Below are 115,343 nucleotides of genomic sequence, written 5' to 3' on the forward strand. Positions count from 1 at the left end.
ACAAAAATACTTCGCGTACTCTGTGGTAAATGAAGCATTCGACTAAGCATAATTGACACTCCAAAACAAATTAATATGGCAATCATTATTAGCAAAGTCCCAATTGCTAATAGCACAAAATTATTTCGATTAATATACCGTTGGGTAGACAAGAGTATTGAGACAGGAAGTGCAACATCAATTAGTAAATTTGAAACATCACTCGAGAAAGCATCACTGACTAGTTGGGTTTTTTTTAATAAAAACCCAACTAAAATAATTGTCAGAATAATCAGAACACTATTTAATGATACTAAAAACACTGTGAGCATAGTTAAGCCCCCCTTTTTAAACAGAGGTAACAGTAAAAGAAGGGTATAAACCTACCCAAATAAGCAAACAATCCCGATGCGGTTTAAGCATTCGGGATTGTTTACACTTTTCAATATCATTAAATTTATCCGTGCCTACTTTTACTGTTACAAACAAATCTATTTATAATTCAAATGTTGGATCGACCTTAATTGGCTTGCCAAGTTTGATTGATTGATCTACAGCGATTGCAGCCCGTTGAGCCATAATTGCATCGACCCCATTTGCAACAACCGGTTTATCCTCAATCACAGCTCCAACGAAACTATGGATTTCATTTAGGTATGCTTCATGATAACGAGACATGAAGATTGGTAACGGGTTCTTCTTTTCTTCTTGTTTATCCGTATAAAGCTCCACCGTCGAATTTGAAACGTTTTCCGCCTTCAACATTCCTTCGGAGCCGAAAACTTCAACTCGTTCATCATAACCATAAACGGCTTGCCGTGAGTTATCAATCAGCCCGAAACTACCATTTTCGAACTCAAGAACAAGTGCAATCGTATCGACGTCATCAATCTCTTTAAGTGTTGGATCAATTAACGTCCCGCCTTTAGCGTAAATTTCAGTAATATTCGATCCCATCATGTACCGAACCATATCAAGATCATGAATGGTGAAATCAAACGGTAAAGTCCCGACACGTTTAATTAGCTCTTTATCCAGTACGAACGGATCTCGTGAGGTTGTTTTAACAATTTGAGGTGACCCAATTACGCCCTTACGTACCCGTTCATAAATATCACGAAATTGGGGATCCATTCGTCGATTAAAGCCCATTTGTAATTTGAGGTGATTAGCATCAACAATTTTTAAAATTTCGCGAACCTCTGATTCAGGTGTCGTCAAGCTAAATGGTTTTTCGCAGAAAATATGTTTATGAGCCTTTGCAGCATCGAGAACTATTCCAGCGTGTGTATCAGTTGATGTAACAATTAAAACGGCTTCGATTTCTGGATCATCTAATACTTCATGATAGTCTTTCACCACATGGGGCACATTTGCATATTCTTTTTTCCATTCATCATCAACCTTTAAATCGCAAATATACTGTAAATCTACATCAGGCATGGTTAATAAATTCTCATAATGGTTGTGTCCTTGACGACCAACACCGATTAACCCTACTTTTAATTTACGTGTCATGACTGCATCTCCTATAATAAAATAGATATTTTTAGATAAAAATTTATCGTTCTGTACAAATATAATTATTTCACAAGCATATGTGAAAGTCAATGTTAGTTTAAGCGCTTACTTGTATATAAATACTGTAGTAGACAAGCTTATTAACTATCTTAATTTCCGAGAAATTAATTCACAACGACATGATTATAATTAACTAGATTTCTTTTTTTACTATTATGCATACTTCTTATCTTTTAAAAAAGGTACCAGTCTTTTCCACGACCAGTACCTAAAAGGTTTTTGCTTGGCAAATGCCAACTAATTATTATTTTGCATTTTAAGCTTTCTGAACTTGTTCGATGCTATCCTCGAATGCCTGTTTAACTTGATTGATATCCCAATTCTTTAAATCATCCGAAAATGGTTCAAAAGCATAAAGTCCTTGATATCCCGCATTTTCAAATTTTTTTGCTAATGTCGCAGATTCCATAATATCATCTGAACTTAACATATAGCGATCTTGGTCGTCCAAGTTTTCTAGTGGCGTTGTTGTAGTCGTTACCGCACTCAAATGTACTAAACCAACATAGTTAACATCAACTTTATGGATAAATTGCTCATCGGTCACACCAGCCAAATAATAATGGAATGTATCGGCAACCAACTTGAAATTATCGACACCCGCTGCATCGATTACAGCTTGGCCCTCCCATGGTGTCCGCAAAGTACTATCAGCAAAACCTAGTGGTTCAATTAAACCGTTCACACCATATTTTTTTAGTACACTGGAATAATCTCGAACGTTTGCTATCGCATCCGTTTTACGTTGTTCAATACTACGATGATCATCTGTTGAGCGCACTGGACAGAAGATAATATTTTTTAAATCAAAATCTTTTGTCATTTCTAGCATACTAGTCAAGCTCTTCAAATTCTCGCGAATCATATCCCGATTATCCATATTTCCAATCGCATTAATAGTTTCAACATTTACCTGGTTTTCATTTAGCAAGTTTGCCACTTTCTGGCCACTGAGGTGATCCAAAATAGTTGTATTATCTGGTGCACCATATAGATCATTTCTAACTTCAATATTAGGAACACCAAGTTCCGAAACAAGTTGAATCGTTTCCGTTAGTGGAATTGCTGGTGCTGCCTTTCGATTTAGGCAAAAACGTTCTTTAGCAATCATAAATTTACCTCCTTATCAATTGGTCTAATCTAGGTGCAATCCTTGCTTGATAGAAGGGAGCGTCTGTTCATTTGACCAATCAACTCGATCAGGCCATGCAAAGACATTATTAGTCACGATACCATCAAAGCCAATTTCATTTAATGTCTTATACATAGCGTCAAAATCAACTTCACCTTCTCCTGGATTCAAATGTTGATGAATCGTTACTGGTGCTTCTGGTGGATTAATGATGTACCGTAAGCCAAAATTACTCTTATAGTTCAATGTGTCAGCAATTAATATGTGCGTTAGCACATCTTGGCTCTCACGTAATTGTTTTGTAACATCTCCAATACCACCATCAGAGTAAAAAGCATGTGCTGAACACCAAACTTGGGAAACCCAGTCAAGATCCAGTGAACGGATTAATTTTGCGGCTTCAGAACTGGATTCAATAAAGTCATTTGGGTGTGCTTGAATTTCCAACTTAATGTTGTTTTTTTCAAACTCTGGGATCAATTCTTCCATCGACTTGTACCATTGACCCTCTGAAGCTACCGGATTAAATTTATCACCACTGAATTCAGTATTTAACGTATCAACCCCTAATTCAGAGGTAATTTCAATCGTTCGTTTCATGTTTCGAACAGCAGCCTGACGTTCTTGTTCATCTGGAGAAGACCATTGTTGAACTGGTAAAACTGATGAAAGTTCAACACCAGCATCGCGTAACCAAATTTTCACATTTTTAATCATGGCACTGTTTACCTTCGGATACTGATAAAACCAGATAAAATCTTGTCGAGGCGATAATTCGATGTATTTATAACCTAATCGTGCCGTTTTTTCAATCATTTCGTGAAATGACATATTATCACGAAACATCGATGGATCATACGCTAATTTCATTGTAATTTCCTTCAATCTGTAATTTTATTCATAAAGTGCTGGTTTTGAGTCAGGTAATACAATTGGAATTCGCTTAGCGTCATTATCTCGTGATTTTGCTAAAGCATCACAGGTAACCATTGCAACTAAGCCATCCCATGAAGTTGGACCAGTAATTTTATCGGCGAGAACACCATTAACCCAAGCTTGTAATTCAAGATCATACGCAGTCTTGAACCGTTCAGTACAATCTGCAGGAATGTAGGTCGAATCATGTAAGCCCTTCTTAACTGAAGTAACAAAAGGTGAACGTAGGTTGATGATACCGTTTTCACAAACAACGCTACAATTGATATCATAGCCGATTTGATCATTAACAAAGACTTCTAAATCAATATGAACACCAGACTTGGTATCTAGAGTGATTATCTGTGGATCATGCAGTTTGCTATGAGTAAATTTAGTTTGTTTCTTCGGTAAGAACGTAGTGCCAGACTCATAGTCTTCACCGAGCAGCCAGTGCAAAACATCTGCTTCGTGGATTGCGGTTTCGATAATCGACATTGAAGTATCATAAGTTTCATCAACCGTTGCATTCCGATGAGTAGCGTGAATAAGTAATGGTTCGCCGTAAGTATGGTTATCAATAGCCTCTTTAATTTCGACGTAACCTGGATCATAACGACGCATGAAACCAACTTGAACAAGCCGTTTACCGTGTTTCACCTCAGCATCTACAATTTTTTTGCAACCGGCCGCTGTCAATGTCAAAGGCTTTTCGCAGAATACATACTTGCCAACTTCAATTGCGTGTAAAACAAATTGTTCATGCGTTTCGTGTGGACGTGTCACTACCATCACTGCATCGATGTCTGGTGAATCTATTAGGTCAATTCCATTTTCATAGACCTTGGCACCATATTTCTTTGCGTATTTTTCAGCTAAATCCTTTTTAAGGTCACAAACTCCAGCCAATTTTGCACCATTGATTCGTGTCGCAACTCGCTTAACGTGATCAGAACCCATAAAACCTAGACCAATAATTCCAATATTCAAAACCATAATGATACCTCCTTACGAGTACTTAATTTATATTTCACAAATAAGATATCATCATATTGAAAGCGCTTCAATGTACAAACGACTCTCTTTTTTGTAAAAATGGATACGTTTCTATTTTATCTTCAAAGTTGATATTTTTCCTTCGAAAGGTATATTATAATGGATATGAAATGTTTTTTATTACCAGATAACTAAAAAATTGTAAAATTAGAACAATTATATGTTTCACATATTTATTGACGTCGATACTCATAAAGATTCTCATTTGTATATTAATTAACTTATAGGATGGTGATTTCATGGAAGACTATTCAGAGTATATCCCCGATAACGAAAAGGGCATTCAACCACTCCAAGGTATTTATTTTAATAACCCTTCTAATATCGCAAAAGAGCTATACTACTATCCCATGTGGGGAGCAGAATACCAAGTCACATACCCATACGTTGTTGATCGGCAGTACATGAATGCTTTTATCCTATTTTGGGTTGAAGAGGGAGAATTAAGTTTTACATTCAATGATCGTCAAGATTTTGTTGCAAAAAAAGATTCGTTAATTATTCTTGATTGCAAAAAAAGAAATCATTATTACACCAACTCCTCAAGTAAATTTATGTTTTTCCACTTTAATGGACCTCAAATTCAATTATTGTATGATTACATCACTAAAAATAACCAAAACTCATTTGAAATGTCAGCTTCAAATAAGACACTATTTATTCAACTTTTAAACACTCTGCAAACTAAAAATTACGCTAATCGGGATATCGTCAATTCAGAATTACTTTACAAGATTCTTATTAATTTAACTAGCAATATTCCCAGCAATCAATTCGACCGTTCAGGATTACATCAATCTCCTCAGCTAGTAAAGGACGCGCTCAATTATTTAGATACCCACTACGCTGAAACCGTTACTATTCAAACACTTTGTCACCATTTAGGTGTTAGCTCTGCTCTCCTGTCTAGAACTTTTCGAGCAAATACCAACAACAGTATCCACCACTATCTCACATCAACACGTCTTTCTCACGCACAGCAACTGCTCACTAGATATCCTGATATCAGCATCGCCGAAGTTGCTTTAAAATGTGGTTTTCACGATGCTTCTCACCTCAATAAAATTTTCAGAGCTGATATCGGTATGAGTCCAAGTGAATTCCGGCGTATGTGTTTTTAATGAGTAACGCCACAAAAAAAATCGCTACGACAATTATTTGTCAGTAGCGATTTTTAAAATCTTTTTTCCGTTCAAATTAGCGAAAGCGCTTTATAACATGTTTGTGAAGTATGTCTATTAAATTTTTGATTCGCCTTTGTAGCTCTTGTCATAACGGGCACGGAAGAATGATTCGATATCTTCAAGGTTAACACCCTTGGTTTCTGGTACACGCACGGCAACGAACCATGCGCCCAAGATGCAGCACCCAGCAAAGATATAAAAGACTGTAGCCAATCCTAAGGCTGCCATCAATGCAGGGAATAATAAACCAACTAAGAAATTAGCAAACCATAAAGTGAAAATTGTAATCCCAGTACCTAATCCACGATAACGGTTAGGGAAAATTTCAGAATTTAATAACCACGTTACAGGTCCAATAGTCCCCTGGTCGATAACAATGTAGACTAAAATGATAATCATGATTGCGAATGGAGTCCAAGATGCACTTCCGGCATAAGTCTTAATAAGACCAACAACAACTAAAGCAACAGCACAGAAGATCAATCCTGTTAATTCAAGCTTTTTACGGCCCAATTTATCAATTGTATACATCCCAACTATGGCACCGATACATGAGAACACACCATTAGCAACATTAGCAATTAACGCTGCATTAGCCGCAAAACCAGCATCTCTCAAAACTTGAGAGCCGTAGTACATAATCGCATTAATTCCAGCAAATTGTTGAATAATGCCTAGCATACCACCAGTAATACAAATTTGGATAATCCAGTTCTTCTTAAAGTCCTTCCAAGAAGCGGCTTCAGCTTGTTCAGCTTTTTCTTTCTCAGAATTTACTTTAATTTCTTGAAGCTCGGCTTCAGCTTGTGCTTTACTACGAATTCTATAAAGTACTTTTAGGGCATCTGCAAAGCGATTTTTAGATGTTAACCAACGTGGACTTTCCGGCATAGCATACATACCAATCCACAATGCAATACCTGGAACACTTGCCAAGGCAATCATTACACGCCAGATACCCGCGTTATCACCAAAGACATTACCAAGGAATGCGTTAACACCAAAGACTAGAAATTGACCGAAAACAATGAGAAACTGGTTCATTGACACCATCTTACCACGTTTAGCAGCTGGAGCAATTTCAGCTAAGTAAACTGGAACAGTTCCTGATGCTGCACCAACAGCAAGCCCTAAAATAAACCGGCAAATGATGACAACCGTTGTGTTTGGTGCAAGACCACAGGCAAGACCAAATACCGTGAAAATCACACCTAACCAGGTTAATAATTTTTTACGACCAATCTTATCACTTAACGGACCGCCAAATACGGCACCAAAAGCAGCACCTAAAGTTAAGCCACTTGAAACCACCCCTTGTGCCCAAGCAGATAAGCCTAATTGACTCGGCTTAGCCATAAAGTCCAGTGCACCATTAACAACAGATGTATTATACCCAAAGAGCAAGGCACCCATACCTGTTATCCAAGAAACTAGCGTTAGATAACCATTGTGTTCATCCTTATCGTTTGTAGTTACGTCCGGATTTTGCATAAGTTTCACCTCCGTATATTTGGTGATATAATGAGTAGAAATATAATTTCCTAACCGAAATAATTGCTACCTACAGGCTTTGTCGTCTAGTACACGACAGAGCCTGTTTTAATTCACTACATCACTGAGAAATTCCTAAAATTTATTTTGCAGCATAGAATGCTGGTGCTTCAGGAAAATCAAGATCTTGTTTCTCACCATCTTCATCCAATGACTTCAACGCAGCATCGGCAGTAACAGCTGCAATATAGCCATCCCAAGCTGAAGGACCAACTGGTGATTCTTCTTGGGAAACATGACCAATAAAGTCACGGAATTCAATGTCATATGCACTTTCGAAACGAGCTTTCCAGTCAGTTAAAATAGCTGTGCTATATTGAGCATTCAATCGCGTAGCAACTTGTGGGACGGTTGGCAATTCCAGAACCCCTTCTTCACCAATCACATCACACTTGATGTCATAACCATATTGGCAACGAACAAAGACTTCAATTACGATGTTGATACCCGTTTTAGTTTCCATCATTACAATTTGAGGGTCTTTAATTTGCGCATTTTGAGCATGACGGGTCTGCTTTGGTGCAAACACACGAATACTTGCATAATCGTCATTAACCAACCAGTGATCCAAATCAATTTCGTGAATCGCCGTTTCGATAATTGAACGAGAAGTATCATATTCTTCGGGTTGAGTTTGGTTGTAGTGACGTTCATCAACCATCAATGGGTTGCCAATTACACCATCATCAATCATTTGTTTCATTTGGACATACTCCGGTGCATAGTGACGCATAAAACCAACTTGCAACATCCGACGACCAAGTTTCTTCTCTTCATTAATGATGTCCATGCATTGTTGTGCATCAAGTGCTAATGGCTTTTCACAGAAAGTGAACTTGCCAGCCTTAAGAGCGGCCATAACAATTTCATAGTGAGCTTCATTACTTGCCGTACATACAACAACTTCAACATTAGGATCATTAATTAAATCATGATAATCCGAATAATCCTTAGCTTTAAGCCCCTGTTCGTCCAATACTTTTTGTGCTTTATTAGGAACAATATCACAAACCGCCGTTACTTCAACGTTTGCAATAGTCTTTGTCAAACGGTGTAAATGATCAGAACCAATAAAACCAATACCAACGATACCTACTTTAGTAACATGTGCTCCAGCCATAATGCAAAAACCTCTTTCTATATTGGATTAAATAATTAGTTGTTGCCAAAAATAATTAGTTGTTGCCGATTAGTTCTTGTTCGATATACTTGTGGGCTTTTTGTGCCATTTCAAGTGGATTAGCCTTTTCAGGATCTTGTTCAGCTTCAACAACAATCCACCCTTTATAGTTGTTTTCAATCAACTTCTTGTAAACTGGTTTGAAATCAAGATCACCATCGCCAGGAACCGTAAACATCCCATTTAAAAATGACCCTTGGAAAGTTAAGCCCTTTTCACGACTATCTTTTTCTTTATCACGACGAACATCTTTAAAGTGAACGTGAACAATTCGATCGATGTGGTCATTCAAGAGACTCATGTAATCACCATCTGAAACAGCAATGTGACCCGTATCATAAAGTAAGCCGACTAATTTCGGATCAGTGCTTGCCATCAAACGATCAGTCTCTTCTTTAGTTTGGATACCAGTACCCATGTGGTGGTGATATGCAACCTTAATACCATATTTAGCAGCAATTTCACCATAATGGTTTAATCCTGCCGTTACTTGATCCCACTCGGCATCAGTAAAATGGTGCTTATCAGTAAAGATATTAGCAGTATCCGATTGTTGAATCGTATAAGTCTGTTCAGAAACAACAGCAATAGGTGCATGAACTGCGTGTAAAAATTGACAGTGCTTTTCAAAAGCTTCACTAGCCTTTTCAATTCCATCACGAATGATAAAGCTACTAAACCATTGACCTGCAATTTCCAAGTTACGTAACTTCAATTCGTAGTTCAACTTTTCAGGACCTGGGAAAAAGCCGCCAACTTCAGTACCTTGGAAACCGGCAACAACGATGTCACTTAATAATTGCTGTAAATTGTTATCTTTTCCGATTGATGGAATATCATCGTTTCGCCAGCCAATTGGTGCAATTCCCCATTTAATATCTTTCTTAGCATCGTACGTCATGATCTGTTACCTCCCTATTAACTTTAAATATCTTGAACTTTAACTTGTTGACCAGTTTCTAACGATTTCTTAGCCGCCTGTGCAAGTCGAATTGCACGAATACCATCTTCAAACGTACATTCAATCTCATGTTGCCCTTGAACAGCTTCGAAAAATGATGTTAATTCTGTAAAGTATGCGTCCATATAGCGCTGTAAGAAGAACAACATTGGTTTATCACTTGAAACTGAATCAGCACCTGAGTAGCTCGTCGTGCTATCCAAAACGTTATCTGCGTGAGCCATTCCCTTTGATCCAAACAATTCAATTCGCTGATCGTATCCATAAACTGCTTTACGACTATTATCGATTGAACCAATCATTCCGTTTTTGAAGAATAAGGTTGTCAAGGCAGTATCGATATCCCCTGCTTCACCGATTTTTGGATCAATCATAACGCCACCGGCAACAAAGACTGAATCGACTTCTTCGCCGGTTATAAACCTGGCAATATCAAAATCGTGAATGGTCATATCCATGAAGATGCCACCAGACCGGCGAACGTAATCCATCGACGGTGGTTCAGGATCCCGAGACGTTATCTTTAAAATCTGTTCTTCGCCAACGTTGCCTTGATTCCGATAATCAACAATTCGCCGAAAATTCTTGTCAAACCGGCGATTAAAACCAACTTGGAATTTAACACCCGCTTCTTTGACAGTCTTAAGCGCTTTCAAAATTTCCGCATCGTCAAACCCAACTGGCTTTTCACAGAAGATATCTTTACCAGCTTTAGCAGCATCCATAGTCATTTGCGGATGCAAATCTGTCGGCACACAGAGTAACACTGCCTGTACCCGATCATCATTCAATACAATATGATAATCAGTTACTATTTTTTCAGCCTGAGAATATTTGGCAGGCCATTCATCATTTGCAATAATATCGCAAATATATGCAATTTCGACATTTGGCATTCGTAACAAATTTTTATAATGAACATTTCCAATTCGGCCCATGCCAATGATACCAATTGTGATTTTTTCGTTTGTGATTAATGAGCTATTTGCCATCTTATCACCCCTTTCTATCAACGTTTTCGAACTGAGCAAGTACTTGTGAAAAAGTGCGTCATCTGCACTTTATTATGTTTCCTGCCACAAGTTCTTTCTTGCTTTGTTCACCACTAGATTAGCACTATATAAGCGATTGTCAACACCAATATTTAATTAATCTTATTTTTGTAAGCGATTTCAGTTGAAGTGTTGACATTCACAAGGTGTCGTGAAATAATCAGTTACGTAAAGTTGATGTAGTTTGTGTGGCTTTTCATTAATTTTACTAAAATTTATACGTCTATTGAAAACCCTTGCTATCCTTTACTTATCAAGGCTAACCATAGTTTTCGAATATACGCATCCGTTTATATATCTGATTCTTCCTTTTGCGAAAAGTGGGCATGAGAAATTATCCATGTATATTCAGGACGGCCAATTATTTTTCAATAATTAAAGTTACCTTGGAGGTGAAATAATGTTGGCAACAAAAGATGTTACTCATTCATTATCGGATCCAGATGAACCTGGAACGGACGTCTTAACTGATAAAGCTGCACGGCGGAATTTACAAAGAACTGCATTCATCTCAACTCTAGGTGGTTTATTGTTTGGGGTTGATACTGGTGTTATAAATGGTGCGATTGGTTATATGGCAACGCCAAGTGAACTAAATTTAACACCTAGTGACGAAGGCCTCGTAACAAGCGGAATTACACTAGGTGCTGCTTTTGGTGCTGTTTTTGCAGGTCGTTTATCAGATAAAATCGGTCGAAGACGATTACTTAAGTACTTGGCGATTTTATTTTTGATATGTACATTTGCTTGCTCCGTTGCGCCCAACGCAATCGTTATGATTATTTTCCGAGCACTTCTTGGACTGGCTGTTGGAGGTTCCTCGGTTATTGTTCCAACCTATCTTTCCGAAATTTCGACACCTAGCATCCGAGGTCGCTTAGTAACTCAAAATGAGTTGATGATCGTCACAGGGCAATTGTTAGCCTTTGTTGTTAATGCAATTTTAGGCAATATGTTTGGGCATGTTTCCCATATTTGGCGTTACATGATTGGTTTCGGTATCATACCAGCGATTCTGTTGTTCTTTGGCATGTATTTTGTACCGGAATCACCAAGGTGGCTTGTCATGAAAGGACGGGCTAAAGAAGCGCTTAACTCATTGAAGACACTTCGCTCACGGTCAGAAAATTGCGAAACAGAAATTAGTCAAATTCAAAATGCGCTTAATCAAGAAAAAGAAATTAAGCAAGCAACTTTTAAGGACCTTGGGACACCTTGGATTCGACGCCTTGTTCTAATCGGCATTGGTCTGGGCGTTATGCAACAATTTATTGGTATCAATATCATGATGTACTACGGAACAACCATTTTGACACAGGCTGGCTTTGCACATAACGCTGCCTTAATTGCAAATATTTTCAACGGTGTAGTTTCTGTCTTGGCGACGATTGTCGGTATGTCACTTATGAATCGAGTTAATCGACGAAAGATGCTGACAACCGGCATTGTTGGTACGACCGTTTCACTCATTCTAATCGTAATTGTTTCTGCAACGCTCGCTAATTCGTCGTTACTTCCAATTTTTGTTGTGTTATGTACAATGATGTTTCTTGGTTTCTTTCAAGGATTCATTTCACCACTGGTTTGGCTATTGTTATCAGAGATTTTCCCTCAAAACCTTCGTGGTCTTGGTATGGGAGTTTCAACATTCTTTCTCTGGTTCGCTAACTTCCTGGTTGGCTACTTCTTCCCAATCTTACTTTCTGGAATAGGCATGACCTTTACTTTTGTAGTCTTTGTCTTTTTCAACATTTTATCGTTTGGTTTCGCCTATAAATACGCGCCTGAAACGCGTGGCAAGTCTCTCGAGCAAATTCAACTCGAGTTTAAATATGGTGACGAATCTGGAGTTAATCCAGAATCTAAATAATTTTTCTATCATTTGAAGGGTGGTTTTTTTCATGAAACAAATTCACGCAGGTATTATTGGTCTTGGCCGTGCTGGTCAAATGCATCTTAACAATTTAATGACTATGCCCGACATTAAGATCGTGCAAGTCGCTGATGTTTTTATCGAAAACATCTCTGAAAAATTAAACGGTATGGGTATTACAAACCAAACCCGTGATTATCACGAACTATTAAGTAATCCAGAAATTGATACTGTATTTATTTTTACATCAACAGATACCCACGAAGAAATCGTAACCGCCGCAGCTAAAGCTGGTAAAAATATTTTCTGTGAAAAGCCTCTCAGCATGAATCAACACGAGGAAGCTAGTTTAAATGTGCTTCAAGCTGTTAAGGACGCAGGTGTCAAACTTCAAATTGGTTTTAATCGTCGGATGGACCCACAGTTCCGAAATGTTTATGAAAATGTTCGCAACGGCAAGATTGGGACTCCTCAGGTTGTTAAGATTACATCACGTGATCCTGACTTACTCCCTCACGATTTAATTCAACGTATTGGTGGTCTTCTATTTGACTTCACCATGCATGATTTCGATATGGCCCGTTACATGATGAACAGCAATATTACCGAAGTCTATGCTAAGGGTGGTACTTTAATTGATCCAACGCTAAAAGACATTAATGATATCGATACGTTAGCGCTAGTTCTCCAATTCGAAAATGGCGCCTATGGCTTGATTGATAACAGTCGTCGTGCCGTTTACGGGTACGATCAACGTGTTGAAGTCTTTGGATCCGAAGGTATGCTGAAAGCTGAAAATGTTAGCGATAGCACTGTTGAACTATATAATGACAAACATGTTGAATTAAAGAAGCCATTACCAATGTTCCAAGAACGTTATAAACCAGCCTATGTCGCTGAAATGCGGGCATTTGTTAACTCCATTCTCAACGATGAACCCGTTGTTGCAGAAGGTTTAGATGTTGTTATGGCCCAACGAGCTGCTGTTGCCGCTCAAAAATCAATTGAGACTGGCCTGCCACAAAAAGTTGATACCACGTATCCACTAAATTAAAAAGGAGTATCAAATAATGTTAACGACCGAATTAATTTTGGAACAAGAAAAAAAGACCGCTTTACCCCACTTTGGTTTAAACGACCTTAATCCATTTATCGAAACACTCAAAAAAATTGGCGGTGAAGATTACGAAAAAGTATGTGTCCTAATTAAGCTCAATCATCGTGTTATCTTCTTTCATGCAGGTCAACATACAACGAACGAAAATAACATTTGGATTGGCAAAAAGGAACGCGCTGTCGACTTATTTGACCATTCATCTCTCTATGAAAAATATTTGAACAAAGACCATGAAGATCAATTTTTCAAAGATAGCGGCCTTAGCCCAAAGGACATTGCCATTGTTGGTGGTGGTCTGCCACTTATCGTTACCGGTACAGGAATTGTAGGTAGTCTAATTATTTCAGGCCTAACCGATGAAGGTGATCATGATTTGGGATACCATGCACTTCTCGACTACAAAGCAGCTTTAAGTTAGGGGGAATTAATTGATGAAAGCATTTGGAATCAACCAGTACGGAAATTCGAATGTTCTTCAAGAATATCAAATGCCAATGCCTCAAATTGGAGCCGATGAAGTATTAGTCAAAACCAATGCTTTCGCAATTAATGCTTTTGATATTTCAGTCCGTAATGGTGTCTTTAGAAACAGTGTCACACTGCTTTTCCCCTTTATTTTGGGTTCGGATGCAGTGGGCCGTATTGTTAAAGTTGGTAAAAACGTCAAAAATTATCATGTTGGCGACGATGTAATGGCTCATCCGGGTCTTGGTGCGTATGCTGAATTCTTTAAAGTAGCGACTGCACACTTGGGCCCACTGCCTAGCATTAGTGAGCCGTACGAAGCAGCAGGTTTGCCCCTTTCTGGAATTACAGCTTACAATGTTTTAGTGCACACCGCCCAAGTTCAAGCGGGACAGACAATTGCCATTCTTGGTGCATCAGGAGGCGTTGGTTCTTTATTAGTTCAAATGGCCAAAGCCCTCGGACTCTACGTATTGGGAACTGACGTTGAGAATGCACGTGAACACGTACTTTCTCTTGGTGCTGATGAGTTTGGTGGTTATGATAGTGAACGTGTTCGTGACAAGTTTAGCCGTATGGCAGACGTTTTGATTGATGCTACCAATAATGGCGTTGGTGGTGTCGCTGGTGTTGAGATTATCAAAGACAACGGCACTTACGTTTCTTTAACCTCCCTGCCAACTGAACGTTATACAAGGCCGAACGTCACCTTCAAGCAAACTATCCCCAATCCGAAGTATCTCGATAGTGATGCTTTCTTCGCTATCTCGTTGATGATTCGTAATCATCAGCTTCATGTTCCCGTTAGTCAATTAAAACCTTTCACGCTTGAGGGTATAATTGAGGCTCAAAATATCGTTGAACATAATTGCACCGATGGTAAAGTAATTATCACACTTTGACTATTAATCTTCGTTATTGTTTGGTTTAAGCTATTTTCGATTTCTTTTGTTTTAGTTATGCGCTAAACTTAATGTAGATATAAAGGTTCACAACTTTATTCTTGGAGGTTAGCGTTATGGAAGACATTATTTTGGACTGCGACCCCGGTCATGATGATGCAATTGCTCTGATATTGGCCGTATATTCATCCCAGATAAACCTATTAGGAGTTACTACTTCAGCAGGTAATCAAGAACACAGCCAAACACTTAGAAATGCCATGTCCTTACTAACATTAATGAACATCAATTCAATTCCAGTTGCATCTGGAAACCGGACACCTTTACTTAGATCGTTGATATCAGGGGTTACCATGCACGGGGTATCAGGATTAGATGGTGCCGAACTACCAATTCCCAATTTCCAAGCTCAAAACTTACCCGCAATTGAATTAATTGCAAAACTAGTGTCTGAAAACCCAAACAAAACCACATTAGTAATTACTGGACCATGCACGAATATTGCATTATTTTTGGCTGTTCACCCAGATTTAAAATCTAAAATTAAACAACTTGTTATTTTAGGTGGCGGTCGTGGTGTCGGTAACTGGCAGCCTACTACTGAATTCAATTTCCAGGTTGATCCCGAAGCCGCTAAAATTGTTGTTAATTCTGGGATACCAATTACTTTAGCCCCCTTAAACGTTGGGTTTGAGGCGCAGCTTTTAGATGAAGATAAAAAGAATATTCATAAAGTCAAAAATCCGGTTGGTCAAGCAGTAGCTGGCTTGGTTGATTTCTATGGCCTCTCATTTGATAGCTATTGGAATTTTGAAGGTTTACCAATGTATGATCCTTGTACAATTGCTTGGTTAATTGATCCTACTAAATTTGTCAGCCGCAATTGTTACGTTGATGTTGAAACCAAAGGTGAGTTAACTTCTGGCGAAAGTGTTATCGATTACTACAATATCACGAAAAAAAAGCCCAATGCTGATGTGTTGTTTCACATTGATCGTCCTTGGTTTGCACAACTTGTCTTGGATGCTGTTAAATCATTTGACTAAGCTGCTTATCCGCAAGCATGAAAGCGCATTCAATTCTTTAAAAACTCATTCTTAGAGAAATTATAGTATCAATTGCAAAATAAAAACTTACTCAAAATCAAAATTGATTTTGAGTAAGTTTTTTGATTTAATTTATCCCTCCACTATTCTTATGAAGTTAATATGCGAGTAATTTCTTGGGAAAATCAACAATGTTAGCAATTTTCCATAAAATAAAGACTTATCAAAAGTTATAACTACAGCGTTATTACTGAATAATACCAAAATAAAAAGAAGATGACCTTTTCAGATCACCTTCTTTTAAATTCATTTACTAATAAATCAACACTTCAGCCACCAAAATTCCACCACCAAAGATGAGGACGAAGGCGACAACTGGCCAAACGAAGCGAAGCCAGTGTGAGTATTTCATGTCCAACATCTGTAGCGTGGCCATGACTAACCCGGTTGGAGCTAAGAATAGCATTGCGTATTGACCAAACTGATAGGCCGTTACCACGACGAAACGTGGGATGTGAACCGTATCAGCGAGCGGTGCCAAGATTGGCATCGACAGCACGGCTAAACCTGATGAAGATGGCACGATGAATCCGAGCACGAAGAAAATCAGCAACATGACAATAATGAACACTGGTCCATTCATGTGCGCAACTAGGTTCGATGAAAATTGTAGCATGGTATCGGAAATCATCCCGTTATTGAGCACTAGGTTGATCCCACGGGCTAAGCCGATGATCAATGACACACCGACCAAGCTTGATGCACCTTCAACAAAGGCATCAACGACCCCTTTTTCACCAATGCCCATCTTACCAGTTGCCGTTAAGAACATAATGACGATTGCGAAAGTCAAGAACGATGCAGCCATGATTGGGAAGCCCCAACCCTTTGCCATAACACCCCAAACCATGATTGGGAAAGTTACCGCAAATAAAATAAGGATGATCTTTTTACGTAGTGTAAACGCCTTACTCTTACCATCATCTGAGGCCACTGACCACATCTTGTCAAATGACTCGTGATCTTCATATGAGTATGACAATTCTGGATTAGCTTTAACCTTCTTGCTATACCAGTATAGGTAACCCACAACGAAGGCTGCCGCAACGATCACACCGCCAACCCGCCAGTTCAGGCCTTGTGTAAAGTCAATACCAGCGGCATTTGACGCGATAACAACTGAGAACGGGTTAATGGTTGAAAAACAGGTCCCGATTGAACTGGCAAGGAAGATTGCCCCCACGCAGACAATTGAATCATACCCCATGGCAATAAACACAGGTACCAAGATTGGATAAAAGGCAACGGCTTCCTCTTCAATCCCACATAGTGTTCCCCCAAGAACCATTAGGATTGCAACAAGGAAAATCAGTAAAAACTCGTGTCCCTTAGTTTTCTTAGTCAGTGCCAACAAACCTGATTCGAAGGCGCCACTGGCTTTAACAACCCCAATCAAACCACCTAAAACGAAAATGAAGACCATAATGTCGACGGCTTCAATCACACCCTGCACCATACTAGTTGGAACAGCGGCGATACTTGCTGGTCGCTGCTTTAATTTCTCATACGTCTTAGGAATTGAAATGGCTTGTGTGATCCCGCCTGATGTAAATTGCTTAATATCAATCTTCACACCAAGTTTATCCAGCTCTTTTTGCGTGGCCGGTACTTTATCCACCGACCCATTTGGATTCTTGATTTGAAGTTGTGATGTTGGTGCATTATAAGATAATTTCGAATAACTACCGGCAGGAATCACCCAAGTTGCAATCACTGCAACAATCGTCAAAATAAACAGAATTGAAAACGCGCCTGGCATTCGTAGCTTGAAATGCTTTTTAGCTACAGTCATGATGTTCACCCCTAATTAATTTATGAGTGCAAAATCAAGCGGTTAGTTTTCAGAGTGTAAGTCATTAACTCGTGTGACCCGTACTTAGGTCATACGAGTTAATGGCTTACACGGCAGAAAATTGCTTGATTTTGCACGTTACCACTACAACATTACCAAAGCAAAACCAGTCCACTAGTCAACTAAGTCAACCATCATTCACCCTCGACTGATCATTACTTTCACTCCTAAAAAGCGTGGTCACAAAGAATCGAATTTGTTGGGCAAGCTTCGAGTTCTTCAGACCACGCTTCAATAATTTAACGCTATTCTCTTACTAAAGCACCCTGCTTACTGATGATCGTTCCGACTTTGCCTGCAAGGGCATCGTCTAAATGATCCAGTGATGTAATTAATGCAGTGCGGTGCTCATCAGATGAAACGAAGTCTAGACAGGCTTCAATCTTTGGCAGCATGCTGCCAGGCGCAAATTGACCTTCGTCAATATAACGTTGCGCCTCTGCACGGGATAACTCGCGAAGCACTTTTTGATCAGGCTTGCCGTAGTTAACGTAAACTTCATCTACGGCGGTCAAAATGATCAACTGATCTGCGTCGATGTTGTCGGCTAACAAGGCACTCGTACGGTCCTTATCAATCACGGCGGGAACACCCTTTAAACCAGCGTCAGTCTTAACAACCGGTACGCCACCGCCGCCACCGGCAATGACTAAGTGGTCACCTTCAATCAAATCATTGATGCTAGCAAGCTCAATAATTGACTTGGGACGTGGTGATGGCACAACTTGACGATAGCCACGACCAGCATCTTCTTTGAAAACGTACCCTTTATCATGTTCAATTTGTTGTGCTTGTTCCTTCGTGTAGAACGCACCAACTGGTTTAGTCGGGTGTTGGAAAGCCGAATCAGTTGGGTCCACTTCCACCTGCGTGATCATGGATACCACGTTCTTTTGTAACCACTGCTTGTGCAATTCATTTTGCAGACTTTGCTGCAAGTGGTAACCAATGTAGCCCTGACTCATTGCGCCACATTCTGGAAACGGAAAAGCAGCGGTTTGACCATGTTCAGCTGCATAATTCATGCCTAAGTTAATTGCGCCAACCTGTGGCCCGTTACCATGGCTGATCACAACTTTATGACCAGCAGCAACTAATCCAACAAGCGACGTTGCTGTATGTTTAACGAGTTCAAGTTGTTCTTCTGGTGACTTGCCGAGCGCATTACCGCCCAGCGCAACAACGATTTTTGCCATCAGCTTTACCCCCTATTCGCCTAAGGTTGCTACCATGACAGCCTTAATCGTGTGCATCCGGTTTTCAGCTTCTTGGAATACCACCGATGCGTCACTTTCGAAGACTTCATCAGTGACTTCCATTTCAGTAATGCCAAATTTGTCAGCAATTTCTTGGCCAACTTTGGTTTCAGCATTGTGGAATGAAGGTAAGCAGTGTTCAAAAATAACGTTAGGGTTGTTAGTCTTGTCCATCATTGCTTTATTAACTTGGTAAGGCTTCAATAGCTTGATTCGTTCAGTCCAAACTGAATCTGGTTCGCCCATTGATACCCAAACATCGGTGTAGAGGACGTCTGAATCACGGACACCTTCATCAATATCATCAGTGATCTTGATTGTAGCGCCAGTCTTAGCAGCAATGGCGTTCACTTTGGCAACTAATTCATCAGTTGGATCAAGTTCCTTTGGGCATACCAAGTGGAATGTCATCCCCATGATCGCTGCACCAATCATTAAGGCGTTGGCGACGTTGTTACGACCATCACCTACGTAAGTAAAGTGAATCTGGTTGTATGGCTTCTTTAAAACTTCTTTGGCCGTTAAGAAATCAGCTAAAACTTGAGTTGGGTGATCTTCATCAGTCAAGCCATTCCAAACTGGAACGCCTGAAAATTCTGATAAAGTTTCAACGGTACGTTGTGAAAAGCCACGATATTCGATTCCATCAAACATGCCACCTAAGACGCGGGCAGTATCCTTGGCTGTTTCCTTCTTACCCATGTGTGAACCGCTTGGTCCGAGGTAAGTGACGTGCGCACCTTGATCGTATGCAGCGACTTCAAAGGCACAACGCGTACGGGTTGAACTCTTTTCAAAAATTAAGGCAATGTTTTTACCAGCTAACTTTTGCTGTTCAGTACCAGCGTACTTAGCATTTTTTAAATCTTCGGATAATTGCAATAAATAGCCCATCTCACGTGGGGTAAAATCAAGTAAGGTTAAAAATGAACGGTTACGTAAATTAAACATTTGTTAATTCCTCCTTTGTTATTTACAATTAGAATTGTAGTAAGCGGTTTCATAAAACTTCAAACTGCTTCAAAAGATTGTTAAAAAGTTTCTTGGAGGAATAATTTTGTTTAAACAAGCACGTTTTATTACACATGGTCGCTGGCAACGGATATTAGTTGCCGCCATTTGCATTGCATTAGCATCACAAGTGAATTTTCAAACATATACACCAGGCTTCATCTTAGCTTTTTCACCGTTGATTATGCCCATTTTTCTCTACTATAATGGTGACTTAAACCCCATCGAGTTGATGTTGGCAATTGCGTTTGCTTCACCAATTTTCCGTGGCATTCAACTTTTCATTACCCATGACGGCTCCAGATATCAAATTACAATGCTGATTCTAGCTGAAATTGCGTTTTATCTCTGCTACGGGGCAATCTATTACTTGCTCTACTGGCGGCGAGGCCAACGAACGAACAGCTCTTTTTTCTTAACCATCGTGGTGTGTGACTACTTATCTAACCTGCTTGAAGTTGGCCTATTAACTGGCTTTAATCACTATAGTTACCAAATTTTTCAACTCCTCTTCGTTGCAGCCCTAGTTCGTAGCGTGCTTGCTTGTCTGCTAGCCTTTCTCTACCATTACTTCACCCTATTAATGCGGCAGGAAAGTCACGAGCAGCGCTACTATAACTTCATCTGGATTGCTGCCTCCGTTAAAAGTGAAGTATACTTTATGCAAAAGAACATCTCAGAAATCGAAAACGTCATGAAAAACGCCTACCTGCTTAATCAGCACCTACAAGATAACCAAAGCAGTACCGATGATGACCGCAGTACCGCACTCAATATTGCTCGAGATGTTCACGAAATCAAAAAGGATTATCAAAACGTTATTCGTGGCCTTGGCGATTACTTCAGCGATGACAGTGATGCCAACATGCAGCTAGCCGATATTTTAAAAGTCGTAACTGGCTACATCCGCGAAACCATTAAGAATAAGCATCAAGACATCGTAATTGAGGTTCATAATCAAGTTGATATTGTAATTCCCAACCATTATTACCTGGTATCAATCATTTCTAACCTAATTTTTAACAGCGTCGATGCCCTTAAGGACAGACCAAATGGTAAAATTAGCTTAACAATTGCCGATGGGACCAAAAACCTCATTGTCAGCGTCAGCGATAATGGTACTGGCATGGATGCGGATACCCAAGCAATGATTTTCCAGCCCGGTTTTACAACTAAGTTCAATGAAAATACCGGTGATGTTTATCGTGGCATCGGCTTGTCGCACGTTAAAATTATCGTGGCCGAACAATTTGGCGGTACAATTAGTGTCCAATCACTGCCGGGAAAGGGCACCAACTTTCAAGTCACTTTAGACAAACAACGACTGACACAGGAGGCTAACGCATGAAGTTTTACATTATTGACGATGATCCTTCAATCCCAATGATTTTACGTCAAATATTGGAAAAGAGCCTTGATAATGATGTAGTCGGCATTGCGCACAGTTCCAAAAAGGCGCTCACAGATATTATGGTGACTGACGTTGATATCGTTTTAATCGACTTACTAATGCCTGAAATATCCGGAATCGAGCTGATTAAAACACTCAAACAATTTAAACCAGCCCTGCGCTTCATCATGATCTCTCAAGTTCGCGACAGCGAGTTACGCGCCCAAGCCTACGAAGCTGGCATCGAATTTTTCATTGATAAGCCCATTAACGTTGTTGAGGTTAAAACGGTCACAGAAAAGGTCATCCAAAGTATTCAAATGGCCAATAAACTCAGTAATATTCAATCACTAGTCGGTGCCGGGGTGGCTGCACCAGTACAATCCGTCGATCAACAACAATCTAAAAAAGAACGGGTGCTCTCAATTCTGCGATTTTTAGGCATCACCTCTGAGGGTGGCTCTTCTGACATTATCGCGATTAACCAGATTATGCTTGATCAACACTTAAACTTTAAAGACATTGATTTCAATGCGACCTACCACATTGACGAGCGTGAAAAGAAGATTCTGTTTCAGCGCATTCGTCGCGCCATCAAGACTGGTTTAACAAACCTCGCCACTATTTGTTTAGACGACATGGGTGATGAGATCGTGGTTGAATACGCCAATTCACTGTATGAGTACAAGAACGTCCGAAACGAAATGCTCTACCTACAAGGTCAGCGTAGTTCCGGAGGGAAAACCTCCCTGCAACACTTCTTTGATGGGTTGGTACAAGAAATGTAGTTCGGCGATACACTTATCAATATGTAAAACAAGCGTACAGATCAATAACCGACCTGTGCGCTTGTTTTACATATTCATTTTAATTAATCAAACGCCTTCAACGCCGTCGACAACCGCTTCAATCCCTCAACTAAAGTTGCTTTCGGTGCACAATAACCGAGACGAACGTGCCCAGGCATATCAAACCGGTTACCAGGTACCAGTAGCACACCCTGTTCCTTCAAAATTTGAATACAAAAGTCTTCAATATCCATTGGAATATCGATTTTAGGGAACGAGGTTGACACGGCCTCTGGTAAGACAACGGAGACCCGTGGCTCTTTTGCCACCCAGTCTTTCAAAATTTGGAGATTTTCGAGTACTAACTTGCGATTACGAGCCAGCACCTTATCGCGATTTTTCAATACATAAACGGCAAGCATATCATTAAATACACCACAACAAATCATCGTGTAGTCCCGGTATTTTCTGAAAATATCGGCAACTTCAGCGTTACTGGCTGTCCAGCCAACTCGAATGCCTGGTACTGAATAGGTTTTTGACAGCGAATTGGTAGCGATGCCTTTGTCATATAAATCAATAATCGAAGCAAATTTTTCTGGATGTTCTAGTGGCAAGTACACTTCATCAACCAACACATATGCGTCAACTTGCTTGGCAATATCAACAACTTGTTGCAAGAACTCACGGTCTAAAATGGTCCCAGTTGGATTATTCGCATTGTTCAGGCAAATCATTTTCGTATCCGGACGTACTAGCTTCTTAAGTTCATCAATATCTGGGTACCAGTCATTCTCCTCATGAATATGCCAATAATCGACTTCAGCACCCAATGATTTAGGAATGTCATACAGTTGTTGGTATGAAGGATATTCCGCAATCACGTGGTCGCCAGGTTCAATCAGCGCGTACAGGGCCAGATGATTAGCACCCGTCGCGCCATTAGTCTGCAAAATGTTGTCTGGTACCATGTTTTGATAGAGTTTAGCGACCTCTTGCTTAAACTCCGGCGAACCTTCGATCCAGCCGTAGTTCATTTTTTGTTGGTTCAACGAATCATAAAAAGTTTGGCCGTTTTGCCCATCAATCGCCAAAATTTCCTGCATCGTCATTGACGAAATTGTACTTTGTGCAATATCGTAAGTGGCCTTTTTTTCCCAAACGTTCAGCCATTCTTCAACACCGAATCCTGCAATTTCCATATGATATACTCCTTCGAATTAAGCTCATATTGTATTCGTTTGTTTCACGTGAAACACTCTCATCATTATTCTCTTCTTATTGTACCCTATTCAATAACTGGCTAGTCGAGATAAATTTAACATTCGAACTGAATATGGTATCGTCACCTAACTTCTGCCCACAAAAAAAGATTGACGTCTTGCGTCAATCTTTTTAATACCCGTTTCGATCATTAATGTTCACCAACAACATGTAAAACAGCATTCCGCCCAGAAAAGGCAGCATAACCCGCGGTACTTCCTGGCAACGTTACAGCATAAGTGTCGCCAACAAGCATTCCAGCGGCATCATTACCGGCAGCATATAAACCAGGTACAGGATAGCCATAGTTGTTTAACACTTCATTATGACCATCGACCCGTAGTCCGCCTAACGCACATGCCATCCCGACACCGAGTTCAACCGCGTAAAACGAACCAGTTGATACGCCGGTTAAATACTTAGTTTGTTTACCAAAGTCAGTATCGGAACCGGCAGCAACAAGTTTTTGATACTGAGCAATCGTCTCGCCCAGTTTAGGTAAATTAACTTTGGCTGCTAACTCTTCAATGGTATCAGCTTTCACCAAGTACTTCGCATGTTGCTTTAAATCTTGATCGAGTTCAGATTGCAGCCCATCAAACTTATCTGGCGAAATTGGCGAATTACCAACTTCCTTATACAACCCGACATTGACTAAGTGATCCACTGCTGCTTGATCAAAAATGGAGAAAACCTTCGACTGTGTCAGAATGGCATTACCAGCATGACACATATTGTCGTTCACATCTTCATTCACAAACCGCTCACCACGTTCATTAACCCATAAAATTGCTTCTTGCGTTGCTGCCGCAGCAATTTGTGAGGCCATATGAACGAATGGAGGCTGAATTTTATCATAAATGGCACCGCCACCATACTGAATGGCACCCATTTGGTAGTGTTGTGCGCCAACTTTCCAGGCTAACTGCATCCCATCGCCAGTGGATTTACCATCACTGACTGTCATCAGACGATCAGACATTGTAGTATGTTTTTTCACCAATTCTGGATTATCAACATAGCCACCAGTAGCTAAGAGTACATGTTTTGACTTCACTTCACTTGATTGTCCCGTTGCTTCATTCATAATCGAAAGTCCAGTAACGTGACCAGCTGCCATCAGCACTTGTTGCGCACTCACACTCATCGCAAATTCAGCACCGAGATCCGTTGCCTTTTGATAAAGCGTCTGTACCGCCGCGTGACCGCCACCAGTGAACGTGTGGATGGTTGGCCAGCTATCGCCTTGAGGTCCAACTTTCAAGAAAGCAACGCCGAGTTCGTGCAACCAGTCAATTGTTTCACCACTTGCATCGATAAATTGCTCCATGTGCGGTGCATTGGCTTCGTAATGTGAGTAGGCCAATTCTTCTTGCAAGAGCTTGGTCTTATCGATCTTGACGCCCGTTTCTTTTTGCAGGTAACTATCAACACCCATCGCGCCTTCAACGTAGTTACCATCACCGCCGATACTACGACCTTTTTCAAGCACCAACGTTTCTAACCCGTTTTGGCGAGCACTGACTGCGGCGGATAGTCCTGATAGCCCAGCGCCGACAATGATTAAATCATACTGTTGTTTTTGAGGAAACATTCAAAACGCCAACTTATTGCAGGTATCAATTCATCATAGATATCAAAATCGCTCGCCTTGAGCTTTGCCGTAGATTTGATGGAGTAGTGTTTTGACATACTGATACCTGCTTTCTGAAAGTTTATTAACTCTATTATACCGGGTAAGGTGTGCGCATTTCAAAATTTACAAATTGTCGTCTAACACCATGAACAGATAAAAATGCATTGGAATTGGTCGCGTCTTCAGCTGGCCAATTCCAATGCATTTTAGCTTTCAAAATATTAAATTAGCTTTAGAACCTTACCGACCGGTAGCCGCCTTCATTTCCGGCTTGTCTTGTTTACCAGCCTTCTTAGAAGCGTTGCGCTTTGCAACCCAAGCCGTCAACATTGGTGTCAAGATGGCGGTCACCACAACGGCGGCCGTGATTTGAGCTGTGGCGGTAGCTGCTACGGCCTTGTAACTGGCATCAACGGCAGCTAATGCCGCTGGTGTGGCCATGTTAGCGCCCGCACAACTTGAAATAGCTGCGCCGGCAACCCCTGAGCCACCAGTCAAACGGTCAGTCCAAATGGTGAAGATGCCACCAACCAAGGTAACGATGACCCCAAGTAAAATTCCTGAGAGGCCACTAACGAAGATTTGCTGGAAATTCATGGTACAACCAAGCGCAAACCCAACGACCACGATTGAGGCGTTCATCCCGTCATTCAAAATTTTCTTAACGGCAGGGAACAAGTTTGCCAATAACATCCCAACCAACAGTGGCAAGATGGTGGCAATCAGCGTCACGATTGAGAATTGAGCTAGGCCTGAAGAAGCCAGTGCAATCATCGTCACGTATGGTCCAACACTTAAAATGGTGATTCCAACTGCGGCTTCGTCGACACTATCACCGAAGTCGTGAACGATGCCGGCATACATAGCGTTGTTAGCCCCAGACATCGCACCAATAATAGCAAGTGCGCTTAGGCCTAAGAAGTTGTTGTTGAGTACTTTCCCAACAAATAGGCCCAATGCAACGGCGACAATCACCTTGGTCAAGATGATCGTCCCACCACGTTTAACCGCGGCACCCGTTGTCTTGAATGAAATCGTACCACCAATCACAAACAGGAAGGCCCCAACTAAGGCACCAGATCCCTGTGCGAGTGGTGTGGTAAACCCACCGATTTTTAGAAATGATGGGAAAAAGGTGTTGATCAATGCCCCAATGAACATTGGAATAATAATATTACCGCCCGGAATCGAAAAGTGCTTTTTCTGCTTTGCAGGTGCGGGCGTTTCAGTATTTTCAGCCATAATTATTCAGTCCTTTCGACTAACCATCCATGACAACGCCACCGTCAGCATCACCAATTTCACCAGTGATGAAGCTAGCAGCATCGCACCCGAAGAAGAGGATCATCTGTGCAATCTCGACAGGTTCAGCAGGACGCCCGAGTGGAATAATACTAATCACTTTTTGATTCTTAACGGGGTCTTCAGACAGACTAGTCGTCATGGAAGTGTGGGTAAAGGAAGGCGCAACCGCGTTGGCATAGATACCATACTTGCCGCCTTCCTTAGCAATCGCTTTAGTAAAGCCATTGACACCAGCTTTTGACGATGCATAGGCGACCGTCCCGAGCAAGCCACCGCCAATTTTCCCAGCAACGGAAGAAACGTTAACGATTCGACCACCACCGTTGGCTTTGAAGTGTTCCCAGATTGCATGAACCGTGTTGTACGGCCCGGTTAAGTTGATTTTAATTGTGCGATCCCACTCTTCTGGAGGTAATTCATCGAATGGTTTAGCACTGATCACGCCGGCAACGTTGATTAAGGCGTCGACTTTTGTGAAGTCCTGAATAATTTGTTGAAATGTTTCATTAACCTGTTCCCGGTTTGCTTGATCCACGTGATAGGTTTTCACGTTACCGCCTAATTCTTTAGCAGTTGCAGCAGCAGCTTCATCGTCAATATCCAATAACGCTACGGACCCACCGCCGGCAATAATGCCTTTCGTGACTTCTTTTCCAATACCTTTTGCACCGCCAGTTACAATCACAGTCTTATCCTGATAGTCGTACTTCATGTGTAAAAACCTCTATTCTCATTTGGTATATTTAGAAAATTTAATGAAACCACGTAAACGTTTACAAGCTCAGTTTATCTCAAAGTATTTGAGAAGTCTAGTGAAAATTTTAATTTGTTTTTAATTTTACGTTTAAGGCATTATCCAAAGTTTACTTAAATCACGGCAATTGTGGCTTTCCGCTTTATTGTTTATAGATTAAAACCATTATTTGTTTTTAATTAAAAGTAAATTTTCTGATAATAGATAGATTAAATTTCTGTCCTCTTTTTTCACAAGAACCCAAATATTACTATAAAGTTGTTCTTATTTTCAGGAATGATTCACTAATTTGTCACAACCGCCAATAAAAATCAAGCGAAAAGGCACCGCTTTCAAATTTGTAACCAAAACGTAACTTATGAAGCACCCCCGTTCTCAGCTATACTTGTGGACATTGTGTATAGAAAAGGAGAAACAACATGCCTCGTAATTTAAAAGAAGAATTAGTTTTCACTGCCATTATGGCTGGTCTTATGGTCCTCGTGATGGTTGGCTACAACGTCGTCCTGGCTGAAGGCTTTACCAGTAACCTCGTACTGCATACCTTAGAAGAATACCCCGGCGGTTTAATCGTTGCGGTTATCTTGGACCTATTAGTTGTCGGTAAGCTCGCAAAGGGCTTTGCGTTCAAATACATTATTAACGACTATATGAAGAAGAACGTTCTACTGATTGGTTTGACCATCTCTGTTTTAATGGTGCTTGGTATGGTGACTTGCATGTCACTTTTCGGTATCATCATGGCTGGTAACGTCAGCTGGGGTGCCTATGGTCACGCTTGGTTATTTAACGTCATCATGGCCTTACCATTACAACTACTCATCGTTGGCCCAATTGCTCGAACCATTTTAGGCAAGATGCAAGCTTCTGCTGATGCAGCAACTGCATTGCGTGAAGAAAGTACGACCGAAAACGAATTGGATTAAACTCAGACATCAAAAAACGGTGCACGTTAAATTAACGTGCACCGTTTTTTTAGATTTCAGTAATTATGCGTTCTTTTTGGCGTCATTCATTGCCTTCATAATTGAAGGATTCTTTGAATGGCAGTCCTTGATCAACTGTAAATCTTCTTCACTTAACTTAACAGTATATTCAGCCATGGTTATGCCCCTTTTCTTATGTAATGCTTTTACTATAAGCATTTGAGGTGCAAATTGCAACTCATCACAATAGCCATCCTAACTCGTTAGAATTCCCACAGTTGTCATGTCAATCACACTTGTTTTTTACCTTAATCATTGTTTTTTTAGCACTAAATCGATATGCTTTAGTCAATCTATACGCGTACGAAAGGACATCTAATATGTTTGAAATGACCCCCACTTGGCATGACGGACGTTTAACCCTCACACTTGAGCCCGACCATGGCATCATTGAACTTCAACCAGCTCCTGTTTCTCCGAATAAGTCAGTCTCGACACTCTATTTTCAAGGTCCCATGCTGTTAAGTATCGATCAGCAACCCGACTCGATCACCCCCGACCGTGTCTTAACGATTCAACCTGAGGAAGGAATTGAACCACGTTATCTTTCTCAAACGATTGCAACCTTAGCTAAAAAGGCCGGTTACCAAGTCAGTGTTACGACCATCAAAATTCCCGCCAATCATCAGCAACCAACGTTGGCGTACCTAGATCAATTAACTCCCATCACAACACTCCTCGGGTTAAGTTTTCCTGCTAAGGTGATTGCAAAAAAACAATCAGCCAAAGTACAACATCGTTGGAAAAAGGCCGTTGCCACAGTTGCTTTCACCACCAATTACGCAGATACGAATGCAACCATTTATTGGCGTAAACGCAACGAAATGGTCATCCTGGCTGGTGCCAAGATGAAAGCTGAGCCCACCTTAAACGCTGATGGCAGCCTTGGCTTCTCAGCACGATTTGCGCAACAGCTGCGTGCCGAGCATCAAACTGCCTTCAACAATAACTTCGTAACAACTGAGGACATCGTTTTAAAAAGTACTAATGAAGTCGGCCTATTCCTCTATTTTGCGGGCACCAACAGTTGGCTCCAGTTTAAAGACGCCGATGGTAAAACACTGGATGAATGGGCAGCGGTTTAGTGTAACGATACTTATAGTAATAAAAGAAATCCACTTTATTTTTTATAAAATAAGGCGTACCCTATTTGTATTAGGGGGAATTTTACATGTCAAACAAATTAATTGCTAAACTGGCTGTAGCAACGCTACTGCCAATTGGGGCCATTGCCGTAACGACCGAATTTACCACTGTCCAAGCGTCTGCTAAATCTACACTCAAGACGTTCCCAAAGTCATTACGACGGACTTGGTATCACTACGATGGTCATGGCCGTTATGAAACCGTTAAGTTTACAAGTAAGCATTATTATACTAAATATTACGATGGAAAATGGTATCACAGTAGTTCAACACTGCATTCTCGCAACGAGAATGCAGATCCAGACCAGCTCAAAATTCATTCGAGTTGGGCAGTTGCCTTTACTTACCACATTGGCAAAACTCACTGGACTGACATCAAGGGCTGGAATCAATCCGCCGGTGATGGTACATCTTACAAATTAGAGATTAGAAAATATCACCATAAAAACTTCCGACTTCTCAGTGAGGCTGGCGGTGCAGGGCCTTGGATTTCCAAGCACTACTACGCAACCAAAAAAGTGGCGCACGTCATGGGTAATCGCCACTTTTCAGGTGAACATTACTATTAAAATCATCAAAAAGGTTAGGTCACTTAAGCGACCTAACCTTTTTTTGAGAAATACACTTCATTAACATCCCACAATGACACGAATCGAACCTACTCCACTAGAGCGATTAATGTTATTGGGCCGTGTAACCACCATCGACAACAAATTCAGAACCTGTCGCGAACTTCGATTCATTCGAAGCAAGGTAGACACACATGTACGCGATATCATCGGGTTCCCCAATGTGCCCCATTGGTGTCTTCGTACGTGCTGACATGGCTTCCTCAGCACCTGGTAAGTCATCAACTAGCGGTGTCTTAATGTAACCTGGGTGAACGGTGTTAACACGAACACCATAGTCCTTTAAGGCGCAGTCAAGTGCAGCGGACTTAGACATGATTCTAACAGCACCCTTTGAGGCGTTATAAGCACCCAAGTTAGGATCACCAATGAAGCCTTCGATGGAAGACATGTTGATGATTGATGCGCCAAGATTCTTGTTCTTCATCCGTTGAATGGCTAACCGTGTGCCGAAGAAGACGGCATCCAAGTTGATTGAAAGCAACTTATGCCATTCCTCAGTTGTCGTGTTTTCAATGCTCTTGTTGACAGCAATCCCAGCATTGTTGACTAATGTTGATACGGGACCAAAGGCTTTTTCAGTTTCGTCAAATAAATCGACCCAACCTGCTTCATCCGATGCGTCGTGCTTCATGAACCGAATAACATCTGGGCCACCGATGCTGGCCGCGGCTTTTTCACCAACGTCTGCGTGACGTCCAGTAATCACCACTTTAGCACCTTCGTCTACGAAACGTTTGGCAATCCCCAAACCAATGCCTAATGTACCACCCGTAACAATTGCAACTTTACCTTTTAATCGATCTGTCAAATCGAACACCTCCAAGAGAATTACATCGATTGATGTTAATTTAAGCATAGCACCAACACTAACAAAAAGATAGTGTTATTTTTCACAAATAGACTAATTTTAAGAAAACTTCAGCTTGTTTACGGTATTTTTAAAAAGCTTGAATTTTTTAATGTTAGCGTATCCAATTACTATTTTATAGATATTTAGTAATTTGGTATAAGACTTTAGCTAATCTTTTAGCTACTCATTTTAAAGCGTGATACTAATCACATTCATACAATTTTTCAAACAATTCATTTTGAAAATAATTATCCTGGAGCAACGCAAAAAACGACATCGACACCCTTCAGGGGCGTCGATGTCGTTTTTAGTCAGCAATTAAAATGCTGCAATCTTTTCAGCCGAAAGCGCCGCAATCAGTGCCTTCAACAATTTTACTGTATTTTCAAAATCAGAGTATGCCACAATGCCGTAGTTGGTGTGTTCGTAGCGCACTGGAATCCCAATACAAATCGTTGGAATACCTTGATACTGTTGTAGCGCAGCACCATCAATGCCACCACCAGTTCGTACTGCACGGGTGTATGGAATACCAGCACCCTCTGCAGTTGCGACCGTAAACGCTTGAAATTCAGGATCCGCGATAAACGACGTGTCCATATCCCGCAACATTGGACCACGTTTCAACCCGGTCTGAATCAACCATTCTGGGGTGAACGTATCATCAGCTGGACAACCTTCCAAACAAATGGCGATATCCGGGTGCACTTTTTTAATCGTCACTTCTGCACCACGTAAGCCAACCTCTTCTTGCGCAGCCACTGCACCGACTAGGTTATAGTCCAACTTTTCATCTGCCAAATCGTGCATCGTCGTGAGTAATGCTGAAGTCCCAATTCGATTATCGAAGGCTTTACCCATCATCACGTCTTGTTGCTCCCAGTATTCCCACTGAGTATCAGGGACGATTGGGCAACCCGTATCGATCAAGAGCTGTTGCTTAGTTTCTTCAGCGCTATTGGTACCGACATCGATAACTAAATGGTCATTCTCGATTGGTGCCTTCTTTTCAGCTTCCGTCATAAAGTGAGGCGGCTTGGTGGCAACTAAGCCGGTTACCCACTTACCAGCTCGATTACGAATTCGCATTTTTTCAGCCGTCAAATTAGCGGGTACCCACCTGCCGAGTTGAACGAACTTAATGGTCCCATTGGGCTTTACGGCTTGAACAACCAAACCAACTGCGTCCAAATGTGAATCGATCATCAACGTTTTTTCCTTACGCCCACTATTACCGTGGTGCTTTAAGTACACATTATTCATTGGGTCACTGGTGACGTCAGCAAAGCCATTACCAAACTGTTTCACGACGTCACGCACTTCATCCTCGTAACCACTTGGGCCGTTGGCATTCGACAGTGACTCAATCAACTTTAGTGCTGCTTTTTTATCCAAACTATCTGCTCCTCTACATTAGAATTAAACTTACAACTTCATTATATTAGAAATAAAGTTGAAATCTAACTATATTTTAATTATTTTGTTAAATAAGCTTCCCGGTAGTCATAGTGTCCATTAATTCGGTCATAAATAACGCCCTTCAGCTTTGGATTAACGAGGTCAATCCCGTTAGATTGATACAACGAGGTCAGGCCTTGGTCCGATGAAAGTGTCTTTTCAGCTGTGACTAAATCTTGCCAACGTTTAGTCGGATTGTTGGCATCTGCATTGTTAGAGCGGTCGATGGCATCATCAAAGGTCTTATTAGACCACTTACCATTGTTTTCCGAGCTATCAGACGTCATTTGAGCCAAGAACGAGATCGGGTCAGCAAAGTCAGCTGACAAGCCCATCATACTCATTTGGAAGTTACCCGACTCCGTTTGGTCTAACAAGGTTGCAAACGGAATGTTGTTGACCTGAATTTTCAAATTAGGCAGATTTTGCTGTAATTGACTCTGTATGAATTCAGTGACGTGCTTGGTTTGATCATCGTCAGCCGCTTTCAGAGTTACTGTAATACTCGTTTTACCTAATTGCTTCAAAGCCTTCTTATAATAGCTTTGGGCCTTTTGCTTATCATAATTAACCGTGCCGTCAACGTAAGCCTCTTTGGCAAAGTCCTCACCCGTCTTCGGATTGGTTGCAAAATCTGCCGGCGTAAAGCCTTTGGAAACCACTGACCCATTTTGCATCACTTTATTGATCAGTTGGTTTCGATTAATTGCCAGTGAGAATGCTTTTCGCAAGTTCTTATTCTTGAAGATGCCCGAGGTTTGCTTGTATTGCAAATACTCAGTTGCCGCCAGCGGTCGGTGAACAACATCCTTATTCTTAGCCAGTTGTTGCGCCTGCTCACCAACTAAGCTGATCATGTCTAACTTATTTGATTGATAGAGATTGTAATTGGTGTTCGGTTCCTTGACCACTTGATACCCAATGGTTGAAAGTTTAACGGCCTTCTTGTTCCAGTATTCTTTGTTTTTGACGAGTTTCTAACTTAAGTTAGTCCCGGTCCAACCAACGCTCTTAAATGGGCCGTTCGAAACCGTTGTAGCACTTGAAGTCCCGTACTTTTTGCCATACTTTTGCACTGCCTTTTTATCCAGTGGATAAAGTGTTTCACGGGCCATAATCATCTTAAAGTAGGTTGTGGGTTTAGCTAACGTGACCTTTAACTGATACTTGCCCGTTGCCGTAACGCCCAATTGCGTTGGCGATAACTTGCCATCCGCAATCTGAGAAGCGTTTTTGATGCTATCGAACAAATAGGTGTACTGACTGCCCGTTGACGGGGTTACCGCACGACGCCAAGAGTAAACGAAGTCCTGTGCCGTGACCGGATCCCCATTACTCCACTTGGTATTATGCCGAATATCGATCGTATAGGTTTTGCCATCTTTGGAAACCTGCGTCTTAGTTGCCAAGGCTGAATGGACCTTACCATTCGCGTCATAGCGATAAAGGCCCTCATTCGTTTGATCAACCTGTGTGAACGAGTTCTTATCATAAATCTTTGAGACATCTAGACTCGTTAGTTCCGCATTTGTTGATAAGTTGATTGTTTGCTTTGAGGCCATGCTACTCGAACTACTTTTGTTGCCACAGGCCGCGAGCAGCGAGACGCTCCCCAAAGTAATCAACATCATCTTGCCAGTGTTACCTAAACCGATATGCATCAACAGGACTTCCTTTTTCTAATTATTTTTTAATCTTAATTATCATACTCGTTTTTGCATATTTATGTCAAATATTTTTGAGATTACTGTTATTTAGGCTATTTCGGCATTTTTATCGTATTATTTTCATATTTATAAAATTATTTGATTTAATCCAGAATTATTTTCATTAAAATAAAATGAAAATATCGTCACAGAATGTTTCACGTGAAACATCAAATATAGTTTATAATTGTACTGGAGGTGTTAGTGATGACCAGAGACCAACTCATCAATTATTGTTTAAACGAATATAATTCCGAAATCGATAAACCATTTAAGCACTATCCAGACTACGTTGCCATTCGTCATTTGAACGGCAAATGGTTTGGCCTTATCATGAACGTTCCCGCAAATAAACTTGGGTTGTCCGGCACTGAGAATATTGACATTGTCGACCTCAAAGTTGAGCCTGAACTCAATTCAATTTTGCAGGTTCAGCCTGGTTTTTTACCAGGGTATCACATGTCCAAAATTCATTGGATCAGTGCGCGACTAGATTATTTTGAATCTATTGATCAGTTGGCGGATTTGATTGAAGGTAGTTTTATTGCCACGGCTTAATTGTTTGAAGCAAAACCGGATATTAATCCTATTTAATGTCAGCCTTCGGCCAGCGTTGGTTTGGAACCTGAAGTGGGGACCGGGACGGGCCAAAAGGCGGTCTCGTCCCTCGCATTTGAGTCTCACCGAGAACCATTGTGAGTCTCAAACGTCGTCCCGTGATATCAGGGAAGTTCGCCCTGATAACACCGTCACCACAGGTTCCAAACCAACGCTGGCGCTACGGCTTTACATTGATAAACATTGAAAAACTATGGTAAATAGTTTCTCTTAGTAAGCGACTAAATCATTTTTTCTATCATAAAATTCACAAAAATAGTGATAACACGCGAGGCTCACAAATAATCACAATCTTAGTGTTGTGTCTGTTGTTAGCCATCCGATTTCTGATGGCTAACAACGCGAATCAATGTCACACTTCAACAAATATAATGCATTCAAAAAACGCTAAGTTTAAATAGATCCGCCCACTTATTTGAGTAAATCTATTTAAACTTAGCGTTTTTAATTGTTTTCAATTGATTCTGAAGACTGATTTCGGCTCTGCCGAAACGTGTTCCTCGAAGCAGAGAGCTGCATCTAAACGCTTCTCGTCACACTCTCTTTCTTTTTATACTTCATGTCTTTCAAATGGTTGATCACTGATGCCATCGGCCAAAATTTTCTTTGACCATTCCTTGGCTGAGAACAATGAATGATCACGGTAGTTACCGCAACTGTAGATGTCAGTGCCTTGGACATCTTTCCATTCGATCTTGTTCGCGATTTCTTCAAGTGAGCTCTTAAGCGCCTTGGCAACTTCTGTCGTTGAATGTTCTCCCCAGGTAATCAAGTGAAAACCGGTCCGGCAGCCAAATGGTGAACAATCAATCACGCCATCTAAGCGATCACGTAAAAGTCCGGCTAACAAATGTTCAATCGTGTGCAACCCTGCTGTTGGGATTGCATTCTCATTTGGTTGTACCAACCGTAAATCGTAGTTGCTAATCGTGTCACCCTTCGTGCCGTGCTCTTCTGTAATCAAACGAACGTATGGTGCTTTAACCTTTGTGTGATCCAACGTAAAACTTTCGACTTTAGCCATAATATAAGATCTCCCTTTTAACTAATTAGTTTAACGTTGTTAACGACGGCGGAGCTTACTGATAACAAAAAAGCATTTCCATCCTTTAATCTTTCGATAAAAGGACGAAAATGCTTTCGTGTAACCACCTTAGTTCAAATACCCCTCGCGGAATATCTCTCAACGAGTACTAACTAACGGCGATTCAGTACTTACTGCTGTCAGCGCATACCCTAACGCTTTAACGGGCGTACCCGCAACTACTTAGCCATCGGTTCGGCAGTTGAGCGATTATCAAGACCATATTCGATGAATCATTCACGTTACCTTGCATCAACTGGTAACTCTCTTGAGAAAATAAATCATCTACTCATCTTGTCGCTTGCTTCGTATTAACAACTGATGCTTATTATGGCGCGAATGAAATACCCTGTCAAGAAATAATGAGTGTTTTTTAATCAATTGTCTCATTTTAAAGTTTAGATTTTGATTGTATAAATCCTTATAAATCAGTGATTATCACGTTAGTACCTGTATTTGAACCATCCCATTTCTCATCTCCGATTAATTCCAAAAATATTTAGCTTGACTATATGTCGATAACGACGTATATTGATCGATGTCGTTATCGACATATAGCTTTAAAAAGGAGATATGAACATGACTAAAACATTTAAAACACTTGAAGACTTCTTAGGAACTCACTTTATCTACACTTACGACAATGGTTGGGAATACGAATGGTATGCGAAAAATGACCATACCGTTGATTACCGAATTCATGGTGGCATGGTTGCGGGCCGTTGGGTAACTGATCAAGAAGCCGATATTGTTATGCTGACTGAAGGCATCTACAAAATTTCTTGGACTGAACCAACTGGTACTGACGTCGCCTTAGACTTTTTGCCAAATGAAGGTAAATTACACGGCACGATTTTCTTCCCAAAGTGGGTCGAAGAACATCCAGAAATTACCGTTACTTATCAAAACGAACACATTGATTTGATGGAAAGTTCTCGTGAAAAGTACGATACCTATCCTAAGTTGGTCGTACCTGAATTCGCAAAAATCGCCTACATGGGTGACGCTGGTCAAAATAACAATGATGTTATCTCAGAAGCCCCTTACGACGGTATCGTAAATGACATCCGTGAAGGCCGTTACTTTGATGCCCAATATCACCGTGTGAATAAATAGTTCCTGCAGCCTACGTTTACCGCCACCGCTGTTTATGGCATAATGGCGTTAGTATGCAGTATTGGAGCGATGAATCATGCCAAAGAAACGAACCCTACCCTACATTTTGCTTGGTCTCATTCATAGTAATCACCAATTATCCGGTTACCAGATGATGCAAGAATTTAAGCATGAAATCAGCGATTTTTGGACCGCCTCACACAGTCAAATCTACCCAGAGCTACAGCGTATGACTGATGATGATTGGATTGCACCTGTGACTTCACCATTCAATGTTGACACTAAACGCAATCAGACATTTTATCAGCTAACGGCCACTGGAGAGCAAGTTTTAGAGGACTGGCTGCGTGAGCCCCTAACGACCACAAACGACGATTTATTCCCGCTTAAACTCTTCTTCATTGATGACCAGCAAAGTGATTTACTCAAACCACTGATTGCTCAGCAGTTGCAGTTGAGTACTGATCGTCGCGATTACCTGCTCGGTCGTATGGCAACAGTTTTCCCCACCGAAGCTGAGATTCAAGCCCACTATGGCCATTATTTGACACTAACGCGTGGCATTGAACGTGAAAGCAGCTACGTTAAATGGCTCGTTGACCTTGCAATTAGCCTAAACGATATTGATGATTCAAACTAAAACCGGTTATGGACACCCCCTATTAGGTGGCCACAACCGGTTTTAATCTGCAAAAAATTACCAATATTATTATTAATATTGGCCCTTGAAACACTGATACACCAGTCATGCCTAGAAACTTTGCTAGCTATATGAGTAAAATTACTGTACCTTTGATTCAGGCAAAGGGGGAATTACAATGAAATTTGGTGAACGATTGCAACACGAACGGCAGACCCGCGACCTTACCCAAAAATCGGTAGCCAAGGCCATTAACGTCTCGCGTCAAACTATTTCAAGTTGGGAGACTGGTAACAGTTATCCAGATATCGATAGTCTCATTCAGTTGAGCGATTACTATGCCATTTCCTTAGATATTTTACTTAAGGAGGATAACGGCATGAAGGATTATCTCAAGAAACAGGACGTTTTGACACAGCTGGTACCACTACTCCAAGCAACCACAGTAATTGATATCTTATTTTTAATTTTTGTGATTTTCACACCAATTCACGGGATGGTCTCAATCATCGTTTACGCCATGGGAATCGTAAACGTTGTGGTCATTAGTAAAATAAAAACGTTCATTGAACAAGTTTCAAAACATCCGCGAATTCTGGCTTGGCCCCACAGACGTTGGTGGGCCATCCTCATAAACGTGGTAATAACGCTTGGTTGTACAATCAGTTTTTACTTAACTAACCTGTCCGAATTAACCTGGAATCTATTTTTAACCACCATTTGCTTTTGGGTGATTATTATTTTCGCAGAGTTTACTTATAGACGCACATTAAATCAATAAAATCGATCAAGGCCAGTTACTCACCATAAACGTTGAGGTAACTGGATTTTTCTGATTCATTTTCAGTTCACATTTAGTTTGCTCACCTTTTCAACATCTCTAAAAACCATTCAATCTTTTGCCGCATCATGCTAAACTAAAAAATGAAATGAGGCGGAGAATTTGAAAAACACATTAAAAGAGCGGTGGATCGGTCTGATTGCCGGTCTGATTTGTAACGCGTTTGGGAATGCACTTTCAATCGCGGGCAACATGGGAAGCGGCGTCTGGTCTGCTTCCGCGGTTAACTTACATAACTGGACTGGTATTAGTCTAGGGTTCATCTTGTTTTGTATCGGTGTCATTAACGCCCTCACCAACCAAATCTTGATTCGGCGTTGGGACGGCAAACGTTTCTTTGGCGAAGTAATCTTTGTGATGTTCTTTGGTACTTTCGTCCAGTTCTTTGTTCACTGGTTTGATAGTATGGGGGCTAACACTGCACCGGTTATCTGGCGGTTGATTCTGAGCTGTCTTGGCATTGCGATTTTTTGTGTGGGTATCTCACTTTATCAACGGGCCAACATTTTCATGCACCCGAACGATGATACAACTAACATTTTGCGGTTTATGTACCTTAAAGGTAACGCCACGGCATCACAGTTATTGGACTTCTTACCACCAGTGATCGTAATCATCATTGCCTTCTTTGGTACCGGCCAAATCTTATCAATCAACCTTGCCACGCTGTTCTCAATATTATGTAACGGCGTCTTGATTGCCACGTCTGATCGGTATATCTGGCCGCGTTTGACACACAACTTCCGTACTAAAGCTGAACGGGAACGGGCGGCAGCATTAACCAAGTAAGTTTTTGATTATTTCCCGGGTTATTTAAAATAAAAACAAGCGCCATAACAGCGATAGATTCGCTACTATGGCGCTTGTTTTGTGTAAACAATCAATGGGCTTATTTCTCAAACTTAGGTTTTTGCGTGTGTGAAAAAACTTGTTCTTGATTTTTAATTTCGAAGTGGGCAGTTCCATCTTCATCATTATCAGATTCAACGTAAGGCACATCATCGCTGTCAAAAATGACGATTTGGCCCATTTCCCGGTTGATAATCAAATCAATTGAGTATTCTTGGAACATCGTCAATTGGTTTTTTTGCGTCAATTGAACAATAGCGACCATCCCAGTTTCAACGATAAAACGAACACCTTGGATGTGCACGCCGTTGTCATCTTTGCCCATATGGTTAAAATGACTCTCATTGTTAGTCGGAATAATTGCGACAAAAGCATCTTTATCTAAGGAATGCAGGCAAGCCGTTAGATAATCACAAATCTGTTCATCCGTTTTGTTGCCGCGTTGTGCGTCATATTGTTCTCGTTGTTCCTTGTTCAATAAATAAGTTGGATCCGTCACCATGTACTGATATTGCATGTGGTGCACCTACTTTCAAATGTGTTGGTTGAATAAATCTATTTTAGCCTATTTAAGCCGTTTTAGGTTTAATTTTTATTTAGTTTCAAGACTGTTACCTAATCTAAACGTACGCCAAAACATAGGTCCCGGCCATCTAGAAAACGGGCCCGTGAATTCCAAAAATCAGGAATCCGCGGGCTCGTTTTCTGATATTCTGGGACTTAAACGAGTTTTGCCCACTCTATTTCAAAAAGCCATGTTCCAATATCCGGTACTCGCTGCGAATCTGCTGAATAAAGGGCTCAAAGTCCTCAATGCCAGCCTCAGGATGTTCTGCCATGAACTTCTGTGAATCGGCAAAGACCTGATTGGTGACTGCATTGAGTAATCGCTGTAAGTCATCCTGGTCAACATCATCACGAATAGGCATTCGATCCAGGACTGGTTTTTCCAACAAATCCACTGACATTGTGGTTTGATTTTGCCAGTACTGAGCCATTTCAGTCTGTACATCGTCTGGTAGTACACTCATCTCCGAAAATGAACGGATAGAAAGCCGAAACTCATCTGGATACTCTAGCTGTAAACTAATTTTATACCGTAACGCCCGTGAAATCATGTCACTCAAATCCTGTGCATCCTGCCACACTTTAAAGTCGGCAACATCAGTTAATCGCTCAATGACATACTGCACCGTTGCTAAAAACAGGTGGCCTTTGTCGCCAAAGTAACGAAAAACAATCCCTTTTGAAACGTCTGCCGCCTTGGCAATATCAGCAGTTTTGGCTTGTTGATAGCCTTCCAGCGCAAAAATATGGGTGGCACTTTGCATGATTCGGCTAACTTTGGCCGGATCCTTGGGTACATCTGGACGAACACTTAACATAACGGGCTCCTTTCAAGATATTGATTAATTTTCCACCAAATCACGTCGCTTGTAAAGGCCGTAACCAACGAGAATCAAAATAACACTGAGTAAAACTAGCCAGCCAACCTGATCCCAAGCTACAGCCTTTAATGGAACCTTGTTGATCCACCCGTACGGCGTTAGTTTTTTAGTCCATTCTGGAAAGTCCAGCAGACCACCGAGGTAAATCGATAGAAGTCCGTACACGGGAATGATCCAGGCCACTTGTTGATATCGTGGTAACAGTCCTAATAGCACCGCAACTACCCCAACAACAACTAAGACACTAGGTGCAAAGCCCCAAAACGAACGCATCAACCGAGCGACACTAATCGCATGTTCGGCACCTTGACCGCCAAGGGCCATACCAAAGGTACCAGCAAAAAGGGTCAATATCCCTGACACAGCGCCGACCAATGTATATGCGCCAAATAAATGAAATCTTGATACGCTACGAGCGTGCATGGACTCCAGCCAGCCCTTTTGTTCGTCACTATTGAGTCGTAACATGGCTGCAATTGCCGGTACCGATGCACCGATTGCCATAACAACACTCATCAAAGCGGCAAACTGTAATGTCATGGTTTTCCCAACTGACGCCGCTGCAGCCGGACCGATAATCTTGGCCACCATGGGACTACTATGCATCATATCGCCAATCGTATTAAATAAGGTTCCCATGCTCGTCCCATAGATTGCGATGCCGATAACCCAAGCAATCAAGCTCGTTCGTTCCAACCTAAAAATAAGACTAATTGGACCAATTAATAGACCGCTAGCCGTTGCTCGCCCTGGACGGTCCGGTAACAGGCCAGAGCCTAGGTCGCGTTCTGCGCTAACGATAAACGTCACCATTAACACAATTATGGATAACCCCAACATCATGACAATCGGTGATAACCGGTTTTTACCATAAGGATCAATTTTTTCAACCCAACCAAACACTGTCCACCAAGTATATTTCACATTTTGAACATCCGTCATCGCTCTTAGAATATACAACAAGCCAAGCAAACTGTAACTCATCGTCGTCGCACCACGGGCGTTGCTGGCAAATTGTGCGAGCAACAATGTCAGTGCGCCGAACATCATCCCAAATGCTGCTAGACCAAAGCCAAACAGCCAGTTTCCGCTAGTGTCAGCGCCAGACATATTGATACCCTGAAGTGTGACGCCCATTAACAGCCCTGAAATAACATTAACAATAATCAATTCATAGAGGGTTGCCAACAACGAGCTTTGACGGCCAACGCTGTGAGCGCGCACCATTTCTAACACACCGTTATCCTCTTGAGCGCGGGTATTTCGAATCGCAAAAAAGATGTTCATGATTGCCAGAAGTAAGCCGGTAAATACCATCATCGAGGCCGCAAAAATTGATGCAGTGGTGTAAGGCTTAACTGCTGTGAACGGTCCGAATAGTGCCGACATGGATGGCGTATCCAAGGCGGTAACGAGTGATGCCACCTGCTTATCATCACCACTCAAGCCAATGATTTTACTGGCACCTGACCCAACGCCGCCAACGATCCCAAGCAACCAGATAATAATTGCGATTCGATCACGACGAAGATACATTCGCGTTAAATATCCCGTCTGTGCAGTTCGATTACTTTGTGTCATGACCCTCAGCTCCCTCCGAGTTGTAGTAGCGCATGAACAAATCTTCAAGTGTTGGTGGCGTACTTTGTAACGTCACGATACCACGTTGAGCTAGGTCACTCATAACCGCTCCAACCTGTGCTGTATCCACTGCAAAGGTCGCTTTATTGTCAACTGACTGGTCGGCTGTAAAGCCATGCACACCCGCAAGTTGTGCAATTGGTGCAACGTCCACCTGCGTTTCCACGGTAATCTGAGTTCGCGTCAGTTGCCGCATCTCTTCCAATGTACCAGTTTCGACAATTTCACCCGCTCGAATAATGCCAATTCGGTCACACATCCGCTCAACTTCTGACAGGATATGACTGGAAAGCAGGACACTCTTACCCTGTTGCTTTAACGCTAGAACGTGCTTCTGGAAAATTTCTTCCATGAGTGGGTCTAACCCACTAGTTGGTTCATCAAAAATATATAAGTCAGCATCCGTTGAAAACGCGGCAATTAACGCGACCTTTTGCCGATTCCCCTTTGAATACGTCCGCGACTTTTTCTTTGGATCCAGTTCAAACTCTTTGATGAGTGCATCCGTTTTGGCAGAGTGTTTTTGATGATTGAGTTTCAATAAGAAATCAATCATTTCACCACCAGTTAAGTTAGGCCACAAGTAAACATCACCAGGCACATAGGCCAGCCGATTATGAATTGTGACGGCTTTGGACCAGACGTCTTGGTTAAAAATTTGGGCTGTCCCACCGCTAGCTTTCAAAATGCCAAGTAGTACTCGAATCGTCGTTGATTTACCAGCACCATTCGGTCCGATAAACCCAAAAACTTCACCCGCTTGCACGTCAAATGTGATATCTTTTAACGCTTGGAATTTACCAAAGTGCTTCTGTAAATGTTCGATACTTACAACTGTTTGTGTCATGTTTGTCCCCTCCCAAAGTCGCGGCCTTAAGCCGTCGAACGAGGTATATTTATGATTGCAAACAGAGTATAAATCTCATTGACCAGTAAGTCAATGACTTGCGGGTCAATTTCGAAAAATAATTTGTGTTCCCTTGATATGACGCGTTTAACTAGTCCGATAAACTAAATCTTTGACTTTGAGTACACTCTAAACGGTATACTAATTCTGTGTAAATTGATGAGGAGGATTCAATATGAACATACCAAACATTCGATTAAATGACGGCCACCAGATTCCTGCAATTGGGCTTGGAACATATCAGGTCCGTGGTGGTCAAGGCCTCACCCAAATCTTAGCTGCCATTCGTGACGGGTATCGGTCACTCGATACTGCCACTAACTATGACAATGAAGGAATTGTGGGTAAGGCCATCCGACTTAGTGGCATTCCACGAAGCCAATTTTACGTGACTTCAAAATTACCCGGGAAATATCACCAGTATGACGATGCCCTCAATGCCATCGAAGAATCGCTGGCACGTATGGGGCTCGATTACTTCGATAGCTACCTCATCCACTGGCCATTACCCAAACGCGATCACTATGTTGACGCTTGGCGAGCAATGATTACTGCTCAAAAATTAGGGTTGCTTCATTCCATCGGTGTCTCAAACTTTACAGCAACTCAACTTGATCGCCTGATTCAAGAAACCGGTGTAACACCGGCAATCAATCAAGTTGAAAGTCACCCCTACTGGAATAACGAAGCCATTTTAGAAGTCAATCAATCACGCGGTATCGTTACAGAGGCGTGGAGTCCACTTGGACGTGGCAGTGCTGCTCTTAAAGAACCAATCATTGCGCAACTTGCAACCAAGTACCAAAAGAACGTGGGGCAAATTATTTTACGTTGGCACCTTCAACGCAACGTGATTCCAATTCCAAAATCAAGCAGTCTAGTTCATCAGGGACAAAACCTACAGCTTTTTGATTTCGAATTAACAACTGCTGAAATGCAATCAATTAACGCGTTAACCAAAACTGACGGGCGAATTGACGGCCAAGATCCTGATACCTATGAAGAGTTCGATTAAACGCGACGATTACTTGCCAAATATAAAGCAATTTAGTCAAGCACAAATCATTGACTTTAAAACCTGGCGGATGTAGTATAGTCACAATCAAAAAAGGAGGTGATGCTTTTTGTCTAATGGAAATAGTCTTAAAGCATCAGCTACGGAGACTTCAGTTAACTAGCTGATACTTAAAGAGAGAGCCCTGCGAAATTTACTCGCAGGGCTTTTTTGTGCTTAACTTACAATTCACTTCCGAATTTCATCCATCCCCAAAAAAGGTGACGTAGCGACCAGTTCACACTGGCATCTGCGTCACCTTTTATTTAGAAATTTATTTACGATTCATTCGGAACAACTCGCAACATCACCCGCATTGCAACGGGCTTCACGAATAACCCTCGAACGATGTAAGCCAATACAAACGACCGTGCCCACACGATCAGCACTGCAGTGATTGACATACCCGGAAAAGCACCCGCAGTCGCGAGTCCCCAAGTACACATACTAAAACACATCACGACAATCATGGTCCAACTTCGAATCTTTTGGCCTCGTTTTTGCTGTTCATCAGCCGTTAAATCGCGGGTGTAGCGCCGAATCAAAAAGTTAGTGACGTTGGTCGCCACCAATAAGTTATAACCAAACGCAAAAATAACTGTCGGTACCCACCAAACTAGAAAAGCCTTAAGCGCCGTTTGCGTTAAACCCATTGAAAATAGCTTTCCAATCAAACTCATAATTGAACCCATTCCCAGACACATTTCGGCTGTTAAAAATAACCGTTGCTTCGTAGACATTGATAAAACCATCCTTCTCACTTTAGATTAGGATCACATCACCAACTAACGTCTTTAAAACGGACACACTGTCAGCTACCATCGGTCTAATACCGGTGTCGTCCAAGCCTATTGAGAGTGCTGAGTAATCGACGCTTATTTTAACGCCATCTGAAAGAATTGTTCAAGTATTTCTATCGGCCAACTTGACCATTTTCGATACCAGTGGCTGCATCCGTCACGCTATCCACGTTGATCTCTGAAGCAGACGACGTTTCCAACATCCGCCAGTAGACAACGAGCGAAACAAATGAAGCAAACGCCACGTAGTAGAAGAATAACGATTCCATGTTTGCGGACCGCAACCAAAGTGCCACGTACTCCACGGTACCCCCAAAGATGGCAACCGTCAGGCCATATGGGAAGCCAACGCCCAATGCCCGAATTTCAGTGGGAAACAGCTCTGCTTTCACAATGGCATTAATGGACGTATAGCCCGAAACAATCACGACACCGGTCAACATTAGGAAAAAGGCTGCCCAAGGTGAATGAACGTGCGCCAAAACTGAAAAAATTGGAACGGTGAACAACGTGCCGCCAATGCCAAACCATAACAGCATTGGTTTACGACCAATTTTGTCTGAAATCGCGCCAAAAATTGGTTGTAAAATTAACATCACTAACAGTGCGAAGAAGTTAATCACTGAAACGACCCGGGTATTGAGACCGGTCGTGTTGATCATAAATTTCTGCAGATAAGTGGTGTAAGCATAAAAGGCAATAGTGCCACCAAAAGTTAGGCCAACGACCGTAAAGAACTGTTTAGGATACTTGGCCAATAGCGTTAGTGTACCAGCTTTCTTGCTGTGCTTATTTTTAGCCGTAAATTGATCTGATTCTTCCATCGAAAGTCGCAACCATAACACAGCTACGGCGCCTAAAGCCCCAATCACGAATGGAATCCGCCAGCCAAAGGCATACAATTGCGCATTTGATAACAAACTCTGCAAAACGATTTGAACGAGTAGCGCAAACAACTGTCCTGAAATCAAGGTGACATATTGGAACGATGAATAGAAACCCCGACGCTTTGGCGATGCCATTTCAGAGAGATACGTTGCCGAAGTGCCATATTCGCCACCCAGTGATAAGCCTTGGAAGAGACGTGTTACGACAAGAATAAGTGGCGACCAAACACCAATCACTTTAAACCCTGGAGTCACCGCAATCACGAGCGATCCGGTTGCCATGATTGTGACGGACAATGTCAAGGCTGCCCGACGACCCTTCCGATCAGCAAAGCGACCCATGATGAAAGAACCCAACGGTCGCATTAAAAATCCCACTGCGAACACCGCGGCAGTAGATAGCAGTTCCGCTGTTTTATTCTCAGCCGGAAAAAACGCTGCTGAAAAATAAATTGCAAACGAAGCATAAACATACCAGTCAAACCATTCAATCATGTTACCTAACGAACCTTTAAAAATGTTAGCTGCAATTTGTTTTTCGGTTCGTGCTGATCTCTGAGCCATAGACAGTCCTCCTTAAATTAAAGCCAAATAATATTATTAAAATTTGATTAGAGATTATTTTAATCTATTTTGATTAATTATTCAAGCAACGACTATTTATTATTTTTATGCAAAGCGTCTGCAGCCTTACTGTCCGTGCCTAAACCGCTCTCAAAATTTTTTTGAAATGAATATTTCCAGATTACAGATTAGAATTTAAAATGTTCGTGAAATTCCATTGAAACACTTAAGAATAGTGCCTATAATAGCTTTCAAAGTATTGAAGCGAAAATTAAATACCGAATGACGAATATCATTCGGTATTTTCAATACTGAGATTAACAATAAACTAAAGTGAGGTGGTTATGATTTCCTATTCACGTGTCATCGAAGGCGCCTACTTTTCACCAACGACACCAACTTCTGTCACGTATCAGTCACATCAGTTGATTTGTATCGATAATCACGGTTATATCGATCGGCTCGTCACGTCAGACGATCCCGATTTTGACCAAATTCGTCAATCAGCTGATAAAGCCAACAAACTGCTTAGTTTAAGTGACACACAGTTTGTCTTACCAGGTTTCATCGACCTTCACATCCACGCACCGCAGTGGCCCAATGCCGGTCTTGCGTTAGACCGACCGTTAAATGAATGGCTCGATACTTACACGTTTCCGCTAGAAGCCAAGTATCAGGACACTGATTTTGCTAAATTGGTTTACTCGGATCTGGTCGATGAACTCCTTCGTAATGGGACCACCACCGCGCTTTATTTCGGTACCATCCATAATGCCGCCAACCTAGCTTTGGCCCAAGCTTGTGTCGAACATGGTCAACGTGGTTTTATTGGTAAAGTTGCGATGGATAATCCCGAACAAACACCGGCTTATTATCGTGACGCCTCTGCTCAAGTCGCAATCGAACAAACTGAACAGTTTATTCACCAAATTGCAGATTTAAACAAAACGGCAACGGTTAAGCAAACGGCCGTAATCACGCCACGATTCGTGCCAAGCTGTACACCAGCCACACTAAAAGGATTAGGTCAACTTGCTAAACAATATGACCTACCCGTCCAGTCACATGCAAGTGAGAGTGACTGGGAGGACGGCTTTGCCTTATCGCACTACCATATGCGAGATGCCGAAGTTCTCGACCAATATGGTTTACTCACGGATAAGGCGGTTATGGCCCATGGCACCCTGCTCAACGAAGATGATTACGATTTGTTCAATCGTCGTCAAACCGCGATTGCACACTGCCCAATTTCTAACGTTTACTTTGGCAATGCCGTCTTACCTGTTAACTCAGTTTTGGCGCATCACGTCAAAATCGGTTTGGGTACTGATATCTCTGGTGGTTACTCACCAAGTCTGTATCAAAATATTCGTCAAGCGGTCATGTCTTCTAGACAATTAACCGATGGCGTCGATCATGCACTATCTCCAGTCCACCGTGGTGTCGCTGACAGTTCCATCAGTGTCAAAACCGCCTTCTACCTCGCTACTGCAGGCGGGGCGGCAAGCTTACACCTCAAAACTGGTCAAATTACACCCGGCTACTTAGCCGACTTACAAATCGTCTCACTGCCCACCCCTATTCCACCTGACAGTGCAGATAATATCTTTGAAAAATTAATGTATCAAACGACTAAGCAAACGATTGATCAAGTATTTGTTCAAGGAATACGCGTTCGATAAAGAACACGAACTCAGATTTTTAATAAAGGGAGAATAATTCAAATTATGGATCACAAACAAAATGGCTTATTGTATGGACCAGACGATCGGGTACCAGCTGGACAAGCTGGTATCTTAGGACTTCAACACGTGCTTGCAATGGACGTGTATGTTGCACCAATCATCATGGCTGGCCTACTGTCGATGTCCGTCGCGCAAAAAACTGGCTTCTTGCAAGCCGCTTTCATTGCGTGCGGTATCGGGACAATTTTACAAACCCGATTCTTTATGAAGTTGCCCGTTTCTCAAGGTCCATCCTTCGTCCCCGTTGGTGCCGTCGCAGGTATTTACCTCGCAAATGGTGGTGCACACGGTGGGATGGCAACCGTATTAGGATCGTTAGTTGTCGGGTCATTTTTACTCATCGCGTTAGGCGTGTCCGGCGTCTTCCAAAAGGTGATCTCCAAACTCGTACCCGCTATTGTGGGTGGCACCATCATTACCTGCGTGGGGTTATCACTTTTACCCGGTGCCCTGAACGATAACGTTTTCGAGGCTAGTGGTAATATCAATCAAAATATCATTATTGCTGGTACCACTGGCATTGTCATGTTACTTGCTATTATTTTAAGTATTCGTGTACCGCAATTAAAGAAAGTCCTCAAAGTTAGCTCAATTGTGATTGCACTGATTGTTGGCTCAATCGTCGCAACGTTTATGGGTCGATTTGATTGGAGTACTGTTCAAAAAGCACAGTGGTTTAGCCTACCTCAATTCACGTCGTTACACTACGGTCTCCACTTCTCAATTCCTGCTATTTTAACGTTTGTGGTCATTTACCTCGTGTTAACAACTGAAACAACCGGAACGTGGTTTGCCATGAGTGCCGTTACTGGTGAAAAAATCACCGATAAACAATGGAACATGGGCATTATTGGCGAAGGCCTCAGCTGCTTGATTTCAGCACTACTCGGAGCCACACCAATGACTGGTTATTCAACTAATGCCGGTGTTGTTTCTGTTACCGGTGTTGCAAGTAAACGCGTCTTCGTCTCAGCCGGAATTTGGTTTGTTATTCTCGGCTTCTGCGGTAAATTATCCGCGTTCTTTGCGGCCGTACCTGCACCAGTTATCGGTGGTGTCTACTCCATCATCTGTGTCATTATTATGCTAAATGGACTAAACGTCATTCGTTTCCTGAACACGGGCGAAAGTGCTATCTATATTATCGGCGTGCCAATCGTCTTAACCATGGCCTTAGTCTTGATCCCAAGCAAGGTCGTCAGTGAAGCGCCACAACTCATTCAGTACCTATTGGGCTCACCAATTACAATTGCAGCGCTGAGTGCCATTATCTTGAATCTATTAATGTCAAATAAACAGACACTAACTGCTGAGCGTCACGAATCAGCAGCTCAAACCAGCGGTCGTTAGAAACGAATCGCTTCAGTGACACTAGGCGGTTCTCAATTTAAATCACAAAAAGCACTGAACATTTTTCGAAATTCGAAACTGTTCGGTGCTTTTTGCTTGACCTAGAGTTAACTCTAAGTATTAACATAATAACATCCTAAACATAAAAGGATATGGCACAAAACTTTATTCAAACATTAAATGAAATCAGGTGACAACATGTCAGTTTTAACAGATACAATCACATTAAATAACGACGTCAAGATTCCAGCCATTGGTTTTGGTACTTGGCAAACACCAAATGGTCCCATTGCTTATAAAGCGGTGAAAACTGCTCTGGACTTGGGCTATCGCCACATCGACACAGCTTATGCCTATCATAATGAGGAAAGCGTTGGTAAGGCGATTAAGGATTCCGGACTGAAGCGTGAAGAGGTTTTCATTACTTCAAAATTACCAGGTGAAGTCAAGAATGCCAAGCAAGTAACCGAATACTTTGAGTCAACAATTAACAGTTTGGGGGTCGACTACTTAGACCTGTACCTAATCCACGCGCCATGGCCATGGAACAAAATCGGCGAAAGACATGACGCTGATAACGTCGCTGTTTGGCGAGAAATCGAAAAACTTTATCAAGCGGGTAAAATTAAATCAATTGGCGTTTCAAACTTCGACGTCCATGATTTACAAAACTTGCTTAAGCACACCGATATCGTACCGGTTGTAAACCAGATTCAATACTACGTCGGCTTTACCGAACCAAAGATCGTTCAATTTGCGACTGAGCATCATATCAAGATTGAAGCTTACTCACCACTGGCTACTGGTGATTTGATTCATAACGCCAAGGTCAAGGCAATTGCGGATCATTACAACGTCAGTGTGCCTCAAGTGGCTCTGAAATTTGTACTTCAAAACGGTGCCATCGTCTTGCCAAAGGCCACTAGCGAAGCGCACATCAAGGCTAATGCTGATTTAGACTTCACGATTTCTGAAGCAGACATGGCCACTTTGAACGCGATGACAGATACTGCTCCAGCCCATTTCCATAATGAAACACAGGGTTAATTTCGGTTAAAAATAACTGAATAGAACTTCAAGGTTTGAAATCAATCAAAAATAAAGCCACAAACTTTCTTAATTAGGAAAGTTTGTGGCTTTTACTTTGAATTTACCACTGCTGGGAAAATGAGAACGATATTTTTATTTCCCGGGAAATACCACGTCAATCATCGTTTACATCTACCTTAATTATTGTGATTTTCTATCACATTACACGCCTAAATACCATTGTTATTCACATTTACGGCTAGCAACAGTCCGCTTCTAGTCCAAGGTCATGACGTTGCCTATAATAACCTTATTACTAAACGGAGGGAATTATATTATGTCTGCGCTCATTTACAATTACGGTCCCATTATCTTAATTATGTTCATTCAAGAAATGCTCGTTCCAAGATGTCGTCATCGCGTTGTTGCAACGATTCTACCGATAATAACCCTGATCTCCGGGCTTTATCTTTACGTCATTCAACCCGCCAATAATTTAGGCGATAAACTGATTAACTTATTATTAGTGTTGCTCTGCAGTTTAATCGTGTATCTGATGGGGGTCATCGCTCTACCGACCCAACCAACTGAATCTTCATCAGATTATCAATTCACTAAAAATCATGACTAGCTTAGCAACGTGCTTAAGCAAATCAAACGATGAAATTTGTCATAACCTAATCAATCGGTTCTTCCCACTTATCAGTATTTGGACCAAGGGGTAAAACATGTTCAAAATCGCTAACTGTCTCACTCACTTGGAAAAAGTGCTGTTTAATGGCCAAAAAATCTGTATTTTGTTTAAAAGCGGGAATTTGATAACAAGTTTTGGCGTAACGCCAGAGATTAGGAAACTCTATCAATCTTTTTTGATTAAGTTTATTTTGAAAATAATAGACGAGATCAAAGCGTACTAATCGAACAAAAAGGAGTAAGTCAGATAACGTCACCTGTTCACCAAATAGAAACGATTGCGTGGCGAGTCGTTGATCAAATTCTGACAACTGACCAAAGAACTGATTTGATAACTGTTCGTATTCCGCCTGTGACTTAACCTCATTGATAGCATTTACTGGTTTTGATAAATTATCAATAATCTGTTGATTCATCGCTAAGATAGCTGAACGTTGCGCTTCTGGAAAGACGTCTGGTGCATGCTGGGAAAAATAAGCCCGCCATTCAGTTGCAAGTTCCGGTAGTAGCGTCCCTGACTCACCGTTAACGACTTTGCCAGTTTGACAATCAACCAAAGCTGGTACTGAAGCACGTGCACTAAATTGGGCATCCGCCAGCCGATAGTTTTCACCTAAACTTTTCGTTTTTAAAATCGGATCAACGTCATCTGCGCTTGGACCGAAAAACCAATCATCATTGACGCCATCATGTCGCAAAGCATATACGGGACTCTTGGCAATGACTTCATCTAGGCCAAGCAAATCAATCAAGATTGCGACTGGCGTTGCCCAGGGGCAAAACTTTCCCCAAACTAAGCTGTAGCGATTAGGTTCAACGGGTAACTCACCCGTTGAAAATTTAAGATCAAAGGTTGGCGTTGACTTTTGGCTGGGTTGCCAAGCACACGCACCATTATCTGAAGTAGCAGTCATATTCAAAACCTCGATTCCGACTAAATTAACTTTCAGTTTACCGAACTTTGGTACGAAATGAAATTCCCCTGTTCGCTAAACTCGCATTTTAATCATCATTATTGATCATGAAGTTGGCCCTCAATCGGCTCAAATCCCAAAACTAGCTGTAAATATTCGAAATTGTTTAAATAACGTACAACTTCCGGCATCAAGCAAAGAATCCTAGCATTCAAATCACCCAAGAATAACAATTTCCCAGGAAATATCTGCTATACTTTTTTTAAGGGCACGCTTGGATCCATAATCGTGCAAACGGAGGAAAACAATGAAACTTGGGGAACGACTTCAACAAACTCGGCTTGAACGCGAATTAACGCAACAGAATCTCGCGACTGCCATGCATGTTTCACGACAAACCATTTCAAATTGGGAAACCGGGCGAACTTACCCAGATATTGATAGTCTGATTGGGCTGAGTAATTACTTTGACCTATCACTAGACGTCTTATTAAAGGAGGACCGCGGTGTGACTGACTACCTCAAACGTCAAGAAGTCGCTGCTCAACTAGCACCAGTTAGTAAATTGAGTACAATTCTCACATATTTAATTTTAACAATATCACTTTTTGCACCTATGTCAGATATTTGGAGTCTCATCATCCTGATTGCTGTCGTATTACTCATCATTTTGAATCATCGCCTCGAAAAGTTCACCGAAAACGTCAACGGTGTCTCAATCACGACTAATCATAAAGCATTTAACTGGCCTAAATTTCGCTGGTGGTTAATTGCACTCGCCAGTATCGTAACCATCGTTGGCATCTGGCTTTATATTCACTTTGGGCAAACCGAACTCATACTGATATGGATTGTGGTAACTGCAGGTGGCTGGTTACTAATTGGTATATTAGAGTTGCTTTTCCGCTTTAACGTTTTTGCATCATAATCTTGTTCAGCCTCACAAAATATCTATTCGCTTAAAAAAGTCACTATCATGTTCAATCGAACGTGATGGTGACCTTTTATTTCCCGGGTTATTTTTGTGGCACGGGTTTTGGTCCACTCACTGCAATCGCCTGTAAAAATGCGGTGGCTAAAATCATCGCACCACCAAGCATCTCTGGTAAGCCGAATGCTGTGTGCAGAATCAAAATGGATAAGACCGTTGCCGTGAACGGTTCAAACGAGCTCAGCATTCCTGTCGTTGCCGGCAAAATGTAGTTTAAACTTTGTAAGTACAAAAGGTAGGCGAACATCGTCCCAAACGTTGCAACGAAGAGCACGCCACCCCAACTCATCAAATTCAGATTCGGTAGCGGTGTCATGACAATGTGTGGCATAAACACCAGACTCCCAATCAACATCGCCCAACCCGTCACAACTTTGGCATCGTACTTTTGTAGTAACCGAATTGGAATCAACGTATAAAGCGCTTGGCCCACACCGGCCATGACGCCCCAAAAAACAGCGGCTGGTGCCAATTGTAAACGATCAAACTGTCCCTTAGTTACTAACAAGTATGTACCAAATAGCGCGATGACCATCGAAATTGCGTCAATTCGACGTGGCAGTCGCCAATGACGAATCGCGAGATACAAAATGATAAACAGCGGCCCTAAAAATTGCAAAATTGTCGCAGTTGGCGCATTACCATGCTTAACCGCCATGAAATACGAATACTGAGATGGAATCATTCCGAATAAGGCAAAGGCAATTAATAACGTCCAATCTTGCCAATGATGCCAAATGGCAAGAACCTCTTTTGTGTTGGTAACGCTACTCCAAATCACCAGCAACAGTCCCGCAATGGCTAGACGTACACCAACTAACCATCCTGGTTCAACTGGCTGCTTGGAAAACAAATACTGGGCTGTCACACCTGACATACCCCAAAACGTGGTGCCGACAATGGCACAGGTGAGTCCCTTTCGTTTATCGGTCACCTTAAGATCCTCACTTCCATTAAAAGTCTCTGAGTATTATCTTAGAGGGTCTCCTCGTGAATGTAAATCTTTTTTGGAAATCGTCATAGACAACAAAAAGAGCGTAGCCGACTCAATACTGTCAACTACCGCTCTTTATAATTTTTTATCGTAAAGTAATCTTGTTCAGTTATTTAATTGAAGCCCGTGTGTAATCCGCAAAACCGGCCACGTGATAAGCAACCCCAGTTAACTTCGAGTTAACGAGGTGAGATTCCTTCACGTAATATAGCGGGATAATCCCGGTTTGATCTTGTAAGCGGTTCTCCGCCGCACGTAAGTTGCGCCAGTATGCAGTCTGCGTTGAAGCCGACTTAGCTTTTTCAACCAATGTATCGTAGGTCTTATCGCTGTAATGCCCTGGATTCATAGCGTTACCTGAGGTCAAAATGCCCAAGTAGTTGATTGGATCAGCAAAATCAGCTAACCAGTACCACTGACTCATGGTAAATTTACCACTGGTCTTACGATCAGCAAACCCCTTATCCGGTAGGTTACTGATTTCAACCTTAGCACCGGACAAGTTTTCTTCAACTTGGCTTTGGACGAACTGTGCGACATTCTTCGTCACATCTTGGTCGTCACCAATAATCGAAATGTTAACCTTACCACTAATCCCTGCTTCCTTCAGACCTTCAGCCCAAAGTTGCTTGGCTTTTTTGACGTTTGGCTTGTACGTTGTGCTGGTTTCCTTGCTAAAGTCTTTGCCAGTGGTTGGATCGGTTGAAGTTCCTGGACTAACAAAACTACTTGCAGCAGTTGAACCATCCGCTAAGACCTTGCTTGCTAATTGTTGCTTATCAATCACGAGTGAGAGTGCTTGGCGAAGTTTCTTGTTAGCCAGTGGTTGGCCATTACGTTGATTAAGCTGTAAATAATACGTCCAAGCTTTAGGCACACGCTTCAGATTTTTATTACCCTGAAGGTTCTTAGCAGTGACACCTGAAATTGTGGCATCATCTAGCTCGCCCTTAGTAAACAAGTTATGGGCTGTGTTAGCATCCTTCACAGTCTGATACTTAATCTCATCAAGCTTAATCGCTTTTTTATCCCAATAGTGACTATTTTTCTCTAACGTATAGCTGTCGTTAGTACCTGTCCAACCCGTAATCTTAAAGGCTCCATTAGAAACGGTATTCTTCGCCGTTGTGCCATAAGCCTTAGTTCCCACTTTTTCGACAAATGGCTTATCTTGTGGCATAAAGACGGGCATCGCAACCAGTTTATTAAAGTAGGCCATTGGATGATCGAGTGTAATCGTCAAGGTCCGCTTACTGGTTGCCTTAATTCCGAGTGTCTTGTAGGATTTTTTACCAGCAATAATTGCGTCAGCGTTTTTAATGCCACTGAAGACATACGTGTAAACTGGATTATTTTTTGGATTCAATGAACGTTTCCAAGAGTACTCAAAGTCAGCAGCGGTCACTGGATCACCGTTACTCCACTTAGCATTCTTGCGGATATGGAAAACATACTTTTTACCATTATCCGTTGGTTTTTCAATCTGAGTTGCCATCGCTGCCACTGGTTGATCCTTGTCGTTTAAGCGATAGAGTCCTTCAGAAATGTTGGTCAACGTATTAAACTCAGGCATGGTTGCCTGATTCGTATTGTCCAAGCTCGTTAAGTCAGAAGTTTGCATTAGCGCGATGCTCTTCTTACTTGATTGATTGGCGTTGTTACTGCTACATCCCGCTAAAACCACGGCAGCAAGTAACGTCACAGTTCCCAACAACAACCCATTTTTCTTCTTCACAGGAATCCCTCTTTTCCCAGAAGGTATTCGGTTCGACTACTCATAGTTTAGCAGATGTTGCGCTGTATTTCTGCAAATTTGTTGCAAAATAATCAAACAAAGTTAACGATTTGATACGTTTTCAAGCAAAATGCTGACAGGCCGCCAAAACTGCTTTATGATAGCAGGTAATTTATCAATGATTAAGGAGCATCTACATGAGTTTATTGAATAATCCGATTACCCAGACCAGTAACCTTGGCTTAGTCATTATCGATGTTCAATCCGGTTCAAAATACCTAGCAGAGCACGTTTTCAAGAAACTTAGCCCGACAAATTTTGAACAAATCGTCAGCAATAATCAACGCCTAATCGATGCCTTCGTGGCGCATAATCTGCCCGTTTTCATCGTCACAATGCATCCTAAAATGTTTCCCAAGTTGATTAATGACACGTTTTCACGGCCGTTACTAACTGCCAAAGCCACCAACACTTATCACGTGCAGAAAAAAACGGCCAGTGCCTTCAAAGAGCCTACCTTCTTGGACGCATTGCAACAATCAGGCGTGAAACACCTCGTTATCACGGGTTTTACTGCTGATAATGGTGTTCGTAAAACAGTGCGTGACGGGCAGCGAGAAGGCTACGCTGCGACCGTCATTACCGATGCCATCGTGGCCAAAAGCAACGAACTCTATCAAGAAGCAATCAGAACCTTCGCACAAGTTGCCGATACAGACGCAATGATCGCTTCGTTAAACGCATAATTAAAGGCATCTAACCACCTCATGTTCAGATGGATTAGGTGCCTTTTGATTAATATTACTTTGCCAAAATAATTTCAGATGAAACGAACATGCCAGTTTGATACCGCAATCTTCACGCACCACAGAAGGCTTTTCAGCCTACTTATTATCAACGTTCTTCACCTGAACCTGCACATAAAATACCCGGGTGCCACGATCAATCAGTTCCTGCAATAGCTGAAGTAAGATGATGACCCATCCAAACGCCAGGGCGAAGCCAATGATTTCAAATGCTGTAAGCGATAAGTAACCCACAAAGGCGAACAACACGTCCGAGGCAACTAAGATAGCACCAATCGTATACGATAAGCGTAAAAATTGTTTTGAGACGCCAGGCAACAACCACCGAATACCTACAATCAACCCGATAATAAAGTAGGTCAGCGCTCCTGCAATTTGATCATGGATCTCATGATACTGATGGTTATTGGGGAAAAAGCCCACTGCACCAAGGTCGATTGCCATTAGCGTTAAAATAATCCGTAACGTCATCATCCGCAGTGATTTAGGATAAATTGGTTCTAACGAAACAAAAATGTAGTCGATCAAAGCTACCATAATCAACGCTGAAAACATGAGCGTCATATTAAACGCCCAGCTGTTACTGGCCAATTGTGTGCCAAGAAAACTCAGATTATGCTGCCACCAACGTCGTGAACTGTTAGTTGCCATCGAAATGATGACCCCGCTAACGATTACGATGGTAAATAACCGAATCAACGTCCGGGATGACAATGACATAGCTGCAAAAATCATGACGTAGTTAATCATGCCCTCAAACACGAAAAACAGCATGGTCGACGTTAACCGATCAAAGGTTGCACCATCGAAAATTCGCCCGAACAGCCAAAACATGCCGAGCAGACCGAGTGCCAAAATCAACGCAAAGGACAAAATCACCACTGGAAAGTTTCGCCAGTAAATATGTGTCGAAAATGAATTGGTCCGGTTACGCCGTTCACGCACGAAAAAGATGCCAAACATCAACGTGCCGATGATGACCCCACCGATTAAAACCGTTGTTCCTAATGACATGTCGCCATTCATGGGAATTTGATTTTGTTTTTTAACGGCAAAATAGACATTAAATGCGATACTGCTCAAAAGTGCGGGTAACACGATCCACCACCACGAGATTCGCTGAAATAGCGACACATCACTCGCCTGAGTTGTCAGAACCATCGTATCGCGACTCAGTTCTAACTTAACGCTTTCTTGATCAATTAACTTGAGTTGTGAACTAACATTGTCTGGCAACTCAAGTGTGAATCTCTTTTCACTCATATTCTTCTTCCCCCAAATGTCTTCGTTCCTATTTTGGCGGAAATTGAGGGTTTGTACAAGCATAAATTTTATGAATAGACAGCGGTAAATGCTACTTATGGTCGCATCGACGTCCTACAACGACCCGATTAGATACAAAAGTGGGTGAGCGCCTCCCGTGCGTTCACCCACTTTTTTGACTTCAACTCATCGACACTATTTAGACCTAGTCGTCATCGTCATCATCGTCTTCTTCAACAAGGCCTTCCCAAGCCGATTTACCGAGAACTGCTTGTAGTTGCTGAATTGCGTGGTTATTTTGCCCTAGAAGCGTCGTCAGTGTTGCTGCCAATGCTGGCCGATCTTCCTTTTCGGCTAACTTAATTGCCCGGGTAATAAACAAGTTCTCAGTATTATAATCGTGCGCTGTAATATCAACGATTTCACTGGCACTCAAGTACTTGTTACGACCGTCCTCTGAGAGCATCTTATAATTGGTGTACTCTTCGGTAGTCGATGGTGGCAATTCATTTTCGTCAAGCAAGGCATCTGCAACGGTGTCATAATCCTGACGTGCTTGCTCAATCAACTCATCATAAAGTGGCTTAACCGCTGCACCTTCAAACCCCTTGAGGAACCACTTGGCTTGGTGTAATTTAACGTCTAAAATTCGTAAGTTAGCGACGATGTGACCAGTCATTGCACCGGCTGTTGGGGTGTGGTGATCGACGTCAGCTTGTTTAACTTCTGCTTGGTACTTTGCTTCTACTGCTTCGGTTGTCATGAATGAACCCTCCTGTTATTTGGCTTAAATTCCTAGTTAGTTTGCTGCAACTGAGTCCTTAACCTTGATCTTCTTAACTTCGTAGCCTAACTTATCAACGACGGCTGCTAACTGTTCTGCAGAAACTTGACTGTCGTCAAAATCGGCCTTAGCCTTGCTGGCGTTAAATAATACTTGAACTTTCTCAACACCCGCTTGATTTTGAAGGGCACTTTGAATTTTAGTCATACATGATGGGCAAGTTAAGCCGTCTAGTTGTAAAATTGCACGTTTTGTCATAATTAAGACCTCCACTGTTTTTTGATTATCTATAGTCTAATCGCTTTAATGTCATTTGAACTTGACGTATATCAAGTTCGCTCAATTTATCTGCCCGAAGTGCTTAATTTGGCAGCTTGCGGCTGTGGTGTTGGCTTCAGTTTGCCATAACCAATCAACCGCATTGCGTTGAAGATGACCACGAGAATGCTAAATTCGTGGACGAACATGCCGCTGGCCATGTAGATAAACCCAAGAATCAGGCCAATGAGTAAGAAGACCACGACACCAATTGCAATTAAGATATTTTCCTTCGTGTTGATAACTGTCTTCTTCGACAGCGCATAGGCGTGGACGAGTGCGTCGAAACTCGATTGCATTAAAACCACATCGGAGGTTTCAATTGCAACGTCGGTACCGCTACCCATGGCAATCCCAATCTGAGCGGTTGCGATGGCGGGGCTGTCATTGATACCGTCACCAACAAAGGCAACGTGTTGTCCCCCATCCTTAAATTGCTTGATGTACGTTACTTTATCTTCAGGCATCAGTTCGGCATGAACTTCATCGATGCCAATTTGCTCAGCAACGTATTGTGCCGTTACGTGGTTATCACCAGTCAGCATGACTAAGTGCTTAGCACCATGGTCACGTAATGCTTGGAGTTGCGCTTTGATACCTGGTCGAATCACATCTGAAACGCCTAGAATTAAACTTAATTGACCATCAACGGCCACCATGACAACGGAACTACCAGTTGCTTGAACATCCGCCAAATCTTGATTTTGTTGCGCTGATAGTGTGACTTGGTTAGCTGTCATCAGCTTTAGGTTACCCACTAACACGTGGTGTTGGTCGATATCTGCGACTAAGCCTTGACCCTTCACCGTTTCATTGTCAGCGACGTTCAGTGCTTCAAACGCTAATTGTTGCTTAGCAACGTAGGCTGTAATGGCCCGTCCAAGTGGGTGATCGGATAATTGCTCAGCCCGAGCCACCAAAGTCAGTGCTAAATCAGCATCAGCTGCATAGGTTTTGACTGTCGAAACCGCCGTATTGCCTAGCGTTAGCGTCCCGGTCTTATCAAACACAAAAGTATCAACCTTTGAGAAATCATCCATTACAGCGCCACCCTTTAGCAAAATGCCACGTTTAGCACCGTTACCGATTCCCGCAACGTTTGAGACTGGCGCACCAATCACTAGGGCTCCTGGGCAACCAAGGACTAAAACGGTAATGGCGGTTGGAAAATCACGGGTGAAAATGTAGACCAACAATGCAATTACTAAGACGGCAGGTGTGTAGTACTGGGCAAATTTATCGATGAACGATTCAGCTGGTGATTTTGCATCCTGTGCATCCTCAACTAATTCAATAATCTTGCCAAAAGTGGTATCTTCGCCCACTTTGGTTGCTTCAACCGTCACAGTACCATTGCTTAAAATAGAACCAGAGAATACATCGTCGCCGTTAGTTTTAGCAACCGCCTTAGACTCGCCGGTAATTACGGCTTCATCCAAATAACCGGCACCGTCAATAATCTTACCGTCAACTGGCACTGAGGCCCCCGTCTTAACGAGCACGTGGTCACCTTCATCAACGTCATCAATATCAACCTCTTCTTCGTGACCGTCACCATCTACCACAATCGCTGTTGCCGGTGCCATTTCGGTCAATGACTTAATTGATTCACGGGTCTTAGTGAGTGTCCGTTGTTCGAGGTAACTCCCGAATAGGAACAAGAAGGTGACAATTGCGGATTCGTTATACTCACCAATGATGAACGCACCGATTACCGCAATACTGACCAGCAGTTCGATACTGATAACTTTTACTTTTAACGCTTGGTAGGCGTGCATCATAATTGGCACGGCCGCAATAATTGAGGCAAGAATCAAAGCCCCGTTATAAACAACCGTTGCATCTAAAACATATTTGCCAATATAGCCAATGGCAATCAAGACTGCGCTAATCAACGTCAATTGGGTTTGGTGTTGCTGAATAAATCGCTGCGCTTTCATTTGAATCGCTCCTTCACTTAATTGATGACTTTAGTTTAAAGCGCTTTATGAAGGATTAACTTGATGCAGGTCAAGTTGAGGATATTTTTCAAGAAATTTTGTCGTATAATAGATGATTGTTATCTATTAATGAAAGTAGGTGTCAAAATGCTCTTTTCAGAACTCTTCGAAAATGATCAACCAGTATTGGCCTAACGCCTTTCACTGGAAACTCTCTCTGTTAGGCGATTTTACCAATTAAAATCAAACATAACGGAGCGTAATACTATGAATGAACTTAAACCATCCGCTGCCTCAAAATTTAAAGGCAGCCTCTATCTCACCATCGCCGCCAGCATTTGGGGCGGTATGTTTGTGGTCGTTAAAATTGTGGTCCCTAGTGTTCCACCAATGATTCTAGTCTGGTCGCGTTATCTCATCGCAATCGTGGCACTTTTACTTCTATGTCTTCAGCAGCGCATTGACTGGCATGTTGATCGACATGACTTACCCTTGTTGATTGGCATCGGTTTAATTGGTCAACTGGCCAGTATTGTCTTTCAAGAAACGGGAACGATGCTTGCAAATGCTCAGATTGGGTCGATTGTGACCGCTACGACACCAGCTTTCATGACGTTGTTCGCAGCTTGGTTACTGCATGAAAAATTGACCCGGCTTCAATTACTGGCCGTTACCAGTGCCACAATTGGGGTCATCCTTGCTGGCGGTGGAATGTTTCACGTGAAACATTCGCAATTACTTGGTGTCGGTTCCTTGCTGATTGCGGCGCTTACCTGGGCACTCATGTCCGTGTTACTTAAAAAAGTGCCAGCTCGCTATCCAGCATTACAGGTCACGACCATCGGCACACTAGTAGCTTTAATTGGCTTGACCCCGATGATTGCCGTTGCCTACCCGAGCTATAACTGGGCGATTTTGCTCACACCTAAAATTGGTGGTGGTTTACTTTATCTAGGCATCATCTCCACCGCGATTGCCTTCATCATGTGGAACAAAGGTCTTCAATATTTACGGGCAAGCCAATCAGGTCTATTTTTCTTCTTTCAGCCGCTAGTCGGTAGCCTGTTAGGCTGGTTAGTGCTGGGCGAAGCGCTCCACTTAAGCTTTATCGCGGGTTGCCTATTAATTTTCTTTGGCGTTGTTTTAACGTTGCGAGATTAGGCAATTATGGCAACTGGCTCACCACTACCCCCTTATTAATTTTTGAAATTTCGAATTTCATTTGAATTGAGGTTTTACTTTGTTATATCAATTATTTCACTGGCTTATCGTCCGTACCGAAAGTCCCTTTGAGTTGGCGTTTTAAACAACCAAATTTTTATTGAAGGGAAAGTCGCTATATGTCATCATCAAAGACAATTTCTACTAAAACAGTTTTACTCATGGCGATTATCACTGGTGTGATCGTCGCGAATCTAAATTTTATCCAGCCAATCGAAGGCCTGATTGCAACTGATTTTCACCTTTCAAAAGCCATCGTTGGTGTCCTAGCGATGTTAACACAGTTAGGTTACGCCTTTGGCTTACTACTAATCGTGCCACTCGGCGATATTTTTGACCGCTACCATTTGATTCAATTTATGATGGTACTTTCGATTGGTGCCCTCCTCGTCGCTTTCATTGCGCCTAACGCAATGGTTTTTGCCGTTGCCACCACTCTAATCGGCATCACCTCAGTGGCACCACAAATCATCATTCCATACGCTGGTGCACTGGCGCCTGCCATGCAGCGTGGTAAAGTATTAGGCACCGTTTTGAGCGGTCTACTTACTGGAATATTACTTTCGCGGTCGTTCAGCGGGTTACTCGGCAGCGTCATGCCATGGCAAGATATCTACTTAATTGCTGCATTGTTGGATGTGGTCATGTTGGTGATTGCCCACGTATACATGCCAAAAGATCCCCGCGGTCATCAGCAATTAAGTTATGGCCATGTCTTAAAATCACTACCACGTTTATTTATCACCCAACGTCGGTTACGAGGGTCTTCCCTCAACGGCTTTTGCATGTTCGGCGTCTCTAACGTGATGTGGTCAACCCTGGCCTTTTACCTCGCCGACCAGTACCATCTCGGCAGTAACGTTGCCGGCCTATTGGGACTCTTAGGCATTGCTGGTGTGCTAGCCGCACCCTACATTGGCAACCTGGTCGATCACCGCTCACCACGTCTCACAATTGGCCTCTCCATTTGGTTTTCAAGCCTCGCGTTCGGTCTATTCTGGCTGATTGGCCAATGGCTGGTCGGTTTAATCATCGGTATCGTTCTGCTTGATCTTGGGACGCAATTTAGTCAGGTTTCTAATCAAGCAATCGTACAATCTCTAAACCGCCAAGAGAGTAGCCGCAACAACTCTGTCTTCATGTTTAGTTACTTTTTAGGCGGTTCAATCGGTACCATGTCAGCTACTTGGGCGTGGAGTATTGCGGGTTGGAATGGTGTTTGTCTCGTCGCAGTTGCTTTCTTACTTATTTCGCTTGCCGGTCATCTCATCTTAAAGGAGCCGCTACAGCTTGTGGCACAACGGGATTAAGCGATTGCTAACGAGGTCTCGTTAGTCAAAAAGCCAACCATAACTTCTAATTGAAATTATGGTTGGCTTTTTAGTATGATTTTAGTTGTATATTAAACACTGACAGTACTTTTAAATTAAAGTTTTTACAGGTGTAATTAATCGTTCACAAAGTTAGCTGAATTGCGACAAGACACAGCAAAAATCTCCCCAACAAGCTCACCTCATCGTGAAGCTGTAGTTGAAAAAACACGCGCTCGCAAGTTTGTGTGTACGAAAGGAAGTTTAGATATAGCTAATGCTGGTCCACGTGTATAGATCTTCACGACTGTGGATGAGGTTAATTGAAGAGATTTCGATAGGAGCTGCAGCACTTTTATGTAAAGCGCTTACAACTAAAGTATAACACTTTTGAATATAAAGTAATTCTGTATTTCATTATCGTTTTGATAATTATAAGCGTATGTTATAACGTGATGATATCAAAAAACAGTCATCAAATTAGGGATGACTGCCGTACCAGCATAATACCGATTATGGTATTCATTAATAACATCTAATATCTAAACGATTACACTTATTTATTTACATAAAATAAATTTTGTAAGCTTCCCCTTACTAACTACCGTTGAAAAATCACGTGATTGATTCCCATGACATTCATCACGTAAAGCGCCAACACAAGCGCATTGATTGCAGCTGAAACTAAAATGATGCCGTACGAGATAGTCGCGCTAAAAAGGCCAAACAACCAGCCATTTCGATATTTACGGCCACGGAACGTGAAGCACCAGCCAATCAAGAGTAACGTTGCCACCACCTGAACGATGAGGCCCACAATATAGACGCCAGTACTCCCATGACTAGTTTGAAATAGGTAAGTTGCTACGGTGATAATATCCAATAGAATTGCAAAAAAAGGCATGCTGATCTCCTCCAAATACGACTTGATGTCGAAAAACGCCACCATAGGCCAACGCCATCAATGATAACCATCATTTTACCGCTTTACTTAGTAGACAACCATATCCCAATCATTTTTAAGGTATAATTTAAGAAGTACATGATAGGAGCTTAATACATATGCAATGGTTTTTCATTATTTTCCCGGCAATGTTGGCCGGCTTAGTGCAGGGGTTAACCGGTTTTGGTACCGGAATTGTTCTAATGATTTTCCTACCCGCTATTTTGCCAATGTCAACCAGTGCTGGTGTTGCGGCTTTGATTCCAATGGTCTCAATTGCCATTATGGTCCACCGTTACCACGACGCGCTGCACTTTAAACGCCTCATTTGGCCGTTTTTAGTTTATGCCAGTGTGGCTACCTGGTCGATTCATCTTGGCAAGGTTTTAGACGTCACCTTCTTGAAGTTAATGCTAGGTTGCCTGCTTTGCGTCCTCTCGTTGTATTTCTTATTCGTTAAATCAGCTGCTAACCGCCACTATCCACTTGTTGTTGCCGTCATTTTCACCATTATTTCTGGCTTTTTTAACGGCCTCTTTGGGATTGGCGGCCCGTTAATGGCGCTCTATTTTCTATCATTGGCTGAATCAAAGGAAACCTACATGGCCTCAATTCAAACTTTCTTCCTGATTGACATGACTTATGTTACCGGCGTTCGTCTCGCCAACGGCATTTTTACACCACAGGATCTGCCCATCATTCTCGTTGGCATACTTGGCGCTGTCATCGGCACCATTATCGCCAACCACCTGTTGACTCGGCTTAATCTAGACGTCATCCGCCAAATCATCTACGTCTTTATCGGCTTTAGTGGCGTGTTTTACCTCGTAACGTCATTACAATCCATCTAAAATGACCCTGACTGTGTCCACATGGCAGTTAGGGTCGTTTTTTAATTGCGTCAATAACAGCGTCACGACTCTAAACAGTATCAACGCTTCACAGTCTTAAATAATCGAACAAAATCCTCAATCAACATTGTGTTCACATTGTCTGGTCGGGTCACTAAATGTGCATGTATGTGGTTTTCAATAGCCGTCTCACAGGCAAACAAAACTCCAGCCCGTAGTTCTGATTCGACCATCACGCGTGGCAGATAGCTGAACCCTAATCCGGTTGCAACAACCGATTTAATAGCAGCAATACTTGGCAACATGATAGTCGGAAACAGTCGCTGATGTCCTTGCCAAACAGCCGTCTCAAATTGATTACGATATGAGCAATCTGGCTCATTAATGATAAAGGTGGCGGCACTTGACCGTAACAGCTCACTAAAATGCTGATGTGGTCGATTGGTGACTAAAACCATCTCTTGCTCGCCCAAATCATGGTCAATTAACTGAGCCTTAGGTTGACTAGGCCACATCATCAAGGCCACATCAACATCGCCACGTATCAGTGCCTCTTCATTGTGAAGACAAGTGGCATTTTGTAATTTCACCTCAACTTGCGGGTGTTGCTGCTTAAATTGTTGTAACGCCGTTGCCACCATCGTCACGGTCAACGATTCGGGCGCGGCCACCTTTAGCTGACCGACTTGTTGTTGGGTGGCTGCAAACTGCTGGACTGTTCCATAGTCTTGTAGCAATCGTTCAACTAAAGGCATTAGCGCATGTCCTGCCGCTGTTAAATGAACGCGATGCTGGTCGTATTTCAGCAAAGTTTGACCAATCTCAGCCTCTAGCTTGCGCATCTGCATCGAAATGGTCGATTGCGTATAACCAAGTTGCACCGCTGCCTTTGAATAACTGTGTGTTGACACGATCATTTGAAATGTAATGAGTTGTCGAATTTCGATAACAGGCACCTTCTATCAATTATTTTGATACTGAATATGATTACTATCAATTTTACTTTTAATTCTCTCTACCATACACTAACAGTAACCATATTTTCAACGGAGGTCTTTATGAAAATTCTACCCTTTGAACCTAATTATCATCATACTGCACAATTAGTGGATCTCATTAACTACTGTCAAAACCTGGAAGCACACCTCAAGATTAAGATGGCCGAACAAGACGACATCTTTAATATTCCAGCCTACTATCAACAATCTGGCGGTAACTTTTGGTTAGCATTGGACCAGGACAAGGTCGTTGGCTGCATTGCGCTGCTACCCATTGATGCCAACACCGCCGTACTCAAAAAGTTTTTTACCTATCCAAGCTATCGTGGCAATCCCATTCGTCTCGGCCAAAACCTCTATGATACCTTGATCAACTTTGCCAAAGCACATCAGTTCACTCGGTTGGTGCTTGATACACCAGAAGCCGAACACCGTTCACACACCTTTTATGAGCGTCAAGGATTCCAACAAATTACGGGTGCACAACTCCACGTCGCTTACCCGTATCCCGATCGCAATTCACGCTTGTATGAACTCACTTTATAAGGAATAAATCAAACATCCAACACTGTTACTTGCTGGGTGTTTTCAATTAACAATTTCTGTAAGCGTTTACATTTGCCTAATTTTGTGTAATAATGATCAATGATTTAAGACGTGAAAGGACTGAATTTATGATGAAAATTAAAGCTGCTGTTGTTGAAAAACAAAACGCTGATTTTGAAATTAAAGATGATGTCGAACTCGCCGAAATGGGTCCTGATGATCTCCAAGTTCACATGGTTGCCAGTGGGATCTGTCATTCCGATGAGGCGCTCCGAATTGGGGACGCCGTCATTGATTACCCGATCGTTCTTGGCCATGAAGGTTCTGGGATTGTCGAAAAGGTTGGGCCAGAAGTGACACAGTTTAAGCCAGGCGATCACGTTGTCCTCAGCTTTTACGGCTGTGGTAACTGCAAGAGTTGTCTTAAGGGCATTCCGACCCAGTGTGAAAATTACGCTGCTAATAACCTCTCTGGCGTTCGCCCAGATGGGAGCGCCCACTTCACTGAAAATGGCCATAAAGTCGCTGACATGTTTGATCAAAGCTCCTTCACGTCAACGACGGTGGTGCGTGAACGTAATGCCGTTAAAGTTGATCCAACACTCGACTTACGAAAACTTGGTCCTTTGGGCTGCGGCTACGTGACCGGTTCTGGTACGGTGCTGAACACCTTGAAGCCAAAGCCTGGCGATACCATCGCCGTATTTGGTACCGGTGCCGTTGGTTTGGCTGCTATGATGGCTGGCCGAATCTCTGGTTGCACTAAAGTGATCGGCATTGATATTGTTGACTCACGTTTGGATTTAGCCAAAGAATTAGGCGCTACCGACGTTATCAATAGTAAAAACGTTGACGTCGTTCAGGCCGTTAAAGACTTAACTGATGGCTACGGTGTTAACTGGGCCGTTGATACCACCGGTGTGACTGCTGTGATGGAAAATTCCATTAAAGTGCTTGCTCAAGGCGGTACCACTGCTACCATTGCCGTCACACCAAACCACATTGACGTTGATACTTGGAACGACCTTTGTGTTGACGACAAGAAGATCGTTGGCGTCAACATGGGCGATTCAATTCCTCAAGTTGATATTCCACGTCTCATCGACTTCTACAAGATGGGTATGTTTGACTTCGACAAGACCGAAAAATTCTACAAATTTAGCGAAATTAACGAAGCCAATGCTGACTCCCGCTCAGGTAAAACCATCAAACCTGTGCTGGTAATTGACGAAGACTACAAACCTGGTGAATAATCTCACCTAACTAACCGTTACACGTGAAACAATGGTTACAAAATAAGCACCTTCCATTTCTGGAAGGCGCTTATTTCTGATGTCATTATTTCGCTTTCAAATGCTTGTTAAAGATATCAAATAGTTCAGTTTCTTCGAATTCTCCCGCATCCACTCGCTTAACAAGTGCCACAAATTCATCATCGGTAAACGTCAGCTCGTATCCGTTAAGATCAGCTAATGCAGCAACAGCGGTAGCTGCTGTCTGCAAATTTTGACTCACAAAGGGTTTCCCCGAAATAATTGCAGCCAGTAAAAAGCCAGTTTTGTTGGCAACCATTTCGTGTAAATTGCGATCATAAAAATTGGCTTGCGGTACTGCGATAATTTTATCCAGTTGATCAGCCTTGTTAAGTCCAGGCTGCTGACCGTTTTTAATCACTAGCCGGCTATTAATGGCAATCAGCTCGTCAGCTGTAATATAGCGCATTAGGCCTCACCTCGTAATTGTGTCAGCGCACCGTCAAATTGATCAATTACTGCATTTAAAGTCGTATAAAATTGGTTATCTAATTGGATATTATTCCGAAAGGCTACGTCGATGGCGTCGCCTTTTTGAACATCCAATTTACGTGCAATGTTGGCCGGAATGGTGATAGCCAAAGAATTGCCGACTTGAATGATTTGACGTTGCGATTTGATTTCGTTCATCTTAATAAACCCGTTCCTTTCGTTATAACAATTTCACATTTGTACATGGCTATTATAGCATACCCGTTAATATCATTCAGGTAATTATCTCTAATTAATCAAATAACCAGTGCACACCTTTTATCAATTTAAAAGGTGTGCACTGGTTATTTGTCGTGTAACTTATGCTTCAATTTTCATTTGCATCAAATCATGAACAAACTGATTCTCGTCCGCAGTGAGTACGTAGCCCTTTCGCGTCACCACTGAAATGTTAAACCGTTCGGGAAGTGGATCACGAATTGTGATACTGGCAATATCAGCTGCATCATTATCCGAAATCACATCAGCCACAATCAAACTAATGCCAAGGTTTTCTTTTACCAGGCTCTTGATCCAAGAAATATCTGGTGTTTTATAAATCACCGGTGGATTGATACCTGAATACTCACAGTAAGCTTTAAACGCCTTGGGATGCACGAATTTGCGGTTTAACATAATGAATTTTTCGTTCGCTAATTGCTTAAAACTAACGCTGGTTTGATCCGCCAATGGATGTTGTTGACTTACAATCAGGTTAAAGGGCCGGCTACCCAATCGGCGAACTTCGAGCGATGGTTCGTGCAACGGTAGGACTGAAGCCAGTAACGCAATGTCAATTTGGCCGTCACGAACATCTTCTAATAAGCCACCAGAACCAGTTTCTACAACATCCAAACGCTGTAACAGTCCTTCTTTTAGCAATTGCCCCGCCAGGGACGGAAAGTACAATGTTCCAATGATGGGTGGTAAGCCAAATCGGATTTTAGCTAATCGCGCATTTTCAATTTCTTGATGGGCCAAGTCGAGGTTATCAGCAATCACGCGGGCTTTTTCATAAAGCAGCAGCCCTGCTCGAGTAATTTCAGTCCGATGATGGGCACGGTCAATGTGGACCAACTCACCTTCAAATTCACGCTCTAAGCGCTTAACAGCTTGGGTCACAGTTGGCTGCGAGACACTGAACGTCTCAGCGACGGCTGTATAATTACGCTTCTCAACCAACGCTTTAAAATACGCCAAATCCTTCGTATTCATGATGTGCCCCCTGTCTTATTCATTAAGGATTAGCTTATCACAAATCGAAGCTTGAAAAAATACTGAAATCAACCATTCAACCCGTTCTCGTTTTATATTTTGTTCAAAATACATTCAAAATGAAAAATTTTTAACTCGTGTATATACCCCTACTTAATCTCACACTAAGATATGACACTACCACTACGTGCTAGCGGGGGCGGCTGCTGTGGAACCAGCTGCAGCCACGGTACACGTGTCTTACGCTTCGTTTCTGAGCCTCACCAAGCCCGCGAGTCTCAGAAACGTCCAGTTCCACTAAATGCTACGCGTTAAGTGGAGCTTTTCACTGCAACCGCTCCCCCGCTAGCCCTCCGTTCTCGTTACCTTGAGTAATGCACAATAATGATTGTGGTGGCGTGAATCTTCTAAAATATTCCATTGAACTTTGTAACAATTAATTGTCATTATAATTTTACACAAAAAGTGAGCCCGCTTCCGGACTCACTTTTGTTTAAAATTCAATTAATTAAAGATTACCACATACCTAAGACTTTCATCCAAAGTGAGCCAATGCCACCCCAGATAACGAGGTAAACCAGACCCAAGATGAAGTTCATCCGCCACCAGTCGCTTTGTTTGTTGTAACCTGCACCAAACAAGGCTGAGGCAGGACCATTTGCGTATTGTGTCGTTGAACCGAAGATGGCACCAGTGAAGCCCAGCATAACAGCGGCAAAGGTAGCAGGTGCGCCAGCTGAAATGGCAACGGCAAGTAGAGCACCATACATCGCAGTAACGTGCGCTGTCCCTGAAGCAAACAGATAATGGCTGTAGAAGTAGAAGAGTACCAAGACAACCATCACAACGCCCCAACTCATACCATGAAGGCTGTTACCCAATGCTTTAGAAAGCCATGGAATGAAGCCTAAAACGTTCAATTCGTTGGCCATAAAGATCAAAATTGAGAACCAGAAAATCGTGTTCCAAGCACCTGTTTCGCTTAGCACATCTTTAACGCTCAAAACGCCAGAAATCAAAAGCAATGAAACGGCCAGGAAGGCAACGGTCGTAGCATCCAAACCGATGAAACTTGAAAGCATCCAAAGTACCAAGGCAATCACGAAAACACAGCCCATGATCTTTTCAGGTAAAGTAACTTTACCCATTTCGGCTAATTCTTTATCAGCCCATTCCTTAGCATTAGGGGTTTCCTTAATTTCAGGTGGATACATCTTGTAAATCAACCATGGTACAACAGCCAATGAAATTACGGCTGGTACAACGGCTGCAAGGAACCAGCTCATCCATGAAATTTCAACGTGTAAACCTTTGGCCAAAGCAACGGCAACCAAGTTAGGCGCCATCGCAGTCATGAACAAACCAGACGTGATAATGTCACCGTGGAATTCAGAGAAAATCAGGAATGAACCAATCTTACGTTCAGTCCCATCCTTAGGTGATGACCCGAAGGTATCAGATAAAGATTCAATGATTGGGTAAACAATCCCGCCGGCACGCGCCGTGTTACTTGGTGTGGCTGGTGAAGTCACCAGATCGACACCAATTAAGGCGTAGGCTAAACCAAGGGTCTTTTTCCCGAATAATTTGACGAAAATAAGGGCAATTCGACGGCCAAGACCGGTGTTAATGAACCCACGTGATAGGAAGTAAGCCATCCCAATCATCCAAACAGTCCCATTACCAAAGCCAAGAGTTGCATCATCAATTGATACAACGCCTAGTAGAACTGCCAATGTTAAACCAACAAGTGCAACCCCGGCAATCGGGATTGGTTGTACGATACAGCCAAGAATCGTTGCAACGAAAATTGCCAGCATGTGCCAAGCAACTAATGAAACACCATCTGGTCTGAATCCTGCACAGAACCAGATGATCAGGCCGACTAAAATCGGCCAGAAGAATTTTTTGTAGTTAATCTTATTGAGTGTCATCCTTTTAGCTCCCCACTAAAACGTCCTATTTTTGACTAATGTAGTTGTAAACTTGTTCCCCAGCTTGACGGCCAAAGATTACAGTCTCAGCAATTGAGTTACCGCCGATCCGGTTGTTACCGTGCAAGCCACCAACGATTTCACCAGCAGCGTACAACCCGTTGATTGTTTCCCCATCTTCTTTGAGGACTTCCGTCTTGTGGTTAATGGCGATACCACCCATGGTGTAATGAACGGCTGGTGCAATGTGAATTGCAAAGAACGGCGCCTTGGTAATATCGCGGTCCATCCCAGTAGAACGACCAAAGTTGGTGTCATTCTTACCAGCAACAGCGGCATTCCAATCAGCAACAGTTTGCTTCAACGTTGCAGCATCAAAACCAAGTTGGTCCGCTAATTCATCAAGTGATTGACCGGTGTGAACCAAGCCAACGTGATCATAGAATTCAACGGCCTTTACACGGTCACGAATTCCTTGATCAAAGATGAGGTATGCGCCACCTTCGTTTAAGCCATCAATGGCAGCGGTCACGTTCTTACGGGTATCCAATTCGTTCACGAAACGATCGCCATGTTTGTTGACAAGAATGGCGCCTTCACCACGGACTGCTTCACCAATTAGGTAAGCGTGTGGTGTATCTTGTTGAACAGTTGGGTGAACTTGAACTTGGTCCATGTCAACTAACTTGGCACCTAATGATTGAGCTAGCTTGATCCCATCACCAGTAGCGCCTGGTTGGTTAGTCGTCTTCAACCCTTCCAAGTCGGGACGGTACTTCGCCAATAATTCTTGGTTAGCACCGAAACCACCGGCAGCTAAAACAACTGCATCAGCCGTCAGCGGACCGCTTTGCTTACCAGTTGTGGCCTTAACACCAGTAACCCGACCGTTTTCAGTCGTTAATTCTGTAACCTTTAAGCCGGCAAATAGCGGAATACCCGCCTTTTGGACCTGCTTCAATAATTCAGTCACTAAGAAGGCGCCAATTGGGGCCATTGAGCTTGGTCGGTGGGTCCGCATCTTGCTCATCCCACCAGTAATCGTAATGTCATCCAAGTGGATGTCGTGATCCGACAGCCAATCGATGGCCAACGCTGCGTGTTCTGTAAAGTACTTCAGCAACTCAGTATTGTTCTTGTTGCCGCCGCCCTTTAAAGTTTCAGCGTAGAATTCTTCGTAGCTATCAACCACGTGATGCTTTAATTGGATGTTAGTTTCCGCAGCATTCATCCCAGATGAAGCCCGGTTAGTGTTACCACCCAAGTTATCCATTTTTTCTAAAATAACGGGTGATAATCCTAATTCGTGTGCCTGAATGGCAGCTGTCATACCAGCTGCACCAGAACCAACCACAATCACGTCGTAGTGTTTTTTAAGCTGCGTAATTGGTGTTGGGTCAAAATGAAATTTTTCAGCCATGTTTTATACTCCTATTCTTGTTCTTCTGCCGCCGTCATGATAATCATGCCAGCCAGTAAGCCTAAGCCACTGAGTGCTAATAATGTGAATAATCCCATCACAATCACCTTTTCCGTCTTACTTTTCGTCGATATTAGTCATGTTGATTGGTACAACCCACTCGTCGTATTGTGCTTCAGTTAATAAGCCTGACTTCAAAGCAGCTTCCTTCAACAGTGTGCCTTCAGCCAATGCTTCTTGGGCAATTGTGGCACTTTCGTGGTAACCGATGTGTGGTGATAAAGCCGTAACCGTCATTAATGACTTCTCTACCAATTCTTCCATCCGTTCTGAGTTAACTGTCAAGCCGTGGATCATCTTGTCTGCAAAACCACGCATGGTTCCTTCGAGTAATTCAGCTGATTCAAGGAAGGCGCTGATCAGAACTGGCTTATAAACATTCATTTCAAAGTTACCTTGACTAGAAGCCAAGTCAACAACGACATCGTTACCCATGACACGAACAGCTGCCATGGTGATGGCTTCAGCTTGGGTTGGGTTAACCTTACCTGGCATGATTGATGAACCGGGTTCGTTAGCTGGAATGTTTAATTCACCGTAACCGGCACGAGGACCTGAAGCTAAGAAACGAACATCGTTAGCAATCTTCATTAAATCAGCAGCCAACGTCTTCATGGCACCGTGAACCACGTTTAAGCCTGAGTGGTGGGCCAAGCCGTAGAACTTGTTGCTATCAGCGGTGAACTTCAAGCCGTAAACTTCGCCCATCTTGTCGGCAATGATCCCTGCAAATCCAGGAGCAGCGTTTAAACCAGTCCCAACAGCGGTACCACCCATTGCTAATTCGCTTAAGGTCTTACCAAGGGTCTTCAAGTAATCAAGGTCATGTTCCAAAGCACTGGCCCAGCCTGATACTTCTTGGCCAAAGGTCAATGGCGTTGCATCTTGCAAGTGGGTCCGGCCAATCTTAACGGTCTTCCAGTACTTTTCTTGCTTAACCTTTAATTCATCAATCAAGTGTTGGGTTGATTCTTCCAACGCCTTCACAGCCTTAGCAGCGGTAATGTTCATGGCCGTTGGGAAGATATCGTTTGAACTTTGACCCTTGTTAACATCATCATTAGGTAAGATTTCGATATCAGCGTTTAACTTAGCGGCTTGGTGAGCAACCACTTCGTTAACGTTCATGTTGGTTTGAGTACCTGAACCAGTTTGGTAAATGACCAATGGGAAATCCTTACGTAAATCTTCATCGCTTAATGCTAATAAGGTATCAATTGCTTCCACAATCAAGTCTGCTTTAGCAGCATCGATGTTTTTTAGTTCCTTGTTAGCCGTAGCAGCGGCTTTTTTAATTTGAAGCAACGCTTTGATCAGTTCCAGTGGCATCTTTTCACCAGTTGGGAAGTTGTTACGACTACGTTCAGTTTGAGCGCCCCATAATGCGGTTGCTGGGATTTTAACTTCACCAATTGTATCTGATTCAATTCTGTAATCTGACATGTTGTTAACCTCCAATTTAATTAAAAACATTTAAATAACCGACAATTACTAGTGATATCTTTCACTAACGACACCAGTTTAAAACGGTCAAAACTTTATAGTCAAACCCAATATAGGTTATTACGTTCATTTATGAACTTGATATATCAGTGCTTAAAGGGGCATATATTCACAAACTACATTGAGTACAATTTAAATGTAATTTTATTTTTGATGTTTACATTTTCACTAAAGAATTATGGAAGCGTTTGCAATTTTATCTTTATTCATTGTTGCTACTAGTCACCGTCTATTTCGTTTCATTTATGCTATTTTTGTCTTATTTATAGTAGAATTAAGTATCATGATTTCATATATCGTCGCAATACATTCTTCTGGGAGGGGATTTTTTGCACCACGTCCGACAACTCATTTTCACCCTTTTCACGTTTAGTTTGGGCTTATTCCTCGTTGGTTGCGGTCATCAAAGCAAGCCTCAGCCAGCCACTAAATTAGCGTTCGTTCAATCTGGGCAGCATAATCAGCCCCGTATCTGGTTTCAATTTCAACAAGATAGCGCTAGCGTTACAGCCCACTCGACCATCACTAGCATCTATTTACTTCGAAACGGCCGAGTCACAACTTACATGATGCCAACGGGTCATCAAAAACTGACCTTAGCGCTTGTCGATCGACTATCAACTGGGAAACTCATCGAAACCGCCCGCAACAAAGATAAACAAGCCTACAAACAAGGTGTTAAAACACAACGTGCAACCTTAGCCGACAGTATTGCTGGCTTAAAAACTGATTTAAAGTCGTTACGTCAATCCAAAAGTAACAGTACCCAAATCAAGACGTTGGAACGATACTTAAAAGTCAATCAATCGATCTATGACAATCCACAAAGTTATAGCGCGCCAAAGTCCTATCAGCTCACTGGCACTTTATCAAGTAACGGTGAACAGTTTGGCCTAAAGCTCTTTCCCGTTAAGACGGTTCAGTATGGTGACGCGAACGTGATTATGGCTAACGCTACACCGTTCAATAATTTAACCTATAGCAAGCGCCTCCAGCCAAAGCAGTTCGGTCAGCACCACTACGCGGGTTATCAGGCCGACATTACTGGTTATCACTATCAATTGTTGACCCGAGTATCAGCTAACACCAAGATTATTTACGACACAGCTAAAACAACCGGTGTGTCAAAATAGCGTGCTGATGCGACCAGCAGCCACATCTCGCACCATCAAAAAAGGATTGCAGACCTCCAACCGGGCGTCTGCAATCCTTTTAGTTTAGTTAATGCATCAGTGCAAAGCTTAGCTTACTGAGCGCTCTGACTACTTTCATTCATCAAAGTCGCCTTACCATCCTTAACGCTCAAGATAAGTGGGCCTGACTTAGACTTTTTAAGTTGTAGCGTATAGCTCCCCTTTAAGGCCTTATCAATTGATTTGGACATTTTAACGTAATTGGCTGAAAGCGAAGCAATCGATTTCTTGTTGGTTACCGGATACTTCCACATCGTTGTGACCGATTTAATGAAGTCAGCCTTGGTAGGTGTCACCGTAAAGGTCTTCGTGTCGGCGTTAAAGCTGACCGTTCCAACCGTTGCGTTATAAGATTTGTTTAGTTGCTTTAACACGTTCTGCTGGTTCTGTTTTAACTTAGCCGCAGATTCAGCCTCTGCGTTCTTTTTGGCAAAGTACTGATTTGAGCTAACGTTTTCTTGCTTTGAAACTTTTTGGTTAGGACCTGAACTTGACCAGCCGTTTTTATAAACGTAGCCGGCACTAAATAACAGTCCAAGAATACTAACAATGGTCAAAATTCTTGTTGTTCCGACTAACCCATTATAATGCGAAGCATACCACCATGACATCACGCCCATCAGCGTCATGACGCCAAATACAAAAATCAACACAATCCCCAATTTAATGTCCCCCTATAACTTTTAATCGCTTTGGTTTCCTACATTATAAGCCTAACCGCCGTGAGAAGACTAGCCGTTTAGCTACAATTCACCTAATTTTGAACGGTTAACCCCAGCATTTGCCGTAATAGCTGTCATCAATATCTTATTTGCTGACTTGCACACGTCACAATACCGACTAAAAAGCGCCCAAACAAAAATTGTCTCTACCAACTGCTAAGTGCAATTGGTAGAGACAATTTTTAACTAGTTAAACCACAGTCCTAGATAACACCTTGTGCCATCATAGCATCCGCCACTTTATTGAAGCCCGCGATGTTAGAACCAGCTAAGTAGTCAGCTCCCAAACCGTATTCTTCAGCAGCTGCCGCAGATTCTTCAAAGATATTCTTCATAATGTCCTTCAAACGGTTGTCGACTTCTTCGAAAGTCCATGATAACCGTTCGCTATTTTGACTCATTTCAAGTGCTGAAACCGCAACACCACCGGCATTAGCGGCCTTGGCAGGTCCAAGTAAGACGCTGTTTTTCTTGAAGACCTCAACTGCTTCTGGGGTACATGGCATGTTGGCGCCACAAGCGACCACTTTTGCGCCGTTTTGAGCTAATCGAGCAGCTCGACCGCCATCGATTTCGTTTTGAGTGGCACATGGTAGGGCAATGTCATAGTCCACGTCGAAGTCCCAAACTGAGCCTTCTTGGTAAGTAGCCGTTGCAACCCGTTTGGCATAATCTGAAATCCGGCCTCGTTCAACTTCCTTGATTTGTTTAACAACCGTGTAATCAATCCCATTAGGATCATAGACAAAACCGTTAGAATCAGAAGCTGTCACAACTGTGGCACCTAACTCAGTTGCTTTTTGAATGGCATAAGTGGCCACATTCCCGGCACCAGAGATCTTAATTTTCTTTCCCTTAAGTTCATCACCTTGGGCTTCAAGCAAAGCCTTGGTGTAGTAAAGTAAGCCAAAACCAGTTGCTTCGGTTCTGGCTAAACTACCACCATAGCTCAACCCTTTACCAGTTAAAATACCGGCTTGGTAGCCCTTCAAACGACGATATTGGCCGTATAAAAAGCCAATCTCACGCGCACCAACACCGATATCACCAGCTGGCACGTCCAAATCTGGGCCAATGTGCTTTTGAAGTTCTGTCATGAAGCTTTGGGTAAAGCGCATGACTTCACCATCTGACTTACCCTTAGGATCAAAGTCTGAACCACCTTTACCACCACCAATTGGTAGGCCAGTCAGACTGTTCTTAAAGGTTTGTTCAAAGCCTAAGAATTTGATAATTGATAAGTTAACGGTTGGGTGGAAACGTAACCCACCCTTGTAAGGTCCGATTGCAGCGCTAAACTGAACACGGAAGCCACGGTTAACTTGAACTTTACCCTGATCGTCCACCCAAGGTACACGGAATTGGATGATCCGTTCTGGTTCAGTTAAACGACCTACAATATTAGCTTCAATATACTCTGGGTGCTTTTCCAAAACCGGTGTTAAGGTCTTAAAGAAGTTGTCGATGGCTTCTAAAAATTCTGTTTGGTTAGGATCGCGTCGTTCAATATCGGCACGAACACTTGCTAAGTAATCAGTTGCTGCTGTCATGAAATCGGTCCTCTCTTTAATCAATATGATATTTACGTGTTGATGTCAGTATAGCACACGATTGTTTACTAATAAACGTTTCATAAACTGGCTGAAATGCCGGTATTATGGGGATAGAATATTATTCTATATTAAAAAATGATGAGATATTAAGAATTTCTTAAGAAACGGCATTACCTTTTCTTTATTATCTTTTAAGTTAGCGTTAAGCTCCCCTCGGTATAGTTAAATCATTCAATCAAACAAAAGACGCAAACAGAAAGGACGTTGCCTATGTCAGTCACAATTGCACCATCACCAGTTCAAACCATGTTGAAATCAGATAAACAGCACACCATTAAGATTCCACCGGTAACGCTCCAAGAAGATCCAAACAAACGCCGCTTTTTAGGAAATTAACGCCGGCTTTCCTAAAGTGTAAGGCCTCCAAACAAACTTTAAACTGCCTCGACTAACATCAAGCATCTTGGGATAATTCCAAGCATATCAGTAAAGCACCCTTGAATTCCTAATTATTAAGGCATTCAAGGGCGCTTTTTTAGTTTATAGTATTACATTAATTCATAAGACTGATCAGTCAGCAAAAAGCTATCCTTCAATCCTGAAGAGATTGCAACTTTAAAATCACGCGTCACAAAAATGGCCTCTAAACCCGGTTGCTTTTCAATTAACGGCAGCCCCTTATCAATATCTTGATAAAATGCTTCGGTTGTCCAAATATCGCCGTCGATCGACAAGTCGCTGACAATCGTAACGCTTTCCAAATCATTTTGAATCGGATAACCCGTCTTAGAATCAAACATATGATGGTAGTTATGCCCGTCAATCACTAGGTAGCGTTCGTAGATACCAGATGTCACCACCGATTTGGCCGGTGTGGTCAAGATGCCCAAAGCGACGTGACGCTGTTGTACCGGATTTTGAATGCCAATGCGCCACTGACCGTTTGGCCGGGTACTGTTTCCCACCAGTAAAATATTGCCGCCGAGATCGATAATGCCGCTCTTAACACCGCGCTCTTCCCAGAGCGCTTTGACGCCATCCGCAATATAGCCCTTCGCAATGGCGCCCAGATCAATTTCCATACCAGCCTTGGTCAACAGAACCGACTGGTCTTCATCATTGAGCTTAATGTCGTCAGGATTAATGAGACTGAGACGTTGTTTAATATCGTCGTCTGCGGGTAAATTAGCGCCATCAAACCCGATTTTCCAAAGTTTCACCAATGGGCCAATGGCGGTATTAAACCCTAACTGCCACTTACTGACTTCTACCGCCCGTTTAATCAAGCGATAAGTCGTCTCTGAAACTGGCACTGCTTGGTGGCCAGCCGCATGGTTAACAGACATCACTTCTGAAACTGGTCGATTAACCGTTAAAATATCTTCGTAATGCTCGATTAAATGAAACCCTGCGTCTAGGTCCGCTTCAGTTGCTGGTTCATTAACGGACAGACTAATTGCCGTACCTAACCCATAGTATTTTTTGCTGATCACAGGTATCACGTCCTTCCACTCTTCATACATAGCTTAACTTTAACACATCGCCGGTTTTTCCGAAAAGCTATTTCAGAGTAAAACACGTGATGACTTTAGCTGATTAAACATGTCTTAAAGACAAAAAAACGAACCTTCACCCGGCTTCAGGATAAGGTTCGTCAGTTTCCACATTAGTCATTTGAGGCGAGATCACCTCTTTGAACTAGGGTGAGAGGGCCTAGTTCGTTATCTGAAAATCGAATTTGCACTTCTAACGCTAAGTTTTGGTAATTTGAATCACCACCAACTTGATATTGCTTGATGAGTTTGTAACAGATTGAATTTAGTCACAACCGTTCGGCGTTTAAACTTGAATTATCGTTTCTTTCATCCGCATGTCATCCCTTTACTTATTTTGCCGGTGAAGCTTATGTATCCGTATGTTACAATAATTTTTTACCACCACCCTTTCTTTCAAAAGGGGTAAGAAAAAAGCCGGAAGCTTGAACAGCTTCCGGCTTTCACCAACGCTGCCCGCGATTTGGCGGGCACTAAAACGTGGCCCGCGATGTCATAAAATGACGACCCGGACAATCACAATTTTAGCGTTAACAGTGTTGGTTTTAGTCATTTGAATTACCCCTTTTGATGAATTGACCATACTATAACATTAAAAATAAATGAGCACAAGATTAATTTTAAATTAAATCAAAATCTTACATCGTGTCATCTTTCTTGCCACGTGTGGCAAAACGGCGTACTTTATAGTCAGCATAAGAGAAAAGAGGCCTTCAATTGCAAATTGAACATTTATCCGAAATAACGCCAACTGAGTTAACGGCTATCATGACCATCTGGCTCGACGGCAACCTGGACGCCCACTCATTCATCGATGGTGACTATTGGCGTCAACACCAGTCAGAAGTGCAATCACAAATTAAAGAAGCTGAAATCTACGTAGCTCGTGATGAAGGCGAGATCGTGGGCTTTGCTGGCATGGTCGATCGATATTTAGCCGGCATTTTCGTCAAAACGGGTTATCGTGACGATGGTATCGGCAGTTTACTTCTATTCGCTCTAGAGGCTGATTATCGGCTAATTAAGCTAGATGTCTTTGAAGAAAACCAAAAAGCTGTTCACTTCTATGACCAGCACGGCTTTAGTATTAGTAAGACCCACACCGACCCAGAATTAAACGTAACTGAATTGACCATGAAGTGGCAGGCTTAACCAAACTTCACTTGGAACATGACACTTTACCCGAAAAACGTCAAAAAAGAGTACGGGACCAAACTCGTTTAGGTCTCAGAATAGAGTGTGAAAATCGTGAATTCCTGATTTGTAGGAATCCACGATTTTTTCGTTTCTATGGCCGGGACTTGTGTTTATCGCACGAGTAGACTAGATAATAGTCTTGAAATTATTTGAAATTTTTAATTGATTTGAAGCCAAGGCACTAGTCGATTTTTGCCAATACTCAACTTTTGCTCCAGCCCCTTTTGACGCTCGACTATGCGTCCTTGCGATCACTCTTGCCTAGTCGGGCCATTTGCGGCTGAATAACCGTCGACCAGATACTCTTCAGTAGGATGTACCCGACAATGCAGCCCACTAATGAACTCAAGAAAAAGCTTGGGACAAATAGCCATAACGCCCCTTTGGCACCGAGTAACCATGCGGCAATTGGATAAGCCACAAAGGCACCAATAATCCCCGTTCCAATCAATTCACCAAAAATAGCACCAATCAGCTTCTTCGTGTAACGAAAGAGCAGACCACTACAAAACGCACCAATCATGCTACCAGGAAAGGCCAAGATGGTTCCCGTACCAAGTAAATTACGAATCAACGACGTTAAAAACGCCTGCGTTAATGCCCACCAAGGGCCGAGCAAGGCACCTGAAACCACGTTGATCAAATGTTGCATTGGGGCCACTTTAGCCACCCCAATTGTAAATTCAAACAAACTGCCACCAATTACCCCTAATGCAACTAATACTGACGTGAGTGAAAGATAATATACTCGTTTATTCATCTTGATAGTCCTCTTTTCAGTGATTTGTGCTTTGTAATTTCAACTTAATGCCGGTCGACTGGTGTCCTGACCTAAACGCAATGCCGCCTAACTCAGTCGGTCATCAGCGGGTATTTTTTGGTCACTAGCCCCGTCAGATAAACGCCTAGACCAAGTAACAATAGTAAGAAGAACGTGGTACCTAAGAAAAAGTCTAATTTTTGTAACCAAGAATAGCCAAACACACCAATCACCCACCAGATAAAGTTCAGTGGTAAGGATAATCGCTGATGCATCAAGAAGACGCTGACAAACAAAATTGCGAATAGTGGTGTGAACACTGCCCCAATCGCGTATAGGAAGTTTTGGTAATAAGCCATTGAAACAAACATCGCAATCAATAACCCTAGAACGGTAATACCAATTGCCACCAAATTAACTCGCTTGGTTTTAACCAAATTGGCAATGTTGGTTGCGGCCGAATAAGCATCCATGAACGTTGTCGTTACCGTTGAGAAAACGATAATCAATAGTGCTATCAGTCCCATACTTGAATGCGATAGTACCGTTGTAAAATCGGACTGCCCGGTTAAAATAACGGTTAACATCCCCAGCGCAAACATGGCAATGCTGGCGACGAAGTACCCACTCACACTGGCCATACTGGTCTTGAACGGGTGATCAGTATGCTGCGTATAATCACCGATTAGGGGTAGCCAAGATAGCGCCATGGTAACGTTCAGTTCAACCGCGGTCCCAAAACTAATCGGTGCCAAATTGGCATGACTGGTCAAACGACCTTCATGAATAATCGTCCACAGCATCAAGACCATCCCGATAGCAAGCAGCACTACAATAACGTTATTTATTTTAAATAACCAGCTGTGGTCCATCAGTAACCAGATAATAATTAAAACGGCAACAATTACCGACATCACTGCCACGGATTGGTAACCAAACAGTGACTTAGAAATCCCGTTCATCGCCAACTGCGCATTAACGATCATCACCGCAGTCCAGCCTAGTAGCTGCACGGCATTTAACAGTGAAAATAACCAGACGCCCTGTTGCCCAAATACGGACTTCGTGGCGTTAATCGCCGTTTGATTTTGCTGTGCAGACAGGTACCCAGCTGGCAGCAAGAAGACAAAACAACCAATGATGTGACCTAAAATAATTGCGAGCAGGCCGCTCTGCCAGCCTAATGGTGCAATTAACGTACCCGTTACGATTTCGGCAATTGAAATCGCAGCACCTACCCAAAGCAGGAACAAGCCGCTTGGTTTTGTGTGACCCATTGAAACACTCCCCTTATCCGACAAAAAAGGTCTCTCAGCCACAGTCAAATACCGTAGTTGAAAGACCATCATTATCTCTTGATGTCTACACTTTCCTTCGCAAGCATTAACTTAACAGGTTCAAAGGGACCAGATTGCTCTATCTCAGCCGTAATGGCGCCCCTAGTGTTATGAAATTTTCTCTTCCAGTCTAACATAATTCACGTTGCCTATGCCAAAATTTTTGCCAAGGCGCGGTACTGCGACAGCATCCAAGTCTTATACGTCATACCAGTCGGTAAAGTTTCGGTAACGCGCAATACTGGCACGTGATTTTGTTTCGCTAAAGCGGCCAGGTGATTAATAGTGGGACTGTCTACCTGCTGATTAACAACAAAAAAAGCAACTTGGCGATGCTTAAGTCCTGTTTGCATCCGTGCAATTGATTTCGGTGATGGATCACTTTCATTTTCTACCGCCCGCTCAAAATCTGGATTGGCGACTTTAAACCCAGTTGCAGCTAAAGCGTAATCAAAAACGGGCTCGCTGACATAAACTTGCCGCTGTTTTTGTTTCGCGGCCAATCGCTTGATTGTCGCCAACTCAATTTGAATCGGTTGTAACGACTGAATGTACTTATCCGCTTGCTTGTTAAAATAGGTCTTGTTTTGTGGTTGCAGCTTACCATACCGTGCCGCCAGTGCCTTAGCGAGTTTTGGCATCGTTGCCGGTTGATACCACAAGTGGGGATTATCACCATTTTGCTTCTTCATTAAGTCTTCACCAACTTCGATGTTGACTGCCTGCGTATCCTTTGTCAGTTTGGTCATCCAACTATCATATCCAACGCCATTGGCAACGGTCACGTCTGCCTCATGAACCTGCTTGGCAACTTTTGGTGTTGGTTCATAGTCGTGGGGATCAACTGATGGTTGGTTAATAACCGCCGTGACTTGCCCCTTATTACCCAAAACGGCCTTAGCGACTTCACCGTAAAAATCCGTCGAAGTCACCACCTTAATTTGATGATTAGTTTGACGTGTTGCCTTACCACAGCCATTTAAAACCGTACTCGTTCCGGCTAGAACCACCGCAATCGCCAAAATTTTAACCCACCAATTTCTTCGCATCTCTTTCGTCCTCCTGAATCAAATGATAATGATTACTCTTTACAAGATACACGGGCTATGCTTAAATGTAAATGGTAATATTTACTATTTACTAAATTTCGAGTCAAATCACTGGGTTTTAATCGTGATACCTGATAGAGTATATCTATTGTTGTAGCGAACGAATATTACTTAGCGTCATTAAAAACTACTTTATATTGGAGGCAAGTATGGCTAAAAAGTCAAAGATTGCAAAGTTTCACAAGCAACAAGCATTAATTGCTAAGTACGCAACGTTGCGTCATGAGCTCAAGGAAAAGGGTGATTACGAAGCCTTGGCTAAGTTACCCAAGGACTCTAACCCGAACCGGCTACGCAACCGCGATCATTTAGACGGACGTCCCCGTGGCTACATGCGCCAATTCGGCATGTCACGGTTGAACTTCCGCAAGTACGCCCACTTAGGTCAGATTCCTGGTGTTAAAAAGGCGTCATGGTAATCTTTTAGGAGGCCATTATGGAAAAAACAGACCTTGCGAGTGCCTATCGTCGACTGAAAAGTCCAAGTTTAAAAACGCGTAAACGCGCCATGAAAGTCATTCGTGACGCTAAACGACAGGCAACTAAGAAATAACTACGGTTAAACGCCACGTATCCTTTTGAGTCGGATGCGTGGCTTTTTTTGTCCCACTGTAATCTGCCACTGCGGGTTAGCAGCCTTTTCCAGCTGCTGTGGGACCAGCTGCAGCCACGAACCCCCCGTGTCTTTCGCTTCACTAATGAGCCCCACCAAGTTCGTGGGTCTCATTAGCGTCCAGTACCACTAAACGCTAAAGCGTTAAGTGGTACTTTTCACTGCAGCTGGAAAAACCCACTAACCCTCCGTTCTTGTAACATACCAGAAACGTGCACTCAATGAATTTCATAACTTTAGATGCTCTCATAAAAGTCATTTCAAGTAGCCATCGTTGACATTAAGTACCAGCTTATGAATTACGACTCGTATTTTTTGCCGTAACTTAAACAAAACCGTTGCTTCCACAGCTAAAGACCAGGTATTCGCCAACAAATATCGCTACGTTAGCCGTAGCGCCGCCAGGTGTTTTTTGACTGGTGGCAGTGATAAGTGGCAGTTGGCGCTTTAGCGCTTACTGTCCACTGGACGGTTCTGAGACTTGCCCCTTAGGCTCAGAACCGAAGCGTAAGACGCGAAGCGGCTGAAACTGGTCCCACAGCCACTAGTCAAAAAACACCTGGCGGCCGAAGGCGGCAGCATCTTTCATAAGTAAAAAGCCGTTATTCTCATCCCAGAGAACAACGGCCATTATATTTAGAATTTTTAAACGTGCGCTGCCACGTTCTTTTTATCTGCTTCGTAAATGTAATCACGTGTCATTGGTAAACCAGTACCACTAGGTGCCTTCACGAGCAAGTACTGCATCACATCAATGTTGCCACCTTCAAATGAACCTGCACAAGCCTGTAGATACAGTGACCACATCCGGGCGAATTCCTTACCGTACTTTTCAGCGGCTTGGTCTTCAACCTTTTGGTAGTTTTCGTACCACATCTCCAACGTCTTTTGATAGTGACGACGTAATGGTTCAATATCTGAGAATTGGAGCTTAGCATCCATAATGTGTGTTAAGTTTTCAGCCACGTTAGGAATGTAACCACCTGGGAAAATGTACTTGATGATAAATGGATCGACGCCAGCACCAACATGTTGTCCAGTGATGCCGTGAATCAAGGCGCGACCATTTGGCTTCATAAAGTCAGCGACCTTCTTAAAGTACAGACCGAGGTTTTCCTTCCCAACGTGTTCAAACATACCAACTGAAGTAACGTAATCAAATTGATCGTTCACTTCACGGTAGTCTTCAAGTAACACGTCAACCTTGCCTTCCAAGTGACGTTCCTTGATTTGTTGCTTCGTGTAATCGTACTGTTCTTGGCTCAAGGTAATCCCAGTGGCATTCAAGCCATACTCTTCAGCAGCGATGAACAGCAACGTACCCCAGCCACTGCCAATATCAAGCAACCGTTTGCCTGGTTCAGGTGTCAACTTATTTAAAATGTGATGGACTTTGTTGAGTTGCGCTTCTTCCAAAGTATCGTCATCGTGTTCAAAATAAGCACATGAATAAGTCATGGTCTTATCCAACCACGTTTCATAGAAGTCATTACCGATATCGTAGTGACTTTGAATATCGTGTTGACTATTCTTCTCAGAATGAGACATCTTTGGCAAGTGTTTCAAGAACGGATTGTTCGTTAAAAAGCTGTCTGTACTGCGAAATGCAGAGGCAACTAGTTCTTCAATACTGCCATCAATTTCAATGATGCCCTTCATGTAATCTTCTGCCAGCACCAAAGTTGGCTTATCCGTAAAACTCTTTAACGGAATTTCTTCGTTGAATCGGATTTTAACAACCGGCTCACCGTCGCCATAATTCTCAGTTTTGCCATCCCAATAAGTGACTGAAACTGGAATATCAAATGCCCGGCTCAGTAATTGTCGATATACGGTTTTCTCTAACACTTGATTGCCTTCTCTCTTAAATCCATGCCTAAAATCGATTAACATTGTTAACTTATCCAACAATGTTAGTCTACTAACTGGTTAGAATACAGGTCAAAGCTGAATTTGTCAACGAATTTGGTTTAGAAAATCTTATACACAAAATAATTAGAAGTGTCCTGTATGCCTAGACCAATCGCAACAAAAAAGGCACTATCAATGCATTCACATCGACAGTACCTATCAATAATCTCATTATATTTTTAGATTTAACGCAGGTTAATTAAAACGTCAACTCGACCTTGGTTCTTACTGTTGACCGTTAATTCTTGCCGGGCGGTATTCGTTGCCTGTTGCCCTTTTTTGATCAAATTCTGAATTAACCGTTGCCCAAATCCGTTGCTTAATCCTGTAATCATCCATGTTCGTTTCATGCGCCCAGCTCCCTTCAAGCGTGCATTAGTTGGGCTATATATTACGCTTAATTCCGTGTAAGTCAAGCGAGAATCATCTTTTTCTAGCATAACTTACTCGGTATTTTGAAATACAATACACTTATGATTAACTGTCGCTATTTGTCTGCCTGCTCATCACAAATCATCAATCATCAAGTTGCTCAGTGTCATTTTTTCGACGGCGCCTTAGAACCGTCACCAAGCCGAAGATAAACACCCCAGCCACAGAGAGCGCAGTCCCACTTGGTAGTCCGGGAACGTGGTAGGTCAACACCACATGGTTGGTGTTGGCACTAAGTGGCACGGCCATCAAATGATCGACTACTCGTTTGATCTGAACTGGTTTCCCATTCACACTTGCTTGCCAACCTGTATCGTAAGGAATCGCGAAGTACCCCCACTTTTGGTTGGCACTACTACGCGTGAGCGTTGCGCTTACCCGGTTACGTTTAATTGATGGCGTGACACCAATTTGTCGGTATTTTGCAATTAACTGATGGTACCGTTTCAGGTTCAAGCTCATCATGTAGGCTTTTTTGTAGATCTTTGAACTACCAGCTGTAATGTGTACGGTGATGTGTTCGCCCTTTTTGAAGGTTCCGAGTTTAACCAAGAAAGCGTGGTTAACGGCCGGCGTTTCAGGAATCAGTTTCCCGTTAACCGTAATGGTCGATTCAACAGATGACGCATCCGCCGCTTCCAGATAAACTGGACCGCTCACTTTTGGCGTCACTGTGATTTGATAGCGGTGTAGCTTAGTGTTGCCAGATGTCGCTAATTGCTGATGACTGACGTGGGTAACCGGTGTGAGATAACGACCCGTACTTGGTTTCATCGCCTGCAATAAGCTTTCGAGATTATGATAAATCGAGAACTGACTAAAAACGGTGTTAGTAAATCTCGACGTTACCGGAAAGGCGCTACCGACATAGTTCGGGTTAACCGTTCCGCCAGTCTGTGCATTGACAGTCGCTTTAACACCCAGCAATAATTCAGAGACGCTGGTCACACCTTGGTTGCTGACCCGCCGTGCATTCTTGGTATAAATGCCCATGCCACGCAAGGTTTCACGAGTTAATTCATCTAACGTTGAATCGTACTGTTTAATACCATTGAAGTTATAAAGCAATGAATCATTGTAACCGGAATAACTAATTGACTTAAACGTCTGCTGCAGTGATTTACCATCAAAGTTAACGCGTGATAATTGACTATCAGCGTTCCGGGTGTAGGGCTGTAACAGTTTAGACTCAGTTTGATAATCCGTTTCGTAACCGGTTTGACTGGCTAACGGCGCAGCTGCTAAGGCACTTCTGAAATTTAGTCCGACCTCAGCCGCCATCAAACCAATTAGCCCGGCACTCACCAACTGCCGCCGTTGTAGTCTGATCAATACCAGAGCTGATGCAACGAGAACCACGATTAAATTAACCGCTAATAACCGTAAGGAAGCAGGTTGGACACCATAATACTGATGCAAAACGGTGGTTACAGCGTGCGTTTTCATTAGGCGAGTGTAGCCATACCCTATAATCAGACTGCCACCTAAAAGCACGGGAATGATTGCCTTTCTGAGCCAGCTCAAGCGTTCTGGGTGTGCGAGCCAAGCTTCATAGGCAATCATGATGGCAACAAAGCTAACGAGGAAGGCGTATCGGAACGGCGACCCAGCCGGCTGATGAAACATGTGCCAAGCCGTGTTAATGGGTTGAATGAACATGCTCATCAACAAAACTGCTAAGACGACCAGTGCACCCGTTCGTCGCCGCTTTTCAATCCGAGTATTCAAGAAGTAACTGAGAGCCAGTACCGCCACAACAATGGTTGAAAAAATAGTGGGTGCGTGAACCAGTCGGTTGGCGTAACCCGCACCGCCGATGCCCATTTGCGAAAAAATCTCCAATCCGTACATCGGCTTAAGCGCAAATTCGGAGCTACTTGTCGTTACCTTGGCCGTTTGGAGCATGCCCATCAACGTTGGCACTAAAACGATTCCACTCGTTAAGACACTGGCACCCTCAACAAGCACCCAGTGCGTAATAATCCGTGGTGTTTGACCAACTGTTGGTGGGACGGTATCCACCATCATGACATATATGAAGTAAATGAGTGTAAAGATACCGGTCATATAACCAATATAATAATTGGACAAAATCGATAATGTTAACCAAACATACAGTGGTACACCAGAGTGACCCGCACGTAATCGGTCAATACCGTAGGCAATCAGTGGGAGATAAATCAATCCGTCTAACCACATAATGTTCACGTAATCTGCGGCGACAAAGCCACTCAATGCAAAGGCCAAACCAAGTCCAATTGTTAACCAACTGGTCTGTGAAAAATGATGTTCAAGAAACCAAACCATTGCCATTGAAACACAGGCCAGCTTCAAAATGAGAATAAGTGTGATTGCCGTTGGAATTTGACTCACATTTCCTAACAAGACCAGTAAATTGAACGGACTGATCAGATAGTAAGCCACGACGGGAAATAAATTCTCACCAACACCAAAGTTAAAACTGTAAGTCGCAAAATGACCGCTTAACACCGCGTGTCGAAAATACGTTAAAAATTGTAGATACTGGGCCGACATATCACCCACAAGTAGATTTTTGGAGCCAAATGGTGTGACCTGAAAGTAAGCCATAATTAGAGCCATAAGCACAATGGTTAAGCCACCCGCCACCAACATGTGGCTCACCGTTGTTTTTTTAGTTGTAAGCGTCATGATTTTCGCCTCATTTTATTTATTGGGATTATCATAACGGTCACAACGCTCACGAGATACAACGATAAAAAAAGAAGTCTCTGAGAAATTCTCAGAGACTTTCGTCGATTAACCTTATAGAGTGCAACCCTTAGTTCATGATATGATTACTGGTATTGAGAAAAAAGGAAGTACCCGACTATGATTTTACAACGTGAAAATATTCCGAATATTAATCAAATTTCAACTGAACTCAGTCGAATTATTGGCGATGACAGGTCCAACGAAATTCGCCAGTTTTTCACCTATTATCAACAGTGCCAAGCAGGTGCTAATGAGATTGGCACCAAACTGGATAACCTCGACAGTGAATTTCAAATGCGTGATAACCACAATCCAATTCATCACATGGAAACCAGAATGAAGGCGCCTCAAAGCCTGGTCCGAAAACTCGCTAAAAAAGGCTATGATTTCAACTTTAACGCCATTAAAGATAATATTTTTGATATTGCTGGCATTCGCGTGATCACCAACTACTTAAACGACATCGATACCGTAGAGCAGGCATTAACACAGCAAACTGATATTACGGTTATCAAACGTAAAGACTACATCACTAATCCAAAACCAAGTGGCTATCGAAGCTTACATTTAGTGGTCTCAGTGCCCGTTTTTCGAACAGACGGTCCAGTTGACACACCCGTTGAAATTCAATTACGAACCGTTGGAATGGACATGTGGGCCAGTCTGGAACATAAACTGCGCTACAAAACTAAAGTTGACTCGGCCAAAATCGAAAAGTATGGTGATCAGCTCAAACAATACTCTGGTGAGTTAAACCACATTGAAACCCAAATGCAGGCCATCTTTGAAGATTTGCAGGAAAACTAAGCGCGCATAACCCGTTGATAAATATTCGCTAGTGGGCCATCATATGAGTCTTCCCAAGGCTTAGGCTGTCGCTGATAGTGCAAAATTTTGGTGTTGGCCTCAATCCAATCTCGGCTCACGCCATCCTTGAGATAGTCTTCGTAACTTGGTACGTCGAAGTTCCATAACCGATCATTCAACTGAACAACTGATTGACCATACAAGCCATTCAGCACATCTTGATCAACCAATGGCAAGTTCGGGTGGCTTTTGATGAACGCGGCAATTTCTGATAATTGTACCGTCTGACGCAGACAATCTAGGTTAATGAGTAAAACACCAGTATTATAGTAGGGTTGCTGCAACTGTAACCTTTGACGACTATCCTGGTCGTTTTGATGGGCCACCGCTGCAAAACAGCGATTTTCGATGGCTGTTTGCCATAATCCTTCTATTGAGTGACGAATCAATGTGTCGGGATCAAGGTAAAGCACTCGGTGCAACTCCGCTGGCAAAATCTGACCAGACAATAATCGGTAATACGTCTCGACTGGATACTGTGTGGTAATTGGTGCACCTTGAAAAATATCGGCGTTCGCTTGAATGGCTCGAAACTGAAATTTCAAACGCTCAGTGTACCGCTGTAACTGCTGTAATGTCTGCTTTGAGAGTTGTCGGTAAATCAACCATACATTGACCTGTTTTTGAACCTGTGATAACGACTTTAGCATTGTTTTCAATGGCGGTACGTACTTTTCATCTACTGTGACCAAGATATCGATTGTTGCCATGATTTATCCGTCCCTTACTTAGCGTTGTATTCATTATAACGTACTGAAATGGTTCAAAAATGTTTCACATGAAACATTTTTTGTCTATACCGACTGACGTAACTAAGAATATGTAAAAAATGCCCGCACACCCCTCTTATTGAATGTGCGGGCATTTCATATTTAAAATCTATCTTTGTCGCTGCGCTTCACGAAAAACTAAATCGTCAACGATCTGAGCAAGCGTAATTTTAGCCATGCTGCGTTCGGCTTCTGCTTGCACTTTGGCGTACACATCATTCAACGTATCTTGAATATTGGCGCCAACTGGACAATCCATGTTGGTTTTATCATCAACATGTAACAGATTGTGGTCTTCGTCAATGGCATAGTAAATATCTAACAATGTGATATCAGTCATGGGTTTCGCCAGCTTGGGCGCCACAACACCCGGTTGCGTTTGTAACAAGCCAGCTTTGACAAGTGATGACATCAGGCGCCGGACTAAGCTCGGATTTGATTCAATACTAAGGGCGATGCCATTACTAGATAGATCACCGCCGTTTTTACAAATCTCAACGTAGGCTAAGACGTGCACAGCATCACTTAGTTTATGGGAGTATTTCATAATTATTACCTCGATTTGACTAGTGACACCATTTTATAGCAACACTACCGCTATGGACAAGGATTATTCCTGATTGGCTTTGATAACTTCTGCCAAATCAGTCAGTGGCCGGCCTAAAACGTCAGGCAGATCTTGATTGTCTTCATCTAAATCACCACTACTGATAAGTGATTGAAGACTTGTCACAACTGCTGATGTGCCGGCGTCCATGCCACTATCTTCAAGTGACTTTTGATAGTCGTCCTCACTAATCGCTTGCACTTCAAAACTACGGTCACTCACTGTTTTAACTACCTCAGCTAAGTCTGAATAGTAGCGTGGTGCACCAGCGAATTCATAGATGTCCTTTGGTTGCGTCAGCGTCATCACCTTTGCGGCTGCCTGGGCATAATCTTTTTCAGCTGCCCAGCCAACTCGACCGGTCCCAGCATAAACAAATGGCTGACCCTTTAACGCACTTTGAATAGGTGCCAAATCATTTTCCAAATACCAATTATTTCGCAAGAAGCTGTGTGCTAATCCCGCATCCATAATGGCTTTTTCGGTGTAACGATGATCGTCAGCTAATGGTGATTTAGCCGTTTCAATGTGGGCATAGCTCGTGTAAGCGACATAGCTAACACCGGCTGATTTTGCCGCATCAATGACGTTTTGATGTTGTTGTTGACGTGGTACTTCAGCACCAGGTTGAGAAGAGACAAACAATAGCTTGTCAACGCCAGCCAGTGCACTGACCATGCTAGCCTTATCTGAATAGTCACCTTGGCGAACGGTGACGCCAGCAGGCACCATTGCCTGTGCCTTTTTCACGTTACGCGCAATGCCAATGACGTCATTTGCTGAAACAAATTGCGTCAATGTTTTAAGCGCTTCTGAGCCAAATTTACCGGTGATTCCGGTTACTGCGTATGTTGTCATTTTAAAGACCTCTTTTAATTTAGATTCGGTGTTACTTTTTAAGTAACCTGTGATTAATAATATAACAACACAATCTGACATTGTCAAATCAAAATAATTATTAGCCGCTTTAGTTCTTAGACAATAAAAAATACGGTCCCTCAGTAAGAGACACCGTATCTTATATTAGCTGGTCACGAATTATCCGGCTATGATCTGTTGTTCAATGCTAATCATCTCAAGCACACCATCCGCACAGTCGGCCCCTTTATTACCGCCCTTGCCACCAGCACGGTTGATTGCTTGATCCAATGTATCCGTGGTTAGGACACCAAACATGACTGGTACCGGGCCATCCAGGGATACCTGAGCCAATCCGCTAGCCGTTTCAGCACAAACATAATCGTAATGCGAGGTTTCACCCCGAATAACGGCCCCAAGTGCAATTACACCATCCACTGTTTGACTCGTTGCTAATCTTTTAGCGATTCGCGGCAACTCCATTGCGCCAGGCACTTTCACCACGGTGATATCGTCTTGACTAACACCATATTTTTTAAGTTGCGACACTGCTCCCGCTTGAAGTTTTTCTGTAACTAGTTCGTTAAACTGTGCGACAACCAATCCGATTTTGTGTCCTTTTCCTGCTCGCTGTCCAACCATCACTGTCATTATTGAACCTCCTTTAATAGATGATGAAACTTAACTTTTTTGGTTTTTAAATAGGCTGTATTTTCAACTGTCAATCCTGTTTCTAACGGCAAACGCCGATTAACGCGGATACCAAACTGTTCTAATTGGCTGATTTTATCAGGATTATTGGTCATCAGATTAACCGTGCCGATGCCAACTTGTTTCAATAGGGTTGCCGCCAATTGGTAATTCCGATCATCAGCCGGTAAACCTAGTTTGAGGTTTGCCTCGACGGTATCCAGACCTGCCTCTTGTAATTTGTACGCTTTTAATTTATTTGCTAAGCCAATGCCGCGACCTTCCTGCCTGAGATATAGTACAGCACCACGGCCCGCACGCTCGATCCGTCGCAGCGATTCAGCCAACTGTGCACCGCAATCGCACCGCTTTGAACCAAACACATCGCCAGTCAAGCACTCTGAGTGCAACCGCAGCAAAACAGGCTCAGGCGTCGTTAAATCACCTTTAGAGATGAGCAACGTTGGTTCATTGCCATCATCCGTTTTGAAAGCCGTTAATTTGAAATCACCATATTCAGTGGGCAATTTCACCGTTGTAATCTCCTCAATAGCTTGCTGGCGTCGGTAAGTTTGCAAATCTGCAATGGTGATCATCGGTGTTTGGGTCCCTTCTGCGTACGCTTTAAGGTCCTTTCGACGGGCCATCGTGCCATCCTTTTTCAAAATTTCGCAGATGTAGGCGACTGGTTGACCACCGGCTAACTTTGCGAGATCCACCGCTGCTTCAGTATGGCCGTCCCGCTCTAACACACCGTTATCTCGCGCAATCAATGGAAAAATATGACCTGGATGATAAAAATCATCAAAATGGCTACTTGGCTTTGCCAACGCGGCAATCGTCGTGGCGCGGTCAAACGCCGAAATTCCCGTTGAGGTCGTACGGGCGTCGGTGCTTACAGTAAATGCAGTGCCGTACGCATCAGTAGCGTCTGTCACCATCGGCTTTAATCCCAAACGTTCAGCAACTTCAGCGCTCATCGGCACGCAAAGTAACCCACGCGCTTTGGTCACCATCGTGTTCACTGTGGCGGGCGTCACATAATCAGCTAAGCCCACCATGTCACCCTCAGCTTCTCGTTCCAATGAATCCGCCACAATAATCAACTTGCCCTGTTTTAACGTTTCAAGGGCATTTTCAATTCTTTGCGTTACACTTTGTTCACTCATGCGTGGGTCTCCTTTCGCTGCGCTGCCACAATGTATTTTCCCAAGATATCCGTTTCAATATTCACTGCATCTCCAATTGCGCGGTCCGCTAGCGTCGTTTGAGCTAGCGTAAACGGTATTAAGCTAACCGAAAATTGGTGCTGTTTCGTCGCCGTAACAGTTAAACTCACACCGTCGATTGCAATCGAACCCTTTTCAACAACGTAATCATCGTAAGTCGCTGGTAATTCAAAGGTTAATACCTCGGCATTTTGGTCTAATTGTCGCTGCACTAAAGTTGCCGTTGTATCAACGTGACCAAGTACAAAATGACCGTCTAACCGTTCTTGAGCGGCCAGCGCTGGTTCCAAATTAACGCGATCACCAATTGAAAGTCGGCCTAAGTTAGTTCGCCGACTGGTCTCTGGCATAACGTCGACTGTGATTTGATCCTGTTGAACGGACGTCACGGTTAAACAAATACCGTTAATTGCGTAACTATCGCCTAAAGCTGGTTGAAGCTTCGTGACTATATCAGATTGAATCGTTAACGTTGCTGTTTCGGCTTGTTTTTCTAACTTCACAACGTGGCCAATACCTTTAATAATTCCCGTAAACATGTTCATAACCTCCGTGCTCGTAGACGAACATCTTGTCCCAACGCCGTTATGGTTGGTGTCGCAAACGCCATCTGATCTGTCAGTGGCAGTCCAACTGCTGCTGGTAATCCCTGACCACCCAACACTTGCGGTGACAGGTAAACGATTAATTCATCAACCAATTCTGCAGCGATAAACGCTGCTTGAATACGGCTACCACCTTCAACTAAGAGTGATTGAATACCCTGTTCGGCTAGGTAAGCAACGATCTTAGCTGGTGTCCACTTCGGTTGAACGATCACCTTAACCGTTTTAGGAACGACTTTTTGATTGGCAACTTCACTAAAAAGCCATGTTGGCGCTTCTTGATCAAACAAATGTAACGCCGTACTGAGCTGATTGACGTCATGCACCACTGCAATTCGAATCGGTGGAAAAACCATCTGGCGACTTCGAACCGTTAACTGCGGATCATCAACCGTTAACGTACGTTCACCAACTAAGATCGCCTGTTGATGCTGCCGAAGCTGTTGCACGTCTGCTTGAGCTATTGAATGGGTCAACTGTGTCCGTTGGCCACTTACACCGTTAATCTTGCCATCTAATGACATGGCGTACTTCATCGTGATCCACGGCCGTCCATTTCGATAAAAGTAGTTATAGGCCTGATTCAGACCACCGGTAGACTCGAGGACCGTGACCGAAATACCATTTTGTTCGAGGATGGCCACACCACGACCACTTACTTTTGGATTAGGGTCAAGTTGCCCGATAATTACCCGGGAAATGCCGACTTCAACCAATCGTTTGGCGCATGGTGGTGTTTTACCATAATGGCTACAAGGTTCAAGGGTGACATACATCGTTGCACCCTTAGCCTGTCCGATTTCTGGCAACTTCGAGAGCGCATCAACCTCAGCGTGTCGCTCACCGTACTGATGGTGATAACCGACAGCTAAAACTTGATCATGCTTAACAAGCACCGCACCGACTTGCGGATTTGTCCAGGTATCGGCACCTTGGCGAGCCGCGTTAACGGCCATTTGAAAATACTGTTGATCAACCAATCTTATTCACCTCACGAAAAAGGGCCTCGCACGAATGCGGGGCCCCATTAATTGATAAGCTAAACAAGATTTCATACGAGTCTGTATACACCAAAAAGCATACACCTATGGTACGAAATAATTGCACTTTCTTCTCCCATCCAGACTTTAACTGTCGGTCCCAGACTCGCACTGGGTCAACCACGAAAACGTGGGTCACGGACTTCAGTCTTAACACGATCAAGCGTTCAATCTAACTGTCACCGTCGGTCGGGAATTTCACCCTGCCCCGAAGAAATCTATTCAGTTTTCAAAAACATCGTACTATGGATTCTGGTGAATTTCAACTGTGACCACCTAAACATTGTGAGTTACTAAACATTTTAAAGCGTCTTGAGTAAGCGGTATCATTGTGTTTTAAGCACGCCATTTAGATATTAAATAAAATTTTAGCGACAACCCACTGACTGATTTCTTGCAGTCCTCTTAATACAAGCAATCGTGTTAGTTCTAACTATGCGACTGGACGACTCGCTTCGAAGGTAAAAAAGCGAGACCAAGTACCAACAAATTTAAACCATCTGCAACTAACTCACTGATATTCTCAGGTAAAATAGGTGCGTTCAGTACAAGTGGCACAACAATTAAAAGAATTGTCCAAATCTTAGCGATACCCGCATCGTTAAAGCGACGGAATAATAAAGTCGTGGCCGGAATAAATAATATAGCCGCCACTATAATCTCTCCAATTGATAGCCAATGCTCAAAATGAGCAACACCAAAACTAACTGGGACCAAGAACACCCCGATAAACATAAATAGAATCGTAAACGCAATCACGACTGAAAAGAATTCAGACCGTGACGCCACCCCTTTGTAGTCAAACGCATGCGTAAAAAATGATTTGAACGTCTCCCTTAGTGTCATCACACTCACACTCCATGTTAGTTATTTCTGTTACAATTCGACCATAACTAAGCTGCTAAGTACTATCAAGCTAGGAATTGTAGCATGATGTGATTTTGTGATGCTAAGGTTGTTTGTCACAAATTTTTGTCTTAGACTCAACGCTATGAATCACTCTAGTTTTGATATTTCCCGGGAAATAAGCTTGTCAGGCGACTAAAACAACGAATCGCGGTATCATACGCCTCTAAGGACACCTTACTACAGCAGCATCATACAATACGCTGATGGTACGTGCCGCTGATGTGTCACCCTCAACCATTGAAACCTACTAATATTTTAGACTCTATTTTTTTCGAATCATTGTAATAGTTTGGGTCAAATTTCTTATGCTTCTTCACTTTGCTCAAGGTCTATCAACTTCCGAATATTCGTACAATGTTCAAGCTCGGCTTGATATTCCGCCTTGGTACCTGGATCAACCATATTTGTCTGCGGTGCAAAGTGAATTGATTCTGTTCCAGCTTCAACGGACGTCTTGTAATACCACTTTTTGTACCGCAGGAAATCCAACTGGTGTTGCATTTCATCTATGTGATTCATCAGGGTTTGTTCTTCTTCATCGAGATAATCATATCTTGCACGCAAAGTACCGTCACCTTGCATACACATGTGAACGAAGTGGCCAATATCTTTTACGGGGACGCCACTTTTTTTTAAACAGTCAATGACTTCGATGAAGTTAAGATCTTGTTTTTTGAACTTTCGCCTTCCGCCCGAATCACGTTCAACAAATGGTAGGAGTCCCTGCTTGTCATAGAAGCGAATCGCACTGGTGCTGATGCCCATTATTGAAGCAATATCACCTATTGAATACATAATGTCACATTCTTTCTGAAATTTTTGTTGACTTAAACACTAGTTTAAGTAGTAGCGTGAAGTGTGTCAAAAGAAATATTACGAATTGGAGCGTGAACATAATGACGAATAAAACTTGGTTTGTTACTGGCACCTCAACGGGTTTTGGCCGATCACTGGCAACTTATCTTGCACAACAAGATGACGTTAATGTAGTGGCAACTGCAAGGCACACAGATCAGCTTGGTTATTTAGATCAGTATAATCATGGCCAAATTTTGAAGGCAACACTTGACGTAACTGATCATAATCAAATCATGGCTGCTGTTCAGCTTACTCAAGCTAAATTTGGTGGTATTGACGTCCTAGTAAATAATGCCGGGCTTGGATATTTTGGTACGTTTGAAGAAAGCAATCTTGATACTGCTCGGTACATGTTTGACGTCAATGTCTGGGGTCTGGTAGATGTGACCCGCGCAATTCTTCCTGGAATGCGGAAACAAAATCATGGCACTATTGTGAACTTTTCTTCGATTGGCGGTCTGTACTCATTTCCAACCTTAGCTTTTTATCATGGTTCAAAGTACGCTGTGGAAGGAATTAGTGAAACGATTTCGAAAGAAGTCGCTGCTGAAAACATCAAAGTGATGTTGATTGAACCAAGTGGGTTCCGTACCGACTGGGCGGGACGCTCGTCAGCTAAGGATTTACCTCAAATTGACGACTACAAACAATTCACCGACGCCATTAAAAATAATGCTGATGGCGCACATCATGAGCCAGGTGACCCCGACAAAGCTGCCCAAATTATTTATAATCAGGTCACAAACCATTTCAACGAATTACCTTTACGCCTACCATTAGGGAAGTTCGCATCAGATACGGCAATTTCAAAATATCGCGATCAGCTGACTAAATTTGAAACGCTACATGATTTATCTGCGTCAGCAGATCAACCAGAATAAAAACAAACAAGACGCTGACTACCCGCTACAGGAGTACGCCGGCGTCTTGTTTTAATCTTGAGTAAGCCTACGAATCGGCTTCGCGGGTACTCCTGCGACAAGCGTATTATTATGGACATTTTTGGCCACAACTGCACCAGCGGCGACTACGACGTTGTTACCAATTGTGACACCTGGTAATACAGTCACTGATCCTCCGAACCACACATCGTTGCCGATTGTAACCGGCTTAGCTTGTGCAAGATACTGACGGCGACTGTTTCGCGTCATCGGATGATTGACTGTATAGATACCGCAATTCGGCCCAATCATCACATTGTTACCAATAGTGACTGGCGCCATGTCCAAGATGGTTAGATTGTAGTTACTAAGAAAGTCGTGACCAACATGAATATTCTTCCCATAATCACAGTTGAAGGTCGCCTGTACCGATAGATTATCGCCAGAGCTTCCGAGGATCTCTTGCATTTTCTTAGTCTGATTTTCTGGTTCAGTTGCTGATATCGCGTTAAATTCCTGGCAGAGTTTTGCTGCATGTGCCTTGCGTGCGACGATTGCTTTATCGTCGAAGTGGTACCAGTCACCGGCTTGAAGTTTGTCTAATTCAGATAACATAAAATCAGTCCTTTCAGATTCAATCTACCACTTAAACTGCTGTTTAAGTCAAGATGATCTGCGTCGGATAGGTAAACAGCAAAATGTAAGTATTTCCGAGAAATAAATCAATCTAACGACTAAAATCAAAAAATCGTGATATAGCACGCCTTTAAGGGTGTTTTACCGCAGTAACGGTATATACGCTGATGGAATGTGCACCCTCAACTAGTTAATCAGTCACTAACCAGGAGGTCTTTGGTATTAAGTTCAGAACAGCAGGAGCAGGAACTGTAACCAAAAGGGTTAGTATCACAACCCAATTTCTGACGATACACAAAAAACATCGTAGAGTGCTATAGGCATTTACGATGTTTTTTAATGTACTTTAAAGCCAACGGAATATACGTCCATGAACTTACTTTATGTGCATGGTCAAGGTGCCCAAATGGGTAATACTCCCAGTCAATTCATCCCCGGCTTTTAAAAACAGTTGTGGTTCACGACCAACGCCGGTTCCACTTGGTGTGCCTGTAAAAATCAAATCACCCGGCTGTAATTCGCAAATTGTTGACAGATAATGAACTAATTCTGGAATCTTGAATATCATTTGGCGAAGTGGCGCTTCCTGCATAGTTTGGCCATTAAGCTTAGTCGTGATGACCTCCTCATCGAGATCATCAATTTCATCCAGAGTCGTTAACCAAGGTCCAATTGGAGCGTAATTTTCGAATGATTTTCCCATTGAAAACTGGGGATTATCATTCTGAAATTGCACTGCCCGATCAGACAGGTCTTCACCGACCATCACACCAGCAACGTGGTCCATTGCAGTTTCAGTCGTAATTTGACGACCACCTTGACCAATAACTGCGACAATTTCAGTTTCCCAGTCAGTTTTGGGGCCTTGTGCCTTAACATCTATAACACTGGGCGCAATTGAACTGCTAAACTTAGTAAAAATACTTGGTGCTTTAGGCAGTTGAATGTGGATCTCAGCTGAATGATCCCGATAGTTCATACCAACTGCAAATACCTGCTTGGGACTAGTAATTGGTGCATCGAGTTCTGCCTGCTGAAAGATTTCAACCGGACCTAAATCACGTTTTTCAGCTGGTAAAGCTAAGACTGCCAAAATAGACTGTGCGTTCAATACTGAGCGGCCATGTTCGTTATCTTCAATAATAAATGGCTTTTGATGCCGCATTGCAATTTTCATCTTTATCACCTCGCCATTAGAATACCACTTTGGCCAATTGACTTCAGGAAATGATTTCCCGGGAAATAACTGCGTCCATTTCAGGATGTAAACAGCCCGTTTCTTTTGCCAGTTAGTTTAAAAGTGTAACATTCGTAGTAATGTACATCTATTACGGAGGGGCAGGTATGCAAAAATTTATTTCCAACGCAATCTTTTGTCTTGGGCTAATAACATTTGGTTTTGGGCTCAATCGCGCAATACTGGTTCGAATAATCGGCGGTACTTTAATCATCATTGGTATCATTTCAGATCCTAAAGTTTGGTCATTTATCAAAAGAAAACACCAGCACATACTAACGCGTCACAAATAACATTGTTCATGTCAATCATTATGTTAATCATTCAAATGAGAAAACAGACCATAAAATTAAAAGGATTGCAGATTCCTAACTCAGGAATCTACAATCCTTTACTTTTATGCTAAGCCTTAGAAGTGTTTTTGCTTAGATTTACGTTTATTCTTCATTACACAATTCGGTCTTTATGCAGTTTCGACCAACGCATTCTTAACAGTTTTACAATCTCAGTGACCACTAAGACGATGAATCCTGCGACAATTGGAATACCCCACCCATAAGTGAAGTTAATGCTTGTCGTATGGAAAACACCTTGCATGAACGGCAAGTAGATGATCCCAAGCTGCAACACGATTAAGGCAGCAATGATGTAAAAGGCCATTTTGTTTTGGAAGAAATACTTCGATACAACTGGGTGGTTATTTCGTAGATTAAACAGATAGAAAATCTTACCAAAAATCACGACGTTAAGCGTCATTGTGCTACCCATCAAAGCTGTAATGGAATGGTTGACCAGCATATCGTAAGCAATCATGCCCAGTCCTGAAATCAGTAGCGAAACGTAGATCACTTCAACGACATCCATTTTGGATAATATCCCCGCCTTTACATTACGTGGTCCTCGAACCATGATACCACTTTCGACGGGCTCGAAAATGAACGCAAACTGAATGGTCAAAGCAGATACCATGTTGATCCAAAGTAGTTGGGTTGGGTACAGTGGTAGCGATTGATCCATCACAATACTCATGACCACGATCAGGCCTTCAGCAAAACTCGTTGGCAGTAAGAAGCGAATCGTCTTACGAATATTATCAAAGACGTGGCGACCCTCTTTAACCGCTGCTAAAATCGTCGTAAAGTCATCATCGGCTAGAACCATATCCGCGGCACCTTTGGCAACGTCGGTCCCTTTGATACCCATGGCAACCCCGATATCAGCTTGCTTCAATGCAGGCGCATCGTTAACACCGTCACCAGTCATCGAAACGACATGGTCATTGGCTTGTTGCGCCTTCACAATTCGCAGTTTATCTGCAGGTGTGGTTCGCGCAAAAACGGTGTACGAATCAATGACTTCTGAAAGTTGTTCGTCAGATAATTCATTCAGCTCAGGCCCGGTAATTGCTTTAGGATTATCCGCCAAGTTTAACTGCTTAGCGATGGCCGCAGCAGTTTCTGGATCATCACCGGTAATCATTTTAACTTGAATACCAGCATAGCGTAACTGTTTAACAGCATCTGCTACCTCTGGACGTGGTGGATCGATGATGCCAACTAAACCAACTAATTTCAAACCGTCACCAATCATATCGGCATCAATTTCAGTTATTTCCTGGGAAATAACTTGGTAACCTAGCGCAACAACTCGCTTACCTTGACGAGTCAGTTGACTCATCTGATCCGCCATCACACCGGCTTCAACTTCACCGCCGTGTTCACGAATCAAGCGTGTCAACGTTTGCGGTGCACCCTTTACCATTAAGACTCGTTGATCACCATGGTCAACTAGCCGTGCAGAATACCGGAACGCCGAGTCGAATGGTAGCGAATCAATTTCATTTACGACTGGATCATCATGGTTTAATTTATGGAACAACGCTGTCAACGCACCATCGGTTGGTTCACCGGTTAAGACCCACTGACCGTCTTCATTATTAAAGACTGCGTCAGAGGTTTGGCCGGCAATTTGAACAAGCCAATTCAAGTCATGATCTTGTTGCCAATCTACGGTCTTGCCAGTCGGTGTTTGAATCTGGCCCTCTGAATCATAACCCACACCAGAGACCTGGTATTGATGATGTGTGGTCAAAATATCAGTGACAGTCATTTCGTTCTTCGTCAATGTCCCAGTTTTATCAGTGTTAATGATATCAACTGCACCCAAGGTCTCCACAGCCGGCAACGTTTTAACGATGGCATTTTGCTTCGTCAGCTGACGCGTTCCCATGGCTAAAACAACCGAGGTACTAGCAGGCAGGCCTTCAGGCATTGAACCAACCACCATAGTAATTACAGCGATTAACAAGGTTGGTAAACTATAGACTTGAATGATTGCCCCTAAGATAAATAGCAGAACGGCGGCAATCACAATAGCTAATGACAACCCGAAACCAAGTCGGTTCAAGTTTTGCATCAGCGGTGTTGGCTTAACTTTCACGTCCGCAACGTCTTGTTGAATCTTACCAATTTCGGTATTTGCGCCCGTTGCGACAACGACACCAAGGCCGGAGCCACTGGTAACTGCGGTCGAAGCAAACGCTTGGTTGTAACGTTCAGCTAATGGCACCGTCTCAGCCTCAATGGGCTCCTCAATTTTTTCAACGGAGTCCGTTTCACCGGTTAAGACGGATTCTTGAATTTTTAAATTATCTGCTTCTACTAAACGCAAGTCAGCCGGAACTGAATCTCCGGCTTCAAGCCGAACGATATCACCTGGCACTAATTCACGAGATGGTAGCGTCATTTTCTGCCCATCTCGGATCACAAAACTTTCCGAAACAAGTAACTCTTGAATTTTAGCAAGGGCGTTATCAGCTGAAATCTCTTGGAAGTAGCCAATAAAAGCGTTCGCGATAATCACCAATCCAATAACCACCGAATCAGAATAGCGGTGAAGTAGGAATGTGATGATTGCAGCAGCAGCCAAAATATAGATGATGCTGTTGTTGAACTGTTTTAAGAACCGCAACAAGTTTGACACTTTCTTCGCTTCTAGCTCGTTAGGCCCGTGCTTTGCAAGTCGTTGTTTAGCCTCAGTTGCGCTAAGTCCATTCTCACAGTCGGTCTGCCATTGCTGCTCAAGCGTTGAAGTTGATTGGCGCCAAATTTGTTGCTGGCTGGGTCCGGCGTCTGTTTTTTCGTCGGTTGCCGTGGTTGTAACTTGATTATCTTCTGTTGCCATATTAAATGATCATCCTTTCAAAATTAGAAAAATTAGCGGTCTGGAATTGCCAGATTAACGAATCTGTCCCTCAATGGAATCCCTTCTTTCTTTATTGTTATCTATAAGATTAAATATTAATAATGTGAAACGCAAGCTATTTCTATTACTATTTTAAGAAGATTCTAATTCGTCTAGCCTAACTTTTTTGTTTATTTTTCAAGTAATTCGGAATCGCCATAATAACAGCAATGTAAGCGTTGTATTAGTTGCATCAAAAGTTAAGGATAACCTAAAAAGTATTTTACATTCTAAATAATAAATGTACAATGAACACGGATTCAAAATTTATGAAAGGTGGTATTTCGTTTTGAACGATGAAAAAACACCACGCAAACACCATTTGATTGAATATGCCAATGGCAAATCCTTGGAAGAAATCAATGGTTCTATTGAAGTTCCGAAAGGCAAAGGATTCTGGCGCACACTCTTTATGTACTCCGGCCCTGGCGCACTTGTTGCTGTAGGGTACATGGATCCAGGTAATTGGTCGACTTCCATTACCGGTGGTCAAAATTTCCAGTATCTATTAATGTCTGTTATCTTAATGTCAAGTTTGATTGCGATGTTACTGCAATACATGGCGGCTAAACTTGGCATCGTGAGTCAGATGGACCTCGCGCAAGCCATTCGCGCGCGAACCAGCAAATCGCTTGGAATCGTTCTTTGGATCCTAACCGAGTTAGCCATTATGGCCACTGACATTGCCGAAGTTATCGGTGCTGCCATTGCCTTATACTTACTGTTCCACATACCACTTGTGATCGCCGTTTTCATCACCGTATTTGACGTATTATTACTGCTATTATTAACGAAAATTGGCTTCCGAAAAATCGAAGCCATTGTGGTTTGTTTAATTCTGGTCATCCTATTCGTCTTTGCTTATCAAGTTGCTCTATCAGATCCTAATTGGGGTGCTGTCATGGGTGGCTTCATTCCAACCGCTGACACCTTCTCCTCGTCAATTAAGGTTGGCGGTGACACACCACTATCTGGTGCCTTAGGGATTATTGGGGCTACCGTCATGCCGCATAACCTGTACTTACATTCGGCAGTTTCTCAGACTCGTAAGATTGATCATACCGATGAAGAAGATGTCGCTCGGACTGTTCGGTTCACAACTTGGGATTCTAACATTCAGTTAACCGCAGCCTTCTTCGTTAACGCATTACTATTAATTATGGGTGTCGCTGTCTTCAAGACTGGCGCTGTAAAGGATCCCTCATTCTTTGGCCTATTCCAAGCATTATCAGATACATCAATGCTCAGTAACGGTGTCCTCATTGGTGTCGCCAAATCTGGTATCTTGTCCGTCCTATTCGCTGTTGCGCTTCTAGCTTCCGGTCAAAACTCAACCATTACGGGAACACTTACTGGTCAAGTTATCATGGAAGGCTTTGTGCACATGCGCATGCCACTCTGGCTTCGTCGCCTTGTAACCCGTTTAATTTCTGTTATCCCCGTACTGATTTGTGTTGCCATGACGGGCGGTAAAGGCGCCATTCAGCAACATGAAGCCCTCAATGCTTTGATGAATAATTCGCAAGTCTTCTTGGCCTTCGCGCTACCATTTTCAATGCTGCCGCTGCTTATGATGACTGACAGTAAACTAGAAATGGGTGATCGTTTTAAGAACTCGCCCATCATTAAGGTTCTAGGTTGGTTCTCAGTAATTGCCTTAACAGGCCTCAACATGAAGGGCCTACCAGGCAACATCGAAGGCTTCTTCGGCGAAAACGCCTCTAGTGCACAACTTGCATTAGCAGATAATATCGCATACCTGCTAATTGCCGCAGTGATGTTATTGCTTGTTTGGACCATTTACGATTTATATAAAGGAAATCGTCGTCTAGCCGCTAAACTCGGCGGTGTGGACAACGCACTTTGATGGGAGGAACACGATGACAAAAACAAATTTTAAACACATTCTTGTCGGTGTTGACGACTCCGCTGACGCTCTTTTAGCCTTCCAATATGCGATTAGTACCGCCAAACAAAACGACGCTCGCTTAACAATCGTTTCAGTTTTAGAGAGCCATGATATGAGTGTCTATCAAGCACTTGATAAAGATTATATCCATGGTGAACGTAGCGAATTGGAGGAACACATCAAGGTTTACCTCAAACAAGCGCAAGACGCTGGCATTGAAAAGGTAAACGCCCTAGTTTCTGAAGGTAACCCAGGTGAGACTATCGTTCGCGATGTGATTCCACACGTTAAACCGGATCTATTGCTGATTGGCTCCATCGCCAAAAAGGGGCTTAAACGCCGCTTCGGTAGTCAGGCAGCTTACATGGCAAAGTATGCCCCCATTTCAGTACTTGTTATTCGATAGACTCTTATGCACAAAAAAAGTGACCCGTTTGGGTCACTTTTTTGTCGATTTTAATTGCGGTCACAGTTTACTTAAATTAACGCCACGAACACTGCGAATTTGATCCGTCACAACGAGTGCTTCTGGATCAATAGCTGCAATGATAGGCATCACACGTGTCCAATTTTGCTGGCTACAGATGTAATACAACACATCTTGACGCCGTTGTCGATAAAATCCCGTTGCGTTTAACATCGTGACACCCTGACCCAGTTGACTCGAAAGGGCTTGGCCAATCTCTTGGTTATGCTCAGAGAATACCATGACTGACCGTTTGGCACCGACTGCATCCAAAAACTTATTTAAAACAACAGCCGAAACATACAATTCTGCCACCGTTAAGAGCATATTTTGAAACCCAATGACGTAAGCAGAAGGAATCGCCACACTCAAATCAAAAAATAACATGGCCGAACCGTTCCGAATGCCCAGGTAACGATTAACGATTTTGGCTAAAATCGTACTACCAGCAATTGTACCGCCAGCTCGAAAAATCAGCCCCATTGAAATCCCCATCAAAACACCGCCGGTCACAGCAGCGATTAAAGTCTGGCTCGTCTGATAAGGCATAAAAACCGGTATTTTTAAGAAAATCGAAATCCATAATACTGCCCAAAGTGAGTAATAAACGGTCTGACGATTCAGGTAACGCCAACCGACGAGCATTAAAATCCCGTTTAACACTAAGTTCGTTAACGCCGGTGAAATTTTTAGCGTATAATACCCAATCGCAGTCAGCCCCGTCACACCACCCTCACCAATTCGGTTCGGTATCAGAAAATAGTTAATCGCAAGGGCGTAAATGACGGCTCCAACCATGATTAAAACACTGTTTCGTATGATTTGTTTCACACCATCGTCCTCCTATCTCCCCGTTAACTCATAGTATCTACTTTACGCTATATCATTATACAGAAAAAGAGAGTGTGACAAAACTCGTTTAGGTCCCAGAATAGAAGCCAAAAAAGTGTGAATTCCTCAATTTTTTGGGAATTCACACTTTTTTGGCTTCTATGGCCGGGACTTGAGTTTTATCACACGTTAAGGCTAGATAAAAGTTTTGAAATTAATTTCAACCGTTAATTGATTTTGAGTTAAGGATGTCATCCGATTTTTGCCAATATGGACTTTTCTCAGTGACTTAATTCAAAAAACGATTAATTGTAAACAATAACCGGCTCGCCTGCGTATGCCAGTGCATATAAGGCGCCCATTTTCGACGGTGGATTATTGATACATCCATGTGAGTGATAATCGCTACGGTAACTGGTATTACCATAAACGTAACTTGGTTGCCACGACGAATCATGCAGGCCGACACCGGAATTCGTAATTGGCATCCAATACTTAACCTTTGAATGATACGTCGACCCGTTATCGTTGTCACCCGTTAACGTGGTGTTCCGTTGCTTATACATAATGTAGTAAATACCTTGAGGCGTTTGATTGCCGCCAGTGATAGTGCCTGACATGACCTTAGTTGAAAACTTCAGCTTGCCATTCACATAGGCGTACTCACGCAACGTTTTCAGATCCACTTCAATGTACGTATTGCCGACCGTATTAGCTTTACCATATCCAGTTCCCGTTACGTAGTCCTTCAAGTTAATTGATTGACTAGCTGAATTTTCGAAACCTGATAAAATTCGGTTGGTTAGTTTACTTTGTGAAATTGACCATCCGTAAGTACCGCCTGATGGTACCGTGATTGTAGTGCCACTATGCGTCTTAAACTTGGCTGCTTTCCCCTCAGTATCATATTTCGAAGCAAGTTGGGCAATATATTGTTTAAGTGACGAAGTATCAAATTGATAGCTGCCAGCCGCTGTTGCCGTCCCATTTTTCAAATAATCGCTCGCTTTAAATGTAATTGTCTTGCTTGGAAAGGCCACCGTAACTGTTTGACTCAGTAATTTCTGTAGTTTTGCCTTAGTTTGTGAAAGCGTGTTGCTATTAGCACTCACTGCTTGTTGCGTTACCTTTTTTACGCTGATAACACTGGCGGTTTGCGCCTGCTGCTTGTACGTGGCAACCATTTTAGCTTCATCGAGCGTATTACCCGCTTTACCGGCCTGGACGCTGATTTGACCATTCTTTAAAATGACCTTCGCATCAACCGGTTTGGTTCGATTCGCATTGATTGTTGCTATTTTTTGTTTGAATTGGGTCAATAACGTTGTTAACCGATATTTTTGCTGTGAGGCTGAAATCGTCTGCGTTAACGTCATTTTGACTGTTTTAACTGGATGGCTGTCAGTATTGCGCTTTGTTAATAACTGCTTGACCTTTGCCTGCGTCACCGCCACTTTAGAAGCTGACATCGTGATTGATGCGCTAGAATTCTGGGTAGCCGCCTGGTTTAACTTTTGGGTTGCTTGAGCTACCGTTAAATTAGTCACCGTTACACCGTTAATTTGAGTCGGCTTAAACCGCTGATGGTAATAACTCGCATAACCAAAACTGCCGATTCCTAATGCGACTAAAAACGTCACAATCATAATCAACCATCGTCTGCCATGACGGGGTTGCGTTGCGTGTTGTTTCATTCTTCTCGCCGCCTTTTTATCATCATAGCTTCATTATGGTCATTCAACCTTAAGCGTTCTTAAAATAACCTGATTTTAAGATTAACTTAACGAAATTTGGAAATTGCTTACATTTTGCCAACTTGCCCGCCTATAATAAACATATTCGGAATTATTTTCCATACATACATTTAATCATGATAAATTAGGACGTGACTTCATGCAGGAATTATTTGAACAAGCTCCCATACCAAAGGCCTACTTTAAGCTCGCCTTTCCAGTGGTACTGGGGATGGTCGTCAGTATGATTTACAACCTGGCGGATACTTTTTTTGTTTCGCAGACTCAAAATACCGATCTCGTCGCCGGTGTTTCACTATGTACACCGCTATTTTCCCTTCTTCTCGCAATTGGCGATATTTTCGGCTTAGGTGGTAGTTCCATTATTTCACGCTTAATGGGACAGAAAGATTACAACGACGCCACCAAAATTAGCAGTTTCTGCTTTTACGCTGCGATTGTGGTAGGCCTAGTGGTTACCGCCATTTTATTAATTTTTCAACGACCAATTCTATACATGTTTGGTGCAACCGCACAGACCTATGCCTACGCAGCAGACTTTTATCGTATCATGTCGATGGGTGCCGCGTTAATTATTGTGTCGTTGGTCCCCAATAACCTCATTCGAACTGAGGGTTTAGCGGTTCAATCAATGATTGGCGCTGTTGTTGGCACGGTCGTCACCATCATCTTAGACCCAATCTTAATCCTATCCTTTCACCTCGGTGGCGCTGGTGCTGCACTGGCGACCATTATCGGCTACGCCTTCACCGATTTAACGTTCATCTGGCTCACATTTAAGTATTGTAAAGTCATTTCCATGTCGTTTAGCCAACACCGAATCTCTTCTAGCTATATTCGTCAGGTGCTCTTAATCGGTATCCCTGCTGCAATCACCAACGTCATGACCGCCTTCGGGACCGCGATGCTTAATCGTTATTTGGCCGCTTATGGTCCAACTCAAGTTGCTGCGCTAGGCATCGTTATGAAAATCTACACCATTGTGACCTTGGTGATGGTTGGCTTTGCATTCGGTGCGCAGCCCTTGATTGGCTACACTTTTGGCGCCAAGAATATGAAACGTTTTAAGCAAACTGTTCGGTTTGATTTGCTCGTTAATATGGGCTATTCGTTCATTCTTGCAATTATTCTCATGATTCTCGCGCCCCACGCGGTCAGTCTCTTCTTGAACAATCAGGCCGTTATTGAGGCCGGAACAACCATGTTACGCATTTTCTTGATTTCGACGCCCTTTATTGGTGGCGTTTTGGTGTTCACAACCATGTTTCAATCAATTGGTAGCCCACTGGGTGCGCTGCTGATGTCAATCTCTCGACAAGGCGTGATCTTTTACGTCATTATTTTGATTGCTGCACACTTCTTTGGCTACACCGGTGTTGTTTGGGCACAACCCATCGCCGATATTGTCACTTGCTTAATGGGTGCTTGGTTATATCAAACTTTGGCAGTTAAACGAATCGAACATCTTAGTTAAGTCATTGTAATAACGAATGCGGCATCACAACTGATTAACTTTGTTGTGATGCCGTATTTTGTGTTGTCGGCCCTTGTCAAACCAATTAAAAAGCTCATACGTGTGTCAAAATTAGCGATATTTATCTTGTTTGGTATAATTCTGATGCCACTCACCGATTAAATCACAGATTTTTTACCAGATGTTTCATGTGAAACATTTTGACGTCAAATCAACATTATTTTGTCTGAATTGTCATTTTCGCCCTACTCTCTCACGATATGACATCATAACACCCATCTTCACTCAAATCCCATATGCAAACGGGTTGTTTCAGTCCCATGTTCTGTTTTACAATGGCCATGTAACCACAATAAACGAGGAGATGCTGTTATGACAAAACGGATCAAGGGTTCTTGTACCACTATTTTAGTAGGAAAGAACGCCTCCATCGATGGCTCTACAATGATTGCAAGAAACGAAGACGGCGCTGGACCATTAAACCCACAAAAGTTTGTGGTTGTTCAACCAGCTGACCAGCCTAAGCACTATAAGGCCGTCTTGAGTAAAGTTGAAATTGATTTACCTGATAACCCCCTTCGTTACACGTCAACACCAGATGCAACTGACGGCCATGGTATCTGGGCCGCAGCTGGCATCAACAGTGATAACGTCGCAATGACCGCCACTGAAACAATCACCTCAAATTCACGAATTTTAGGTGCCGATCCACTTGTTGATGATGGTATTGGTGAAGAAGATATCACTACCTTAACACTGCCATACATCCATTCTGCTCGAGAAGGTGTTGAGCGCTTAGGCGCACTGCTTGAACAATATGGGACATATGAATTAAACGCTATGGCTTTCTCTGATAAAGATGAAGTCTGGTACTTCGAGTCCATTGGTGGGCACCACTGGGCAGCAATTCGGATTCCTGACGATGCTTACGTTATTGCCCCTAACCGCATGAACATTGATCAATTTGACTTTGATTCAGATGACACTTTGTACGCTAAGGATCTCCCTGAAATCATCAAGACCTACCATATGAATCCTGATACTGACCAGGTTAACCTGCGTCACATTTTCGGTAGTGCAACTATCAAGGATACCCGTTACAACAACCCTCGTGCTTGGTATGGCCAAAAGTACTTTAATCCAGAGTTTGAAACTACACCAATTGACCAAGATTTGCCATTCATTTGCCGTACTTCAAAGAAAATCAGCATTGAAGACATGAAGTTCGTGTTAAGTTCACACTACCAAAACACACCTTATGATCCTTACGGTACGGGTACTGAGGATCAAAAGAAACAATTCCGGCCAATCGGCATTAACCGAAACCAGGAACTCCACATTTTACAAATCAGAAATGACGTACCAGCTGAAATTGCTGGTATTCACTGGTTAGCTTTTGGTCCTAACACGTTTAACGCAATCGTGCCATTCTATGCCAACATTAACGACACCCCAACGTCTTATAAGAACACCACGGGTGATTGCAACCCCGCTAATATGTACTGGTTACCAAACGTACTGGCTTTAATGGGCGACCACAACTTTGGCCTTTACGAAGATCAAGAAAACCTCTTCGAAGAAAACACCGTTGCTGCTTGCCGTAACCTTCAAATTAAGACGGATCAGACCGCGACACAACAGAGCGACTTACCCGCCTACCTTGAAAAGGTTAACCAACAAATGGCTGATATTACACAGCAAAACTCAAACAAGCTTTTAGGTCAGATGCTCGCTTTGGGTGAACCTCAGATGAAGCTCCAGTTTACCTTGAACGATTAGGTTCGTTCACGTATATTTCCGGCATCAATTTTAATGCTTACCCACAAAGTAAACACGCCATCTTCCAATAATTGGTAGATGGCGTGTTTTTTAATCGATTATAATCTGCAAATAACCGTAAACTATTGCGGTTACTCATTATCAAACGAATTAATTAATTTAGAAAAGTAAGCAGCGACAATGTTAGGAATACCAACCAAAGTAAAGACAAGTAAGAACTGCGCACCCTGATACGCATTTTCATCTAATACCATGATACCAATTAAAATAATGACACAGACTGTTGCACTGTACCCGCGTATGTGCGAGATGGTAGTCGTCCGATTGCGTTGTTGATACTTTGGGTGTCGTCTTTCAAACCACGCCGAACTGGCCCACAAAACGGCAATCACAACGATGACGTAACCGATCGACAGTTGCCAATCCTTGATCAGGGTCATCGGAAACAAACACACAATTGTCAGCACCCAGAACAGTAAATTATAGTTCCCATATTGCCAATCAACCATCACTTTCTCCTCCATCACTAAATTGCCTGTAACCGTCGATCTTTTGGCGAAAAGCGACTAACTAAGAATACGATGGACACAATGCCAAGCACGATACAGTACCAACTGTACGGTACAATCGATGCCGCCGAAACTTGTGCGATTGCAGCAGCCATTAATAACTGACCGCCATAGGGGATGATCCCCTGACCCACACACGAGAAAATATCAAGAATACTGGCAGTATACGACTTTGAGATATGGTAAGTATCCGATAAATCCTTGGCAATTGGCCCCGCAATCATAATTGAAACCGTGTTATTGGTGGTAATCAAGTCCAGGAGTAGGATCAAAAATGCAATCGCAAATTTGCCACCCAAGGCCCCATTAGCATGCTTCGTTATTTTATTCAAAAGCCACGAAATACCACCCATATGATGCATCAGTTGTGCAAGACCACCAACAACAATCGAGATAAATGAAATGTCAGCCATCGAAAGCATACCCTTATGAACCGCGTCTAATGCGCCGATGAAATCAAAATCACCATAACCCATACCGATAGCGATTGCCGTGACGATTCCCATTAGTAACACTACCAGCACGTTTAAGTTCATAAAGGATAACACGATAACGACCACATAGGGTAAAATTTTAATCCAGTGAATCGCCCCGAGCCCGCTCAAGTTCGCATGACCAACTGAGACAGTCATTAAAAGGGCGATGGTAATGAGCACCGCTGGAATTACCATGATGGTGTTCGTCTTGAATTTTTCAAAAATTGTTACGCCCTGTGTTTTTGCGGAGACAATCGCTGAACCAGAGATTAGCGAGAGGTCATCCCCGAACATAGCGCCACTCACGACCACGCCGGCCATCAGTGCCATGTTAATGTGAGCAATCTGAGCGATACTAGCTGCAATTGGCATTAACGCTGCAACAGTTCCCATTGAAGTCCCCATGGCAAAGCTTAGGATACAACCTAAAATGAACACGCCTGGTACTAAGAACGACTTGGGTAAGTACGTCAGACCAATATTAGTAATTGTCTGGACAGCGTGCATTGACTTTGTAACGTAGTAAAAGGCACCAGCCAACATAAAAATAATGATCATCAAGATCATCGTTTCTTGTCCAGCACCCTTAAAAAAGATGGTGAGTTTATCGCTAAACGTATCTTCTCGATGATCGCCTTTAAGTAAAAAGGCCACTACACTGGCCAGCATCATAGCAACTAATAATGGCATATTATCAAAGCTCCCGGTCAGTAGCCCTGAGCTAATGTACAACACCAAGAAGAAAATTAACGGCACGAGCCCAATAAAATTACCTTGGGGTGCTTGTTTATCTGATTTCACGTTTAATTCCCGCTTTCTAAAAACTTCGACTGTTCATTATACAGGAAATCAATAATAGGAAAATTGGAGCTAGCTGAGAGTTTTAATCTAACTCGTGAAAATAGATCACTATAGTTAACTACGATAGCCGTCGCCCATTAATTTAAAAAAATCCCACGTAACCAAAACTGGTCACGTGGGACTCTCTCACAAAAATGTTAGGCAGTTGTTGACGAAACATTGGTTGAAATTTTAGCTTTATTCAACAGAACTGAACTGGTTACAACGGATAGTGAGCTAAAGGCCATTGCTAATCCAGCTAGCTCTGGACTCAAGGTTAACCCGATGGCAAAGAAGACACCAGCAGCTACTGGAATCCCTAGCACATTATAGACAAACGCCCAGAACAGGTTTAATTTGATTCGATTAAAGGTCTTCTTGCTGAGGGCTAAGGCCCGGTCGACGTCCCTTAAATCATTCTTCACCAACACGATACCGCCAGACTCGATGGCAATGTCAGTCCCAGAACCCATGGCGATGCCAACGTCGGCAACCGTCAGAGCCGGCGCATCATTAATGCCGTCTCCAACGAAGGCGACTTTACCATCTGCCTGCAGGGCCTTAACATGGTCCGCCTTATCACCTGGTAAAACATCGGCAATGACATCATCGATACCGACCTGATCAGCAATTGCCCGGGCAACACGCTGGTTATCACCAGTCAGCATCACTGTTTTTAACCCACGAGATTTAAGCGCCGCGATGGCTTCCTTAGATGTTGGTTTAGGTGCATCCTGAATGGCAATAACGCCAATAACCTGGTGATCAAAGCCAACGAAAACCACTGTTTTGGCTTCGTCTTGTAATTGCTGGACTTGTT

The 115,343-nt window shown here is 42.7% G+C and carries 105 protein-coding genes, 1 pseudogene and 2 riboswitches (2 of these 108 cut by a window edge); of the genes and pseudogenes, 39 read left to right on the forward strand and 67 right to left on the reverse strand.

Features of this window, described 5'->3' with window-relative positions; genetic code table 11:
• The 5 genes from FD04_RS09080 to FD04_RS09100 form a co-directional block, all read right to left on the reverse strand.
• A protein-coding gene (locus tag FD04_RS09080; RefSeq protein ID WP_056948401.1) for an AEC family transporter crosses the window boundary here: on the reverse strand, positions 1–311 show its 5' portion. It extends 658 nt beyond the left edge of the window; only the first 311 of its 969 coding nucleotides appear in the window; the start codon lies at positions 309–311; the stop codon falls past the left edge of the window.
• 163 nt (positions 312–474) lie between these two features.
• Positions 475–1,497 (reverse strand): inositol 2-dehydrogenase, encoded by a 1,023-nt coding sequence (iolG, locus tag FD04_RS09085; RefSeq protein ID WP_054700244.1) that lies wholly within the window; start codon positions 1,495–1,497, stop codon positions 475–477.
• Between the two features lie 319 nt (positions 1,498–1,816).
• On the reverse strand, positions 1,817–2,671 hold the full coding sequence (locus tag FD04_RS09090) for a sugar phosphate isomerase/epimerase family protein (RefSeq protein ID WP_056948403.1): 855 nt from the start codon (positions 2,669–2,671) through the stop codon (positions 1,817–1,819).
• Positions 2,672–2,695: 24 nt separating this feature from the next.
• Positions 2,696–3,562, reverse strand: coding sequence for a sugar phosphate isomerase/epimerase family protein (locus tag FD04_RS09095; RefSeq protein ID WP_056948405.1), 867 nt, complete (start codon positions 3,560–3,562; stop codon positions 2,696–2,698).
• A gap of 24 nt (positions 3,563–3,586) precedes the next feature.
• Complete coding sequence (locus FD04_RS09100; RefSeq protein WP_056948407.1) at positions 3,587–4,603, reverse strand: Gfo/Idh/MocA family protein; 1,017 nt, start codon at positions 4,601–4,603, stop codon at positions 3,587–3,589.
• A gap of 299 nt (positions 4,604–4,902) precedes the next feature.
• Between FD04_RS09100 and FD04_RS09105 the strand changes: the two genes are divergently transcribed.
• Complete coding sequence (locus FD04_RS09105) at positions 4,903–5,784, forward strand: helix-turn-helix domain-containing protein (protein ID WP_056948409.1); 882 nt, start codon at positions 4,903–4,905, stop codon at positions 5,782–5,784.
• Positions 5,785–5,901: 117 nt separating this feature from the next.
• Here the strand turns inward: FD04_RS09105 and FD04_RS09110 are convergent, their stop codons facing one another.
• The 4 genes from FD04_RS09110 to iolG (FD04_RS09125) form a co-directional block, all read right to left on the reverse strand.
• Positions 5,902–7,338, reverse strand: coding sequence for a sugar porter family MFS transporter (locus tag FD04_RS09110; RefSeq protein WP_054700232.1), 1,437 nt, complete (start codon positions 7,336–7,338; stop codon positions 5,902–5,904).
• A 142-nt stretch (positions 7,339–7,480) separates the two neighbouring features.
• The gene (locus tag FD04_RS09115) at positions 7,481–8,518 is read right to left on the reverse strand and encodes a Gfo/Idh/MocA family protein (RefSeq protein WP_054700230.1); all 1,038 of its coding nucleotides are present in this window, start codon (positions 8,516–8,518) and stop codon (positions 7,481–7,483) included.
• 55 nt (positions 8,519–8,573) lie between these two features.
• Positions 8,574–9,479, reverse strand: coding sequence for a myo-inosose-2 dehydratase (iolE, locus tag FD04_RS09120; protein ID WP_054700228.1), 906 nt, complete (start codon positions 9,477–9,479; stop codon positions 8,574–8,576).
• Positions 9,480–9,502: 23 nt separating this feature from the next.
• Positions 9,503–10,531 (reverse strand): inositol 2-dehydrogenase, encoded by a 1,029-nt coding sequence (gene iolG / locus FD04_RS09125; RefSeq protein WP_056948411.1) that lies wholly within the window; start codon positions 10,529–10,531, stop codon positions 9,503–9,505.
• 460 nt (positions 10,532–10,991) lie between these two features.
• Here iolG (FD04_RS09125) and FD04_RS09130 point away from each other — a divergent pair, with 460 nt between their 5' ends.
• The 5 genes from FD04_RS09130 (at position 10,992) to rihA (ending at position 15,994) form a co-directional block, all read left to right on the forward strand.
• Positions 10,992–12,461 (forward strand): sugar porter family MFS transporter, encoded by a 1,470-nt coding sequence (locus tag FD04_RS09130; protein ID WP_054700227.1) that lies wholly within the window; start codon positions 10,992–10,994, stop codon positions 12,459–12,461.
• Positions 12,462–12,492: 31 nt separating this feature from the next.
• Positions 12,493–13,518, forward strand: a complete 1,026-nt coding sequence (gene iolG, locus FD04_RS09135) for an inositol 2-dehydrogenase (protein WP_056948413.1) — start codon at positions 12,493–12,495, stop codon at positions 13,516–13,518.
• 16 nt (positions 13,519–13,534) lie between these two features.
• Complete coding sequence (locus tag FD04_RS09140) at positions 13,535–13,999, forward strand: heme-binding protein (RefSeq protein ID WP_082603198.1); 465 nt, start codon at positions 13,535–13,537, stop codon at positions 13,997–13,999.
• A gap of 13 nt (positions 14,000–14,012) precedes the next feature.
• Positions 14,013–14,948 carry an NADP-dependent oxidoreductase gene (locus tag FD04_RS09145; protein ID WP_054700226.1) on the forward strand — a complete coding sequence of 312 codons (936 nt, stop codon included), beginning with the start codon at positions 14,013–14,015 and terminating at the stop codon, positions 14,946–14,948.
• A gap of 116 nt (positions 14,949–15,064) precedes the next feature.
• On the forward strand, positions 15,065–15,994 hold the full coding sequence (gene rihA, locus FD04_RS09150; protein ID WP_056948417.1) for a pyrimidine-specific ribonucleoside hydrolase RihA: 930 nt from the start codon (positions 15,065–15,067) through the stop codon (positions 15,992–15,994).
• Positions 15,995–16,307: 313 nt separating this feature from the next.
• On the opposite strand, the gene FD04_RS09155 is transcribed toward rihA, so the two are convergent.
• From FD04_RS09155 to argF, 3 genes are all read right to left on the reverse strand, one after another.
• On the reverse strand, positions 16,308–17,846 hold the full coding sequence (locus tag FD04_RS09155) for a YfcC family protein (protein ID WP_054700225.1): 1,539 nt from the start codon (positions 17,844–17,846) through the stop codon (positions 16,308–16,310).
• Between the two features lie 305 nt (positions 17,847–18,151).
• Positions 18,152–19,102 carry a carbamate kinase gene (gene arcC, locus FD04_RS09160; RefSeq protein ID WP_054700222.1) on the reverse strand — a complete coding sequence of 317 codons (951 nt, stop codon included), beginning with the start codon at positions 19,100–19,102 and terminating at the stop codon, positions 18,152–18,154.
• 12 nt (positions 19,103–19,114) lie between these two features.
• A complete protein-coding gene (gene argF, locus FD04_RS09165; protein ID WP_056948419.1) occupies positions 19,115–20,113 on the reverse strand; it encodes an ornithine carbamoyltransferase in 999 nt (332 codons plus the stop codon).
• Between the two features lie 106 nt (positions 20,114–20,219).
• On the opposite strand from argF, the gene FD04_RS09170 reads away from it, so the two are divergent.
• Positions 20,220–21,521 carry a sensor histidine kinase gene (locus FD04_RS09170; RefSeq protein WP_056948421.1) on the forward strand — a complete coding sequence of 434 codons (1,302 nt, stop codon included), beginning with the start codon at positions 20,220–20,222 and terminating at the stop codon, positions 21,519–21,521.
• A complete protein-coding gene (locus FD04_RS09175) occupies positions 21,518–22,351 on the forward strand; it encodes a DNA-binding domain-containing protein (RefSeq protein WP_056948423.1) in 834 nt (277 codons plus the stop codon). The genes FD04_RS09170 and FD04_RS09175 overlap by 4 nt, the downstream gene beginning before the upstream one ends.
• Positions 22,352–22,434: 83 nt before the next feature.
• On the opposite strand, the gene FD04_RS09180 is transcribed toward FD04_RS09175, so the two are convergent.
• From FD04_RS09180 to FD04_RS09195, 4 genes are all read right to left on the reverse strand, one after another.
• A complete protein-coding gene (locus FD04_RS09180) occupies positions 22,435–23,553 on the reverse strand; it encodes an aminotransferase (RefSeq protein WP_056948425.1) in 1,119 nt (372 codons plus the stop codon).
• A gap of 212 nt (positions 23,554–23,765) precedes the next feature.
• Positions 23,766–25,208 carry a vinyl phenol reductase gene (locus tag FD04_RS09185; RefSeq protein ID WP_056948427.1) on the reverse strand — a complete coding sequence of 481 codons (1,443 nt, stop codon included), beginning with the start codon at positions 25,206–25,208 and terminating at the stop codon, positions 23,766–23,768.
• 282 nt (positions 25,209–25,490) lie between these two features.
• Positions 25,491–26,492 (reverse strand): 2-keto-3-deoxygluconate permease, encoded by a 1,002-nt coding sequence (locus tag FD04_RS09190; protein WP_056948429.1) that lies wholly within the window; start codon positions 26,490–26,492, stop codon positions 25,491–25,493.
• A gap of 19 nt (positions 26,493–26,511) precedes the next feature.
• On the reverse strand, positions 26,512–27,267 hold the full coding sequence (locus tag FD04_RS09195) for an SDR family NAD(P)-dependent oxidoreductase (protein WP_054700213.1): 756 nt from the start codon (positions 27,265–27,267) through the stop codon (positions 26,512–26,514).
• A 461-nt stretch (positions 27,268–27,728) separates the two neighbouring features.
• Here FD04_RS09195 and FD04_RS09200 point away from each other — a divergent pair, with 461 nt between their 5' ends.
• From FD04_RS09200 to FD04_RS09210, 3 genes are all read left to right on the forward strand, one after another.
• Positions 27,729–28,235 (forward strand): DUF2798 domain-containing protein, encoded by a 507-nt coding sequence (locus FD04_RS09200; RefSeq protein ID WP_054700211.1) that lies wholly within the window; start codon positions 27,729–27,731, stop codon positions 28,233–28,235.
• Between the two features lie 380 nt (positions 28,236–28,615).
• A complete protein-coding gene (locus FD04_RS09205) occupies positions 28,616–29,380 on the forward strand; it encodes a hypothetical protein (protein WP_056948431.1) in 765 nt (254 codons plus the stop codon).
• Between the two features lie 86 nt (positions 29,381–29,466).
• Positions 29,467–30,009 (forward strand): hypothetical protein, encoded by a 543-nt coding sequence (locus tag FD04_RS09210; RefSeq protein WP_056948433.1) that lies wholly within the window; start codon positions 29,467–29,469, stop codon positions 30,007–30,009.
• 112 nt (positions 30,010–30,121) lie between these two features.
• Here the strand turns inward: FD04_RS09210 and FD04_RS09215 are convergent, their stop codons facing one another.
• The 3 genes and pseudogenes from FD04_RS09215 to FD04_RS09225 all read right to left on the reverse strand — a co-directional run bounded on the left by FD04_RS09215 (position 30,122) and on the right by FD04_RS09225 (position 34,041).
• Positions 30,122–30,880, reverse strand: a complete 759-nt coding sequence (locus tag FD04_RS09215) for an NADP-dependent (R)-specific alcohol dehydrogenase (protein WP_054700205.1) — start codon at positions 30,878–30,880, stop codon at positions 30,122–30,124.
• Positions 30,881–31,240: 360 nt separating this feature from the next.
• The gene (locus FD04_RS09220; protein ID WP_056948436.1) at positions 31,241–32,317 is read right to left on the reverse strand and encodes a M42 family metallopeptidase; all 1,077 of its coding nucleotides are present in this window, start codon (positions 32,315–32,317) and stop codon (positions 31,241–31,243) included.
• A gap of 80 nt (positions 32,318–32,397) precedes the next feature.
• Positions 32,398–34,041, reverse strand: a pseudogene (locus FD04_RS09225) (peptide ABC transporter substrate-binding protein).
• Positions 34,042–34,293: 252 nt separating this feature from the next.
• Between FD04_RS09225 and FD04_RS09230 the strand changes: the two are divergent.
• Positions 34,294–34,644 carry an MmcQ/YjbR family DNA-binding protein gene (locus FD04_RS09230; RefSeq protein ID WP_054700203.1) on the forward strand — a complete coding sequence of 117 codons (351 nt, stop codon included), beginning with the start codon at positions 34,294–34,296 and terminating at the stop codon, positions 34,642–34,644.
• Positions 34,645–35,254: 610 nt separating this feature from the next.
• On the opposite strand, the gene FD04_RS09235 is transcribed toward FD04_RS09230, so the two are convergent.
• Complete coding sequence (locus FD04_RS09235) at positions 35,255–35,728, reverse strand: S-ribosylhomocysteine lyase (protein ID WP_054700201.1); 474 nt, start codon at positions 35,726–35,728, stop codon at positions 35,255–35,257.
• A 639-nt stretch (positions 35,729–36,367) separates the two neighbouring features.
• Here FD04_RS09235 and FD04_RS09240 point away from each other — a divergent pair.
• The 4 genes from FD04_RS09240 to FD04_RS09255 all read left to right on the forward strand — a co-directional run bounded on the left by FD04_RS09240 (position 36,368) and on the right by FD04_RS09255 (position 39,174).
• Positions 36,368–36,904: a phenolic acid decarboxylase gene (locus tag FD04_RS09240; RefSeq protein ID WP_054700199.1), complete on the forward strand. Its 537-nt coding sequence runs from the start codon at positions 36,368–36,370 to the stop codon at positions 36,902–36,904.
• Positions 36,905–36,980: 76 nt separating this feature from the next.
• Positions 36,981–37,544: a PadR family transcriptional regulator gene (locus tag FD04_RS09245; protein ID WP_056948438.1), complete on the forward strand. Its 564-nt coding sequence runs from the start codon at positions 36,981–36,983 to the stop codon at positions 37,542–37,544.
• A 178-nt stretch (positions 37,545–37,722) separates the two neighbouring features.
• A complete protein-coding gene (locus FD04_RS12355; RefSeq protein ID WP_082603199.1) occupies positions 37,723–38,325 on the forward strand; it encodes a helix-turn-helix domain-containing protein in 603 nt (200 codons plus the stop codon).
• A gap of 162 nt (positions 38,326–38,487) precedes the next feature.
• On the forward strand, positions 38,488–39,174 hold the full coding sequence (locus tag FD04_RS09255) for a YczE/YyaS/YitT family protein (RefSeq protein WP_476707411.1): 687 nt from the start codon (positions 38,488–38,490) through the stop codon (positions 39,172–39,174).
• A gap of 100 nt (positions 39,175–39,274) precedes the next feature.
• Here FD04_RS09255 and FD04_RS09260 read toward each other — a convergent pair whose 3' ends face one another.
• The 4 genes from FD04_RS09260 to FD04_RS09275 form a co-directional block, all read right to left on the reverse strand.
• Positions 39,275–39,751 carry a hypothetical protein gene (locus tag FD04_RS09260; protein ID WP_056948440.1) on the reverse strand — a complete coding sequence of 159 codons (477 nt, stop codon included), beginning with the start codon at positions 39,749–39,751 and terminating at the stop codon, positions 39,275–39,277.
• Between the two features lie 223 nt (positions 39,752–39,974).
• Positions 39,975–40,619 (reverse strand): TetR/AcrR family transcriptional regulator, encoded by a 645-nt coding sequence (locus tag FD04_RS09265; RefSeq protein WP_054700192.1) that lies wholly within the window; start codon positions 40,617–40,619, stop codon positions 39,975–39,977.
• A gap of 24 nt (positions 40,620–40,643) precedes the next feature.
• On the reverse strand, positions 40,644–42,263 hold the full coding sequence (locus FD04_RS09270; protein ID WP_056948442.1) for an ABC transporter permease: 1,620 nt from the start codon (positions 42,261–42,263) through the stop codon (positions 40,644–40,646).
• Positions 42,250–43,170 carry an ABC transporter ATP-binding protein gene (locus FD04_RS09275; protein WP_054700186.1) on the reverse strand — a complete coding sequence of 307 codons (921 nt, stop codon included), beginning with the start codon at positions 43,168–43,170 and terminating at the stop codon, positions 42,250–42,252. Before FD04_RS09275 ends, FD04_RS09270 begins: the two co-directional genes overlap by 14 nt.
• A 235-nt stretch (positions 43,171–43,405) precedes the next feature.
• Here FD04_RS09275 and FD04_RS09280 point away from each other — a divergent pair, with 235 nt between their 5' ends.
• Complete coding sequence (locus tag FD04_RS09280; protein WP_054700185.1) at positions 43,406–44,245, forward strand: aldo/keto reductase; 840 nt, start codon at positions 43,406–43,408, stop codon at positions 44,243–44,245.
• Positions 44,246–44,562: 317 nt separating this feature from the next.
• Here the strand turns inward: FD04_RS09280 and FD04_RS09285 are convergent, their stop codons facing one another.
• A complete protein-coding gene (locus FD04_RS09285; protein WP_054700183.1) occupies positions 44,563–45,024 on the reverse strand; it encodes a hypothetical protein in 462 nt (153 codons plus the stop codon).
• A 173-nt stretch (positions 45,025–45,197) separates the two neighbouring features.
• Positions 45,198–46,535, reverse strand: a complete 1,338-nt coding sequence (locus tag FD04_RS09290) for an MFS transporter (protein ID WP_056948444.1) — start codon at positions 46,533–46,535, stop codon at positions 45,198–45,200.
• A 338-nt stretch (positions 46,536–46,873) separates the two neighbouring features.
• Between FD04_RS09290 and guaD the strand changes: the two genes are divergently transcribed.
• The 4 genes from guaD (at position 46,874) to FD04_RS09310 (ending at position 51,290) form a co-directional block, all read left to right on the forward strand.
• A complete protein-coding gene (guaD, locus tag FD04_RS09295) occupies positions 46,874–48,217 on the forward strand; it encodes a guanine deaminase (RefSeq protein ID WP_156660436.1) in 1,344 nt (447 codons plus the stop codon).
• A 45-nt stretch (positions 48,218–48,262) separates the two neighbouring features.
• The gene (locus FD04_RS09300; RefSeq protein ID WP_056948448.1) at positions 48,263–49,630 is read left to right on the forward strand and encodes a uracil-xanthine permease family protein; all 1,368 of its coding nucleotides are present in this window, start codon (positions 48,263–48,265) and stop codon (positions 49,628–49,630) included.
• A 198-nt stretch (positions 49,631–49,828) separates the two neighbouring features.
• Positions 49,829–50,677 carry an aldo/keto reductase gene (locus FD04_RS09305; RefSeq protein WP_054700486.1) on the forward strand — a complete coding sequence of 283 codons (849 nt, stop codon included), beginning with the start codon at positions 49,829–49,831 and terminating at the stop codon, positions 50,675–50,677.
• 319 nt (positions 50,678–50,996) lie between these two features.
• Positions 50,997–51,290 (forward strand): hypothetical protein, encoded by a 294-nt coding sequence (locus tag FD04_RS09310; RefSeq protein ID WP_054700181.1) that lies wholly within the window; start codon positions 50,997–50,999, stop codon positions 51,288–51,290.
• Positions 51,291–51,336: 46 nt separating this feature from the next.
• On the opposite strand, the gene FD04_RS09315 is transcribed toward FD04_RS09310, so the two are convergent.
• On the reverse strand, positions 51,337–52,266 hold the full coding sequence (locus FD04_RS09315) for a glutathione S-transferase C-terminal domain-containing protein (RefSeq protein ID WP_056948450.1): 930 nt from the start codon (positions 52,264–52,266) through the stop codon (positions 51,337–51,339).
• 307 nt (positions 52,267–52,573) lie between these two features.
• Between FD04_RS09315 and FD04_RS12360 the strand changes: the two genes are divergently transcribed.
• Complete coding sequence (locus tag FD04_RS12360) at positions 52,574–53,194, forward strand: helix-turn-helix domain-containing protein (protein ID WP_082603200.1); 621 nt, start codon at positions 52,574–52,576, stop codon at positions 53,192–53,194.
• A gap of 88 nt (positions 53,195–53,282) precedes the next feature.
• On the opposite strand, the gene FD04_RS09325 is transcribed toward FD04_RS12360, so the two are convergent.
• Both FD04_RS09325 and FD04_RS09330 read right to left on the reverse strand, forming a co-directional pair.
• Complete coding sequence (locus FD04_RS09325; RefSeq protein ID WP_054700179.1) at positions 53,283–54,191, reverse strand: DMT family transporter; 909 nt, start codon at positions 54,189–54,191, stop codon at positions 53,283–53,285.
• 169 nt (positions 54,192–54,360) lie between these two features.
• Entirely contained in the window at positions 54,361–55,986 is a 1,626-nt protein-coding gene (locus FD04_RS09330) for a peptide ABC transporter substrate-binding protein (protein ID WP_056948451.1), read from the reverse strand.
• Between the two features lie 197 nt (positions 55,987–56,183).
• On the opposite strand from FD04_RS09330, the gene FD04_RS09335 reads away from it, so the two are divergent.
• Positions 56,184–56,732, forward strand: a complete 549-nt coding sequence (locus tag FD04_RS09335) for a cysteine hydrolase family protein (protein ID WP_054700177.1) — start codon at positions 56,184–56,186, stop codon at positions 56,730–56,732.
• Between the two features lie 138 nt (positions 56,733–56,870).
• Here the strand turns inward: FD04_RS09335 and FD04_RS09340 are convergent, their stop codons facing one another.
• From FD04_RS09340 to FD04_RS09355, 4 genes are all read right to left on the reverse strand, one after another.
• Positions 56,871–58,055 (reverse strand): DUF998 domain-containing protein, encoded by a 1,185-nt coding sequence (locus tag FD04_RS09340; RefSeq protein ID WP_235805682.1) that lies wholly within the window; start codon positions 58,053–58,055, stop codon positions 56,871–56,873.
• 205 nt (positions 58,056–58,260) lie between these two features.
• Positions 58,261–58,818, reverse strand: a complete 558-nt coding sequence (locus FD04_RS09345; protein ID WP_056948455.1) for a ferritin-like domain-containing protein — start codon at positions 58,816–58,818, stop codon at positions 58,261–58,263.
• 36 nt (positions 58,819–58,854) lie between these two features.
• Positions 58,855–59,097: a heavy-metal-associated domain-containing protein gene (locus FD04_RS09350; RefSeq protein WP_056948457.1), complete on the reverse strand. Its 243-nt coding sequence runs from the start codon at positions 59,095–59,097 to the stop codon at positions 58,855–58,857.
• An 86-nt stretch (positions 59,098–59,183) separates the two neighbouring features.
• Complete coding sequence (locus FD04_RS09355) at positions 59,184–61,097, reverse strand: heavy metal translocating P-type ATPase (RefSeq protein ID WP_056948459.1); 1,914 nt, start codon at positions 61,095–61,097, stop codon at positions 59,184–59,186.
• Positions 61,098–61,364: 267 nt separating this feature from the next.
• Here FD04_RS09355 and FD04_RS09360 point away from each other — a divergent pair, with 267 nt between their 5' ends.
• Both FD04_RS09360 and FD04_RS09365 read left to right on the forward strand, forming a co-directional pair.
• On the forward strand, positions 61,365–62,258 hold the full coding sequence (locus FD04_RS09360) for a DMT family transporter (protein WP_056948461.1): 894 nt from the start codon (positions 61,365–61,367) through the stop codon (positions 62,256–62,258).
• 179 nt (positions 62,259–62,437) lie between these two features.
• Positions 62,438–63,628 carry an MFS transporter gene (locus FD04_RS09365; RefSeq protein ID WP_056948463.1) on the forward strand — a complete coding sequence of 397 codons (1,191 nt, stop codon included), beginning with the start codon at positions 62,438–62,440 and terminating at the stop codon, positions 63,626–63,628.
• Between the two features lie 601 nt (positions 63,629–64,229).
• Here FD04_RS09365 and FD04_RS09370 read toward each other — a convergent pair.
• Positions 64,230–64,532, reverse strand: a complete 303-nt coding sequence (locus FD04_RS09370) for a hypothetical protein (protein WP_056948465.1) — start codon at positions 64,530–64,532, stop codon at positions 64,230–64,232.
• 158 nt (positions 64,533–64,690) lie between these two features.
• Here FD04_RS09370 and FD04_RS09375 point away from each other — a divergent pair, with 158 nt between their 5' ends.
• Positions 64,691–65,422 carry a sulfite exporter TauE/SafE family protein gene (locus FD04_RS09375; RefSeq protein WP_054700169.1) on the forward strand — a complete coding sequence of 244 codons (732 nt, stop codon included), beginning with the start codon at positions 64,691–64,693 and terminating at the stop codon, positions 65,420–65,422.
• Positions 65,423–65,502: 80 nt separating this feature from the next.
• Here FD04_RS09375 and FD04_RS09380 read toward each other — a convergent pair whose 3' ends face one another.
• Positions 65,503–66,378, reverse strand: coding sequence for a LysR family transcriptional regulator (locus tag FD04_RS09380; RefSeq protein ID WP_054700167.1), 876 nt, complete (start codon positions 66,376–66,378; stop codon positions 65,503–65,505).
• 102 nt (positions 66,379–66,480) lie between these two features.
• Between FD04_RS09380 and FD04_RS09385 the strand changes: the two genes are divergently transcribed.
• On the forward strand, positions 66,481–66,966 hold the full coding sequence (locus tag FD04_RS09385) for a GNAT family N-acetyltransferase (protein WP_056948467.1): 486 nt from the start codon (positions 66,481–66,483) through the stop codon (positions 66,964–66,966).
• A gap of 131 nt (positions 66,967–67,097) precedes the next feature.
• Positions 67,098–68,219, forward strand: coding sequence for an NAD(P)-dependent alcohol dehydrogenase (locus FD04_RS09390; protein ID WP_056948660.1), 1,122 nt, complete (start codon positions 67,098–67,100; stop codon positions 68,217–68,219).
• Between the two features lie 85 nt (positions 68,220–68,304).
• On the opposite strand, the gene FD04_RS09395 is transcribed toward FD04_RS09390, so the two are convergent.
• The 6 genes from FD04_RS09395 to FD04_RS09420 form a co-directional block, all read right to left on the reverse strand.
• Positions 68,305–68,688, reverse strand: a complete 384-nt coding sequence (locus FD04_RS09395) for a hypothetical protein (protein WP_054700165.1) — start codon at positions 68,686–68,688, stop codon at positions 68,305–68,307.
• Entirely contained in the window at positions 68,688–68,909 is a 222-nt protein-coding gene (locus FD04_RS09400) for an AbrB/MazE/SpoVT family DNA-binding domain-containing protein (RefSeq protein WP_054700163.1), read from the reverse strand. The genes FD04_RS09395 and FD04_RS09400 overlap by 1 nt, the downstream gene beginning before the upstream one ends.
• Positions 68,910–69,071: 162 nt before the next feature.
• Positions 69,072–69,965, reverse strand: a complete 894-nt coding sequence (locus FD04_RS09405) for a LysR family transcriptional regulator (RefSeq protein ID WP_056948470.1) — start codon at positions 69,963–69,965, stop codon at positions 69,072–69,074.
• A 515-nt stretch (positions 69,966–70,480) separates the two neighbouring features.
• Complete coding sequence (locus FD04_RS09410) at positions 70,481–71,899, reverse strand: anion permease (protein WP_056948472.1); 1,419 nt, start codon at positions 71,897–71,899, stop codon at positions 70,481–70,483.
• 25 nt (positions 71,900–71,924) lie between these two features.
• Positions 71,925–73,319: a flavocytochrome c gene (locus FD04_RS09415; protein WP_056948474.1), complete on the reverse strand. Its 1,395-nt coding sequence runs from the start codon at positions 73,317–73,319 to the stop codon at positions 71,925–71,927.
• A gap of 117 nt (positions 73,320–73,436) precedes the next feature.
• Positions 73,437–74,822 (reverse strand): class II fumarate hydratase, encoded by a 1,386-nt coding sequence (locus FD04_RS09420; protein WP_056948475.1) that lies wholly within the window; start codon positions 74,820–74,822, stop codon positions 73,437–73,439.
• A gap of 389 nt (positions 74,823–75,211) precedes the next feature.
• Between FD04_RS09420 and FD04_RS09425 the strand changes: the two genes are divergently transcribed.
• On the forward strand, positions 75,212–76,015 hold the full coding sequence (locus FD04_RS09425) for a hypothetical protein (RefSeq protein ID WP_056948477.1): 804 nt from the start codon (positions 75,212–75,214) through the stop codon (positions 76,013–76,015).
• Between the two features lie 113 nt (positions 76,016–76,128).
• Here the strand turns inward: FD04_RS09425 and FD04_RS09430 are convergent, their stop codons facing one another.
• Together FD04_RS09430 and gdhA are read right to left on the reverse strand one after the other, a co-directional pair.
• Complete coding sequence (locus tag FD04_RS09430; protein WP_054700158.1) at positions 76,129–76,737, reverse strand: hypothetical protein; 609 nt, start codon at positions 76,735–76,737, stop codon at positions 76,129–76,131.
• Between the two features lie 263 nt (positions 76,738–77,000).
• Positions 77,001–78,347: an NADP-specific glutamate dehydrogenase gene (gene gdhA / locus FD04_RS09435; protein WP_056948479.1), complete on the reverse strand. Its 1,347-nt coding sequence runs from the start codon at positions 78,345–78,347 to the stop codon at positions 77,001–77,003.
• Positions 78,348–78,620: 273 nt separating this feature from the next.
• Between gdhA and FD04_RS12875 the strand changes: the two genes are divergently transcribed.
• Positions 78,621–78,746, forward strand: a complete 126-nt coding sequence (locus FD04_RS12875; protein ID WP_268873328.1) for a hypothetical protein — start codon at positions 78,621–78,623, stop codon at positions 78,744–78,746.
• Positions 78,747–78,898: 152 nt separating this feature from the next.
• Here the strand turns inward: FD04_RS12875 and FD04_RS09440 are convergent, their stop codons facing one another.
• Positions 78,899–79,849, reverse strand: a complete 951-nt coding sequence (locus FD04_RS09440) for an FAD:protein FMN transferase (protein ID WP_156660449.1) — start codon at positions 79,847–79,849, stop codon at positions 78,899–78,901.
• A 771-nt stretch (positions 79,850–80,620) separates the two neighbouring features.
• Between FD04_RS09440 and FD04_RS09445 the strand changes: the two genes are divergently transcribed.
• The gene (locus tag FD04_RS09445; RefSeq protein WP_054700154.1) at positions 80,621–81,055 is read left to right on the forward strand and encodes a GNAT family N-acetyltransferase; all 435 of its coding nucleotides are present in this window, start codon (positions 80,621–80,623) and stop codon (positions 81,053–81,055) included.
• 280 nt (positions 81,056–81,335) lie between these two features.
• On the opposite strand, the gene thiW is transcribed toward FD04_RS09445, so the two are convergent.
• From thiW to FD04_RS09460, 3 genes are all read right to left on the reverse strand, one after another.
• On the reverse strand, positions 81,336–81,860 hold the full coding sequence (thiW, locus tag FD04_RS09450) for an energy coupling factor transporter S component ThiW (RefSeq protein ID WP_054700152.1): 525 nt from the start codon (positions 81,858–81,860) through the stop codon (positions 81,336–81,338).
• A 92-nt stretch (positions 81,861–81,952) separates the two neighbouring features.
• A complete protein-coding gene (gene cytX, locus FD04_RS09455; RefSeq protein WP_056948483.1) occupies positions 81,953–83,137 on the reverse strand; it encodes a putative hydroxymethylpyrimidine transporter CytX in 1,185 nt (394 codons plus the stop codon).
• A gap of 75 nt (positions 83,138–83,212) precedes the next feature.
• Positions 83,213–83,311: riboswitch (TPP riboswitch) on the reverse strand.
• A gap of 35 nt (positions 83,312–83,346) precedes the next feature.
• The gene (locus FD04_RS09460; RefSeq protein WP_056948485.1) at positions 83,347–84,246 is read right to left on the reverse strand and encodes a metal ABC transporter solute-binding protein; all 900 of its coding nucleotides are present in this window, start codon (positions 84,244–84,246) and stop codon (positions 83,347–83,349) included.
• Positions 84,247–84,455: 209 nt separating this feature from the next.
• Between FD04_RS09460 and rpsN the strand changes: the two genes are divergently transcribed.
• Together rpsN and FD04_RS12480 are read left to right on the forward strand one after the other, a co-directional pair.
• Positions 84,456–84,725, forward strand: coding sequence for a 30S ribosomal protein S14 (rpsN, locus tag FD04_RS09465; protein ID WP_054700148.1), 270 nt, complete (start codon positions 84,456–84,458; stop codon positions 84,723–84,725).
• A 17-nt stretch (positions 84,726–84,742) separates the two neighbouring features.
• Complete coding sequence (locus FD04_RS12480; protein ID WP_156660438.1) at positions 84,743–84,859, forward strand: putative metal homeostasis protein; 117 nt, start codon at positions 84,743–84,745, stop codon at positions 84,857–84,859.
• Between the two features lie 705 nt (positions 84,860–85,564).
• On the opposite strand, the gene FD04_RS09470 is transcribed toward FD04_RS12480, so the two are convergent.
• From FD04_RS09470 to FD04_RS09475, 3 genes are all read right to left on the reverse strand, one after another.
• On the reverse strand, positions 85,565–86,767 hold the full coding sequence (locus tag FD04_RS09470; protein ID WP_054700146.1) for an SAM-dependent methyltransferase: 1,203 nt from the start codon (positions 86,765–86,767) through the stop codon (positions 85,565–85,567).
• Positions 86,768–87,015: 248 nt separating this feature from the next.
• On the reverse strand, positions 87,016–87,180 hold the full coding sequence (locus FD04_RS12485; protein WP_156660439.1) for a hypothetical protein: 165 nt from the start codon (positions 87,178–87,180) through the stop codon (positions 87,016–87,018).
• A 166-nt stretch (positions 87,181–87,346) separates the two neighbouring features.
• Positions 87,347–89,932 (reverse strand): YfhO family protein, encoded by a 2,586-nt coding sequence (locus tag FD04_RS09475; protein WP_056948488.1) that lies wholly within the window; start codon positions 89,930–89,932, stop codon positions 87,347–87,349.
• A gap of 180 nt (positions 89,933–90,112) precedes the next feature.
• On the opposite strand from FD04_RS09475, the gene FD04_RS09480 reads away from it, so the two are divergent.
• Positions 90,113–90,802 (forward strand): GTP pyrophosphokinase, encoded by a 690-nt coding sequence (locus FD04_RS09480; RefSeq protein WP_056948490.1) that lies wholly within the window; start codon positions 90,113–90,115, stop codon positions 90,800–90,802.
• Here the strand turns inward: FD04_RS09480 and FD04_RS09485 are convergent.
• The 9 genes from FD04_RS09485 to FD04_RS09525 form a co-directional block, all read right to left on the reverse strand.
• Positions 90,799–91,572, reverse strand: a complete 774-nt coding sequence (locus FD04_RS09485) for a glycosyltransferase family 8 protein (RefSeq protein ID WP_054700137.1) — start codon at positions 91,570–91,572, stop codon at positions 90,799–90,801. The genes FD04_RS09480 and FD04_RS09485 overlap by 4 nt on opposite strands.
• A 169-nt stretch (positions 91,573–91,741) precedes the next feature.
• On the reverse strand, positions 91,742–92,179 hold the full coding sequence (locus FD04_RS09490) for an Rrf2 family transcriptional regulator (protein WP_056948491.1): 438 nt from the start codon (positions 92,177–92,179) through the stop codon (positions 91,742–91,744).
• A gap of 63 nt (positions 92,180–92,242) precedes the next feature.
• Positions 92,243–93,097, reverse strand: coding sequence for an NAD(P)H-binding protein (locus tag FD04_RS09495; protein ID WP_054700135.1), 855 nt, complete (start codon positions 93,095–93,097; stop codon positions 92,243–92,245).
• Positions 93,098–93,277: 180 nt separating this feature from the next.
• A complete protein-coding gene (gene ribH / locus FD04_RS09500; protein ID WP_056948493.1) occupies positions 93,278–93,748 on the reverse strand; it encodes a 6,7-dimethyl-8-ribityllumazine synthase in 471 nt (156 codons plus the stop codon).
• Positions 93,748–94,956 (reverse strand): bifunctional 3,4-dihydroxy-2-butanone-4-phosphate synthase/GTP cyclohydrolase II, encoded by a 1,209-nt coding sequence (locus FD04_RS09505; RefSeq protein WP_056948495.1) that lies wholly within the window; start codon positions 94,954–94,956, stop codon positions 93,748–93,750. Before FD04_RS09505 ends, ribH begins: the two co-directional genes overlap by 1 nt.
• Positions 94,953–95,555: a riboflavin synthase gene (locus FD04_RS09510; RefSeq protein ID WP_054700133.1), complete on the reverse strand. Its 603-nt coding sequence runs from the start codon at positions 95,553–95,555 to the stop codon at positions 94,953–94,955. The genes FD04_RS09505 and FD04_RS09510 overlap by 4 nt, the downstream gene beginning before the upstream one ends.
• Before the next feature lie 2 nt (positions 95,556–95,557).
• Positions 95,558–96,601 (reverse strand): bifunctional diaminohydroxyphosphoribosylaminopyrimidine deaminase/5-amino-6-(5-phosphoribosylamino)uracil reductase RibD, encoded by a 1,044-nt coding sequence (gene ribD / locus FD04_RS09515; protein ID WP_056948496.1) that lies wholly within the window; start codon positions 96,599–96,601, stop codon positions 95,558–95,560.
• Between the two features lie 124 nt (positions 96,602–96,725).
• Positions 96,726–96,881, reverse strand: a riboswitch (FMN riboswitch).
• Positions 96,882–97,090: 209 nt separating this feature from the next.
• Entirely contained in the window at positions 97,091–97,507 is a 417-nt protein-coding gene (locus FD04_RS09520) for a DUF805 domain-containing protein (protein WP_056948498.1), read from the reverse strand.
• A gap of 366 nt (positions 97,508–97,873) precedes the next feature.
• A complete protein-coding gene (locus FD04_RS09525) occupies positions 97,874–98,365 on the reverse strand; it encodes a MerR family transcriptional regulator (RefSeq protein ID WP_056948500.1) in 492 nt (163 codons plus the stop codon).
• A 101-nt stretch (positions 98,366–98,466) separates the two neighbouring features.
• Here FD04_RS09525 and FD04_RS09530 point away from each other — a divergent pair, with 101 nt between their 5' ends.
• On the forward strand, positions 98,467–99,309 hold the full coding sequence (locus FD04_RS09530) for an oxidoreductase (RefSeq protein ID WP_056948502.1): 843 nt from the start codon (positions 98,467–98,469) through the stop codon (positions 99,307–99,309).
• Positions 99,310–99,360: 51 nt separating this feature from the next.
• On the opposite strand, the gene FD04_RS09535 is transcribed toward FD04_RS09530, so the two are convergent.
• The 3 genes from FD04_RS09535 to FD04_RS09550 all read right to left on the reverse strand — a co-directional run bounded on the left by FD04_RS09535 (position 99,361) and on the right by FD04_RS09550 (position 104,365).
• On the reverse strand, positions 99,361–99,924 hold the full coding sequence (locus tag FD04_RS09535) for a sugar O-acetyltransferase (RefSeq protein ID WP_054700129.1): 564 nt from the start codon (positions 99,922–99,924) through the stop codon (positions 99,361–99,363).
• 397 nt (positions 99,925–100,321) lie between these two features.
• On the reverse strand, positions 100,322–101,122 hold the full coding sequence (locus FD04_RS09540; protein WP_056948504.1) for a fumarylacetoacetate hydrolase family protein: 801 nt from the start codon (positions 101,120–101,122) through the stop codon (positions 100,322–100,324).
• 507 nt (positions 101,123–101,629) lie between these two features.
• Positions 101,630–104,365, reverse strand: coding sequence for an HAD-IC family P-type ATPase (locus FD04_RS09550; RefSeq protein ID WP_056948506.1), 2,736 nt, complete (start codon positions 104,363–104,365; stop codon positions 101,630–101,632).
• A gap of 301 nt (positions 104,366–104,666) precedes the next feature.
• Between FD04_RS09550 and FD04_RS09555 the strand changes: the two genes are divergently transcribed.
• Entirely contained in the window at positions 104,667–106,292 is a 1,626-nt protein-coding gene (locus FD04_RS09555; protein WP_056948508.1) for an Nramp family divalent metal transporter, read from the forward strand.
• A gap of 13 nt (positions 106,293–106,305) precedes the next feature.
• Complete coding sequence (locus tag FD04_RS09560; protein WP_056948510.1) at positions 106,306–106,740, forward strand: universal stress protein; 435 nt, start codon at positions 106,306–106,308, stop codon at positions 106,738–106,740.
• 60 nt (positions 106,741–106,800) lie between these two features.
• On the opposite strand, the gene FD04_RS09565 is transcribed toward FD04_RS09560, so the two are convergent.
• Together FD04_RS09565 and FD04_RS09570 are read right to left on the reverse strand one after the other, a co-directional pair.
• Positions 106,801–107,598: a YitT family protein gene (locus FD04_RS09565; protein ID WP_056948662.1), complete on the reverse strand. Its 798-nt coding sequence runs from the start codon at positions 107,596–107,598 to the stop codon at positions 106,801–106,803.
• 338 nt (positions 107,599–107,936) lie between these two features.
• Positions 107,937–109,325, reverse strand: coding sequence for a L,D-transpeptidase family protein (locus FD04_RS09570; protein WP_056948512.1), 1,389 nt, complete (start codon positions 109,323–109,325; stop codon positions 107,937–107,939).
• A gap of 199 nt (positions 109,326–109,524) precedes the next feature.
• On the opposite strand from FD04_RS09570, the gene FD04_RS09575 reads away from it, so the two are divergent.
• Together FD04_RS09575 and FD04_RS09580 are read left to right on the forward strand one after the other, a co-directional pair.
• Positions 109,525–110,859 (forward strand): MATE family efflux transporter, encoded by a 1,335-nt coding sequence (locus FD04_RS09575; RefSeq protein ID WP_056948514.1) that lies wholly within the window; start codon positions 109,525–109,527, stop codon positions 110,857–110,859.
• Positions 110,860–111,231: 372 nt separating this feature from the next.
• A complete protein-coding gene (locus FD04_RS09580; RefSeq protein WP_056948516.1) occupies positions 111,232–112,638 on the forward strand; it encodes a C69 family dipeptidase in 1,407 nt (468 codons plus the stop codon).
• Between the two features lie 131 nt (positions 112,639–112,769).
• Here the strand turns inward: FD04_RS09580 and FD04_RS09585 are convergent, their stop codons facing one another.
• From FD04_RS09585 to FD04_RS09595, 3 genes are all read right to left on the reverse strand, one after another.
• Entirely contained in the window at positions 112,770–113,147 is a 378-nt protein-coding gene (locus tag FD04_RS09585; protein ID WP_054700118.1) for a hypothetical protein, read from the reverse strand.
• 17 nt (positions 113,148–113,164) lie between these two features.
• Complete coding sequence (locus FD04_RS09590) at positions 113,165–114,484, reverse strand: Na+/H+ antiporter NhaC family protein (protein ID WP_056948518.1); 1,320 nt, start codon at positions 114,482–114,484, stop codon at positions 113,165–113,167.
• 197 nt (positions 114,485–114,681) lie between these two features.
• A protein-coding gene (locus FD04_RS09595) for a copper-translocating P-type ATPase (protein ID WP_056948519.1) crosses the window boundary here: on the reverse strand, positions 114,682–115,343 show its 3' portion. The gene runs 1,270 nt beyond the window's last position; the window shows 662 of its 1,932 coding nt (coding positions 1,271–1,932); its start codon lies beyond the right edge, outside the window; the stop codon is at positions 114,682–114,684.

The sequence above is a fragment of the Secundilactobacillus odoratitofui DSM 19909 = JCM 15043 genome (genome assembly GCF_001434895.1).
GTDB classification, from domain to species: domain Bacteria; phylum Bacillota; class Bacilli; order Lactobacillales; family Lactobacillaceae; genus Secundilactobacillus; species Secundilactobacillus odoratitofui.

Coding starts and splice junctions, on each gene's coding strand:
- iolG (WP_054700244.1), bottom strand. CDS start 1,497: ATGACACGTAAATTAAAAGTAGGGTTAATCGGTGTTGGTCGTCAAGGA.
- FD04_RS09090 (WP_056948403.1), bottom strand. CDS start 2,671: ATGATTGCTAAAGAACGTTTTTGCCTAAATCGAAAGGCAGCACCAGCA.
- FD04_RS09095 (WP_056948405.1), bottom strand. CDS start 3,562: ATGAAATTAGCGTATGATCCATCGATGTTTCGTGATAATATGTCATTT.
- FD04_RS09100 (WP_056948407.1), bottom strand. CDS start 4,603: ATGGTTTTGAATATTGGAATTATTGGTCTAGGTTTTATGGGTTCTGAT.
- FD04_RS09105 (WP_056948409.1), top strand. CDS start 4,903: ATGGAAGACTATTCAGAGTATATCCCCGATAACGAAAAGGGCATTCAA.
- FD04_RS09110 (WP_054700232.1), bottom strand. CDS start 7,338: ATGCAAAATCCGGACGTAACTACAAACGATAAGGATGAACACAATGGT.
- FD04_RS09115 (WP_054700230.1), bottom strand. CDS start 8,518: ATGGCTGGAGCACATGTTACTAAAGTAGGTATCGTTGGTATTGGTTTT.
- iolE (WP_054700228.1), bottom strand. CDS start 9,479: ATGACGTACGATGCTAAGAAAGATATTAAATGGGGAATTGCACCAATT.
- iolG (WP_056948411.1), bottom strand. CDS start 10,531: ATGGCAAATAGCTCATTAATCACAAACGAAAAAATCACAATTGGTATC.
- FD04_RS09130 (WP_054700227.1), top strand. CDS start 10,992: ATGTTGGCAACAAAAGATGTTACTCATTCATTATCGGATCCAGATGAA.
- iolG (WP_056948413.1), top strand. CDS start 12,493: ATGAAACAAATTCACGCAGGTATTATTGGTCTTGGCCGTGCTGGTCAA.
- FD04_RS09140 (WP_082603198.1), top strand. CDS start 13,535: ATGTTAACGACCGAATTAATTTTGGAACAAGAAAAAAAGACCGCTTTA.
- FD04_RS09145 (WP_054700226.1), top strand. CDS start 14,013: ATGAAAGCATTTGGAATCAACCAGTACGGAAATTCGAATGTTCTTCAA.
- rihA (WP_056948417.1), top strand. CDS start 15,065: ATGGAAGACATTATTTTGGACTGCGACCCCGGTCATGATGATGCAATT.
- FD04_RS09155 (WP_054700225.1), bottom strand. CDS start 17,846: ATGACTGTAGCTAAAAAGCATTTCAAGCTACGAATGCCAGGCGCGTTT.
- arcC (WP_054700222.1), bottom strand. CDS start 19,102: ATGGCAAAAATCGTTGTTGCGCTGGGCGGTAATGCGCTCGGCAAGTCA.
- argF (WP_056948419.1), bottom strand. CDS start 20,113: ATGTTTAATTTACGTAACCGTTCATTTTTAACCTTACTTGATTTTACC.
- FD04_RS09175 (WP_056948423.1), top strand. CDS start 21,518: ATGAAGTTTTACATTATTGACGATGATCCTTCAATCCCAATGATTTTA.
- FD04_RS09180 (WP_056948425.1), bottom strand. CDS start 23,553: ATGGAAATTGCAGGATTCGGTGTTGAAGAATGGCTGAACGTTTGGGAA.
- FD04_RS09185 (WP_056948427.1), bottom strand. CDS start 25,208: ATGTTTCCTCAAAAACAACAGTATGATTTAATCATTGTCGGCGCTGGG.
- FD04_RS09190 (WP_056948429.1), bottom strand. CDS start 26,492: ATGGCTGAAAATACTGAAACGCCCGCACCTGCAAAGCAGAAAAAGCAC.
- FD04_RS09195 (WP_054700213.1), bottom strand. CDS start 27,267: ATGAAGTACGACTATCAGGATAAGACTGTGATTGTAACTGGCGGTGCA.
- FD04_RS09200 (WP_054700211.1), top strand. CDS start 27,729: ATGCCTCGTAATTTAAAAGAAGAATTAGTTTTCACTGCCATTATGGCT.
- FD04_RS09205 (WP_056948431.1), top strand. CDS start 28,616: ATGTTTGAAATGACCCCCACTTGGCATGACGGACGTTTAACCCTCACA.
- FD04_RS09210 (WP_056948433.1), top strand. CDS start 29,467: ATGTCAAACAAATTAATTGCTAAACTGGCTGTAGCAACGCTACTGCCA.
- FD04_RS09230 (WP_054700203.1), top strand. CDS start 34,294: ATGACCAGAGACCAACTCATCAATTATTGTTTAAACGAATATAATTCC.
- FD04_RS09235 (WP_054700201.1), bottom strand. CDS start 35,728: ATGGCTAAAGTCGAAAGTTTTACGTTGGATCACACAAAGGTTAAAGCA.
- FD04_RS09240 (WP_054700199.1), top strand. CDS start 36,368: ATGACTAAAACATTTAAAACACTTGAAGACTTCTTAGGAACTCACTTT.
- FD04_RS09245 (WP_056948438.1), top strand. CDS start 36,981: ATGCCAAAGAAACGAACCCTACCCTACATTTTGCTTGGTCTCATTCAT.
- FD04_RS12355 (WP_082603199.1), top strand. CDS start 37,723: ATGAAATTTGGTGAACGATTGCAACACGAACGGCAGACCCGCGACCTT.
- FD04_RS09260 (WP_056948440.1), bottom strand. CDS start 39,751: ATGCAATATCAGTACATGGTGACGGATCCAACTTATTTATTGAACAAG.
- FD04_RS09265 (WP_054700192.1), bottom strand. CDS start 40,619: ATGTTAAGTGTTCGTCCAGATGTACCCAAGGATCCGGCCAAAGTTAGC.
- FD04_RS09270 (WP_056948442.1), bottom strand. CDS start 42,263: ATGACACAAAGTAATCGAACTGCACAGACGGGATATTTAACGCGAATG.
- FD04_RS09275 (WP_054700186.1), bottom strand. CDS start 43,170: ATGACACAAACAGTTGTAAGTATCGAACATTTACAGAAGCACTTTGGT.
- FD04_RS09280 (WP_054700185.1), top strand. CDS start 43,406: ATGAACATACCAAACATTCGATTAAATGACGGCCACCAGATTCCTGCA.
- FD04_RS09285 (WP_054700183.1), bottom strand. CDS start 45,024: ATGTCTACGAAGCAACGGTTATTTTTAACAGCCGAAATGTGTCTGGGA.
- FD04_RS09290 (WP_056948444.1), bottom strand. CDS start 46,535: ATGGCTCAGAGATCAGCACGAACCGAAAAACAAATTGCAGCTAACATT.
- FD04_RS09300 (WP_056948448.1), top strand. CDS start 48,263: ATGGATCACAAACAAAATGGCTTATTGTATGGACCAGACGATCGGGTA.
- FD04_RS09305 (WP_054700486.1), top strand. CDS start 49,829: ATGTCAGTTTTAACAGATACAATCACATTAAATAACGACGTCAAGATT.
- FD04_RS09310 (WP_054700181.1), top strand. CDS start 50,997: ATGTCTGCGCTCATTTACAATTACGGTCCCATTATCTTAATTATGTTC.
- FD04_RS09315 (WP_056948450.1), bottom strand. CDS start 52,266: ATGACTGCTACTTCAGATAATGGTGCGTGTGCTTGGCAACCCAGCCAA.
- FD04_RS12360 (WP_082603200.1), top strand. CDS start 52,574: ATGAAACTTGGGGAACGACTTCAACAAACTCGGCTTGAACGCGAATTA.
- FD04_RS09335 (WP_054700177.1), top strand. CDS start 56,184: ATGAGTTTATTGAATAATCCGATTACCCAGACCAGTAACCTTGGCTTA.
- FD04_RS09340 (WP_235805682.1), bottom strand. CDS start 58,055: ATGAGTGAAAAGAGATTCACACTTGAGTTGCCAGACAATGTTAGTTCA.
- FD04_RS09345 (WP_056948455.1), bottom strand. CDS start 58,818: ATGACAACCGAAGCAGTAGAAGCAAAGTACCAAGCAGAAGTTAAACAA.
- FD04_RS09350 (WP_056948457.1), bottom strand. CDS start 59,097: ATGACAAAACGTGCAATTTTACAACTAGACGGCTTAACTTGCCCATCA.
- FD04_RS09355 (WP_056948459.1), bottom strand. CDS start 61,097: ATGAAAGCGCAGCGATTTATTCAGCAACACCAAACCCAATTGACGTTG.
- FD04_RS09360 (WP_056948461.1), top strand. CDS start 61,365: ATGAATGAACTTAAACCATCCGCTGCCTCAAAATTTAAAGGCAGCCTC.
- FD04_RS09365 (WP_056948463.1), top strand. CDS start 62,438: ATGTCATCATCAAAGACAATTTCTACTAAAACAGTTTTACTCATGGCG.
- FD04_RS09370 (WP_056948465.1), bottom strand. CDS start 64,532: ATGCCTTTTTTTGCAATTCTATTGGATATTATCACCGTAGCAACTTAC.
- FD04_RS09375 (WP_054700169.1), top strand. CDS start 64,691: ATGCAATGGTTTTTCATTATTTTCCCGGCAATGTTGGCCGGCTTAGTG.
- FD04_RS09385 (WP_056948467.1), top strand. CDS start 66,481: ATGAAAATTCTACCCTTTGAACCTAATTATCATCATACTGCACAATTA.
- FD04_RS09390 (WP_056948660.1), top strand. CDS start 67,098: ATGAAAATTAAAGCTGCTGTTGTTGAAAAACAAAACGCTGATTTTGAA.
- FD04_RS09395 (WP_054700165.1), bottom strand. CDS start 68,688: ATGCGCTATATTACAGCTGACGAGCTGATTGCCATTAATAGCCGGCTA.
- FD04_RS09400 (WP_054700163.1), bottom strand. CDS start 68,909: ATGAACGAAATCAAATCGCAACGTCAAATCATTCAAGTCGGCAATTCT.
- FD04_RS09405 (WP_056948470.1), bottom strand. CDS start 69,965: ATGAATACGAAGGATTTGGCGTATTTTAAAGCGTTGGTTGAGAAGCGT.
- FD04_RS09410 (WP_056948472.1), bottom strand. CDS start 71,899: ATGACACTCAATAAGATTAACTACAAAAAATTCTTCTGGCCGATTTTA.
- FD04_RS09415 (WP_056948474.1), bottom strand. CDS start 73,319: ATGGCTGAAAAATTTCATTTTGACCCAACACCAATTACGCAGCTTAAA.
- FD04_RS09420 (WP_056948475.1), bottom strand. CDS start 74,822: ATGTCAGATTACAGAATTGAATCAGATACAATTGGTGAAGTTAAAATC.
- gdhA (WP_056948479.1), bottom strand. CDS start 78,347: ATGACAGCAGCAACTGATTACTTAGCAAGTGTTCGTGCCGATATTGAA.
- FD04_RS12875 (WP_268873328.1), top strand. CDS start 78,621: ATGTCAGTCACAATTGCACCATCACCAGTTCAAACCATGTTGAAATCA.
- thiW (WP_054700152.1), bottom strand. CDS start 81,860: ATGAATAAACGAGTATATTATCTTTCACTCACGTCAGTATTAGTTGCA.
- cytX (WP_056948483.1), bottom strand. CDS start 83,137: ATGGGTCACACAAAACCAAGCGGCTTGTTCCTGCTTTGGGTAGGTGCT.
- FD04_RS09460 (WP_056948485.1), bottom strand. CDS start 84,246: ATGCGAAGAAATTGGTGGGTTAAAATTTTGGCGATTGCGGTGGTTCTA.
- rpsN (WP_054700148.1), top strand. CDS start 84,456: ATGGCTAAAAAGTCAAAGATTGCAAAGTTTCACAAGCAACAAGCATTA.
- FD04_RS12480 (WP_156660438.1), top strand. CDS start 84,743: ATGGAAAAAACAGACCTTGCGAGTGCCTATCGTCGACTGAAAAGTCCA.
- FD04_RS12485 (WP_156660439.1), bottom strand. CDS start 87,180: ATGAAACGAACATGGATGATTACAGGATTAAGCAACGGATTTGGGCAA.
- FD04_RS09475 (WP_056948488.1), bottom strand. CDS start 89,932: ATGACGCTTACAACTAAAAAAACAACGGTGAGCCACATGTTGGTGGCG.
- FD04_RS09480 (WP_056948490.1), top strand. CDS start 90,113: ATGATTTTACAACGTGAAAATATTCCGAATATTAATCAAATTTCAACT.
- FD04_RS09485 (WP_054700137.1), bottom strand. CDS start 91,572: ATGGCAACAATCGATATCTTGGTCACAGTAGATGAAAAGTACGTACCG.
- FD04_RS09490 (WP_056948491.1), bottom strand. CDS start 92,179: ATGAAATACTCCCATAAACTAAGTGATGCTGTGCACGTCTTAGCCTAC.
- FD04_RS09495 (WP_054700135.1), bottom strand. CDS start 93,097: ATGACAACATACGCAGTAACCGGAATCACCGGTAAATTTGGCTCAGAA.
- ribH (WP_056948493.1), bottom strand. CDS start 93,748: ATGACAGTGATGGTTGGACAGCGAGCAGGAAAAGGACACAAAATCGGA.
- FD04_RS09505 (WP_056948495.1), bottom strand. CDS start 94,956: ATGAGTGAACAAAGTGTAACGCAAAGAATTGAAAATGCCCTTGAAACG.
- FD04_RS09510 (WP_054700133.1), bottom strand. CDS start 95,555: ATGTTTACGGGAATTATTAAAGGTATTGGCCACGTTGTGAAGTTAGAA.
- FD04_RS09520 (WP_056948498.1), bottom strand. CDS start 97,507: ATGACACTAAGGGAGACGTTCAAATCATTTTTTACGCATGCGTTTGAC.
- FD04_RS09525 (WP_056948500.1), bottom strand. CDS start 98,365: ATGTATTCAATAGGTGATATTGCTTCAATAATGGGCATCAGCACCAGT.
- FD04_RS09530 (WP_056948502.1), top strand. CDS start 98,467: ATGACGAATAAAACTTGGTTTGTTACTGGCACCTCAACGGGTTTTGGC.
- FD04_RS09535 (WP_054700129.1), bottom strand. CDS start 99,924: ATGTTATCTGAATTAGACAAACTTCAAGCCGGTGACTGGTACCACTTC.
- FD04_RS09540 (WP_056948504.1), bottom strand. CDS start 101,122: ATGAAAATTGCAATGCGGCATCAAAAGCCATTTATTATTGAAGATAAC.
- FD04_RS09550 (WP_056948506.1), bottom strand. CDS start 104,365: ATGGCAACAGAAGATAATCAAGTTACAACCACGGCAACCGACGAAAAA.
- FD04_RS09555 (WP_056948508.1), top strand. CDS start 104,667: ATGTACAATGAACACGGATTCAAAATTTATGAAAGGTGGTATTTCGTT.
- FD04_RS09560 (WP_056948510.1), top strand. CDS start 106,306: ATGACAAAAACAAATTTTAAACACATTCTTGTCGGTGTTGACGACTCC.
- FD04_RS09565 (WP_056948662.1), bottom strand. CDS start 107,598: ATGGTTGGAGCCGTCATTTACGCCCTTGCGATTAACTATTTTCTGATA.
- FD04_RS09570 (WP_056948512.1), bottom strand. CDS start 109,325: ATGAAACAACACGCAACGCAACCCCGTCATGGCAGACGATGGTTGATT.
- FD04_RS09575 (WP_056948514.1), top strand. CDS start 109,525: ATGCAGGAATTATTTGAACAAGCTCCCATACCAAAGGCCTACTTTAAG.
- FD04_RS09580 (WP_056948516.1), top strand. CDS start 111,232: ATGACAAAACGGATCAAGGGTTCTTGTACCACTATTTTAGTAGGAAAG.
- FD04_RS09585 (WP_054700118.1), bottom strand. CDS start 113,147: ATGGTTGATTGGCAATATGGGAACTATAATTTACTGTTCTGGGTGCTG.